Source organism: Aquirufa sp. A-Brett2-15D, from assembly GCF_054558735.1.
Map to the genome: position 1 here is coordinate 173,015 of NZ_JBSKFT010000003.1, position 115,343 is coordinate 288,357.

The 115,343-nt window shown below is 42.2% G+C and carries 97 protein-coding genes and 1 tRNA gene (2 of these 98 running past the window's edge); 61 read left to right on the forward strand and 37 right to left on the reverse strand.

What is annotated here, in order from left to right; translation table 11 throughout:
- The 5 genes from ACST14_RS08845 to ACST14_RS08865 form a co-directional block, all read left to right on the forward strand.
- A protein-coding gene (locus ACST14_RS08845) for an AraC family transcriptional regulator (protein WP_459462700.1) crosses the window boundary here: on the forward strand, positions 1–813 show its 3' portion. It extends 342 nt beyond the left edge of the window; 813 of the gene's 1,155 nt are visible here — the last part of the coding sequence; the start codon falls outside the window, past its left edge; the stop codon is at positions 811–813.
- Positions 814–837: 24 nt separating this feature from the next.
- Positions 838–2,241 carry a hypothetical protein gene (locus ACST14_RS08850; protein WP_459462702.1) on the forward strand — a complete coding sequence of 468 codons (1,404 nt, stop codon included), beginning with the start codon at positions 838–840 and terminating at the stop codon, positions 2,239–2,241.
- A 61-nt stretch (positions 2,242–2,302) separates the two neighbouring features.
- Complete coding sequence (locus tag ACST14_RS08855) at positions 2,303–3,637, forward strand: YHYH protein (protein WP_459462704.1); 1,335 nt, start codon at positions 2,303–2,305, stop codon at positions 3,635–3,637.
- On the forward strand, positions 3,600–4,124 hold the full coding sequence (locus ACST14_RS08860) for an asparaginase domain-containing protein (protein WP_459462706.1): 525 nt from the start codon (positions 3,600–3,602) through the stop codon (positions 4,122–4,124). Before ACST14_RS08855 ends, ACST14_RS08860 begins: the two co-directional genes overlap by 38 nt.
- A 31-nt stretch (positions 4,125–4,155) precedes the next feature.
- Positions 4,156–4,656 (forward strand): heme-binding domain-containing protein, encoded by a 501-nt coding sequence (locus ACST14_RS08865; protein WP_459462708.1) that lies wholly within the window; start codon positions 4,156–4,158, stop codon positions 4,654–4,656.
- A gap of 345 nt (positions 4,657–5,001) precedes the next feature.
- On the opposite strand, the gene ACST14_RS08870 is transcribed toward ACST14_RS08865, so the two are convergent.
- Positions 5,002–6,045: an NAD(P)-dependent alcohol dehydrogenase gene (locus tag ACST14_RS08870; protein WP_459462710.1), complete on the reverse strand. Its 1,044-nt coding sequence runs from the start codon at positions 6,043–6,045 to the stop codon at positions 5,002–5,004.
- 93 nt (positions 6,046–6,138) lie between these two features.
- Between ACST14_RS08870 and ACST14_RS08875 the strand changes: the two genes are divergently transcribed.
- The 4 genes from ACST14_RS08875 (at position 6,139) to ACST14_RS08890 (ending at position 7,511) form a co-directional block, all read left to right on the forward strand.
- A complete protein-coding gene (locus ACST14_RS08875; protein ID WP_459462712.1) occupies positions 6,139–6,387 on the forward strand; it encodes a DUF6364 family protein in 249 nt (82 codons plus the stop codon).
- A complete protein-coding gene (locus ACST14_RS08880) occupies positions 6,384–6,812 on the forward strand; it encodes a type II toxin-antitoxin system VapC family toxin (RefSeq protein ID WP_459462714.1) in 429 nt (142 codons plus the stop codon). Before ACST14_RS08875 ends, ACST14_RS08880 begins: the two co-directional genes overlap by 4 nt.
- A 160-nt stretch (positions 6,813–6,972) precedes the next feature.
- Positions 6,973–7,221 (forward strand): DUF4160 domain-containing protein, encoded by a 249-nt coding sequence (locus ACST14_RS08885; protein ID WP_377980897.1) that lies wholly within the window; start codon positions 6,973–6,975, stop codon positions 7,219–7,221.
- On the forward strand, positions 7,221–7,511 hold the full coding sequence (locus ACST14_RS08890) for a hypothetical protein (protein WP_459462717.1): 291 nt from the start codon (positions 7,221–7,223) through the stop codon (positions 7,509–7,511). The genes ACST14_RS08885 and ACST14_RS08890 overlap by 1 nt, the downstream gene beginning before the upstream one ends.
- 362 nt (positions 7,512–7,873) lie before the next feature.
- On the opposite strand, the gene ACST14_RS08895 is transcribed toward ACST14_RS08890, so the two are convergent.
- From ACST14_RS08895 to ACST14_RS08905, 3 genes are read right to left on the reverse strand one after another with little or no spacing between them, the layout of a single operon-like run.
- A complete protein-coding gene (locus ACST14_RS08895; RefSeq protein ID WP_459462719.1) occupies positions 7,874–9,364 on the reverse strand; it encodes a GH3 auxin-responsive promoter family protein in 1,491 nt (496 codons plus the stop codon).
- Positions 9,365–9,371: 7 nt separating this feature from the next.
- Positions 9,372–10,091 carry a tetratricopeptide repeat protein gene (locus tag ACST14_RS08900; protein WP_459462721.1) on the reverse strand — a complete coding sequence of 240 codons (720 nt, stop codon included), beginning with the start codon at positions 10,089–10,091 and terminating at the stop codon, positions 9,372–9,374.
- Positions 10,092–10,101: 10 nt separating this feature from the next.
- Complete coding sequence (locus tag ACST14_RS08905; RefSeq protein WP_459462723.1) at positions 10,102–11,526, reverse strand: DEAD/DEAH box helicase; 1,425 nt, start codon at positions 11,524–11,526, stop codon at positions 10,102–10,104.
- A gap of 64 nt (positions 11,527–11,590) precedes the next feature.
- Between ACST14_RS08905 and ACST14_RS08910 the strand changes: the two genes are divergently transcribed.
- The 3 genes from ACST14_RS08910 to ACST14_RS08920 are packed head-to-tail and all read left to right on the forward strand — an operon-like array spanning position 11,591 to position 14,499.
- Positions 11,591–12,682: a chloride channel protein gene (locus ACST14_RS08910; protein WP_459462725.1), complete on the forward strand. Its 1,092-nt coding sequence runs from the start codon at positions 11,591–11,593 to the stop codon at positions 12,680–12,682.
- Positions 12,682–13,863, forward strand: a complete 1,182-nt coding sequence (locus ACST14_RS08915; protein WP_459462727.1) for a M14 family zinc carboxypeptidase — start codon at positions 12,682–12,684, stop codon at positions 13,861–13,863. Before ACST14_RS08910 ends, ACST14_RS08915 begins: the two co-directional genes overlap by 1 nt.
- Positions 13,864–14,499: a PglD-related sugar-binding protein gene (locus tag ACST14_RS08920; protein WP_459462729.1), complete on the forward strand. Its 636-nt coding sequence runs from the start codon at positions 13,864–13,866 to the stop codon at positions 14,497–14,499. It begins immediately after the preceding gene.
- 6 nt (positions 14,500–14,505) lie between these two features.
- On the opposite strand, the gene ACST14_RS08925 is transcribed toward ACST14_RS08920, so the two are convergent.
- Together ACST14_RS08925 and lipB are read right to left on the reverse strand one after the other, a co-directional pair.
- The gene (locus ACST14_RS08925) at positions 14,506–15,270 is read right to left on the reverse strand and encodes a 3'-5' exonuclease (RefSeq protein ID WP_459462731.1); all 765 of its coding nucleotides are present in this window, start codon (positions 15,268–15,270) and stop codon (positions 14,506–14,508) included.
- Between the two features lie 3 nt (positions 15,271–15,273).
- Positions 15,274–16,008: a lipoyl(octanoyl) transferase LipB gene (lipB, locus tag ACST14_RS08930; RefSeq protein WP_459462733.1), complete on the reverse strand. Its 735-nt coding sequence runs from the start codon at positions 16,006–16,008 to the stop codon at positions 15,274–15,276.
- Positions 16,009–16,078: 70 nt separating this feature from the next.
- Here lipB and ACST14_RS08935 point away from each other — a divergent pair, with 70 nt between their 5' ends.
- From ACST14_RS08935 to ACST14_RS08975, 9 genes are all read left to right on the forward strand, one after another.
- On the forward strand, positions 16,079–16,432 hold the full coding sequence (locus ACST14_RS08935) for a YraN family protein (protein WP_459462735.1): 354 nt from the start codon (positions 16,079–16,081) through the stop codon (positions 16,430–16,432).
- Positions 16,433–16,455: 23 nt separating this feature from the next.
- Positions 16,456–16,866 carry an rRNA maturation RNase YbeY gene (ybeY, locus tag ACST14_RS08940; protein ID WP_459462737.1) on the forward strand — a complete coding sequence of 137 codons (411 nt, stop codon included), beginning with the start codon at positions 16,456–16,458 and terminating at the stop codon, positions 16,864–16,866.
- 26 nt (positions 16,867–16,892) lie between these two features.
- On the forward strand, positions 16,893–18,752 hold the full coding sequence (gene mnmG, locus ACST14_RS08945; protein ID WP_459462739.1) for a tRNA uridine-5-carboxymethylaminomethyl(34) synthesis enzyme MnmG: 1,860 nt from the start codon (positions 16,893–16,895) through the stop codon (positions 18,750–18,752).
- Positions 18,752–19,636: a methyltransferase domain-containing protein gene (locus ACST14_RS08950; RefSeq protein WP_459462741.1), complete on the forward strand. Its 885-nt coding sequence runs from the start codon at positions 18,752–18,754 to the stop codon at positions 19,634–19,636. The genes mnmG and ACST14_RS08950 overlap by 1 nt, the downstream gene beginning before the upstream one ends.
- Positions 19,629–21,260 (forward strand): Ig-like domain-containing domain, encoded by a 1,632-nt coding sequence (locus ACST14_RS08955; protein ID WP_459462743.1) that lies wholly within the window; start codon positions 19,629–19,631, stop codon positions 21,258–21,260. Before ACST14_RS08950 ends, ACST14_RS08955 begins: the two co-directional genes overlap by 8 nt.
- 475 nt (positions 21,261–21,735) lie before the next feature.
- Positions 21,736–23,508 carry an AMP-dependent synthetase/ligase gene (locus ACST14_RS08960; protein ID WP_459462745.1) on the forward strand — a complete coding sequence of 591 codons (1,773 nt, stop codon included), beginning with the start codon at positions 21,736–21,738 and terminating at the stop codon, positions 23,506–23,508.
- Between the two features lie 49 nt (positions 23,509–23,557).
- Complete coding sequence (gene gmd / locus ACST14_RS08965) at positions 23,558–24,637, forward strand: GDP-mannose 4,6-dehydratase (protein ID WP_459462747.1); 1,080 nt, start codon at positions 23,558–23,560, stop codon at positions 24,635–24,637.
- Position 24,638: 1 nt separating this feature from the next.
- Positions 24,639–25,892, forward strand: coding sequence for a nucleotide sugar dehydrogenase (locus ACST14_RS08970; RefSeq protein ID WP_459462749.1), 1,254 nt, complete (start codon positions 24,639–24,641; stop codon positions 25,890–25,892).
- A gap of 2 nt (positions 25,893–25,894) precedes the next feature.
- Positions 25,895–26,371 (forward strand): UpxY family transcription antiterminator, encoded by a 477-nt coding sequence (locus ACST14_RS08975; RefSeq protein WP_459462751.1) that lies wholly within the window; start codon positions 25,895–25,897, stop codon positions 26,369–26,371.
- An 85-nt stretch (positions 26,372–26,456) separates the two neighbouring features.
- Here ACST14_RS08975 and ACST14_RS08980 read toward each other — a convergent pair whose 3' ends face one another.
- Complete coding sequence (locus tag ACST14_RS08980) at positions 26,457–27,692, reverse strand: nucleoside recognition domain-containing protein (RefSeq protein ID WP_459463129.1); 1,236 nt, start codon at positions 27,690–27,692, stop codon at positions 26,457–26,459.
- 52 nt (positions 27,693–27,744) lie between these two features.
- Between ACST14_RS08980 and ACST14_RS08985 the strand changes: the two genes are divergently transcribed.
- The 4 genes from ACST14_RS08985 to ACST14_RS09000 all read left to right on the forward strand — a co-directional run bounded on the left by ACST14_RS08985 (position 27,745) and on the right by ACST14_RS09000 (position 31,554).
- Positions 27,745–28,425, forward strand: coding sequence for a M15 family metallopeptidase (locus tag ACST14_RS08985; RefSeq protein WP_459462753.1), 681 nt, complete (start codon positions 27,745–27,747; stop codon positions 28,423–28,425).
- A 95-nt stretch (positions 28,426–28,520) separates the two neighbouring features.
- On the forward strand, positions 28,521–29,873 hold the full coding sequence (locus tag ACST14_RS08990; RefSeq protein WP_459462755.1) for a TolC family protein: 1,353 nt from the start codon (positions 28,521–28,523) through the stop codon (positions 29,871–29,873).
- A 137-nt stretch (positions 29,874–30,010) separates the two neighbouring features.
- On the forward strand, positions 30,011–31,405 hold the full coding sequence (locus ACST14_RS08995) for an efflux RND transporter periplasmic adaptor subunit (RefSeq protein ID WP_459462757.1): 1,395 nt from the start codon (positions 30,011–30,013) through the stop codon (positions 31,403–31,405).
- Positions 31,406–31,480: 75 nt separating this feature from the next.
- Positions 31,481–31,554: transfer RNA gene (locus tag ACST14_RS09000), tRNA-Asn, on the forward strand.
- A 99-nt stretch (positions 31,555–31,653) separates the two neighbouring features.
- Here the strand turns inward: ACST14_RS09000 and ACST14_RS09005 are convergent.
- The gene (locus ACST14_RS09005) at positions 31,654–32,523 is read right to left on the reverse strand and encodes an alpha/beta hydrolase family protein (protein ID WP_459462759.1); all 870 of its coding nucleotides are present in this window, start codon (positions 32,521–32,523) and stop codon (positions 31,654–31,656) included.
- Between the two features lie 1,011 nt (positions 32,524–33,534).
- On the opposite strand from ACST14_RS09005, the gene ACST14_RS09010 reads away from it, so the two are divergent.
- The 3 genes from ACST14_RS09010 to ACST14_RS09020 are packed head-to-tail and all read left to right on the forward strand — an operon-like array spanning position 33,535 to position 37,303.
- Complete coding sequence (locus ACST14_RS09010; protein ID WP_459462761.1) at positions 33,535–34,401, forward strand: DUF3347 domain-containing protein; 867 nt, start codon at positions 33,535–33,537, stop codon at positions 34,399–34,401.
- Positions 34,401–36,698 (forward strand): multicopper oxidase family protein, encoded by a 2,298-nt coding sequence (locus ACST14_RS09015; RefSeq protein WP_459462763.1) that lies wholly within the window; start codon positions 34,401–34,403, stop codon positions 36,696–36,698. The genes ACST14_RS09010 and ACST14_RS09015 overlap by 1 nt, the downstream gene beginning before the upstream one ends.
- A gap of 44 nt (positions 36,699–36,742) precedes the next feature.
- Complete coding sequence (locus ACST14_RS09020; protein ID WP_459462765.1) at positions 36,743–37,303, forward strand: DUF2911 domain-containing protein; 561 nt, start codon at positions 36,743–36,745, stop codon at positions 37,301–37,303.
- Between the two features lie 419 nt (positions 37,304–37,722).
- On the opposite strand, the gene ACST14_RS09025 is transcribed toward ACST14_RS09020, so the two are convergent.
- Positions 37,723–38,634, reverse strand: a complete 912-nt coding sequence (locus ACST14_RS09025) for a helix-turn-helix domain-containing protein (RefSeq protein ID WP_459462767.1) — start codon at positions 38,632–38,634, stop codon at positions 37,723–37,725.
- A gap of 152 nt (positions 38,635–38,786) precedes the next feature.
- Between ACST14_RS09025 and ACST14_RS09030 the strand changes: the two genes are divergently transcribed.
- The 4 genes from ACST14_RS09030 (at position 38,787) to ACST14_RS09045 (ending at position 42,467) form a co-directional block, all read left to right on the forward strand.
- Positions 38,787–39,233: a nuclear transport factor 2 family protein gene (locus ACST14_RS09030; RefSeq protein WP_459462769.1), complete on the forward strand. Its 447-nt coding sequence runs from the start codon at positions 38,787–38,789 to the stop codon at positions 39,231–39,233.
- Positions 39,234–39,241: 8 nt separating this feature from the next.
- Positions 39,242–39,691 (forward strand): nuclear transport factor 2 family protein, encoded by a 450-nt coding sequence (locus ACST14_RS09035; RefSeq protein ID WP_459462771.1) that lies wholly within the window; start codon positions 39,242–39,244, stop codon positions 39,689–39,691.
- Positions 39,692–39,766: 75 nt separating this feature from the next.
- A complete protein-coding gene (locus tag ACST14_RS09040; RefSeq protein WP_459462773.1) occupies positions 39,767–40,228 on the forward strand; it encodes a (2Fe-2S)-binding protein in 462 nt (153 codons plus the stop codon).
- Between the two features lies 1 nt (position 40,229).
- Positions 40,230–42,467 carry a xanthine dehydrogenase family protein molybdopterin-binding subunit gene (locus ACST14_RS09045; RefSeq protein ID WP_459462775.1) on the forward strand — a complete coding sequence of 746 codons (2,238 nt, stop codon included), beginning with the start codon at positions 40,230–40,232 and terminating at the stop codon, positions 42,465–42,467.
- Positions 42,468–42,606: 139 nt separating this feature from the next.
- Here ACST14_RS09045 and ACST14_RS09050 read toward each other — a convergent pair whose 3' ends face one another.
- Positions 42,607–42,786 carry a hypothetical protein gene (locus ACST14_RS09050; protein ID WP_306550673.1) on the reverse strand — a complete coding sequence of 60 codons (180 nt, stop codon included), beginning with the start codon at positions 42,784–42,786 and terminating at the stop codon, positions 42,607–42,609.
- 764 nt (positions 42,787–43,550) lie between these two features.
- On the opposite strand from ACST14_RS09050, the gene ACST14_RS09055 reads away from it, so the two are divergent.
- The 5 genes from ACST14_RS09055 (at position 43,551) to ACST14_RS09075 (ending at position 52,167) form a co-directional block, all read left to right on the forward strand.
- Positions 43,551–45,998, forward strand: a complete 2,448-nt coding sequence (locus ACST14_RS09055) for a TonB-dependent receptor (RefSeq protein ID WP_459462777.1) — start codon at positions 43,551–43,553, stop codon at positions 45,996–45,998.
- 278 nt (positions 45,999–46,276) lie between these two features.
- Positions 46,277–46,471: a hypothetical protein gene (locus ACST14_RS09060; RefSeq protein WP_459462778.1), complete on the forward strand. Its 195-nt coding sequence runs from the start codon at positions 46,277–46,279 to the stop codon at positions 46,469–46,471.
- A 2-nt stretch (positions 46,472–46,473) separates the two neighbouring features.
- Positions 46,474–46,932 carry a hypothetical protein gene (locus tag ACST14_RS09065; RefSeq protein ID WP_459462780.1) on the forward strand — a complete coding sequence of 153 codons (459 nt, stop codon included), beginning with the start codon at positions 46,474–46,476 and terminating at the stop codon, positions 46,930–46,932.
- Between the two features lie 496 nt (positions 46,933–47,428).
- Positions 47,429–50,386 (forward strand): SusC/RagA family TonB-linked outer membrane protein, encoded by a 2,958-nt coding sequence (locus tag ACST14_RS09070; protein ID WP_459462782.1) that lies wholly within the window; start codon positions 47,429–47,431, stop codon positions 50,384–50,386.
- 32 nt (positions 50,387–50,418) lie between these two features.
- Complete coding sequence (locus ACST14_RS09075) at positions 50,419–52,167, forward strand: RagB/SusD family nutrient uptake outer membrane protein (protein ID WP_459462784.1); 1,749 nt, start codon at positions 50,419–50,421, stop codon at positions 52,165–52,167.
- A gap of 104 nt (positions 52,168–52,271) precedes the next feature.
- Here ACST14_RS09075 and ACST14_RS09080 read toward each other — a convergent pair whose 3' ends face one another.
- The 7 genes from ACST14_RS09080 to ACST14_RS09110 all read right to left on the reverse strand — a co-directional run bounded on the left by ACST14_RS09080 (position 52,272) and on the right by ACST14_RS09110 (position 61,925).
- A complete protein-coding gene (locus tag ACST14_RS09080; RefSeq protein WP_459462786.1) occupies positions 52,272–53,342 on the reverse strand; it encodes a phosphatidylinositol-specific phospholipase C1-like protein in 1,071 nt (356 codons plus the stop codon).
- A gap of 627 nt (positions 53,343–53,969) precedes the next feature.
- Positions 53,970–55,118 (reverse strand): Gfo/Idh/MocA family protein, encoded by a 1,149-nt coding sequence (locus ACST14_RS09085; RefSeq protein WP_459462788.1) that lies wholly within the window; start codon positions 55,116–55,118, stop codon positions 53,970–53,972.
- Positions 55,119–55,132: 14 nt separating this feature from the next.
- Positions 55,133–56,155 (reverse strand): sugar phosphate isomerase/epimerase family protein, encoded by a 1,023-nt coding sequence (locus ACST14_RS09090; protein WP_459462790.1) that lies wholly within the window; start codon positions 56,153–56,155, stop codon positions 55,133–55,135.
- Positions 56,156–56,167: 12 nt separating this feature from the next.
- Positions 56,168–57,376: a class I mannose-6-phosphate isomerase gene (locus tag ACST14_RS09095; RefSeq protein ID WP_459462792.1), complete on the reverse strand. Its 1,209-nt coding sequence runs from the start codon at positions 57,374–57,376 to the stop codon at positions 56,168–56,170.
- A gap of 3 nt (positions 57,377–57,379) precedes the next feature.
- Positions 57,380–58,435 carry an aldose 1-epimerase family protein gene (locus tag ACST14_RS09100; protein WP_459462794.1) on the reverse strand — a complete coding sequence of 352 codons (1,056 nt, stop codon included), beginning with the start codon at positions 58,433–58,435 and terminating at the stop codon, positions 57,380–57,382.
- Between the two features lie 11 nt (positions 58,436–58,446).
- Positions 58,447–61,149: a c-type cytochrome gene (locus tag ACST14_RS09105; protein ID WP_459462796.1), complete on the reverse strand. Its 2,703-nt coding sequence runs from the start codon at positions 61,147–61,149 to the stop codon at positions 58,447–58,449.
- Between the two features lie 2 nt (positions 61,150–61,151).
- Positions 61,152–61,925, reverse strand: a complete 774-nt coding sequence (locus ACST14_RS09110) for a 3-keto-disaccharide hydrolase (protein ID WP_459462798.1) — start codon at positions 61,923–61,925, stop codon at positions 61,152–61,154.
- Between the two features lie 88 nt (positions 61,926–62,013).
- On the opposite strand from ACST14_RS09110, the gene ACST14_RS09115 reads away from it, so the two are divergent.
- The 5 genes from ACST14_RS09115 to ACST14_RS09135 all read left to right on the forward strand — a co-directional run bounded on the left by ACST14_RS09115 (position 62,014) and on the right by ACST14_RS09135 (position 70,297).
- Complete coding sequence (locus tag ACST14_RS09115) at positions 62,014–63,243, forward strand: neutral/alkaline non-lysosomal ceramidase N-terminal domain-containing protein (protein WP_459462800.1); 1,230 nt, start codon at positions 62,014–62,016, stop codon at positions 63,241–63,243.
- Between the two features lie 247 nt (positions 63,244–63,490).
- Positions 63,491–66,727 (forward strand): SusC/RagA family TonB-linked outer membrane protein, encoded by a 3,237-nt coding sequence (locus ACST14_RS09120; protein ID WP_459462802.1) that lies wholly within the window; start codon positions 63,491–63,493, stop codon positions 66,725–66,727.
- 18 nt (positions 66,728–66,745) lie between these two features.
- Positions 66,746–68,401, forward strand: a complete 1,656-nt coding sequence (locus tag ACST14_RS09125; RefSeq protein WP_459462804.1) for a SusD/RagB family nutrient-binding outer membrane lipoprotein — start codon at positions 66,746–66,748, stop codon at positions 68,399–68,401.
- Positions 68,402–68,419: 18 nt separating this feature from the next.
- Positions 68,420–69,355 carry a hypothetical protein gene (locus ACST14_RS09130; RefSeq protein WP_459462806.1) on the forward strand — a complete coding sequence of 312 codons (936 nt, stop codon included), beginning with the start codon at positions 68,420–68,422 and terminating at the stop codon, positions 69,353–69,355.
- 195 nt (positions 69,356–69,550) lie between these two features.
- Positions 69,551–70,297 (forward strand): hypothetical protein, encoded by a 747-nt coding sequence (locus ACST14_RS09135; RefSeq protein ID WP_459462808.1) that lies wholly within the window; start codon positions 69,551–69,553, stop codon positions 70,295–70,297.
- 56 nt (positions 70,298–70,353) lie between these two features.
- On the opposite strand, the gene ACST14_RS09140 is transcribed toward ACST14_RS09135, so the two are convergent.
- From ACST14_RS09140 to ACST14_RS09160, 5 genes are all read right to left on the reverse strand, one after another.
- Entirely contained in the window at positions 70,354–71,094 is a 741-nt protein-coding gene (locus tag ACST14_RS09140) for a hypothetical protein (RefSeq protein ID WP_459462810.1), read from the reverse strand.
- 161 nt (positions 71,095–71,255) lie between these two features.
- A complete protein-coding gene (locus ACST14_RS09145) occupies positions 71,256–72,863 on the reverse strand; it encodes a sulfatase-like hydrolase/transferase (RefSeq protein WP_459462812.1) in 1,608 nt (535 codons plus the stop codon).
- 17 nt (positions 72,864–72,880) lie between these two features.
- Positions 72,881–74,470 (reverse strand): beta-N-acetylhexosaminidase, encoded by a 1,590-nt coding sequence (locus ACST14_RS09150; protein WP_459462814.1) that lies wholly within the window; start codon positions 74,468–74,470, stop codon positions 72,881–72,883.
- 74 nt (positions 74,471–74,544) lie between these two features.
- Positions 74,545–75,330 (reverse strand): DUF2490 domain-containing protein, encoded by a 786-nt coding sequence (locus ACST14_RS09155; RefSeq protein WP_459462816.1) that lies wholly within the window; start codon positions 75,328–75,330, stop codon positions 74,545–74,547.
- A gap of 22 nt (positions 75,331–75,352) precedes the next feature.
- Complete coding sequence (locus ACST14_RS09160; protein WP_459462818.1) at positions 75,353–75,856, reverse strand: cupin; 504 nt, start codon at positions 75,854–75,856, stop codon at positions 75,353–75,355.
- Between the two features lie 75 nt (positions 75,857–75,931).
- Between ACST14_RS09160 and ACST14_RS09165 the strand changes: the two genes are divergently transcribed.
- A complete protein-coding gene (locus ACST14_RS09165; protein WP_459462820.1) occupies positions 75,932–76,558 on the forward strand; it encodes a class I SAM-dependent methyltransferase in 627 nt (208 codons plus the stop codon).
- Positions 76,559–76,575: 17 nt separating this feature from the next.
- Here ACST14_RS09165 and ACST14_RS09170 read toward each other — a convergent pair whose 3' ends face one another.
- Positions 76,576–79,566 (reverse strand): PVC-type heme-binding CxxCH protein, encoded by a 2,991-nt coding sequence (locus ACST14_RS09170; protein WP_459462822.1) that lies wholly within the window; start codon positions 79,564–79,566, stop codon positions 76,576–76,578.
- A 144-nt stretch (positions 79,567–79,710) separates the two neighbouring features.
- Here ACST14_RS09170 and ACST14_RS09175 point away from each other — a divergent pair, with 144 nt between their 5' ends.
- On the forward strand, positions 79,711–81,015 hold the full coding sequence (locus ACST14_RS09175; protein WP_459462824.1) for a Gfo/Idh/MocA family protein: 1,305 nt from the start codon (positions 79,711–79,713) through the stop codon (positions 81,013–81,015).
- A 10-nt stretch (positions 81,016–81,025) separates the two neighbouring features.
- Here the strand turns inward: ACST14_RS09175 and ACST14_RS09180 are convergent, their stop codons facing one another.
- Positions 81,026–82,156 (reverse strand): alginate lyase family protein, encoded by a 1,131-nt coding sequence (locus ACST14_RS09180; protein WP_459462826.1) that lies wholly within the window; start codon positions 82,154–82,156, stop codon positions 81,026–81,028.
- A gap of 51 nt (positions 82,157–82,207) precedes the next feature.
- Here ACST14_RS09180 and ACST14_RS09185 point away from each other — a divergent pair, with 51 nt between their 5' ends.
- From ACST14_RS09185 to ACST14_RS09215, 7 genes are all read left to right on the forward strand, one after another.
- Complete coding sequence (locus ACST14_RS09185) at positions 82,208–82,498, forward strand: hypothetical protein (RefSeq protein ID WP_459462828.1); 291 nt, start codon at positions 82,208–82,210, stop codon at positions 82,496–82,498.
- A gap of 118 nt (positions 82,499–82,616) precedes the next feature.
- Positions 82,617–83,384 (forward strand): YHYH protein, encoded by a 768-nt coding sequence (locus ACST14_RS09190; RefSeq protein ID WP_459462830.1) that lies wholly within the window; start codon positions 82,617–82,619, stop codon positions 83,382–83,384.
- Positions 83,384–83,791 carry a toxin-antitoxin system YwqK family antitoxin gene (locus ACST14_RS09195; RefSeq protein ID WP_459462832.1) on the forward strand — a complete coding sequence of 136 codons (408 nt, stop codon included), beginning with the start codon at positions 83,384–83,386 and terminating at the stop codon, positions 83,789–83,791. Before ACST14_RS09190 ends, ACST14_RS09195 begins: the two co-directional genes overlap by 1 nt.
- The gene (locus ACST14_RS09200; protein ID WP_459462834.1) at positions 83,769–84,395 is read left to right on the forward strand and encodes an SCO family protein; all 627 of its coding nucleotides are present in this window, start codon (positions 83,769–83,771) and stop codon (positions 84,393–84,395) included. The genes ACST14_RS09195 and ACST14_RS09200 overlap by 23 nt, the downstream gene beginning before the upstream one ends.
- Positions 84,396–84,459: 64 nt before the next feature.
- Positions 84,460–85,332 carry a sugar phosphate isomerase/epimerase family protein gene (locus ACST14_RS09205; RefSeq protein WP_459462836.1) on the forward strand — a complete coding sequence of 291 codons (873 nt, stop codon included), beginning with the start codon at positions 84,460–84,462 and terminating at the stop codon, positions 85,330–85,332.
- A 23-nt stretch (positions 85,333–85,355) separates the two neighbouring features.
- Complete coding sequence (locus ACST14_RS09210; protein ID WP_459462838.1) at positions 85,356–85,802, forward strand: winged helix-turn-helix transcriptional regulator; 447 nt, start codon at positions 85,356–85,358, stop codon at positions 85,800–85,802.
- 152 nt (positions 85,803–85,954) lie between these two features.
- Positions 85,955–86,506: a hypothetical protein gene (locus tag ACST14_RS09215; RefSeq protein ID WP_459462840.1), complete on the forward strand. Its 552-nt coding sequence runs from the start codon at positions 85,955–85,957 to the stop codon at positions 86,504–86,506.
- Between the two features lie 56 nt (positions 86,507–86,562).
- Here the strand turns inward: ACST14_RS09215 and ACST14_RS09220 are convergent, their stop codons facing one another.
- The 8 genes from ACST14_RS09220 to ACST14_RS09255 all read right to left on the reverse strand — a co-directional run bounded on the left by ACST14_RS09220 (position 86,563) and on the right by ACST14_RS09255 (position 100,743).
- Positions 86,563–87,900, reverse strand: coding sequence for a PhoPQ-activated pathogenicity-related family protein (locus ACST14_RS09220; protein WP_459462842.1), 1,338 nt, complete (start codon positions 87,898–87,900; stop codon positions 86,563–86,565).
- A gap of 183 nt (positions 87,901–88,083) precedes the next feature.
- Positions 88,084–90,183: a c-type cytochrome domain-containing protein gene (locus ACST14_RS09225; protein WP_459462844.1), complete on the reverse strand. Its 2,100-nt coding sequence runs from the start codon at positions 90,181–90,183 to the stop codon at positions 88,084–88,086.
- The gene (locus tag ACST14_RS09230) at positions 90,183–91,634 is read right to left on the reverse strand and encodes a DUF1501 domain-containing protein (protein WP_459462846.1); all 1,452 of its coding nucleotides are present in this window, start codon (positions 91,632–91,634) and stop codon (positions 90,183–90,185) included. The genes ACST14_RS09225 and ACST14_RS09230 overlap by 1 nt, the downstream gene beginning before the upstream one ends.
- A gap of 1 nt (position 91,635) precedes the next feature.
- Positions 91,636–93,954 (reverse strand): PSD1 and planctomycete cytochrome C domain-containing protein, encoded by a 2,319-nt coding sequence (locus ACST14_RS09235; protein WP_459462848.1) that lies wholly within the window; start codon positions 93,952–93,954, stop codon positions 91,636–91,638.
- A 53-nt stretch (positions 93,955–94,007) separates the two neighbouring features.
- Positions 94,008–95,429 (reverse strand): c-type cytochrome domain-containing protein, encoded by a 1,422-nt coding sequence (locus ACST14_RS09240; protein ID WP_459462850.1) that lies wholly within the window; start codon positions 95,427–95,429, stop codon positions 94,008–94,010.
- Entirely contained in the window at positions 95,430–96,500 is a 1,071-nt protein-coding gene (locus ACST14_RS09245; RefSeq protein WP_459462852.1) for an NHL repeat-containing protein, read from the reverse strand.
- A 4-nt stretch (positions 96,501–96,504) separates the two neighbouring features.
- Positions 96,505–99,279, reverse strand: coding sequence for a PSD1 and planctomycete cytochrome C domain-containing protein (locus ACST14_RS09250; protein WP_459462854.1), 2,775 nt, complete (start codon positions 99,277–99,279; stop codon positions 96,505–96,507).
- Positions 99,280–99,282: 3 nt separating this feature from the next.
- Positions 99,283–100,743, reverse strand: a complete 1,461-nt coding sequence (locus tag ACST14_RS09255; protein WP_459463131.1) for a DUF1501 domain-containing protein — start codon at positions 100,741–100,743, stop codon at positions 99,283–99,285.
- A gap of 103 nt (positions 100,744–100,846) precedes the next feature.
- On the opposite strand from ACST14_RS09255, the gene ACST14_RS09260 reads away from it, so the two are divergent.
- Positions 100,847–101,932 carry a Gfo/Idh/MocA family protein gene (locus ACST14_RS09260; protein ID WP_459462856.1) on the forward strand — a complete coding sequence of 362 codons (1,086 nt, stop codon included), beginning with the start codon at positions 100,847–100,849 and terminating at the stop codon, positions 101,930–101,932.
- On the opposite strand, the gene ACST14_RS09265 is transcribed toward ACST14_RS09260, so the two are convergent.
- A complete protein-coding gene (locus ACST14_RS09265; protein WP_459462858.1) occupies positions 101,921–103,207 on the reverse strand; it encodes a GntP family permease in 1,287 nt (428 codons plus the stop codon). The two genes, ACST14_RS09260 and ACST14_RS09265, sit on opposite strands and share 12 nt — an antisense overlap.
- A gap of 144 nt (positions 103,208–103,351) precedes the next feature.
- Between ACST14_RS09265 and ACST14_RS09270 the strand changes: the two genes are divergently transcribed.
- Complete coding sequence (locus ACST14_RS09270) at positions 103,352–105,826, forward strand: zinc-dependent metalloprotease (protein ID WP_459462860.1); 2,475 nt, start codon at positions 103,352–103,354, stop codon at positions 105,824–105,826.
- A gap of 91 nt (positions 105,827–105,917) precedes the next feature.
- A complete protein-coding gene (fabV, locus tag ACST14_RS09275; protein WP_459462862.1) occupies positions 105,918–107,120 on the forward strand; it encodes an enoyl-ACP reductase FabV in 1,203 nt (400 codons plus the stop codon).
- 223 nt (positions 107,121–107,343) lie between these two features.
- Here fabV and ACST14_RS09280 read toward each other — a convergent pair whose 3' ends face one another.
- Complete coding sequence (locus ACST14_RS09280) at positions 107,344–108,255, reverse strand: LysR substrate-binding domain-containing protein (protein WP_459462864.1); 912 nt, start codon at positions 108,253–108,255, stop codon at positions 107,344–107,346.
- A 147-nt stretch (positions 108,256–108,402) separates the two neighbouring features.
- On the opposite strand from ACST14_RS09280, the gene ACST14_RS09285 reads away from it, so the two are divergent.
- A complete protein-coding gene (locus tag ACST14_RS09285) occupies positions 108,403–109,041 on the forward strand; it encodes a DUF4386 domain-containing protein (protein ID WP_459462866.1) in 639 nt (212 codons plus the stop codon).
- Here the strand turns inward: ACST14_RS09285 and ACST14_RS09290 are convergent.
- Complete coding sequence (locus ACST14_RS09290) at positions 109,015–109,788, reverse strand: glycerophosphodiester phosphodiesterase family protein (protein WP_459462868.1); 774 nt, start codon at positions 109,786–109,788, stop codon at positions 109,015–109,017. The genes ACST14_RS09285 and ACST14_RS09290 overlap by 27 nt on opposite strands.
- A 197-nt stretch (positions 109,789–109,985) precedes the next feature.
- On the opposite strand from ACST14_RS09290, the gene ACST14_RS09295 reads away from it, so the two are divergent.
- The 6 genes from ACST14_RS09295 to ACST14_RS09320 all read left to right on the forward strand — a co-directional run bounded on the left by ACST14_RS09295 (position 109,986) and on the right by ACST14_RS09320 (position 113,524).
- The gene (locus tag ACST14_RS09295) at positions 109,986–110,231 is read left to right on the forward strand and encodes a hypothetical protein (protein WP_459462870.1); all 246 of its coding nucleotides are present in this window, start codon (positions 109,986–109,988) and stop codon (positions 110,229–110,231) included.
- Positions 110,232–110,299: 68 nt separating this feature from the next.
- Positions 110,300–111,202 (forward strand): CorA family divalent cation transporter, encoded by a 903-nt coding sequence (locus tag ACST14_RS09300; RefSeq protein ID WP_459462872.1) that lies wholly within the window; start codon positions 110,300–110,302, stop codon positions 111,200–111,202.
- A gap of 4 nt (positions 111,203–111,206) precedes the next feature.
- Complete coding sequence (locus tag ACST14_RS09305; RefSeq protein ID WP_459462874.1) at positions 111,207–111,992, forward strand: PhzF family phenazine biosynthesis protein; 786 nt, start codon at positions 111,207–111,209, stop codon at positions 111,990–111,992.
- A gap of 50 nt (positions 111,993–112,042) precedes the next feature.
- Positions 112,043–112,180: a DUF2256 domain-containing protein gene (locus ACST14_RS09310; RefSeq protein ID WP_252624661.1), complete on the forward strand. Its 138-nt coding sequence runs from the start codon at positions 112,043–112,045 to the stop codon at positions 112,178–112,180.
- The gene (locus ACST14_RS09315; protein ID WP_459462876.1) at positions 112,155–112,448 is read left to right on the forward strand and encodes a TIGR03643 family protein; all 294 of its coding nucleotides are present in this window, start codon (positions 112,155–112,157) and stop codon (positions 112,446–112,448) included. The genes ACST14_RS09310 and ACST14_RS09315 overlap by 26 nt, the downstream gene beginning before the upstream one ends.
- Positions 112,448–113,524 carry an FAD-binding domain-containing protein gene (locus ACST14_RS09320; protein ID WP_459462878.1) on the forward strand — a complete coding sequence of 359 codons (1,077 nt, stop codon included), beginning with the start codon at positions 112,448–112,450 and terminating at the stop codon, positions 113,522–113,524. Before ACST14_RS09315 ends, ACST14_RS09320 begins: the two co-directional genes overlap by 1 nt.
- On the opposite strand, the gene ACST14_RS09325 is transcribed toward ACST14_RS09320, so the two are convergent.
- Together ACST14_RS09325 and ACST14_RS09330 are read right to left on the reverse strand one after the other, a co-directional pair.
- Positions 113,504–114,943 (reverse strand): cryptochrome/photolyase family protein, encoded by a 1,440-nt coding sequence (locus tag ACST14_RS09325; protein ID WP_459462880.1) that lies wholly within the window; start codon positions 114,941–114,943, stop codon positions 113,504–113,506. The two genes, ACST14_RS09320 and ACST14_RS09325, sit on opposite strands and share 21 nt — an antisense overlap.
- On the reverse strand, positions 114,940–115,343 hold the final stretch of the coding sequence (locus tag ACST14_RS09330) for a cryptochrome/deoxyribodipyrimidine photo-lyase family protein (protein WP_459462882.1). The gene runs 1,060 nt beyond the window's last position; only the last 404 of its 1,464 coding nucleotides appear in the window; its start codon lies off the right edge, out of view — the gene reads right to left on this strand; the stop codon is at positions 114,940–114,942. Before ACST14_RS09330 ends, ACST14_RS09325 begins: the two co-directional genes overlap by 4 nt.

Consider the following 115,343-nt stretch of genomic DNA (forward strand, 5'->3'; position numbering starts at 1 on the left):
TTCGACTATAAATTAGAAATTGCCCGACTGATCAATGCTGATATTAACAATGTCCGCACATTAGGGGCTGGATTTATAATTTCACCTGGAATATCGTTTGTAACACGGCCGTCTCTCATCATTATTTACGCCTGTGCGAGCATTTTCTTACTACTTAAATACCGCCGAACAGAGCGCAAAAATTTAGACTCAAACAAGCAAAATAAACTCGTTTATAATTGGCTGCTTACCCTTATTTTAGTCACCTTATTCGTTGCTGCAAACTTTTTAGCCATGACGATTAATTTATACTTGGCCCCCGTTAGTAAAGTTGTTTTAGAATCTGTCCTTGCCTACAATATCTCTGGTATTGCTTTTGCACTTTTACCCTTTGCCTTAATCGTGTTTTTCCCACAGATTCTGTACGGAATGCCTATTGCCACCGTTGCTGTCAAAACAAAAAAGGCGATTGTAGTGGCGGATGTAGATGATCCTTTGACAGAAACTGCACAGTTAATCGAGGAATACTTGCGAAAAGAGAAACCTTACCTCTACCCAAATTTTGATGTAGAAGATGTGGAAGAGGCCTTAGGAATTCCTAAACACCACATTATCTATTGCTTTGCCTTTATCCTGAATAAAAAGTTCACGTCTTACCGCTCTTGGATTCGCGTGGAACATGCAAAAGAATTACTTAAATCAGGTATGGCAGACACCCTTTCCATCGACGGAATAGGTTCACAGTCTGGTTTCCCATCTCGTTCTAGCTTCTATGCCACGTTCAAAGCAGAAACAGGAATGACGCCTAGCCAATATTTGGAAAATTTATCTTAATTTTAGCTCTGTCTCAAGAGCTCAATGAAAAAACTAGTACTTAGCCTTTTACTATTGTCGCCTTTTCTACTCAGGTCAGAAAATGTTAATTTAAGCTATGGTGGAGAGGCTAATCTGACTTATTGCAAGCCCTATATTTATGTGATAGAAAAGAATCATTATAAAACCATTAAGATCCCTGAGCAGACTGTTTCTGAGCCTGTCTATTTTAAGTTTAGCGATTCCACTTTTTATAAAAAATTTGCTTCCCCGAGTTCATATGAACTCAGCGTTATTAATAATAAAATTTATTTAAGCCTAAATTTAGGAGGCCTAGTCTACGAGATAAAGGGCAACGAAATAATTCGAATTGACCATTCATTTGAACATAAAATGCAAATAAGCAGTCAACAATTTGTTTATGATAATCGTATTTTTCGTTTCGGTGGCTATGGCTTTTGGTCTGCCAGAAACTTCTTCACTTATTTCGATTTAAATTCCAAAGAATGGGAAAGTTATTCCCCCGTTCAGGGCGACAAACTCCCTCCAGGAATGTTCGATGTAAATCAATTCAAAAACGGCGACGATATCACCTATTTTAATGGCATAGTAATTGATGCCTTTGACAACTTAAAATTTGATAGAAGTCAGGAAATTTGGCATTTTAATTTAAGGTCTAAAATTTGGGATTTTAAAGGGAAGACGGCGCTGTTTTTTGGGAATAATTCACAAAATTTTCAATACGATAATTACTATGTTGCCTTCATCGAGGACCGAAGAATCATCCGGGTAAATTTCTCTAATGATACCTATGAAATATTTGAAAATAAGGCTGTTTCATCCAAAATTTCTCCTCAATTCAAGCCATTTGTAGAAAATGGAATGATCTATTATTTTGCGAATAACCACGCTAATGGCGAAATCGAATTAATTTCTCTGCCTATCGATCAATTTTTAGGCAAATCAATCAAAAAGGCAGACTTCATTGAAAAAAATCTTTGGAAGGAATATTCACAATACCTAATCGGCTTCTTAGCCCTTTTACTAAGTAGTGTTTTACTCTATTTTATCAATAAATTCCGCCCGTCTAGAGCCACCCATATCAAGGATAAAAATGGTATTCTGTATTTAGGAAAGGCGGCCATCAATTTTGAAGAATCAGAATTAAAAGTGCTTCGCCGCCTTCTACAAAAAGACGACGTTCCGAACTATGAATTACTGGGATTAGTGGAACAAAAGGGGGTGCACTTCTCCCACAATATCCGCGTTAAAAATGACGTTTTAAATCAACTAAATTTAAAGCTGAAAGCCATCCTTCAAGTAGATACAAATTTCATCATTTTCAAAAAGTCCGACACCGATTCGCGCCTAAAAGTATATCGTTTGAACAAGCAGTATTTTAAGGTGAGTGAGGCGTTTTTATCCGAACTCCGTTCGGATAAAAACTAGTCAAAGAGTCGCCTCTGGCTTAGTCGCTGCATCGCAGCTGAGTCAAAACTTTTACTTTTTTATGAAAAAGACTTTATATTTTCTCTTCATTTCCGTGTCCCTCTTCGCACACGAAGGCGGGCATTATGGTCAGCAAGATGTATTACGGATTTGGCATTTAGCGGATGGTTCGACTATACGTGGGAACTATTCATCCGGGACATCCGACGTCTTAATTTTAGAGCAATATGAAGGCAAAAAAGTCCGTGTTTCTATGGCTGAATTAAGTCCGAGAGATCAAAAATTTGCCGCGGTAAAAAAGGAACGCGGCTCGCAAATAAATGGCTTTATCGACGTAGAAAAACCGATCTCTTATTTGCCCTATTTTTATCTTTTAGCCCTCGCCTTTTTCGCGCTAGTATTGATCGAAAAATTACGGCTAAGATTAGTCTTTAGACGAGTTACCTATTCCTCGTTTTTACTCGCTTTAGTTGCCTTAGCTTGTAAAACAACCACGGAAATTGCGCCTGTTGCTCCTGTTGTGCCCGTCACGACGATTCCCAAAACACCTGTTAGCTTTTTAGATTCCGCCTTCGCCCCTTATAAACCAGCCTTAAGTACCGCATCGGATGCTACGTATTTTTATGTGAATTCGACCGGAATTCCGGCTCACAATATGATGGTCGGGATTACCTCTTGGCAACAACAAGTGCCCATTCCGCAGCCCTATTCCGGCACGAATCATTGGTCTATTCCCCTGCAACCGGTGTATGCAAGCACCCCTTTAAGTACGACGAATAATTTTATGAAGGGTGCCGTGGCGCTTGCAGTAAATGGCGTTCCCATTTTTAATGCACTGAATAATCGGGGCGAGGACTCTTACGTAATCGGCGAATTAGATCAATGGGGCGGTCACTGTGGCCGCGGCGATGATTACCATTACCATGCGGCGCCCTTGCATTTATCGACTGTTTCGGGGTTAAAGGCGATTGCTTTTGCTTTGGATGGTTTTGCGGTTTATGGGGCCAAAGAACCGGACGGAACCGCCATGCTAACTCTGGACACCAATCACGGACACGAGTGGAAAGGTAATTACCATTACCACGGAACCTCGAATTATCCTTATGTCATCGGTGCCATGAAAGGAAAAGTAAGCTTAGATCCAGCCACTCCAGCGCCAGAAAACCAAATTTTACCTCAAGCCTTTTCTTCCTCCGTCAGACCCGCTTTAACGCCATTAACAGGTGCCACTATTACTGATTTTAGCGCTCCTACAAGCTCTAGCTATAATTTGACCTATAAAATAGGGACAAAAACAGGGTCAGTAAATTATTCCTGGAACACATCTGGCTTATTTACGTTTAACTTTACAGACGTAAATGGCACAAAAACAACCAGCACTTATCAACGAAAATAATATGATTCAAATCTTTGTGACGGGAGGGACTTTTGACAAAGAGTATAATGAACTAAATGGTTCACTCTTTTTTAAAGATACACATCTCCCGGAGATGCTTGAAAAAGGGCGAAGTAGGTTGTTGTTGTCCATCGACACGCTTTTGATGAAGGACAGTTTAGAATTTGATGACACGGATCGCGAATTGATCTCTTTTGCTTGTTCTGCTGCCGCCGCTGATCGTATTTTAATTACACACGGGACGGATACGATGGTCCAAACAGCGCAGTATTTAGCCTCCCAAAAAATCTCCAAAACCATCGTCCTCACCGGCGCCATGATTCCTTATAAATTTGGCAGCTCGGATGGGATGTTTAATCTGGGAAGTTCTTTGGCCTTCCTCCAAATTATAGAGCCCGGAGTCTATATTTCGATGAATGGCAAGATATTTGCGACGAATAACGTCCGTAAGAATCTAGAAAAGGGCGAATTCGAGACAATTAATTGATACATTGCGTTTACACTAATGTTGTTAACCCATGAAAAACAAAATCATTGCCGGATTAATCGTCGTATTAATCGCCATCCAGTTCGTTCCTACAGAAAAAAATCTTTCGGACGATAATACCTACGCCATTGAAACGAAATACGAGGTTCCCGCGGACGTAAAAGTCCTTTTAGAGAACGCGTGTAACGATTGCCACTCCAATAAATCAACTTATCCTTGGTATAGCCGCATTCAGCCGGTTGGTTTTTGGTTAGATCACCATGTGAATGATGGGAAAAAGCATTTGAACTTTGCCACATTCACGAAGATGCCGATCGCGGTTCAGAACCACAAATTAGAGGAAGTGATCGAACAGGTAGAAGAGGGCGAAATGCCGATGCCGTCTTATACGTATATGGGCCTTCATAGTAATGCCAAAATTTCAGAGGCCGACCGCTTGAAAATCATCAACTGGGCAAAGTCCTCTATGGCGATGTTGAAAGCGACGTATCCGGCGGATAGTTTGAAGATGAAGCCAAGACCGCGGGGCTAGCCACTTCGTGGCTGCGCCGCGGAGTCACGACTGCGTCGTTTAGTCGCCTGCGGCTTAGTCACGCCTTCGGCGTTTAGTCCGGAGGAAATGAGTCCGGAGGTGGCGCAATGGCCACTTTGTTACGTGAGCCCTAAAGTACTAAAGTTGATTTTCAGGTGTTGACAGATGTTGTCAATACGCGAAAATCGACTTTATAGTTTTAACAAATTATACGACCTCAGGACTAAGTCACAAAGTGACGACTAAGCAGCTGCGACTAAGCCGCAGGCGACTAAATCGCGAAGCGATGACTAAGCGGCTTCGCCGCGACTAAGCGACGCAGTCGCGACTGTCGACAAAGTCGACTTACAGTGACTTCATATCAATCACAAACCGATACTTTACATCCGACTTGATCACCCGCTCGTACGCCTCATTGACATCTTTCATATCAATCACTTCGACATCTGAAAGAATATTGTGGGCAGCGCAGTAGTCGAGCATTTCTTGTGTTTCGGCGATGCCACCGATCATGGATCCGATGATGGAACGTCTTTTGGAAATCAACGTCGCAGCACCTATTTGCGCATCTTCTGGAGGAATCCCCACTAAAAGCATCTTGCCTTCCACGCTTAACAAGCCCAAAAACTTATTCATATCATGTGGCGCCGCCACCGTATTCAAGATAAAATCAAACGACCCTTTCAAGGATTCCATCGTTGCTGGATCCGTAGACAACGCGAAGTGATGAGCCCCTAGCGCGCGAGCATCCTGCTCCTTAGAGGGAGACGTACTTAACATGGTCACTTCCGCGCCAAAAGACGCCGCGAATTTCACCGCCATGTGGCCTAAACCACCCAATCCTAAAATAGCCACCTTGTGGCCTTTTCCTACTCCTGCATAGCGCAAAGGAGAATAAGTTGTGATGCCGGCGCAAAGAAGGGGAGCGACACGCTCCAGCTCTTTGGTAAAAGGAATATGTAACGTATAGGCTTCGTCGATGACATAAGTCGAAGAATATCCGCCAAAAGTCTGCGTTACCCCATCGCGGTAAAAACCATTATAGGTGGGCGTCATGCCCTCGTCGCAATATTGCTCCTGGCCCTTATTACAAGACGGACACTCGCGGCAAGAGTCCACAAAAACGCCCACTCCCGCAAGATCGCCCACCTTAAATTTCGTCACTTCGGCTCCCGCCTCCGTGATGGTTCCCACGACCTCGTGGCCTGGAACAATCGGATAAACCGAGGGACCCCACTCGGAGCGCACCATGTGAATATCAGAATGGCAAACGCCACAGTAAAGAATGTCGATTTTAACGTCTTTTGGCCCTACCTCACGTCGCTCAAAATCAATCGGAGCAATAGGCGCCTGCGGATTCACCGCCCCATATCCATGTACTTTTATCATTTTCTTGTTATTATTTATAAGGCAAAAATAAAGGATTATTATTTAAAATAAGTATATTGCACGTGTGATTCCCATCAAAAAAACACGTGTATCATGACAACTAAGCTCACGCTTACCATTGATGAGTCGATTATTGATTCTGCTAAAGCCTATGCAAGAGACCAAGGTCGAAGTCTTTCAGATGTAGTAGAGAATTATTTAAAAGTTTTATCCACTAAGAGTTCCTTAGAAGACGCTCTTTCTCCCAAAGTAGTAAAGCTGAGAGGATCTTTAAAATTACCAGCAGATTTCGATTACAAATCAGAATTAGGAAATGCCATCGCTGAAAAATACGCCAAATGATCCCACAATTTTACATTGACACGAACGTATTAATCGACTTTTTGGCGGATCGAAAACCATTCTCAGAATCGGCAACATCCCTTTTCGACCTAGCGGTAAAGAAGAAAATCAAGCTCTACATTTCCGCTATATCCTACAACAACATTTATTATATATTACAGCGGGAAAACAAATCTCATAAAAAGACGATTGCTTTATTAGAATTGCTTTCAGAAGATTGCCAAATTTTGGATGCAACAAAGACCATTTTACTAAGTGCGATGCGATCTGATTTCAAAGATTTTGAAGATGCCATCCAGTATTATTCTGCCAAAGGACAAGTAGGAATTAATGCCATTATCACACGAAATCCAAAAGATTTTGCTGTTAAAGATCTTGCTATTCTTAGTCCCGATGAAGCCCTTTCATATTCAGCAATTCAATAAAACTAGGCTATCTTGCCCCCTTTTGTTAAAAACCTTCAAGGTACTCGGACAACTTTTCGCCTGTTGACACTTTCTGTCAATACCTTCCTTGCGATTATCAATAACCTGATAGGTTTCGGCTGAAAATTGTTAGAGGTTTGTAAAAATAACCACTAATAATATGCCCGAAATTTGCCGATTCTACGGCCTAACTATTTACATGTTCTTCAACGATCATCTACCCCCTCACTTCAAAGTGAAATTTGCTGAATTCGAAGCCAATATTAAAATTCTAGACGGCTCAATACTTACAGGAAATTTACCAAAGAATAAACTCAAGCTAGTACAAGCTTGGGCAGAAATTCATACATTTGAATTAATCACTATGTGGGATAGCAAAAGTTTTCACAGTATTAAACCACTTCAATAATGATACGCATAGATAAAATAATCGAAGTTGCTCCCTATTATGTTGACTGCCTATTCAATACGGGAGAATTAAAGCGAATTGAAGTACTGCCCCTGCTTTTAAATCACCAGGATTTAGATGGAATTGATCAATTAAAAGACCATTCAATCTTTGAAAAAGCGCTCATTGGTGAAATGGGCGAACTAAAATGGGAGAAAGTCATTTTATCCCCCAAAGATGATTCCGGACAGCGTTGGGATTATGATATCTCTCCTGAATTTGCCTACGAAATAGGAAATATTTTGGTTTAAATCGGGCAGTTATTTAACCGTAAAATAAATGATCCCCAAGCATCATTAATCCGTTTTTCCTCCTACTTTTATCAAGGTTTTAAACAAACACAAAATGAAAAAAGATGTAATTGTAGGCTAAGCGCCTAATTAATATTCGAATTGAAAAAGCCTGAGAATTCGGGCTTTTTTTATGCCCAAAAAACGAAAAGCAAATTGACAGAAAGTGTCAATACCTGAAAAGCCCTCTCAGTACCTCGACGTTTATTTCACACAATAGTGCCCTCAGGAACCTTAATCGACAAATTAGACTAAATCGCGGAGCGATGACTAAGCCGCAGGCGACTAAACGACGCAGTCGTGACTAAGCGGCTCCGCCGCGACTAAGTCCGCAGGACGCCCTCCGCCAGCACCCGATCGTTAGAGAGGCGGGGAACTTTGTTTTGGCCCCCTAATTTACCCTGAGACTTCATGTACGATATAAATGCCCCAGCGGGCAATGGGGTAAGGACTAAAGGGCGCAAGATCGAGCCCGAAATCAAGTCGCGGTAATAGATATTTTGCGCGCACATCGAGGCGTCTAAAGCTTCCTGAAAAACGGCTAAAGACAACGGTGGCGATGAAAACTCAAATAGCCATTCGTGATAAGGCAAGCCAGACGCGGGAGAAACTTGCGGTGCCACGGTGAACTCCGCCACCCGAACTTCGGGACAAGCGGCAAGGCCGGCGGCGAAAGCTTTCTCTACTTCTTCGGCGATTACGTGTTCGCCAAAAGCGGAAATAAAGTGCTTGATTCGACCCGTTACCACAATACGGTAAGGATTCAAGGATACAAACTTCACGGTATCGCCGATGGAATAAGACCAAAGGCCGGCATTCGTCGTCAATAAAATGGCGTAATTCACGCCTAGCGCAACTTCCGTCAGGCTTAAACGCACAGGATTTGCGCCGAAATAGGTATCCGTAGGAACAAACTCAAAGAAAATACCGCCGTCTACGTTCAATAATAGCCCTGGTTCGCCCGAAGAGTCATCGAATGCAATGAATCCCTCCGAAGCCGGATATGTCTCCACCACGTCGACTTCTCGGCCTATTGAGGCCATCAGTTTCTCGCGGTAAGGTTCGAAGTTCACGCCGCCGGTGACGAAGACTTGAAAATCGGGGAAGAGATCGCCTATTTTTTGGCCAGATAATTCTTCTAAGCGGTCAAAATACATCTGCACCCAAGGCGGAATTCCTGAAATCAAGCCCATGCGCTTCGAAATCGTCTCCTGCACAATCGCCTCGAGCTTTTGCTCCCAGTCTTCGATGCAATTCGTCTTGTAAGTGGGCATTTGATTTCCGCGCAAATAGCCCGGAACGTGGTGATTCACAATGCCAGATAGGCGACCCGTAGGCACGCCGTTGGTCTCGGTCATCTCCGGCGAGCCGCTCAAAAAGATCAATTTGCGGTCTAAAAACGACCCATTCCCGCTGTAATGCACGTAATGCAAGAGGGCGTCACGGGCGGCGGTGATGTGAAAAGGCATGGATTCCGTTGAAATCGGAATGTATTTGACGCCGGAGGTGGTGCCGGAGGTTTTCGCGAAATAGGCTGGTTTTCCAGGCCAAAGAATATCTTCTTTCCCCGCCACTACTTCGTCAATATAAGGCTTGATGTCTTCGTATTCGAAGATGGGTACGTTCGAACGGTAGTCGAGGTAGTTCTTGATTTTAGCGAAGGAGTGGCCGCGGCCGAAAAGAGTTTTCTCCGCCTTTGCTACCAGTTGCTTTAACCAAAAGTCTTGGCGCTCAAAGGCCTGCTCTTGGCTTAAGCGGTACTTTTTAACGACACGAGCCGCAAGTGGTTTGGCAAAAAAGGAACGAATACCCATCGCTACACTATTTAAATATCCCTTTAGGGTCTGGCATTTTGGCTTCTAAAAGCGCCCCAAAATTCAGGTCCAATTGCAAAATATCAGCCACGCGAGCTTCGTGGAAATAAGTCCACGCTAACTCATAGTTTTCCTTGTAATAAGCGACCTGACAGCGTTTCATCCAGGCACTCGCGTTCTTCGGATCTTGCTGCAATGCATGCACTAATTCCGCTTCTACTTCGTCCAAAGTCCCGCAATCAATCCCCTTCTGATAACAATCCAACTTCACAATTGCATAGTCCACACGCATCATCGTCACCGTCGAATCTATTTCTAGTCCCTTGTTTAACAGGCGAATAGCCAGATCGTTGTCCCCTCTTTGGTAGGAAATAACTCCCAAACCCCAAAAGGCATCAACACTATTCGCGTCCAAAGCACTAATCAAATTAAAGCGATAGGTCGCCGTGTCTAAACGAGCAGAGGCCACATATTCCCAAGCACGCTCTGCGAAGAAAGTAACTGCTTCGGCCCTAGAGCCAAAAGACGCGTCACAGCTCGCCACGAACTCATTTAATTCTTTTTGATCGGCTTTCGAAAGTGGTTTAGAACCATACAATACCTCATATTTCGCTGCGCGAACAGGTTTTACAGGTGCGACCGCCTTGGTACCTGCCGGGGGCTTTGTTTGCGAAAATGCAGTAATGCTGGCAAACGAAATCAAACACAATAACAGAACTCTTTTCATAGACACAAAACTAACGTTTCTTTTTAGTTGAAGCTGCGCCTGGACGGAATTTTGCATTCTTTCCTGGGCGATTATTGCGGACGATGGGCTTGGGGCCTTGAACGGCGCCGCCTTTAGGTCCAGCTTTTGTTACGGCCTTTTTCTGAGGGACTTTTTTGCCCGACGCTTTGGCCTTAATAATCCATTTTTTATCGTGGAACGCACCTTTAAAGTCGGGGTCCTCACGTTTTCGCTGATCATCGACCGCGCGTAACATATCTTGTTGCTCTAAAAAGGGCGTTTCTTCGATCTTAATTCCCTCTGGAAGCTGTTCGATTTCGATCTTCTGCTGAATGATCTCCTCGATTTTAGTCCAGTGGTAGCTTTCCGCCAAAGTAATAAACGTAATCGACTCGCCTATCTCCTCCGCACGACCGGTACGACCGATTCGGTGGACATAATCCTCGTAAATCAAGGGTACATCGAAGTTGATTACGTGAGAAACTTTCGGGATATCGATTCCCCGGGCTGCCACATCCGTGGTCACCAGGACGCGCACATTTCCTTCGCGGAATTGCGCCATCGCATTGATACGGGTGTTTTGACCTTTGTTCGAGTGGATCACGCGAACCTGGTCCTTAGGCAAGGTTTTTAATAGCCATTTCTCCACATCATTCGCCGCATCTTTCGAGCGACAAAATACCATAACCCGATGAAAATCAGGGTTTTGCATAAAGTAAGCCAGGGCATGAAGCTTCGTTAATAAATTCGGTGCCTCGTAAACCGATTGTGTCACCTGACTCGCCGGCGTAGCCTGCGGGGTGATTTCGATCTTCATCGGAAACTCTAAAAATTCGTGGGACAGGTTCTCCACCTTCTCTGGGAAGGTCGCGGAGAACAAGCCGTTCATTCGTTTTTTATAGGGTATTTTTTCCAAAATCTGACGAATCTGCGGCATAAAGCCCATATCCATCATCTTATCTGCCTCGTCTAAAATCAAGAATTTCAATTCCTTCACCACGATCACGTCCTTGCGGTACAATTCGAGGAATCGGCCCGGCGTAGAAACGAGGATGTCAATACCTTCTTCGAGTGCTTGAATCTGAGGCTTTGGCCCTAATCCACCATATAAGGCTAGAATTCGCAAGTCTGTAAACTGCGCTAAACCGATCATCACCGTGTGAATCTGCATCACGAGCTCGCGGGTGGGTGCTAAAATCAAGGCGCGAGGATTCTTTCCCTGCGCATATTTACAGCGCATCAAAATAGGCAAAGCATAGGCGGCGGTTTTCCCGGTACCCGTCTGCGCAATTCCCAATAAATCGTGGCCTTGCAATAAAAGCGGAATCGCCTTCTCCTGAATGGGCGTCGGTTTCGTGTAACCCACCTCCGTGCAAGCGCGTTGTAGCTGTGGATTTAATCCCAAACTTAAAAATTCATCCATTGGATTCGGCATTGTAGTAGATTTGCAAAGGTAGGGAAAATATAATTCTTACCTTTGAAACAAAAATACGATAGTTTTGGCTCGAATTAAGGCATTTCTGGCGAATCTAGGCCTATTGGTCGCCCTCTCCTTTGCCACAGGGAGCCTATCCTCCCTATTTTTAGCCGGCCTCGACTGGATTCAACAGAACGGATCCTATTTATATGCCTTACCACTTGTAGGATTAGTTTTCGCAAGCTTCCCCTTCCCGGCCTACTTAATCATTCCCGGCTCCTGGCTCAGTCATCTAGCCGGAGCGTCTGTCGGAAGAGAAGGAGTCGCGGTCAATATGGGTAAAGTGTTAGGTGAGAAAATATCAGCTTTAGACGTTTTTCCCAAAGCAGGCATGGCCGCTGGTTTCGCCTCCGTTTTTGGGACACCACTCGCCGGCGCCTTTTTTGCACTCGAAGTAGGAGAGGTGGGCAAAATTAATTTCCGCCACATACCGGCCTGTCTTTTTGCGGCATTTTCGGCTAATTATGTTAGTCTCCACGTGTACGGCACAAAACATCTTTCTTACCCATTGATTTTTTTGCCCTCGTTTTCTGTCGCGTTTTACGCGAAAATAGCGCTCCTGGGCCTATTTTTAGCCCTAATTGCCTTTCTCTATAAGCGCTCAGAATCGATTATAATTTCTGTGTTCGACAAATCACCCGTACAAGGTCCGCTAAAGGGGATTCTCGCGGGCTTACTTTTGTTTGGAGTCCTAAGCATCCCGGTGTTTCACGAAACGATCGGACTAGGTTCGGAATTTTTATTGAGACCCTTCACGACGGCGGCTCCAGATTTTGCCCTGTGGAAAATACTAGCGACTAACCTAAGTTTAGGCCTCGGATTTAAAGGGGGAGAAGCGACGCCCTTATTTTTGATCGGCTCACATGCGGCCTCCGGTTTGGGCTCGTGGCTAGCCTTGCCTTTGGGTTTATCGGCGGCCATCGGATTTGTCAGTTTGTATGGAGGTCTTGCCAAAACTCCGCTAGCCGCCACCCTCCTCGGAGTAGAACTTTTTGGACCCTCGGCCTGGTTCTGTTATTTCATCATTACACTAATAGTCTTGTTCGGCTCAGGAAAAAAAGGAATCTTTACATCTCAAACCTGGGCAGATTACTTGCCTAAACCACTTTACTAATGTTTGCAAAAGCCTTCGAACAATACGACTCCTTCCGCGACAACCGCCTGACTAAACGCCGTTTCTCGGCAGAGCTATGGCAAGAATTAATAGCCGAATGGTCTACTAATTTTGCAGTACGCACCATAGGAAAAACACAGGAGGATAGACCTATCCAGGAGATTAGCTGGGGCGAAGGCCGCATAGAAATAATTGCTTGGTCTCAAATGCACGGAGACGAGGCTACAGCCACCCTCGCTTTGGCCGATATTTTTCGTTTATTATCCTCTTCTGGGGAGTTTGCCCAGGATATTAAGCAAAAATTGCATCAGAAAATTACCTTACGCATCATTCCTCGCTTAAATGCGGATGGTGCTGAAAGGTGGCAACGCGAAACTGCTCTAGGCATCGACATGAACCGCGATGCGACAAAACAAAACTCGGTAGAAGCGCGCATTTTATCTGCTTGGGCCGACGAAATCAAGCCCATATTTGCCTTTAATTTACATGACCAAAACCGACTATATTCTGTAGGCAACGGCCCGGAACAAACGCATATCGCCTTCTTGGCAACTACAGGAGACGAAGATGGAACCTGGACTCCCTCTCGCTTACGTGCAGGCCAAATCTGCCAACGAATGCTCTCTCAAATTCAACCCATCATCCCAGGGAAAATTGCGAAATGGACAGACGAATATGAATCCCGCGCCTTCGGAGATACCTTCTCCTCTCGTGGATACGGTTTGGTATTATTAGAATCCGGTGGAGCAGGATGGGATCTAGAAAAGCGGTCATTGCGTAAACTAAATGCCTGTCTTTTACTGGATGCTTTCTGTGCGATCGCGGATGGAAGCTATGTGTCAGAATCCATTGAGGAATATGAAGCCTTGCCTACGAACGAAAGAGCCATTGTAGATATCAAAATCAAAGACGCTCCATTAAGTTCAAGCGTAAGAGCCGATGTACTATTTAACCTCGTAGAAACTCCGATGACCGACGGAAGAATCCACTATTCCTGGATCGTAGAAAACATCGGTGACATGTCTCCCTTCTATGGATTAACAGAAATCGACGGGAAAGACTTACATTTGTCCCCTGAATCAAGCATCGCTTTAGGTGAGAATTACACCGAATTAATCCTGTTAAAGGATGGAAAACCCGGCTTTACCTTATCAGATTACACGCATAAAATACAATCCTAAATGACATCCTTACCCGTAATAATTATTGGAGCTAATCCATTTGGCCTAGAAGTAGCACATGTTTTCCAAAAAAACGACATCGTTGTCTATGGATTTTTAGATGATGATGTGAAAAAGAAGGACACTAGCATCGGCGAAATTCCTGTATTAGGGCCAGCAGATGATGAGTCCTATTTCAAATTAATTGGCAAAAACTGCGGCGTATTCGTTGCCCTAGAAAACCCCATTGAGCGCAAGAAAATGATCGAATTGATCTTAGAAGAGCGTGAAGTAAAACCCGTTAACGCCATTCATCCCACGGCAAATATAGCAGATGTTAAAAGTCTAGCATATGGGGTATTCGTAGGAAGCGGAGCACAAATATTACCAGAAACAAAACTAGGCGATCACGTCATCATTGGTTCCGGAGCCATCATCGAAACGGGGGCACAAATTGCAGATTACGCTTCCATCGGAGCCGGTTCTGTGATAGGAAAAGAAGCGATCATCGAGAACAATGCATATGTCGGAATTCACTCCACTATCGTGGGAAGTGTAAAGATAGGGAAGAGCGCTACGGTAGGAGCAGGGAGTGTGGTGATTGAGAATGTGGCTGCGAGTAAACGCGTGTTCGGCAACCCGGCTAAAACCCTATGATGACCTCTATAGTTTAACAATATTCTCCGGCGCAACTAGATCTAAAAAGTGAAAACGAAGGTAGAGTTGCGCCACTACAATCACATCTTCTAGGCAATACTCATTGATCCTAGCTAATCCATTTTCTTTATAAAAAACGCGGTTTACTTGGTCGCCAGACAGGTCGGTTTTGACCCCAGAAATACCCATCAATTCGGCTAATAATTCCAATGAAGTATAGGATCTTCTATCACCAAATTTCCACATCTCCATCGTGTCCTGGTGTATGATTTCCCAAGGCTTCTTGCCCTGCAATTGCAGAGATTTTGGAATCTCGAGTCCATTAATTAGCATCCGTCTACACAAATAAGGGAAGTCAAATTCCTTGCCATTATGCGCCACTAAGGTTAATTCTCTCGACTTATAGGTCTTATTTACAAACGCGATGAACTCCGTGAGAAGCGTTTTCTCGTCCGCATGTGCAATCGTCTTCACTTTTAGGGCCATCTCGCCCTCTTTATTTACGAACAAAAAGCCCATCCCGACGACGATAATCTTCCCAAATTCCGCATATAAAGGTGCCTTTTCAAAATACATTTCCTCTAAGCTGATATTAGCTGGATTCACCATATTCTTCGCCTTTTTTACCCACAATTCTTTCATTTTATCTGAAAGAAGGGAAAAATCGGATACTCCTGACGAAGTTTCGATGTCTACGAAGAGGGTGTTCTTGAAGTTCTTTAAAGTATCCATTTCTTGAGTTCGGCGCATGTTCCACGTGGAACGCGCCATTCTTTATGCATTCAATGTTTCACGTGAAACATTCGCTAATTCCATTTTAAACAGGTCGCTCAAATAGGCTTTTACAATGTCAGACACTAATTGTAAGTCCATTTCTCGGCCCAATTCCTGCTGCAAGGAAGTTACTCCACGAGTGGCTATTCCGCAAGGAACGATATGTGAGAAGTAGGTTAAATCCGTATTTACATTCAATGCAAAGCCGTGCATACTTATCCAGCGCGATGCTTTAACGCCTAGGGCACAGATCTTACGCGCCTTATCAGAAGCGGGGTCAATCCACACACCCGTCAGCCCCTCTATTCGCCCAGCTATTAATCCAAAACCTTCACAGGTTTTAATGATCGCCTCTTCCAGCATTCGAAGGTATAAGTGAATGTCCGTGTAGAAATTCTCTAAATCCAAAATAGGGTATCCCACTAATTGTCCGGGTCCGTGGTAGGTAATGTCGCCCCCTCGATTCGTCTTAAAATAGGTTGCACCTATGGTCGCCAAAAAGGATTCCTGCAACAACAAATGCGACTCATCTCCGCTCTTACCTAAGGTGTAAACATGTGGGTGCTGACAAAATAATAGGTAGTTATTCGTTCTCCCTTTCGACGTATCATCTAACCCGCGGTTCGCTAATTTAACCGTTGCTATGCGATTTAATAAAGTCTCCTGAAGATCCCAAGCTTGCTTGTATTCTATCAGTTTTAAATCAACAAATTGGACTTCTTTATTCTGCATCATTCATTATCAAAACCCTGATAGCATACGGAAACCCGACCTGCTACCTTTCGTAAAAAACAAAGATACAAGAATGGCAAAACATATGACACAAGGAAAGCTAGGCGAACGCTTAAGCGTCGATTATTTACTCAAAAACAACTACACCATCGAAGCCAGAAACTACCGATACAAGAGGGCAGAAGTAGACATCGTGGCTAAAAAAGGCGACGTATTAATTTTCATAGAAGTTAAATCCCTTCGAAGAAATACCCACGGACATCCCGAACAAAAGATTACACAAAACAAAATTCGACTGCTAAACCGGGCTGCCTGTGCTTACCAATACCAACATAAATGGAGGCAAGAGATCCGTTTTGACAGCATTTCGGTGAATTTTTATCCACAAGCCTTTAAAATTGAGCATTTCGAGGATGCTTTTTCGTAAATTCGCGGTTTAATAGCGCGCACATGATTCATTTTTGCACAGAAGACATAACATTCTCCTTAAAAGAGAAGTTAAAACATAAAGCTTGGCTAAACGAAGTAGCTAAACAAGAGGGAAAACGTATCCTCGAGTTGACGTATGTATTCTGTTCTGATGACTATTTACTACAGATCAATCAGGAATATTTGAACCACGATACGCTAACCGACATTGTTACTTTTGATAATTCTGAAGACCCGAATAAGATCGAAGGAGATATCTTTATTTCGATCGATCGGGTAAAAGAAAATGGAGATGCGCTAGGGACGAAAGAAACAGAATTAGAGCGCGTTATGGTGCACGGATTATTACACTTGCTCGGCTATAAAGACAAGAAGAAAGAGGACAAAGCATTGATGACCGAGAAGGAAGATTTTTATATTAAACAATACTAAATGTTTCACGTGAAACATTACAAGATATGCTAAATTCATACGACGTAATTGTGGTGGGTGCAGGACACGCCGGATGCGAAGCAGCTTATGCAGCGGCGCAGATGGGGTCACGCGTTTTGTTGGTCACGATGAATATGCAGACGATCGCGCAGATGTCTTGCAATCCAGCAATGGGTGGCGTGGCAAAAGGCCAAATCGTTCGAGAAATCGATGCCCTAGGCGGAATGTCTGGAATCGTCTCGGACAAGACCATGATTCAATTTAGAATGCTAAACCGCTCTAAAGGTCCGGCCATGTGGTCTCCCCGTTGTCAATCCGATCGCATGCGATTTGCAGAGGAATGGAGAAACGCGTTGGAGGGGAATTTGAACGTTGATTTTTGGCAAGATTCGGTACAACAATTAATCGTAGAAAAAGGCGAAATAAAAGGGGTCATCACCCGCATGGGAATGACCTTCACCGCCAGAACAGTCGTGTTAACTAACGGGACATTCTTAAACGGATTAATCCACATAGGGGAGAAGAATTTTGGAGGAGGAAGAATGGCCGAACCGATGGCCATCGGGTTAACCGAACAGCTCATTAGTCTCGGTTTCGAATCGGGACGAATGAAGACGGGAACTCCGCCGCGTGTCGACGGAAGAAGCCTAGACTTCTCGGCGATGGAAGAACAAAAAGGCGATGAAAATCCGAGCTCATTTTCTTACTTAACCGAGACTCCATTAACGGAACAACGCTCTTGCTGGATCACCCATACGAACACGAAAGTACACGAAGTCTTACGAAAAGGTTTTGATCGTTCGCCCATGTTCGCGGGAAGAATCAAAGGACTCGGCCCACGCTATTGCCCGTCCGTAGAAGACAAGATCAACCGCTTTGCTGATAAGGATTCACACCAAATTTTTGTAGAACCAGAAGGCTGGAGTACCGTAGAAATTTACGTAAATGGATTCTCGACTTCCTTGCCAGAAGACATACAGTTCGAAGCGATTCGTTTAATCCCGGGATTTGAAAAAGCCAAGATGTTCCGTCCGGGTTATGCGATCGAATACGATTATTTCCCGCCTACCCAATTGACTTCGACTTTAGAGACGAAGCGCGTGAGTGGCTTATTTTTTGCGGGCCAAATCAACGGTACTACTGGTTACGAAGAGGCGGCTTGTCAGGGATTAATGGCGGGCATTAATGCCCACTTAAAAACTCATGAATTAGATCCGTTCACCTTGTCTCGTTCAGATGCTTACATCGGTGTATTGATCGACGATTTAATTAATAAAGGAACCGATGAGCCCTACCGCATGTTCACCTCCAGAGCAGAATTTAGAACGCTGCTCAGACAAGACAATGCGGATGAAAGATTAACGGCGAAAGGTTTTCAATTGGGCTTGGCCACGCAACTGCGCTGGGATAAATTCCAAGAGAAAAAAGCGCAAGTCGCGGCTTTGACAGAAGAAATTAAAAACACTAAAATACGGCCGGCCGAAGTAAACGACTGGCTGGAGCAGGAGGGAAGCGCGACGCTGAAAGAGGGGGCTCCTATAATTAACTTGTTACGCAGATCAGATTTATCTTTTGACCGAATCGCAACACACCCTAGTGTCGAACCCCTTGTTAGAAACTATTCACAAGAAGTGCGCGAACAAGTGGAGATCTTAGTGAAGTACGAAAGCTATATCGAGAAAGAGCGCCTAATGGTAGACAAAATGAAATCAATGGAAGACTTGTCGATCCCAGCTAATTTTGACTACGATCGGATCAAAACTTTGTCGACTGAATCCCGCATTAAACTGAAAGCCATTTTACCGCAGACTATCGGACAGGCAAGTCGCATCTCGGGTGTGTCGGCATCGGATGTTTCCATCTTACTTTTATTCATGGGTCGCTAATGGAAAATATACAAAACTGCCCCGTTTGCGGATCCCCTGATTCAACCTTAAAATTCAAGGCAAAAGATTATACCGTGTCGAATGAAATGTTCCACATCGTCACTTGTGATGATTGTCAACTGGTTTATACTAACCCGCGTCCAGCAGCGAACGAGGCGAGTCCTTACTACAAAGCGAGCGCTTATATTTCACACAGTGATACCAACGAAGGTATTGTCAATAAACTCTACCACGCTATTCGCCGCATTACGCTAAAATCGAAAACAAATTGGATTGAGCCAGAGAAAAAAGGAACTAAAGAATTGCTAGACGTAGGTTGTGGTAACGGACATTTTCTCGCAGCGGCAAAGGAAAAAGGATGGAACATTACGGGCCTTGAATTAGACCCAGAAACAGCCGCTAGGGCGGCGAAACTAACGGGGATAACTATTGCGCCATCTTTGAAAGAAATCGCTCCAGAAAAACAATTTCAGGTGGTTACTTTATGGCATGTTTTAGAACACGTATATGAGCTGGACGAATATTTCCACTTTTTTAAAAATCGAATTGCCTCTGACGGAAAACTCTTATTAGCCTTGCCTAACCCAGCGAGTTTTGATGCAAATTATTTCAAAGAATATTGGGCGGCCTACGATGTTCCACGACACATCTACCATTTTACACCTGCGACCATTTCGGCTTTAGCGGCAAAATATGGATTTAAATTAAAGACGAGCCGCGGGCTTATTTTTGACAGCTTTTATATTTCTTTGCTAAGCAACGAATACAAGACAGGAAATAAACGACTCGTTCACTCATTCATAATCGGTTTAATTTCTAACCTAAGAGCGATGCTAGGCAAACCAAATTATTCGAGTAATCTTTATCTATTTGAACATGCGTAATTACTTGAAATTCAGCCTTTTATCGATTTTCCTAGGCCTAGGAATCGGCTTGGTATTTCTACAGAGCTGCGCCCAAATGGCCTCGCCTCCTGGTGGTAAAAAGGATACGCTAGCGCCCGTGGTAACTACATCCATTCCGCTAAACAAAAGCAAGAATTACAAAGGGAAAAAGATCGAGTTAAATTTCAATGAATACGTTACGGTTAAAGGCTTGAATCAAGAATTATTGATCACGCCGTCCATCGGTAATTACGAAACGCGCATTCGTCCCATGGGCCTAACTTTGGTTTTAGACAGTGCCTTAAAGGATAACACCACCTATACCTTTAATTTTAGAAATGCGGTTGAAGATGTCGCCGAACGAAATAAGGGCAAGAACATTAAACTCGTTTTCAGCACTTCGAATATGATTGACTCGCTGAAAATTCAGGGAAGCGTGAAGCATTTACTGACTAATAAAAAAGCCGATAACATCACTGTGGGGCTTTATCCTTATAACGATACCCTAAGCATAGATAAAGCAAAGCCCTATTATTTCGTAAGAACCGATACCTCCGGTGTATACGCCTTAGAGAATTTAGCGGCCGGCAAATATTACATGGCTGCCTTCGAGGATGCAAATAATAGCTTGATTTATAATTCAGCAAAAGAATCCGTAGACTTCATCACAGAGCCCTTTATCGATCTGAACAAGAACGAAACCAGAGACTTTAAAATCGCTCTTCAAAATCAAGACCCGCTGAAATTGTCCAAAACAACGTCTACAACAAAAACTATTTTATACGAGTTTTCGCGAGGAATTAAAGCGGCCGACCTGACATTTTCTTCCACGGAAAAGCCTCTTTACCAAATCGAAAACGATCGCAATCTGCGCATCTATGTAGGCGGTTATAATAAGGCCGATACACTGAGAATAGAGGCGTCATTAGCTGACTCGTTAGGGCGCAAAACGAGCTTTAAACTAAAAGCAAAGTTCCGCGAATTAGCCAAAAAAGAAAAGGCAACTAACGTGCCGCTGGGCTTCGATGTTTTTCCTAAAGTGGGTGTTAAAATCGTTGTCACGGACTCTATTTTGATTCTTTTCCCCAAGCCTGTCTTGCAATGGGTGTCTAAGAAAGTACATATTTTGACCGAAAATGAAGATGATTTAACTTTTCCAGATGAAGCATTTAGGTGGAATAAACTTCAAACCGTCTTAACTATTAAAAGCGCCTTCTTGCCACCTAGGGAAATTTTTTCTTTGGCCTTAGACAAAGCCGCTTTCATCGGCCCAGAGGCCGACTCTTCCAATGAATACAAACAAGCCATTCAACGATTAGATCCAGAAGAAACCGGAACCATTGAAGGGGGCATTCGCAAGCCCGGGCATTATATCTACCAGCTTTTACGAGGCGATAAGCTAGAAAAGGCGTACGAACAAAAATCAAGCGGCCCCTGTTCTTTCCAAAACGTGGAACCTGGCATTTACACACTACGGGTTATTGAGGACACAAATGAAAATGGGCAGTGGGATATTGGGAATTACAAGACGAAAACAAAGTCTGAACTTATTTATTACTTTGATACAAAGATTAAATTAAAGGCTAATTTCCAATTAACCGAATTGTGGATAAACACCCCGTAGGTGTGTGGATAAGTGCCGTTTTTATCCACATTCTATCCACAAATTTCACCTCGTACTGTGGATAAGTTTTTGACTACCTAGTCCTATGTGGATAAGTCCTTAGTTATCCACAAGTTGTTAGACACTTATCCACACAGGCATAATGCCTTTTGATTATTCAAATTGTAAGCATATCAAGTACTTACAAACACGATTTTGACTTATCCACTTATCCACAGAGAACAACAAGAAGAAACAAAAAAGAGATTTAAAAATATTTTTCTTTTTTTAATTTATGTATGTGGATAAGTTTTAAAGCTAAAAAAAGAGTTTTAATGCTTTTTTGATATTTTGATCTAAAATGTAGACTTTGTAAGACAAAAAAAGATCAAAACAGTGTACCTAATGTGGATAACTTGTGGATAAGTAATTTAGGTGCAAAAAGAACTATATTTAATACAATTCACTAAATTGCTAGCTCTAAACCCTTCACTATATGGTTCATCAACAATTCACCCGCGTATTTGATTTATTAGACGCTTACAAGACCTTTAAAAAAGAAGATCTGTTTTGCCTGAAACGAAAAGACGAATGGAAGAAGTATTCGGTCGACGAAACTTTGGAAACGATTCAAACCCTTGCTTTAGGTTTACTTGAATTAAAAATTAAGCCCGGTGAAAAAGTGGCGATCATTTCTGGTAATCGTCCAGCATGGAATTTTGTTGATTTTGCCGTACAAATCATAGGCGGAGTTACCGTTCCGATGTATCCCACGATCACGATTGAAGATTACGACTACATTTTTAAGGATGCAGAAGTGAAGTTTGTGTTCTGTGAAAACGAAGAATTGTATCTGAAAGTGAAGGAGGCCTCGAAAGGGAATAAGCAAATAAAGGGCATTTATACGTTTGATCCTGTGGCTGATGTGGAGCGCTGGACAACCGTGAAGGATTTAGGAGAAGGAAAAGATGTGGCAAAATTGAAGCCTTTAATGGATGCGGTGCAGCCAAGTGATTTATTGACGCTGATTTATACGTCTGGTACAACAGGGCGCCCTAAAGGCGTGATGTTAACGCACCACAATATTGTGAGCAATGTGAAATCTTTAGTGAGGGGCAATTTCTTTGATTTATTGCCAGAAGATCGGGCCTTAAGCTTCTTGCCTTTATGCCACATTTATGAGCGTACTGACATTTATATGTATATGTATTACGGTGTTTCGGTCTATTATGCGGAGAGCATGGAGACGATCGCGGATAACATTAGAGAGGTGAAACCAGCGATGTTTGCTTCGGTTCCACGTTTGCTTGAGAAAGTGTATGATAAGATTTTGGCCAAAGGAAACGAGCTTACCGGCATCAAGCGGACGTTGTTCTTCGGCGCATTGGAGTTTGGTCTGAAATACGACCCGATGGAAAAATTAGGCTTACTAGATTCTTTAAAATTAGCCTTCTACCGAAAAGTGATTTTCAGCAAATGGAGAGAAGCTTTAGGTGGCAATGTTCGTTTAATCGCGTCAGGTTCTGCGGCTTTGCAACCACGTTTGTCGCGCGTTTTTTGGGCGGCAGGCATTCCGGTTTCAGAAGGATATGGATTAACGGAGACTTCTCCGGTAGTTTCTGTGTCTCGAGTGAAACCGGTGGACTTTAAAGTAGGCTGCGTGGGATCGCTAATCGACTGTATCGAATTAAAGATTGCGGAAGATGGGGAGATTTGTGTAAGAGGAGATTCTGTGATGGTGGGTTATTATAAAAATCCGGAAGCGACGGCAGAAGCTATCGATAAAGAAGGGTGGTTCCACACGGGCGACATCGGAACGATGGTAGATGGCAAGTATTTGAAGATTACCGATCGCAAGAAAGAGATATTCAAAACTTCTGGAGGTAAATACGTGGCGCCACAATTAGTGGAGAATAAGCTGAAAGAATCTGCTTTCATTGAGCAATGTATGGTGGTAGGCGAAAGTCAAAAATTCCCTTCTGCACTGATTATACCAGAATTTAACGCCTTGCAAGTGTGGGCGGATCAGCAAGGTATTCAGGCCAAAGGCCCAGAGGCGCTAATCAAAAATAAGGAGGTTCTCCAAAAAATGGATCAAGAGGTACTAGATACTATGGCTTCGGTGGCGAAATACGAACAGGTGAAAAAATTCGTTCTGTTGCCGCGTTTATTCACGGTAAGCGATGGAGAAATCACCCCTACCCTGAAATTAAAGCGCAAGGCAATCTACGCGAAACATGAGGCGGCGATTTTGGCCCTATACGAATAAATTGCGTTAGGCCCGTTTTTTGCGTAATTTTGATTTCTTAATGAATCGTATGTCGACAGGAAAAAAGGTAGCTCTCATTACGGGCGTAACAGGACAAGATGGCGCTTATTTAGCGGAATTTCTTTTAAATAAGGGCTATATCGTGCACGGAATCAAGCGCAGAAGCTCCTTGATTAACACGGATCGCATCGATCATCTGTACCAAGATCCGCACGTGGATTCGGCTTCGTTTATCCTGCATTACGGAGATTTAAGTGATTCAACGAATATCATTCGCATCATTCAAGAAGTTCAGCCTGACGAAATTTACAATTTAGGGGCGATGTCCCATGTGAAAGTTTCCTTTGACGAACCCGAGTATACAGCGCAAGTAGACGGCATCGGAACATTACGCATTTTAGAGGCCATACGTTTGCTTGGTTTGGTTAAAAAGACCAAAGTGTACCAAGCGTCCACTTCGGAACTTTACGGCCTGGTACAGGAAGTTCCCCAATCCGAAACAACTCCTTTTTACCCGCGCTCACCTTATGCGGTCGCTAAATTATATGGCTACTGGATCACGGTGAATTACCGCGAAGCCTATGGCATGTTTGCGGTAAACGGGATTTTATTTAATCACGAATCCCCGCTTCGCGGTGAGACTTTTGTAACGCGTAAAATCACCCGCGGAGTCGCCCAAATCGCTTTAGGACAAGAGAAAAAGATATATCTAGGGAATCTGGACGCGAAACGCGACTGGGGCCACGCGAAAGATTATATCGAGGCGATGTGGTTAATTTTGCAACAAGACACCCCAGAAGACTATGTGATTGCGACGGGCGTTACTACGACCGTGCGCGAGTTTATTCGCCTTTCTTTCGCGGAATTAGGTATCGAAGTAGCTTTCTCCGGCGAGGGCGTGAACGAAAAAGGAACGGTGGTTTCTTGCTCAAATCCCGCTTATCAGGTGCCAGTAGGGCAAGAGGTGATCGCGATCGATCCGCGCTATTTCCGTCCGACGGAGGTAGAATTATTGATCGGGGATCCGACGAAGGCCAAAGAAAAACTAGGCTGGACCCTGAAATACGACTTAGCCGCGCTCGTAAAAGACATGATTCTGTCGGATGTAAAATTATTCTCGAATAAATAAGATGAGTACACGGATCGCCATTATAGGCTTAGGATATGTGGGTTTTCCGCTGGCAGTGGAGTTTGGCAAAAAAAATCCCACACTCGGTTTCGACATCGACACCAGCCGCATCGCGGAATTGAATACAGGTTTCGATCGCACACAAGAAGTAACAGCAGAGCAATTAAAAACGTCGATTTCTTTGACATTTTCGTCTAACGCCGCAGACCTAAACTCTTGCAATACCTTTATCGTCACCGTTCCCACCCCCATTGATCATTTCAAAAAACCGGATTTAAGTCCGCTTTTGAAGGCATCCGAGATGATCGGAAAAGCCTTGAAAAAAGGCGATTTAGTGATTTATGAATCGACCGTTTACCCCGGTTGCACCGAGGAAGACTGCGTTCCTGTTTTGGAAAAATTCTCAGGATTAAAGTTTAATGTAGATTTCTTCTGTGGCTATTCGCCAGAGCGCATAAACCCAGGCGATAAGGTGAATACGTTGACCAAAATCAAAAAAGTCACCTCGGGCTCCACTCCCGAAATCGCCGAAAAAGTCGACAAATTATACCGCTCCATCATCACCGCCGGAACGCACAAAGCGCCATCGATGAAGGTTGCCGAAGCAAGTAAAGCCATCGAAAACGCGCAACGCGACGTAAATATCTCGTTTGTGAACGAATTGGCTTTGATTTTTGATCGCATGGGCATCGACACCACCGAGGTATTAGAAGCCGCCGGAACGAAATGGAATTTCTTGAATTTCAAACCCGGATTAGTAGGCGGCCACTGCATCGGCGTAGACCCCTATTACCTATTGCACAAATCCGAAAGCCTTGGGTATTATCCACAGGTAATCCTTTCCGGTCGACGCGTGAACGACAACATGGGTATTTTCGTAGCGAATAAATTAGTCAAACTGTTGATTAATAAAGGCCAAAAAATCGGCGGCGCCAAAACCCTCATGCTCGGCATCACCTTCAAAGAAAACTGCCCCGACATCCGCAACTCCCGCGTAGTTGATATTTACAAAGAACTCCTGGACTTTGGCATGGACGTAGACGTCTACGACCCCTGGGCAAACGCCGCCGAAGTAAAACACGAACACGGCATCGACCTCGTCACCAAACTAGCCTCTAGCTACCAGGCGATCGTCTTGACCGTAGCGCACACCGAATTTTTAGACCTCCCTTTTGCGTCTCTGCGCGCCGAAAACGGAGTCATTTTTGACATCAAATCTATACTCTCAAAAGACTTGGCTGACGCCCGTTTATAAGCATGGCCTGGTACGCTATTTACACGAAATCCCGAATGGAGAAGAAAGTCTCCTTGCGTCTAGAAGACCTAGGCATCGAAGCCTATTGTCCCACCACGAAGCGCAAAAAACAATGGTCCGACCGCAAAAAGTGGGTAGAAGAAGTCCTTTTCCGCTCCTATGTCTTCGTAAACATCGACCTCGAAAAACAAAGCGGCCTCGTCCGCAGAACCCTAGGGGTCGTGAACTTCGTCTATTGGTTACATAAACCTGCTGTCATTCAAGATTCAGATATTGTTGCCATTAAACAATTTCTTTCCGATCACCTTGAAGTAGAAACTGTTGGAAAAACCGCTAAAGTAGGCGACTACATCACGATCGAATCTGGGCCATTAACAGGCCAGGTGGCGAAGATTGTCGGGCTGAAGAATAAGCACGAGGTCCGCCTCAAAATAGAAAGCCTCGGATTTGAATTAGTAGCAGCATTAGCAGATAAATAAAATGGTGAATGGTAAGTGGTAAATTATGAATGAATTTTAGATGCCATCATTTACCATTCACCACTTACCATTTACCATCTATTGCCTATCCAAAAAAAAGATAACTCACAAAAATCGCCGTAAGAATCCCCACTAAATCCGCCGCTAATCCCGCCCAAAGCGTATAGCGAATGTTGCGCACTTGAACGGATCCGTAGTAAAGGGCGATGACGAAAAGTACTGTTTCGGCGGAGCCTTGGAAGACGCAAGCCAGGCGGCCAGCGAAGGAATCGGGGCCGAAGGTTTTCATGGTGTCGATCATCATGGCGCGCGAGCCGCTGCCGGAAACCGGATGTAAAAGTGCGGTAGGCATGGCGTCGGTGAAACGGTTATCGACTCCGATGCTGTCTACGACAAATTTCATTCCGTCAACGATAAAACCTAAAACACCTGAATTGCGAAGGCAGGAGATGGCTACGAGCATTCCTACGAGGTAGGGAATGATGCGGACGGAGGTTTCGAAGCCGCCTTTGGCGCCCTCGACGAAGGAGCCGAATATGTCTACTTTCTTATAAAAGGCCGCGGCGATGAAGGAGAATATCAAGGTGAAGAGGATGCCGTTGCTGAAGAGTTTGGACTGGATGTCGATTTGCTCTTTAGAAAGGCTGCTGAAGTACCAAAGGATACCGGCTAGGATGGCGGTGATACTGAAAAGCCAGCCGAAAAGGACGGGGTCGAAAAGGCGAATCTTCTGTTTGATTGAGACGAAAATTAAACCGGTGATGGTGGCAGCGTAGGTGGCCATTAGGCAGGGAATAAATACGTCTGAGGCATCTTGAGCACCATAAATGGCGCGTTGGGCCATGATGGAAAGGGGGATTAAAACGGGGCCAGCGCTGTGTAGCACGAGGAACATGATTTGGGCGTTAGAGGCGGTTTCTTTGACCGGATTCAAATCCTGTAAACCTTGCATCGCTTTCAGGCCAAAGGGGGTTGCTGCGTTATCGAGGCCCAATAAGTTAGCGGAGAAGTTCATGATCATTTGGCCATGAACTGGGTGGTCCTTAGGCACTTCAGGAAAAAGACGAGAGAAAAAAGGTTGAATTTTGCGGGCTAGAAAATGGATCGCACCGGCCTTCTCCCCTACCTGTAAAATGCCCATGAAAAAGGCCATCACGCCGGTTAAGGGAAGGGCGACTTTCATTACGGCGACTTCTGCAGAGTCAAACATGCCGTCGACAAGTACTTTAAATATGTCGGAATTTCCGAAAAAGATAAATTGAATGAGGGCGACTACGAATGCGACGCCGAAAAATAAAAACCAAATCCAATTTAAAGCCATAGGTTCTAAGAGGTAAAAAACGATTAAATTTAGGGAAAATTCCGTCATAATTATGAGACTATTCTGGAAAGCAGGAATTATACTGCTATCAAGCCTATCGTTGAGGGCACAAAAAACTACTTGTGCCGCTGAGATTTCTATGCAGAAACAAGGACTTCAAGAGGTCACTTCGCAGGTGCCGGGTGTTTTAGTCGAACTAAAATATGCGACCTCTGATAATTTTATGAAGAAGGACGTGTATGGTTGTTTGACGCATGCGTATTTGCAGAAAGAGACGATGGCAAAGCTAAAAAAGGCACAGGAAAGCTTAGAAAAAGCACATCCGGGCTATCATTTGCTGATTTATGATGCGGCGAGACCGTTGTCGAAGCAGTGGGAGCTTTGGAATACATTAACGGAATACCCTCCAGCGAAAAGACGTACTTATGTGGCAGATCCGAAAGAGCATTCGATTCATAATTATGGAAGCGCGATCGATTTAACGGTGGCAGACGAGAAAGGAAAGCCGTTAGAGATGGGGACGAAATATGATTTTTTTGGCGAAATGGCTTATCCTAAAGAGGAGGCGAGGCTTTTAAAAGCCGGGAAATTAAGCCAAAAAGCGATCGATAATCGGTTGATTTTGCGGAATGTGATGACTCAAGCAGGATTTACAGCGATCGAATATGAATGGTGGCATTTTAATGCCTTCTCTCGTAAAGTTGCGAAACAAATGTTTCAAGTCGTGCCTTAAAATGAAGTTTTATCCTGAACCCTTGCCGTTTATCCTAAAATAAGGAGCGACGAACGGCGGATTGCGTACCTTTGCATACATTTTATCGTTGACCTATGTATTTAAAAATAATTAGCCTTTCAGCACTTCTATTTGTGAGTGGATTAGAAGCACAGGCACAGAGCGCGTCAGCCATTCAGGCGAACGGAAATGCAGTTCAATTATCACTTTCTAAGGCGGTGGAAATTGCGTTACAACATAACCTAAATGTGAAGTCTTCGGAGGTTAGTTTGCGTAATGCACAATTGCAATTGCAGCAGTCGAAAAACAACGCTTTGCCTAATTTAAATGCGAATATTAACCAGTCGGCGAGTTTTGGCCGTAGTATTAACCCGTTTACGAACGGATTCGATTCGCGTAATATTAATTACAATAACCTGGGATTAAATGCGGGGATGCTTCTTTTTAATGGGGGCCAAATCCGTAACACAGTTCTCCAGAATGATTACAACTTGAAGGCATCACAAGAAGATTTGGCTTCTATTAAAGAAAATATCTCGCTTCAAGTGGTGCTTGCTTATTTAGCCATTTTGAATTCGGAAGACCAATTGACTATTGCTAAATCGCAGACGGAAATCACGAAATTACAAATCACGCGCACAGAGAAATTAGTGAATGCGGGCTCGCTTGCACCTTCTAATCTGTTAGATTTAAAAGCGCAATTAGCGAATGAAGAGTCGAACGTAGTGAATTTTTACAGCAGCTTAGACCTCAATAAATTAACCTTATTACAACTGTTAAATGATTCCAGCATCTCATCGATCGAGTTGCAGCGCATCCAGGTTCCTGTTCCTAACACGAAGGGATATGAAACAGGATTAGACGAATTATATACCAAAGCCTTAACTATTCAGCCTTTAGTAAAAGCAGCGGATCTACGGGTTCAGAGTGCATTAAAAGGAATTTCTGTAGCAAAATCAGCTACCCTACCTACTTTATCATTCAACGCAAGCGTTTCGGCGAATCAATCGAATGCTTTAACCTTGGGGTATTTTGATCAAATCAATAATACCCAAAACAAAGTGCTTTCCGTAGGATTAAATATCCCCATCTTCACTCGATTTGCTTCCAGAACTAGAATTGCACAGGCCGGCTTGCAACGAGAAAATGCTTCCATTGAGGCAGAAAGAGCTCGCTTGACATTACGTCAAAATATTGAGCAAGCATATCTGAATCTAAACAATGCAGCTATGAAATACGAGGCAGGGATTTCACAAGTTTCAGCTTTAGAAGAGTCTTTTCGTGCAGCGGAAAGCCGTTTTGGCGCAGGAACAATCGACTTTGTGAGTTATAACTTACAAAAAACGAATTTAGATCGTGCGCGTTTGAGCTTGGTTCAATCGAAATATGACTTCGTGTTTAGAACGAAGATTTTGGATTTTTATCAGGGGAAGGCGCTGGTTTTTTAATTGCAAAGCAATTAAAAAACAGTCCGAAGGGAATGAGTCCGGAGGTAATTGGTTTTAAATAAATTATAATTAAATAAGTGCGACTTCGGACTTTTGCGCAGCAATACGACTCCGGACTTTCGCAAAGCGAAACAATTATGGCAACAAACAACAACAGTAAGCGGACTTGGATGATCATCGGAGGCGCGGTGGTATTAATTTTTGGAGGATTATTTCTAGCCAAAAAAATGGAATGGATCGGGAAGGTCGAGCCTACAGAAGTAGAGTTCGCGAAGGTTTCTCGTTCGACGATCATTGAAAAGGTAAGTGCGTCTGGAAAGATTCAGCCGGAGGTAGAGGTGAAATTGTCGCCAGACGTTTCGGGAGAGATTGTTTCTTTGAATGTGGCGGAAGGCGATTCAGTAGTAGCTGGCCAGGAATTATTGAAGATTCGCCCAGATAACTATGTGTCTCTTTTAGCACGTGCAGAAGCACAAATGAATGCGACGAAAGCTAATATGGAACAAAGTAAGGCGGTGTTAGCCCAAAGCGAAGCACGTCTTTCTAAAGCCAAAATCGACTACGATCGTAACGCGAAGTTGCATAAGGACAAGGTTATTTCTGACGCAGACTTTGACCAATTCGTATCTGCTTATACAGTGGCGAAACAAGATTTAGAGGCAGCAAAAGCAAACGTGAATGCGGCAAACTACAATGTGAAATCTTCAGAGGCGACTTTGAAAGAAGCAAAAACGAACTTAACGAAGACAACGATTTATGCTCCTCAAAGCGGTATTATCTCCAAGTTGAACGTTGAATTAGGGGAGCGCGTGGTAGGAACATCACAAATGGCGGGAACGGAAATGTTGCGCATCGCGAACTTGAATAAAATGGAAGTGCGTGTGAATGTAAACGAAAATGACATTACCCGCGTAAGTATCGGAGATACGGTATTAATCGACGTGGATGCGTTCTCTTCTAGCGAACGCAAGTTCAAGGGGGTGGTTTATGAGATCGCGAGTTCTGCGAATTCGAGCGGCGCCTCTGCCGTTTCAAATGATGCAGTAACGGAATTCGAAGTGAAGATTCGTGTATTGCGTTCTTCTTATGCGGACTTGATCAAAGGGAAATTATCTTATCCATTAAAGCCGGGAATGACGGCCTCTGTGGAGATTTTGACCAACAGAAAGGAAAACACTTTAACCGTTCCTTTATCATCTGTGACAACGCGCGAAATAGGCGCTGTAGCAGAAGGTGAAAAGAAAGAAGAAGATGGAACGAACTCAATGAACTCAAACGATGCCTTAGAAGCTAAGAAGCGCAAGGAAAACACGAAAGAAGTGGTGTTCGTGATGGAAAAAGGTAAAGCGAAAATGATCCAAGTGAAAACGGGGATCTCTGATTTTGAAAATATCGAAATCGTGTCTGGCTTGAAAGACGGACAAGAGATCATTGCAGGGCCATACGCGACGGTAGCTAAGAAGTTGAAAGAAGGAGACTTAGTGAAAAAGAAGGATCCGAAAGCAGCAGAAAAGGCCGCTGACAAGAAATAAATTGAAAAAAACGGGGGGCTATCTTGCTTTTACTGATTTAGCCCCCTATTTTTGCAATCCCAATAGGAACTATATTCCTTCTTAGCTCAGTTGGTTAGAGCACATGACTGTTAATCATGGGGTCCCTGGTTCGAGCCCAGGAGAGGGAGCAAGAGTGGACAAGCCATCAGAAATGATGGCTTTTTCTTTGTCTATCAGGTAGTTAGACTAGTTGCATCTTTTAAGCAGACATTTAAACTAAAAATCTATTAAGGTTTGAAATTTTTAGTTTTCTCTTTTATCCAGTTAATAGCAATTTCTACAGGTGATTTATCATCAGTAAATGGAGTATTGTGTCCTAAATTTGAGAATAAAGTATATTCGAAAGGTTTGCCTTCTGATTTAAGGGTATTGATTTGCTCAATACATAATTTTACAGGAATCTGAATGTCTTTTTCCCCAAATAGCCAAAGTGATGGTGCCGAAATATTTCTTAAAGCAACCTTTGGGTCAGTACTGATAAATTGATAACGGTCTGAATCGTTTTTGATATGGTTTCGAGCGTCTTCTTCAGTATGGTTTACCCAAAAATTAGTATTCCCGTTGGTATAAAACTGAAACCTAAGTTGTTCAAGGGAAGTGATTGTAGGGCAACTAAATAAAACCATAAAATTCACAAGTGGATTATAATTTGCAGCAATAGGAATAATCCATCCAGCTTGACTGAAACCTAGAAGTCCTATTGGCGTACCATTACTATAATTTTTTATTTTATTCAATGCAGCACGTGCGTCTTTGGCTAATAAATTGATATTAAGGGAGTCAACATTATTTGTTCCAACCTCTGGTCCAGCATAAACTCCCCCAGATTTACCAACCCCTCGTTTATCATAGGTTAGTACTGAAATTCCATTATTTGCTAGTAACTCAGCGAATTCAGTCATTCTAGATTCTTGGCCTGAACCGTGTACAATTACAACGGAGGCGTACGCGTTTTTAGGTCTATATATTGTTCCTGCAAGATTAGCTCCTTCACTATTGATTATAATATCTTGTTTTATAACAGGTGTAAATTTTTGGGCAAAACCTTGATAAACAATGACTGTCTGTATGAGTAATAAAAAGATAACTTTCATCATACCTCAAAGGTAACTAATTTCATTTTGGTACGACACAGCATTCATTTTCTGCAACTTTATACGAAGTTCAACCCTTCAATTTCTTAATGGTCACATATTCTATCATCGGATTATAGTTGCATCTTTCGTCGAAAAGGGGAGCAAACAGGAAAGTCATCAGAAATGGTGACTTTTTTCGTTTAAAATTCATCTCTATTTCCTTTATTCATCGATTTTCGTGGTTCGAGCACAGAAGAGGGTTTGGTGGTTTTAAGACCTTTTTCTAAGAGGATTATATCTGATATTTTCGTTTTGCGCCAAGAATGTGCCAAGAGCAGGTTTGGTTATTGGAAATCCTATAAGTACTTTTCTTTTAACTTCGTGTAAATTGGAGGCAGTATTTGACATTCATCACTTTTTCAATCATTATAAGAAATTGCACGTTTTATCATTAATTGTGAAATTAGTATAACAGCACTTTATTTGAAGGAAGTATTAAAATTTAGAGCTAATTCATTAAAAATTGAAACAATTTCGTACTTTTAGCGTTATAATTACCATGCTGCAAGGATTCCACATACTACTCATAATTACATTTCTTGGCTGCCTAACCATGCCCGCGAAATCCTATGCGTGTGGAACAAAATCTAAGAAAGCGGAGAAATCCTGCTGTTTAAAATACACGTCTGAGAAATCTAATAAAAAGGATTGTTGCAATAATCATAAAAACACCCAACAGAAGGAAGACAATAGTTGTGGAGGTAATTGTGATAATTCTAAATGTAGTTGTCCTTCAAATTTAACTTCGCTGGTTTTGTCTAATTTTTTAGTAAGAGTTGATTTAAATACTTTTTTGATGCGCAATAAAGTAAATTCTTTATACAAAGAAACCTACCATTCATCAGGTTTTAACTACATTTGGACACCTCCCAATATAGGCTAATTTATTGCCATGACAGCCACAGGACTGTCTTATCTGAAGCAAAATAGTGCTTTAAAAATTCATTGTTTCTTATAGTAAAATTTAAAAAAATGAAATCAATAAACTTATTGATGGCAATGGCATTATTGCTATCCATCTCGACATGTTTCGCAGAAATTAAAAATGCCAAAGTGGAAACGGTACATATCTATGGAAATTGTTCTATCTGTAAGAAGACCATCGAATCTGCGGCCAATGTAAAAGATATTGTTCAGGTAGAATGGAATAAGGACACAAAAATGGCAGTCCTTACCTATGATGAAAAACAAACAAATCAAGATGAAATTTTAAAGCGCATCGGTTTGGCGGGGTATGACAGCGACAAATTTCTCGCTCCTGACAATGTGTATGCTAAACTTGAAACTTGTTGCCAATATGAACGGGCAGAAAAAATCATAGCAAAAATTGAAGCCACAAAAGCGGTAAATCTTGTTGTAGAAGAAAAAGTTGTCGCACCAATATTGGAGACAAAAACAGATGTGGAACAATTACAACTAAAAGAAGTCTTCAATTCTTATTTTGCAGTGAAAGATGCTTTAGTTAAAACAGACGGTACCTTGGCAGCAACCAAAGCCGCTTTGCTGTTAAATTCTATAAACGCTGTTAAAATGGAAAATTTAACGAAAGAGGAACATGCTGAATGGATGAAAGTAATGAAAGATTTAGTTTTTGATGCGGAACATATTTCAGAAACTAAAGATGCCGGTCATCAAAGAGACCACTTCACTTCTCTTTCAAAGAATATGTATTCATTGATAAAAGTTTCAAAACAAGAAACGCCTACTTATTATCAATTTTGTCCAATGGCTAACAAAGGCAAGGGGGCAAATTGGTTGAGCAAGGAGAACATCGTTAAAAACCCCTATTATGGTTCTAAAATGCTTGGATGTGGTAAAACTGTTGAAACGATAAATTAATGAGCTACTTTATTAAAAATATTGTTCTTAGTCCAAGTAATATGAGAATGAAGTCTTTAATCGTTTTTATTAAAACGAATGCTATAATTACCGTTTTTGTACTGTTTTCATCGACTGTTTTCGCCCAAAAAGTCGTTCGTTATGATCTGTACGTAAAGGATACCTTAGTGCATTTTGCTGGCAAAGAAAAACGAGCGATTGCGGTTAATGGTCAAATACCTATGCCTACTTTGACTTTTACCGAAGGAGATACGGCTGAAATACATGTTCATAACCAGCTTAAGGAGGAAACCTCGTTGCATTGGCACGGGCTATTTTTACCCAATAAAGAAGATGGGGTTCCCAACCTGACACAAATGCCTATTCGGCCAAATACAACTCATACCTATCGTTTTCCCATCATTCAAAATGGTACCCACTGGTATCATTCACACTCAGGGTTACAAGAACAAATAGGCATGTATGGGAATTTTGTCATGTTAAAAAGACCCAATGACCCCACCTTTAGAAAGGGAATAGATGACTTACCTACGCTACCTATTGTTTTGAGTGAGTGGACCAATCTAAACCCCGAGAACATTCACCGGATGCTCCATAATGCTAATGATTATCCGGCATTGAAAAAGAACTCCGTTCAAAGTTATGGTGAGGCAATTTCTGCAGGTCATTTTAAAACTAAAATGAAAAATGAATGGAAGCGAATGATGGCGATGGATGTGAGTGATGTCTATTATGAAAAAATATTCATGAATGGTCTGCCAAGTTCTGAATTTAAAAGTATCTATGGAAATGAGTTGAAAGGGGGTGACAAGGTTAGATTAAGAATTTCAAATGGGGGTGCATCATCCTATTTTTGGCTTACCTATGCAGGTGGAAAAATTACAGTGGTCGCAAATGATGGTAACGATGTCGAGCCGGTTGAAGTTGATAGATTAATTATTGCAGTTTCGGAAACCTATGATGTCATTGTAACTATTCCCGCTGAAAAAACAGCTTATGAATTCTTGGCAACGACAGAGGACCGGACAAATTCCGCATCCATTTATATTGGAAATGGAATTAAACAGTTGAAATCACCTTTACCCCGATTAAAGTATTTTGAAGGGATGAAGATGATGAATGACATGATGAAGATGAATGGTGAACTGGATGATATGGGTATGGCCATGAGTTTAAATCAAATGGACATGAATGTGGTGATGTATCCTGAAATAACGGGCGATGCTAAACCAAAACAAGATGACAATGACCCTAATCGTTATAATGCCAATGCACTGGGAGATATTATAACTCTGAATTATGCCATGTTGAAGTCCCCTACTATAACAGCATTGCCCAAGGAAGCTCCCGTCAAAGAATTATACTTTAAACTGTCGGGTAATATGAACCGGTACGTTTGGAGTTTAGACAATAAAGTCGTTTCAGAGTCGGATAAAATACTCATCAAAAAAGGGGAGAATGTTCGAATTGTAATATACAATGGTTCCATGATGCGCCACCCAATGCACCTACATGGACATGATTTTAGATTACTGAATGGTCAAGGACAAAATGCTCCTTTAAAAAACATAGTTGATATAATGCCGATGGAAACAGACACATTAGAATTTAATGCGAATGTTGAGGGGGATTGGTTTTTTCATTGTCATATTTTATACCACATGATGAGTGGTATGGGGAGGGTATTTAGTTATGAAAATCAAATGCCCAATCCATTGATTCCTAATCCCAAACTTGCGCAACGGAAACTGTTTGCAGACGACCGTAATTTTCATTTTATGGCTGAGAATGATTTTGCAACTAATGGTAATGATGGGATGGCCATGTTACAAAATACAAGGTGGAGCATTGGCTCTGAATGGCGATTGGGGTATCATGATTTCCATGGCTATGAAGTGGAAACGCACATTGGTAGGTACATTGGTAAAATGCAGTGGTTAATGCCATTTATAGGCTTTGATTGGCGTTATAGAAAGTTTGGAATAGATGAACAAGAAACAAATCTATTTGGACAATCCAATAGCAAGGACTTAAGAAGTCTTATTACTGTCGGTGTAAATTACACGCTGCCATTACTCATTGTAGGACAAGCTGAAATCTATCAAGATGGAAATATTCGTTTTCAATTTATGAGAGAAGATATGCCCATTACCAAACGACTTAGAATGAGTTTTATGCTTAATACCGATAAGGAATACATGGCCGGTTTTCGTTACATCGTAAACAAAAACATGGGAATTACATCACATTATGATAGCGATATGGGATTTGGTGCTGGAATTACTTTTTCGTACTAAAAACATTTAAATTGTATATTAATAGAATTTAAAATAACAAAATCATGAAAAAAATTATTGTTTTAAACCTCTTATTGGTTCTTTCTGTTGGTGTTTATGCCCAACACCAAAACCATCAACCCCCAGCCGATACCAGTAAAACAGCGGTCAAACCCAAAAGTCCAAAAATGACGGCAATGGCAATGGTAGGCACAAATCACGTACATGTAGATTACGGTTCGCCGAGTGTGAGAGGTCGGAATATTTGGAATGGTTTAGTTGCCTATAATCAAGTATGGTCATCGGGAGCTCACAAGGCTACCTGGATAGATTTTGGTCAGGATATACTAGTTGAAGGTAAAGTTATTCCCAAAGGTAAATATGGATTTTTTACTATTCCAGGAAAAGAAACTTGGACTTTGATTTTGAGTAAAACGTGGGATATGCACTTAGCAGATGATTATAATGAAGAAAATGACATCATACGAATCAAGGTAAAACCCACAAAAAATGATAAGTTAATTGAAGCACTTACATATGAAGTATTACAAACAAATGCCATTGAAGGTAAATTGAAAATGAGCTGGGAATATTTAAGTGTTGAGTTTCCATTTAAAAATAAGTAAAAGATATTTTCGTTTTGTGCCAAGAATTACGCCAAGAATGTCGAACAGGGACGGACAAAGTCGGACAATCCAAACTAATTAGTATAAGAATTAGACCAAATTAGGGTTTATACGATGTACAAGGGGATTACATTATGACCCTTAAAAATCTGTTAATCATGGGGTCCCTGGTTCGAGCCCAGGAGAGTGAGCAAACAGGAAAGTCACTAGAAATAGTGACTTTTTTCGTTTAAAAACATCCCCTATTACATCCATTCATTGATTTTTGTGGTGTATTCAGAATGGAACTATTGGGTTTGAAAATCAAGAAGATGGGAAGTGTGAAATTGTTTTTAAAGCAGAAATTAAATCATAAAAATAGATCCCTAAATTTGTCTCGATTAGACTTTAAAAACCAAGTTCCGAAGTGGTTAATTGAATCAATTCGACGAACGGTACTTATTTGGAGTTTGTCCAACTTGCTGCTTGAATAAGCGCGTAAAATGTTGTGGATATTTAAATCCCATTTCGAATGCAATTTCATTTATAGTTTTATCAGATTTGAATACTCGATTTTTGGCAACACTTATGGTCTTGTTTTGTATGAAATCTTTTGCAGTTAACCCCGTTTCTTTTTTGATTAAATCACCAAAATAGTTGGCTGATAAATGTAGCTCATTTGCGAAATGACTGACGGATGGAATACCATATACCTGTGCTTGATCAGATTCAAAATAGCCGTTCAATAGGATTTCAAATTGTTCTAAAATACCCTTATTTACATGATCCCGTGTTATGAATTGGCGATCGTAAAAGCGCTGGCAATAACCTAAAAACAATTCAATATTTGATACAATCAATTTTTTAGAATGCTGATCAATGGGCTGATTCAATTCAAAGTCAATTTTTGCAAAGCAATCTAAGATCATTTGCCGCTCATCGTCTGATAAATGAAGTGCTTCGTGTGATTCGTAGTTGAAAAATTTATGTTGGGCAATCGTTCGGCCTAAATTAGTGCCCAGCAATAAATCAGGATGAAAGACTAAGCCATGACCCATTGGCTGATAGGGAACTTTAGGATTTTCGATTTCGACAATTTGGCCTGGAGCAAAAAAGACTAACGTTCCCGCTTGATAATCATAGGAATGTCGACCGTATTTCATGTCGCCACATTTGACGTCCTTCAGGATGATTGAGAACAATCCATATTGAAAACGAATCTTATCTGCATCGCCCCATTCCCGGATATTAGCTTTGGAGAAATCAATAATTGACACCAAAGGGTGCAAGGTCCTGTGATTATTATCTTTATTGTATTGCGCTATGCTATTGATTGGGTAATTCAATTCCATGGGTCACGAATATTTGAAACGAATTTACCAATTATCGAATATAAGCAAATCAATAAAAAACCATATCTGTAAAAATGGTAGATAATACTTGAATTTATGTACTCAATGCAAACGATTATTGTTTCAAATTTGCGGTATAAATAAATTATAAAATGAAAGCAATCACATTATTCTTGGCCTTTTCACTTCTGGCAGTTACTAGTTCTTTCGCTCAATCGAACACGGAGGATTTTATAAGGCAACTCTCTAAAGACAAGTGGCAATGGATGTCAGACAAAGACGTAGTTAAATTAGAGATTTTATTTGATACCAAATGTGAATTTGTTCATATGGGAGGGACTTGGGGAAAGGCACGAGAATTGGATATAATAAAAAGTGGTTTCATTTGGTACAAACAAGCAGAGGTGTATTCCACTAGTGTAAAAATCTATGGAAATACTGCAATTCTTTTAAGTGATATTGATTTAGTCGCGCAAGTAGGTAGTAATTCTGTAACTAATCCCTTTATGGTTACTGAAGCATATATATATGAGAATAATACTTGGAAAATGGCACAATTGACCTTTTCACATTTATCAAGACAAGTAAAACTTAAATAATAAATTAAATGAAAAAGCTAGTTTACATATTGAGCTTCATGCTCATTTCTATTTCAACTGTCTTTGCTCAAATTAATAGAGAAAAGGAGTTAATTCAATTGTCGAATGATAAATGGCAATGGATGTCAGAAAAGAATGTAGAAAAATTAGAGAAATTATTCGATGATAAGGCCAAATTCGTTCATATGAGTGGAACATGGAAAAAAGACGAAGAATTGGATATTATAAAAACAGGACGTATTTGGTATAAAAAAGCCACTATCAAAGATAGTGCCGTCGAGATTTTAGGTAAAACAGCCATTGTTTGGAATCGTATCACATTAGACGCTATCGTGCGTGAGCAAGTAGCGGTTACGGAGTTTACTGTAACTGAGGTTTACCAAAAACAAGGTAGAGAATGGAAGATGCTTGCACTTACATTTAGTAGTGTGCGTGATACCCACGAAATCAAACATTAACCTAATTTGAATAGAATAAGTAATAACCGACGCATTTGAATATATTTGCTCTGATTCTTTAAAATCACATAGACTATGATCAAGAAATTCACAGTTCGCATTAATAAGAAATCCCACATTGTTACGGTGGACGAGAACATGCCACTTTTGTGGGTGCTTCGGGATATTCTAGACATGAAAGGTACTAAATACGGTTGTGGCGTGGGTTCCTGTGGTGCCTGTACCGTTCATTTAAATGGTTCGGCTGTTAGGTCTTGTCAGTTGCCTATTTCAGCTTTGGCAAATCAAGAAATAACCACGATCGAAGGTTTAGCAGAAAAGGGAGAACACCCAGTCCAAAAAGCTTGGTTAGACGTTGATGTAGCACAATGCGGGTATTGCCAGTCAGGCCAAATCATGAGTGCCGCAGCCCTTTTAAAAAGCACGCCGAAACCCACGGAAGAGGACATTGAGAATTTCATGACGGGTAATATTTGCCGTTGTGGAACGTATACACGAATTAAAAAAGCTATCCTACAAGCAGCAGCCTCGAAATAAGATGAAAAAGACCAACGAAAATTATAGCAGACGCTCGTTTCTAAAAGTATCTTCCTTGACAGGTGGTGGACTGATGCTAGGTATATCTTGGTTCGCTTCTGCGAAGTCGGAGGAAACCTTGAAGGCATTAGGTGCGGAGCCTACCTGGGAACAATTAACGAGTTACATCAAGATCACACCAGATAATGTAGTGAAGATATTTTCGCCTAATCCAGAATTTGGCCAAAACGTTATGACCTCACTTCCCATGCTCATCGCAGAGGAATTAGACGTTGACTTTAAATCTGTTCAGGTGGAGCAGGCAAATTATAGTCTTGCTTTATACAATCGTCAATTTACGGGAGGTAGTCAATCTATTCGCCAAGCGTGGAAATTATTACGTACTGCTGGAGCCTCAGCTCGTCAAATGATTCTAACGGCGGCCAGCCAAGAATGGAATGTTCCTATCGCGGAATTAACGACCGCAAATGGAATGGTGATGAATTCTTTCAGTGGGAAGTCAGCGACCTACGGATCTTTTGCGACAGCAGCTTCGAAATTACCTGTTCCGAAAGACATCGTTTTAAAAGGAAATAAAAACTTCAAGTTATTAGGTACCCCACAGAAGAATGTGGAGGGACCCAAAATCGTGAAAGGCCAATCTTTGTTTGGTATGGATTACCAAGTTCCAGGCATGCTTATTGCGATGACAGAACGACCACCAGCATTCGGTATGCGCTTAAAGTCCTTTGATGCGACGGCGGCGAAAAAGATGCCAGGAATTGTTGATATTTTCCAAATACAAGTTTATGAGCCTACTCAAAAACTAGCCATGTTCGATACACGAACTTTTAACGAGGTAATCGCGGTGGTTGGAAAGACAACATGGGATGTGATGAATGCTCGGAAGGCTTTAAAAGTAGTATGGGAAAATGCACCAGAGACTAAGGAACTTGGTATGGGTGGACGAGATACTATCGTACCTGCGGGTCTAGAAAGCACGAAAAAACATTATGTTCAGATGCTTGAAATGGATAAAAAACCAGGACGAATAGAACGAAAAGATGGAGATCCCGAAAAGGCATTTGCGGAAGCGAAACATATAATAGAGCGGACTTATACTGCGCCGTTTTTAGCCCATAATATTATGGAACCTACGAATACTTTCGCACACGTTCAGGGGGATAAGGTTCGTATTTTAGGGCCGATTCAGGGGCCGGATATGGTTGCGAATACAGTTGCTGCTCGGTTAGGTATTCCAAAAGAAAATATTGAGATAGAGTTAGCACGGATGGGTGGAGGTTTTGGTCGAAGAGCTTATGGCCATTATATGGTTGAGGCTGTATTGATTTCGAAGCAGGCAAACGCACCTGTTAAATTAATTTATAAAAGGGAAGATGATGTTAGTGCGGGGATTTATCGACCGATGTATCAAATGACCTACCGTGCTGCTTTCGATGAGAACAAGCGTCTAACTGCAATGCATATTAAAGGTGGTGGTGTTCCGGAATCTCCTCTACACGCGAATCGATTTCCAGCAGGAGCCTTAGATAATTACCTAGCAGAGAGCTGGGCAATTCCTTCTAACATCACGATAGGAGCTTTCCGTGCCCCTCGTTCTAATTTCAACGCGGCGGCAGAGCAATCGTTCCTAGATGAGATTTCAGAGTACATGGGTAAAGACCCGATTGCTTTCCGTTTAGAATTATTACAAAGAGCAAAAGAAAATCCTGTAGGCAAAAGCAACGATTACGATGCGGCGCGATACATGGGAGTATTGGAATTAGTTCGGGATAAATCGGGTTGGGGGAAAGCAGAAAATGCAGGTAAAAAACGTGGAGTTTCAGCGTATTTCTGTCACAATTCGTATGCTGCACAGGTAATAGATTTGCATGTGAAGGACGGCCAAGTTATCGTGGATCAGGTTACCTCTGCTTTAGATTGCGGAGTGGTTGTGAATCCAGAAGGTGCAAAAAATATGGCGGAAGGTGCGGCGATTGATGGCATTGGTAATGCTTTGTTTGGTCAATTGACTTTAACGGATGGCCGTACAGATCAAAAGAACTTTGATACGTATCGAATGATTCGACATAACGAAGCTCCTAAGAAAATTGATGTCCATTTTGTTCAAAATGAAGTAGATCCTACGGGTCTTGGCGAACCGCCATTCCCTCCTATTTTTGGTGCGATGGCGAATGCATTATACAAAGCGACAGGGAAGCGGTTTTACCAGCAACCTTTTGCTAGTCAAATAGGATGATTTAGTGTTTAAGGATAGAGAAATCGTTTAAATTTGGCTGCAACATTCCACCTATTAAGGGAGCGATATAAGACAAGCCATCAGAAATGATGGCTTTTTCTTTGTCCGTCAATGAGTTAGGGTAGTTGCATCTTTTAATTTATTCTCTATTCTTCACAAAGTCGAAAATTGCTCCAATAAACACTCCAATTGCTAAGCCAAATCCTGCACCTGTGGCAATGTTTCCAGAAATAATTCCATAGGCTGCTCCAAATACTACTCCAAAGCAAGAGCCAAGTGCAATACCGTTTCCTGAATTTTTATTCTTTTTGTCTGCCATAGTTATTTGTTGAAATTATTCTTTTTGAAGGTACACAATTTCCTAATAGTCACATACTCTATCATCGCATTATAGTTGCATCTTTCGTCTGTAAGGGGAGCAATAATGATAAAAAGGTTATACTTTTATAGTGTAACCTTTTTTATGTTTTATGGATAAACTTGTTCAATTCCTTAAAAAGTACCGAAATGAAGTTATCGTGGGCGTACTTGTGTTTCTATTCTTGATTTTCAGGGATGTAATTAAGACCTTCTTTTAAAATAGCAGGAACTTCAACCCTTTAATTTCTTAATAGTAACAAACTCTATCATCGCATTATAGTTGCATCTTTCGTCTGTAAGGGGAGCACAAATCAAAAAGAGGTCATTTTCGACCTCTTTTTTTGTTTAAAAACCATCATATCTTTCTGTAAAGAGACATTTTTGTGGTTGCATCTTTTTGATTTTCAATACCTCGTTTTTCGTAAAAGCTGCAACCCTAAATCACTGTGATGAGGAGAAATGTGGTCTATCGAATTTATATGGAGGTTTTAATATTGGATTTTGAGGTTAGAGCTCAGTAGAGGGGGTGATGATTTTTCTCCAATTTTAATAAGTATGTTTTTTGGAGACGCTTACATAATAAGCGAGGGGAAAACATTTTAGATAAATTCATTAAGGCTTTTGAATTCGTATCTGGATAAGAAAATACAAAAAAAAAAATTCTAGATTTGGATTCCGTAACTTTAAAAGTTAATTAATCCACACTAGTTTAACTTTTCATTAATGTATAAATACCTATTAATTTTAGTTTGCTTTAGTGGATTTTCCCAAAGGAGTTATCAACTAAAAGGCAGACTAGTAGATTCTCTGAACTCCGAAATTTTATCTTTCGCAACAATCCGATTAGAATCCAACAATCAGGCATATCTCACGAAAGGGGCCATTGCAGACCAGAAAGGCAATTTTGAGTTCAGTGGTTTAATTGAAGGTGATTATGAGGTCAAAATTCAATATGTTGGGTACCAAACTAAACTCCTTAAATTATTTGTAGGCAGATCAAATAGCCCCTTAAACTTGGGTGACATTTTCTTGTCTCCTTTAAATCAAACCTTGGAATCTGTAACCATTTCTAGTGAAAAACCCAAGGTAATAGCCACGTTGGAAAAGCAAGTTTTTAAAGCAGATCAATTCGAAGTGGCTAAAGGAGGAACAGCCATTGATGTCCTTAAAAACATTCCATCCATAATGGTAAATGCGGAGGGCGAATTGTCAATGCGAGGATCAAAAGGGTTTTTAATTCTTATCAATGGGAAACCCACGCAAGTGGATGCAGCTACGATTCTGTCTCAAATTTCAGCAAATACGATCGAAAACATAGAATTAATCACGGCACCGTCCGCGAAATACGATGCAGATGGGAAAGCTGGAATTATTAATATCACCACTAAAAAAGGGACCAATGAAGGGTGGTCACTTACCACAAATGTCCAATATGGACTTCCTCGAATAAAAGAATATGAAAACGAATCTGAACCAATTAGGCAGGGCTTAGACATTAGCTCGACTTACCAAAAAAACAAATGGGACATTTCTGCCTCTTTAAATTACTTAAAGAATGATATTGCAGGAAGACGTGAAGGCGATGTAAACACGACAATTAATAACATTTTTACTAGTTTCCCCAGTGAGGGGGAGAGAAGTTTAAGGCGAGAAAACTTGGGCTTACGAAGTTCTGTTCTATTTACACCCACAAAAAATGATGAAATCCTTGCTGGAATTTACATTGGGAAACGAGAGCAGTACAGACAAGCCGACATCTTATACAATAATGTTAAATATGATATAAGTACAAATAAAATCCTTGGAAGAAGTAATTACTTTAATACGAATCTAGTTTTAAAGTCGGGGACATTCAATGTATATAATGTAGATTATACGCATCGATTTCTGGATAAATCAACTGTCATAATTTCCGGACTTTACGAATATGCTATGATCGATGGGTATACTAAAAATCGAAATTTGCGCGCAGATAATTATGCAGATACCCTTCAATATACCCTTAACACAGGCGAAAATCCATTGGATGCCTACCGAATCAAAATTGACTATGAAAAAACGATAGGGTTAGGCAAAATGACGGTAGGGTATCAATTTAGAAATCAACATCAAAAAGGGATTTTTAATTACTTTGAAAAAGTTGGGAACGGTTCCGCACTTATTTTCAACCCGGATTTTTCAGCAGAAATAAAGGTTATTAATAAAATACACGGTGCTTTTATTCAATACGGTGGAACCTATAAAAAAATGGAATTTTCAACGGGTTTACGGTATGAAAATGCATTTCGTGAGTTTATTGCGAGTAAAGGGATAAACAACTCAATCCTAGAATTGAGCAATTTTTTCCCTTCTGCTAACCTACTTTATAATGTAAAAGATGATTTACGCATTAAATTTGCTTATAGCAAACGTGTTCAGCGTTCCACAAACAATGAACTCAACCCTTATCCAGAACGAGAACATAGCGAAACGTTAGAACAAGGGGACCCAACCATCCGGCCAGAATTCATCTCTATTGTAGAATCAGGAATTACCAAAGATTTTAGAAAAGGGTCTTTCTATGCAAACTTATATACCCAAAACATCGACAACATAGTAAACCGGGTAAATAGCGTCTATAACGACACCATTTTGAACAGAATCTATACGAACGCAGGAAAAGCAATTTTAGTCGGCTCAGAAGTAGGTATAACCTATAATCCATTTAAAAAACTGAAGCTATTTTTAGGCGGGAATGTCTATCAACTCAACATTAACGGAGCCCTTTTTAACAACATGGTTACTGTAAATTCATCCGGACTTGTGTATTCTATCAACTCAAATTTGAGCTATCAATTTAATTCCACTACCTCCGCACAATTTAACCTTTCTTATCTATCCGCTAAAAATACGGCTCAAGGTATCAATTCTAGATTCTATCAACCGAATGTCTCCATTAAAAAAAGCTTGTTAGCGAATAAACTCTCTTTAACTATCCAATGGCAAAACCTGGCTTTAGGGAATATGAAAGTGAACGAACAGAGCATTTCAACACGCGGATCAAATTTTTATACGAGCACGAATTATATTCAAGAACAAAATATTATTCTGGTAAATCTATCTTATAATTTCCGTTCCTCTACTAAAAAAGCAAAGCTACCTACCAGTGAATTTGCAGAAAAAGAGTTTTAGAGATTGACTTTAGTAGTTAGCATTCCATTTAAATAAAGTCGTTTTGATTCAATTGTAATAATTGAATTGACAGGCAGATTCTCTTTTTTTCATCATTGGAATGAGTAATAAACGCCCTCAAAATTTCATAAAGTGTTGTTTGGTTGATTTAAATAGAGAAAATGGCTGCAACATTCCACCTATTAAGGGAGCAAATAGGAAAGCCGATCAGAAATGATCGGCTTTTTCGTTGTATTTCTATTTGATTGAAGGTTTAAAAATTCATAGTATATTTGATCATGCTAAAATTAGATAGGACATATAGCACTTCTGGAAACCTTTTTGAAATGAAGGAAGAGGTTATACCTTATTTAGGAATGAGAAAGGAAGAAATTGCTAAGGTTTTTGCCTATTTAAATAGTGTTTCTTTTAATTATACTTTAGGGCATCCTCCTAAAATGGACAAATCAATTTTTTCAATGCGCAAAAATTAGCCATGGGGAATATCTTTAATCTAGATTTTCAAGAATTTTTATTGGCTCTGAATAAAAATGAAGTCAATTATGTCTTAGTTGGAGGATATTCTGTAATCTATCATGGATTCCCTAGAACGACAGGGGATTTAGATATATTTGTAGAAGTTTCAACAATTAATTACGCAAAATTGGTCCAGGCATTTGAACAATTTCAAATGCCACTTTTTGACATGTCCGAAGACTCCTTTCTACATCAATCCCAAATTAATGTGTACACATTTGGAAGACCTCCAGTGTGTATTGAAATTTTGAAAGAAATCTCTGGTTTTACTTTTCAAGAAATTTATAACAATGCGCTGAATACCGTTTTTGAAGAAATTCCAATGAAAGTTATTCATATAAATGATCTCAGAAGGAATAAAAAAATTAGCGGTAGAGCAAAAGACTTAAATGATTTGGAAAATCTTTCCAAAATATAAGGACTGTTTTGAAGGAATTGGCTGCAACATTCCACCTATTAAGGGAGCCACACTGGACAAGTCATCAGAAATGGTGACTTTTTTCATTTAAAAACCTACCTATATTTATTTGTGAAAATTAAAACGCATAAAAGCCATCAAACTATAGGACAGGTAGAAAAAAGAAAAGGGGAAGCGCTGCCGCTTACCTTACTTTGAAAGGTGGATGAATTGTCGAATATACAAATAGTATTATCCCAATATTATCTGGGGAGAGCCAATTTTAGTAGAAATGGCCTCTTAAAGCTAATTTTTCAAGGGCCTTCTTAATTAATTTTTAATTTGGATTTAATATTCAGGCAAGAGACTTGAGATAGCTTTGTGGATAATTTAAATCTAAATAATTCCAGTCCAAAACTACTACTCAATTATGATTGCTCAAAAAAGCTTTTGGAGGGGTTTAATGACGGCATGTTTGCTGCTTACCCTCAATTTTACTTTTGCCCAACAAACTCAAGTGTCGGGCAAAGTTAGTGATAACAAAAATATACCACTTGGTCCGGTAAACGGAACGGTACTTGATGAAAATGGTGCGCCACTTCCGGGAGCAAATATCCGTGTGAAAGGCACTTCTAAAGGTATTGCTACCGATTCGGACGGTAAATTTTCTTTGGATGCTCCAAAAAACGCCATCTTAGTAATTTCCTATTTGAGCTACAACTCAAAGGAAGTTTCAGTAAATGGATTAACTACCTTATCGATTCAATTGGAGTCAGACAATTCTGAGCTAAATGAAATTGTGGTTGTAGGATACGGTATCCAAAAGCGTGCTGATATAACTGGATCAATCTCCTCTATAAAAAGCGAAAATTTTAATAAGGGTGTAGTTAACAACCCAGGGGAGCTTTTGCAAGGTAAATTGGCAGGTGTGGCCATTACCTCTGTAAGTGGTGAGCCAGGAGCTAACCAAAATGTGATCATCCGAGGTGTAGGTAGTTTGCGCTCTGGAACCCAGCCGCTTTATGTAGTGGATGGCTTCTTGTTAGACAACTCCTCTACTGGTGTGGCTACAAACGCGCTCAACTTCATTAACCCAGCCGATATTGCGAGCATTGACGTGTTGAAAGATGCGAGTGCAACAGCGGTTTACGGTTCGAGAGCATCCAACGGTGTAGTGGTAATCACTACCAAAAAAGGATCAGGTAAGGGTCAAGTAAACCTTAATTTGTCAACTGGATTCGCTTCCCTTCCAAACCAGCTTCCTGTATTTGATGCTGCTACTTTCCGTGCTCAGGTAAAGGCTGTAGGTGGAACCTTGGTTGATCTGAAAGGAAACACTAATTGGCAAGACGAATTGACTCAAGCGGGTATTACTAAAAATGCAAACCTCTCTTTAAGTGGTGCAGCTAGTGAAAAGTTCTCCTATTTTGCGTCAATTGGCTACCAGGATCAGGATGGTATTTTGAAAAATAGCAACTTGAAGCGTTACTCTGGTAAATTGAACATCAACCAGAAGGCGTTAAACGGCAAGTTGAATGTGGACTACAACCTAACTGCTTCTCGTACTGAGAACTTGCGTCCAGCGATTACTTCTGTGATCAGCGACATGATCACCTTGAACCCAACGATTCCTGCGTACACTAACGGACAGCCAACAGATTTGCCGACTAATTCGCTTAATCCATTGAGAAGAAACCAGATCTATACAGACATGGCAATCAATAATAGAATATTGGCTTCTATTTCTCCTTCTCTTCAGCTTGCGAAGGGCTTGGTATACAAGTTGAACTTTGGTGTGGATTATTCTGCTACGAACCGTGATATTCAGTACAAGCCATTTCCTTCGGTAGTAAACGAAGGTAACATTTCAAATGGGGCCCTAGATGTGATCTTTGATCCCAATACCAATCAGCTTGTAGAAAATACCTTAAGCTACAATTGGTCCTTAAAGTCTCACAATTTGACCTTCTTGGCAGGACACTCTTACCAAGATTTACGTGATGAAAGTAAGACCATTTCTTTCCAGGGTTTTGTAAACAACAACATCGAGCCAAGATACCAAGATCAGACTAGCACGGTAACGTTACCAACTGCTGTGAGCACTGGGGCTGTACGAAATGAATTGCAATCCTATTTTGGTCGAGTGAATTACGCATTTGCTAACAAGTACCTTATAACCGCAACATTAAGAGCTGATGGTTCTTCTAAGTTTGGTGCTAACAACAAGTATGGCTACTTCCCTTCCGTTGCTTTAGGATGGAACGTGACTAACGAAGATTTCATGGCCAACTCTTTCTTCAATAACTTGAAGGTTCGTGCCAGCTACGGTGTAACAGGTAATCAGGAAATTCCTTCAAAAATTACCCTTGCAAGTTTCTCTGAAAACAGATTAGCGACAGGTGCAGGAAGTTTTAACACCTATCCTCTCGATCCAGCAGCAACTACGATTGATAAATATCCTTACGGAATTACGTATACGCGATTGGCCAACCCAGATTTGCAGTGGGAAGTTTCTTCTCAGCTAGATTTTGGTGTTGACTTCTCATTGTTCAACTTTAGATTGACTGGAACCTTGGATTATTTCAGCAAGGTGTCTTCTAACATTCTCTTGGAGGTTGTTCCAGCTGACCCTATTCAGCCAACTGCTACATTCTGGAATAATATCCCAGACATGAAGATTGTGAACAACGGAATAGAATTGGCCTTGGATTACAAATCTGACCCAAAGGGTTCATTTACTTACAATGTGGGAGGTAACGCTACCTATATCCAAAACAAAGTAGTTGATTCTCCTTATGCTGTTTTGGTGACGGGTTCTGCTCAGGGTTCTGGACAGACCGGTGCAACCATCAACGGATACATCAACAATGAGCCGATTGGAGCCTTTTACATGTACGAGTTTGAAGGAGTGAAGGATGGTATCAGTGTGTACAAGGATACAAATAAGGATGGCAAGGTGTTAGACAATGACCGAGCTGTAGTCGGTAGTGCGATACCAAAATTAATCTATGGTTTCTATTCCAACTTCAACTACAAAAATTTCCAGTTGGGCTTAAACTTTAATGGAATGTCTGGAAGCAAGGTGTTTAACCATACAAACATGACCTTATTTCCTAAGGCGTTATTAGCTCAGTCTAACAATACTACAAACTTTGCAGTGCAGTACCCTAACGAGACCCTGGCTAACGCCAACATTGTATCTACGCGTTACCTAGAGGATGGATCTTTCCTACGATTGAATAACGCCACTCTTGCGTACAACGTACAGCCAAGTAAGGTTGGCTTAGGTAAAGCATTCCAGAACATTCAATTCTCTGTGACTGGTCAAAATCTATTTGTTTTGACAGATTATTCAGGCTTTGATCCAGAAGTAAATACGGGCTCCACTTCCGGCGGTATTCAAACATTCGGTATCGACCGATTTACTTACCCTAAGGCTAGAACTTTCTTGATTGGTCTAAACCTAACATTCTAATTACAATTCAAGAGTTATAAAATCGAAAAAAAATGAAAAAATTACTAGTATTTAAATTGTTGCCGTTAACTGTATTCATCTTCGCATTTTTCGGGTGTACAACGCTAGAAGAAGATATCATTGACGAATCCCTAACGGGTTCAGGTCAGGCGGAAGTAGTAAGTGGTTCAATTGGTCCGGTATACGGCTTTTTGAGAGGTGCGATTTGGTTACACACAGCAAATTTCGGTCTTCAGGAAATTGCTTCTGACGAGGCAATCCTTCCTTACCGAGGTGGAAGAGACTGGTTTGATGGGGGGAAATTTATCTCTGTACACCAGCACTTAACTACTCCAGGTAATAGCTTGGTAGGTGATACCTGGACTTACATGACACTAGGTTTGTCTCGTGCTTTGACTGCAGAAGAGCGAATGAAATTGGAAGTTAAAAAAGGTAATACTGCTGCTCAGGACGCGCTTTATGAGATGGTTGCCATGAAGGCATACATCAATATGATGATTCTTGACAACTGGGGCTTAGTATTTAAGAAAGATGCTACTAACGATAAGTCTGAGATTTTAAGAGGTCAAGAGGCCGTTAATTATCTCGAAAAAGAATTGCTATCTGTTCGTGACGTAATTAAGAGCGACAAGGGTGCTGGCCGATTGAACCAGTTTTCAGTGAAAGCTTTGTTAGCACGTTTGTACTTAAATGCTGCAGTGTATCGTGCTCCTTACGGAGCTCCTAGCTTCAAGAAAGAAGATATGGATAATGTGATCAAGTATACTAACGAAATCATTGCTGGTCCTTATGCACTTTCTGCTGAGTACTTCGATATTTTCGGAGATAATAATAGCACTAACCGTGAGCTTATCTTCGCTATGGATCAGCGCGGTGTATTGCAGACTGAGCACCAAAGATGGCAGTACTGGTCCATCTCGGGCGACTTGGTTCCACGACCTGAATTTCCAAATACCCGTGGTACTGATGCCGCAGCGATGACGACAGATTTTTACCAAACTTGGGTAGATGCTTATGGTTCAGTAGATCCAGCGGTGGCAGATGCTCGTTTCAGCATGAAGCAAACAATGGTGCCAGCAAACTTACAGAACTTGACAGGTATTACTCCTGCAAATGACGAGAACCAATACTATTGCGTGGATGCCAAGTCTTTCCAAATTGATCGTGGTATCATTCGTGGTGTGATTTGGGGTCCAAGAAAAGACGCAGGTGGAAAAATCATCTTGTGTCCTGATGGCAAAGTAAGAATCTATCCAGTAATCAATGCGAGAACCAGCGGTGCTAACAGAACTTATGTGAACCACAATTTGCAGGTTGATTTCACAGAGCAAGGAAGTTTGCACAATACAGGTTACAGATTCTCAAAGTACCAATTCAGCAGCACAGGTCCAGATTGCTGTTCTTACAGTAGTGTTGACTTGGTGTTGATCCGTTTGGGGGAAATTTACCTAATGCGTGCTGAAGCTAAATTGAGAAATGGAGACAATGCAGGTGCCTTGGCTGATGTTAATACCTTGAGAACTTCAAGATCTGCCAGAGCAAGTCAGCGTCCAGCTGCTTTGACTACACTAACGACAGATATCTTGTTTAGAGAATCAGGTTTTGAATTGTATTGGGAAGCGTTCAGAAGAAACTACCAGATCCGTTTTGGTAAGTTTGAAAAGACTTGGACGGGTAAGGAAAGCACTAATCCTCAAAAGCGTTTGTTCCCTATTCCTCAGAGAGCTATCGATGGTTCTTCTAACGAAAAAGGATATCTAGTTCAAAACGCAGGATATTAATAACCGCCTATTTTACTTATAGAAAACCTTAAATTTTATCAAAAAAACCGATCGGCTGTGTCGATCGGTTTTTTTACGCCCTTCTTTTAATCTCAAAAATTAGTTTATTTTTTACTTGGGTTCAGAACGGGATTTGCTCGTTCATACTTGTTTCCTTCAAAAAACACCTTGTACGAGGATTTGAATAGCTTGGACGGGAGGTAATAATCGGTGGAGATAACCTGGGCTCCGGAGGATTTTGCTTTTTCAAACTGGGTGTAATCTTCGGTGCGAGCCTCTTCCGTGCCTGAGTCGGATCGGGTACGTATCATATAGCCCTTTCGAACCAATTCTTGAATGTAGGCTTCGTTTTTCACAGGATCGTTAATTATGCGGAATCCAGCTTCTGGGTTACCCTCCTTGAGGTTGACGAAAAATACGGCATTGGCTAAGCCTGGTTTTTTAGTTAAATAGGTTCTAATTTTTTCTTCACTTTCGTCCAATACAAACAAGAATTTACCCCTTGCTTGGTCTAGGGATGGCCAGTTACCGTTAAGGGCACCTTGCTCCAAGGAGGCAAAGCTTCCCTTTACTTGGTCTGGGATGAGTAGCTTTTCCAAGCCGAGGTGCGTTCTGATTTCCAAGTCAATGCTGTCCAAGGCCGTCGCAGTGAAGGGAAGTGGACGAACCGTATTGGGGATGGGAGCATCCTTCGCATTGACCAGAATAAAGATGAGGTGGTGGTCCAGGTGCGCATTGCTCCACTTTTTGAGTGCCTGAAGGGCCTCTGCAAAAACGAGGTAATGCGACTGAAAATCAATGTCTTGCACATGGAACATTTTGAGACCAGGTAGAGTCAACTTATTTTCTAGGTCAAAGTTGAAGTTAGGATTTCCTCCTTTTTTGATTATTTCTATCCCTTTAGGTCGCGTATATCGGCCGCCTTGTGGGTCGTGAAAAACATCAAGTTCTAAGTTTCTTAAACCCATGTCCAATTGTTTTTCAAGTGGCGCATGCTCGTACTCAAGTCCTTGGGCAGTTTTAGCATTCATGCCACGGAGGTAAGTAAGAATCTCGGGTGCAATGGCACTTTTGTAGCTATTATGGCTACCGATGATTTGCGTTTGGTTGAGCTTTTGCGCAAGCAGGGGAAAGCACAACAGGAAGGAAAGGGGGAGTAAAAGTATGTTTTTCATGATCAAGAGTTTTAGCATTTAAGTTCTCATTAATTCGTATGAACTGGATCAAAATTACATCATCAAATTGTTATGATACCGAGTTTAGCCGATAACATTATTCTTTTTTAACTCTTGATTTAAGTAGCTTAAGCTTACTAATTGCCAGTAGATTTGGGATGAAACTTCTCAAAAAACTCTTGTTCTTCGTTGGTGTTCTTGCCTCTTTTTTTGTTTAAAAACCAGCATTAAAGATCAATCGATTCTATCGAATACAGTCTTCCAAGAACGCTCTTCATCCCAAATGTTCGATTTTGCTTTGGCCAAAACAGCAATAGACTTTCCATCTTTGCTCAAGTTCTAAACCTCGGTCACGCGGGTATAGGCTTGTTGTTTTACATTGACTTTGTAAGGGGTGCTCGTTATAAAATATACAATGGAATTTATGGTCATGGTTTGTCCATCATTGGATAAATTGACAGAAAACGTTTTTCTATTTTCTGGACTAAGACTAATTTGTCTTGTTTTCCCATCGAAGATCAGCTTCTCCACACTTTTAGCAGATGCTTTGTTAGAATCCGGATTTTCTATGGTTAAAAAATCTGCCTGCTCTGCGATTTTCAGTCTTTTACAAAGTCAAACGCGTACTCAGGGCCATTCCACCTGCGTGTCTTTCCAAGACTTCGTATTGGCTGATTCAATGACGGCTTCGCAAACACGTTGTGTTTGTAACGCGTCTCTAAAGGTAGGCGCACAAGGTGTATTTTCTCCTATTGCTTTGAAAAAATCAGCCGCTTGATGAACAAAACTATGCTCATACCCAATAATTAAACCAGGCACCCACCATTTGTCCATGTAAGGCTGGTTTCCATCTGTAACTAATATGGATTTCCACCCCCGCGTTAACGCGTCATCCGCATGATCAAACATTTCTAAGCGATTCAAATCATGTAAATCCCAACGCAACGAAGCATGTTCCCCATTTATTTCAAACGTATACAGGGCCTTGTGGCCACGCGCATAGCGCGTAGATTCAAAAAGGCCTAAAGAGCCATTATCAAAGTGGCAATGGAAAATACACGCATCATCAATGCCTACTTTTTTCACTGCACCCGTACTAACGTGCACGCGTTCTTTAATAAAGGTTTCCGTCATCGCGGACACATCTGCAATACCCCCATTTAACCACATGGCCGTGTCAATACAGTGGGCTAATAAATCCCCCGTAACTCCAGAGCCAGCCGCGTCCACATCCAATCGCCAAGTTCCGGCACCTCCTTGTGGTAAATCAGGCGAAATAGTCCAATCTTGAAGGAAGTTAGCCCGGTAGTGAAATATACGTCCCAGTTTTCCTGAATCTATGATTTGCTTAGCCAAGCTAACCGCAGGTAAACGTCGGTAATTATACCAAACCGTATTCGCCACGCCAGCTTTCTCAATCGCAGCAACCATTTGCTCTCCTTCAGCCAAGGTGCGAGACAAGGGTTTCTCACATAAAATCATTTTTCCGGCGGCAGCTGCGGCAATGGCAATTTCTGCATGCGTATCATTAGGCGTACAAATATCGACCGCATCAATATCATCCCGGGCGATTAATTTCCGCCAATCGGTTTCATATGAGGCGTACCCCCATTGTTCTGCAAAAGCTTTCACACTTGCCTCATTACGCGAGCAAACAGCTTGCAAAACGGGCTTACAGGTTAACTCAGGGAAAAAGTTTGGGATTCGGTTATATCCATTGGAATGGGTTCTGCCCATAAATCCAGTGCCAATTAATCCAATTCGTATTTGTTTCATAGTTTATAGGTTTATTATGACCAACCATGTGCCTTACGCACGTCGATCATGGCCGCTAAAATATCATTCCAGGTCTGTTGTTGCTCCATAACGGAATTGCTGAACATGCAGCCGTCCCAACATATGTGCTTGAACGCTTTGGTTAATTGGCCACCTGCATCTCTTAACCAGAATCCAGCATCTTCGGAAATGACCAATTTACCATTGGGATCCGTCGCTTGACAGTGCCGCCCTGTTTTATCATGACTTCCTGTGCCATGCACGGTTCCGTCATTTTGAGCCACGTGAAAATCAATCGTCCATGGGCGCAAAGCAGCCGTCAATTCTTTTAACGAAGCTTTCAAAATCTCGCGATTTTCCCAGTTATAATCTACGGGTAAAATGCGGTCTTCGGGGCAATTATATCCCATCGTATAAAGTAAGGTATGGGACATGTCCGCTTGGAATCCAATGTTTGGACGATCTACGGCCTCTAAGGTCTGAATCATATTTCGCCAGGAGTGCATGCCTCCCCAACATATTTCTCCTTCAGCAGCTAATCGCTCACCGAAATCTGCGGCGACGTCACAAGCTCTTTGGAAGGTATCCACAATTAACTTAGAATTTCCTTTCGGATCTTTGGCCCAATCTGCTACTCCCGCAGCAGAATCTATCCGGACAATGCCATTAGGACGAATGCCTAAATGGCGCAGTTCCGCACCTATTTCACAGGTTTTGCGCACCATATCCACAAAGGTATCGCGGGCATCTTTATCCCCCATCGCGTTCCCTGCCCAAATAGGAGCGACCAAACTCCCAATTTCTAAGCCATGAGCGGCCACTTTATCTGCTAGGGCTTTAGCGCCATCTTTCCCGCTTTCAATATCAAAGTGAGGAGGCAGCAAACCAATATCCACGCCATCAAACTTAACGCCATTAACTTCGGCGGCGGCTGTCATGGCGAGCATTTTATCAAGTGAAATTACTGGCTCTGAATCGGGGCCTTTGCCTACAATTCCAGGCCAAGTTGCATTGTGTAATTTAGGATACGTATTCATGTTTAAAATAGGTTATAATTTTAAATCTGGGTTAGCTGGGCCAAAATGTTTCAACATAACAATTGGGTCCGTAGAGGAATAATTCGTGATTTCAACACCGGCTTTTGCGGTAGACTCTGTGACAAAAAATTCATCGTTAGTTAATTGTCCGTACCGAATCATGGCCGGTGTCTCGATATTCCAGACCCCCATTTTACCATGCCCCTGCATCATAATTAAACCATAAGCGGCGGCATCCGTGATGGTAATTGTTTGGCCAGGAAATACGGTTAATTCTTTTGCGCTAAACGCATCTGATCGGTAGCATACCCATTTTTCAGAGTATCCTTGTGCCGCCATTTCTGCCTCATCCCGCACCGGAATCGGTTGCATAAAGCGCGTTTCTAATAAATTCGGATTCGTATTTAATTCCCAATCGATGACCTCCATCAATTGATCATAATTCCCAATATCCTCTTTGGGAGTACCATTCCACAATAACTCCTCTGGAATGACGGCTTCATTAACCAGCGACTGATACATCGCAAAAACATCGGATGCTTTTTGTGGCTCATAGGTACACATACTGCCCGGTGCGTGCAACATTCCCGGAGGAACATCCCAGCCCGTCCCAGGAATTAAAGGAAACGCCTGGGAATACATCGTAATTTTATTATCCCCTTTCGTGAAGTTCATCAAACACTCTTTGATTTGTTCCTTCGTCGTACCAGGAGCAATGCCAAAGAACGTATATGGGAAATCCCCACCATGGTTATTTAATTGCGGTGGGAAATAATAGGCCTCCGGCTTCCCTAACTGGCCTATTTTAGCGGCATGCTCATCATTGTGGTGAATGTGGTGAGGCAAAGGCCCCATGTTATCAAAAAACTTCGAATACATGGGCCACGATTTGTATTCATTCCACAAACGGTCACCGATCACCTCTCCTTTCAATTCTCCGATGACATCAATCAACAGAAGCTGTTCTTCTTTTCCACCTTCGGAATAAACAACGGCACTTAAGCCTTCGTTTTCACCAGTTAATGGACCGTTTTTAGCCGGAGTCGTAGAGGATAACCAGCGCTCATCAATTCCACCTCGAACACCACCGAGCACATAATAATCATCTGGATGTAATTTTATTCTTCTACCAGGCACGCAAAAAGACCTGGGAACCCAAGTGGGCGCCAAACGTAAAATACCTTTTCCTTGCGCAAGCGCTTTAGCTGCATTATTGCTCATTTGTCATGGTGTTAAATGTAAAAAATCTATATCCTCTTTTGACTTAGGTAAATTAGGCGCTAAAATACTTAGCATTAACGTTATTTCTTTTTTCTCCCCGGGGGCCAGCCTAGTTAAAGTGTTTGATTCTCGCGCGGCTTTTTGGCCAATGGGCGGGTTCGTGCCAGGTTCAATTCCTGTGACATACTCGTGTTCTGCAAAATGGTGCCAATTCGTCAAACAAGGTAATTCACGCTTATCAAATGTGATGCGCAGGCCTAGGTCTCTTTCTTTGTTCCAAAGTCCGCAATGAACTTTATGCTCGGCATCAGCCTCGGGATCAATGTAAATAACAGACTCCCCACTTCCTTGATGAAGCTCGAGTGGAGGTGGGCACTTCTTGATGTCCTTTACGCCTAGTAGTTGAGGATCTGATGCGACGCGGTGCGTCCCTTTCCAGATAATATCCGTGCCTTCGTCTACCAACGGCCAACCGAAATTAAAATGATACAAAAGCATCAGCGGCGCAGCGGTATTTCCTTCGTTAATTACCTCGTCATGGATTTGTAAAGCCGCTTCGCCTAACCTACCTGAAATGGTACGTTTTAGCGTGAGACAGGGCCCAAAAATTTTATGTTGGCGTATAATACCCGTAATCGACATATCCAGCGAGCCACTCCGCAAATCGGGTTGAACGATTGATATGATTTCAGCCGGTAAATTTCCTATAAAACCATGGACTCCTCGGTCCCCTGATTCGTCAGCCTCTGGACCACCCACATGATCAAGCCCACACGTAGCGAGCAGGCCACCACCAAAAGTACGTAGCCAATCAATCCCATGATTCGACATAGGCTGAGGAGCCGTAATTCCCACCGGGCTAATCCAAGCCAGGCTATGTTGGTTATAGAATGCATCCGCAATGTCCATGGCACGGTCAATGACCACTTTATAACGGAAACCCGTTCCGGTATCCATCCAAGCAATTCGAACACCCCGACCCGCCCCATTATCTAAAATGGACGTTTCGATGCCTCCTAATTGCCTGTGATTCGCTATTTTACCGGTCCAATGTGACATGTATGACGAACTTATTTCTTTTTAAATTGAGCATTACTCTCGCTTCCACCCGCGATTAAATAGGCCATTAGGTCTTTTAATTCGTCTGCATTTAGACTATTTATTAGTCCGGGTAACATACTTGAAACAGGAGAGTATTTCAATGAAATGACATTTTTCTTCAAAATCTTCTCCACCTGATCTGGTGCATAAGGGTTTTGAGAAACGTAATAGGCCATTTTATCCTGATTGGTTAATCGGCCTATTACCGAAGTCCCATTGCGCAGCATAAATTGCGTCGCGGCATATTGATCCGAAACGGTTTTGTTTGGATTTATGATGGCCTCTAACATATCTTTTTTCGAGAATCTCGTACCTAAATTAGTTAGATCTGGCCCTACGTTTCCCCCGCCTTCGCTTCCTAAAGCATGGCAACGAATACAGGTGGTCGCGGCATACATCGATTTTCCGTTTTGGAAATCACGGTCTATTAATGGTGCATCTAATAATGCTACCGCATCATCTAACTTCCATTGCTTTCCGGGACCTTTCGGGCTATCGACATTCATCACATCATTCCCACTCGCAGACAAGAGATCTGCACCGCCTAATTTGTCGAAGTAAGCCCGCTTACTTTCAACCACATTTTTTAAGGCTAATTTTCGTGCTCGATCAATGAAGCCCACATAACTGCGTCCGCCTGAAAATTGGAATGAATTTTTAAACCACTTGAAATAACGTTCGTGTAATTCGGGAGTCCAATTATTTTTAGCCGCGGATAACATGGTTGCCATGTAGGTTTGTTGTGCCGGCGGGATTTTCTCTAACATCTTAGCAATATCCGTTCCGTATTGTGGGTTACGCATAATTAAATCCGCAGATGAAGTGGCAGATTCCACCCGGTATGCCGTTGCGCTAGCCGTATCCTTTGTTTCCATTATTTTTAAGGTCCGCGCGATTACGTTAGGGGCCTCTAATGGAATGAGTAGGCGACTCAACGCTCGGTCCATATTCATGCGGTTTGATGGATATTTGGCATCAAATTTTGCAATGATTTTAGAGGACATCTGCGCATCAGGCATTCCTAGTCGCAACATCGCTAATTCGTAGGCACGCAATACATCTAGTGTTTGAGATTCAGAGAGCGCTTTGTTATCAATCGCTAATAAAGCGGCGTAAATCCCTGATTTAAACTCGGGCTTGCTTTGACGAATCAGACCGATAAGCGCCTGCGTTGCGGCAATCGGATCTTTTTCTGATAGGGCTTTATCTTTCCACTCGGCAACAGGCTGGTGCTCTAATGCCATACGAGCCGCATACCGAATAAAACGGTCTGGGTGTTTTAAATGTGGCCAGGCCATGGCTAAAGCGGCAGGATTAGGACCTTGATGGAATTGCTCGATTTTGCGGCGTAATTCATTTAACGGATTAGGCGCACCCACGATTGTTTTAGCGGAAGTTTCCTCCGGCCCCACGTAGGTTATGCGATATAAATCAGATTCAAGGCGACGACCGCCCGTCATGAAATATAAGTTGCCGTCTGGGCCAATAACTCCGTCAGTTAAAGGCAAAGGAATACCTGAAAATAACTCTTCCCGATCAGCTAGAAAGGTAGATCCCGAAGGCTTTAATTTAATGATGTGTCCGATGCCAAAAGTCCAGTCGAAAGCCAATAGGGATTTCTTGTATTTAGCTGGGAATTTAGCATCCCGTAAAGACAATAAACTCGTAGGTGACCCCTGTCCAATATTTAACACAGGAGGCAAGTTATCGGGGTAGGTGGTGGACCATTTACTATTACCCGTTCTCCAGCCATACTCACTACCACTCGTTACATGGCAAATACGCGTAGGTCGATACCAAGGTAAACCAAAATCCCACTCCATATCTGCATCATACACGAATAAATCCCCTGTTTCGTTAAAGGCAATATCAAATGCGTTCCGATATCCCGCACTGATTAATTCCCACTTCTTTCCTTCTGGATCAATGTTTGCAATCCAACCCCCTGGTGCATAACGATCATTTGCATGCCCCCGCGGATCTTTAATCAAAGGAAAAATATTGTCTTCTTGCCAATTTTTAGGCAAGCGATAGGCGTCCATTGGAGGGACATCGGTATGATTTCCTGAAATTAAATAAATCGATTTTTTATCAGGCGATAGAATAATGCTGTGCGGACCGTGCTCGCCTTCGCCTACAAATTCTTTCATCAACGTGATTTTGTCAAATTGATCATCCCCATCTAAATCTTGCACGCGATACAAACCGCTACCTCTAGGAGTAAAGTTAGAAGCAGTTCCACGAACCGCCCCCGGTTTAGTTGCACGTGCATTAACCATCACATATAAACTGTTGAATGCGTAAAGCATACCATGCGCGTTTCCGATACCTAAAGTATCAGCACCTTTACCAAATTTTAATTTCTCAATTTGTGGTTTCACGCTTTCAGCTCCTACGGCAGGAATCGTTAAGCGATACAAACCGCCATATTGATCTGAGCAAATCATTCTGCCCTTATCATCAAATGTCATGGATACCCAAGATCCGATGTTTTCATCTGATGGGCTAAGTAAATGTTCGATTTTAAACCCCGGCTGCAAACGGATTTTATCCAATTTTGAATCAGCCCCCTCTACGTGAGCAGGCTCAATTTTGAATAATTGGTTGAAGCCCAAACTTCCTAGACTAAGCAACACGACACTGGCGATTAAATACTTACGGATTGATTTCATTGCTATTTTAAATTTTTGATACGAATATTTTTAAACTCTACTTTCATGGGTGGCCCCACGTGTACTTGCACACCCAGCCAGCCAGAGGCTTTACCATTTATTTGATCTAAATCCGTCACGTCGCTCATCAAAATGCCGTTTACAAAATGTTGTAGACGCTTGCCTTTGATAACTAAGTGTACTTCATTCCAATCTTCTGATTTAATACTAGTTTTCAACGAATCTTTATTGCCTAAAGAGCCGGTTACCGTGCGGGGCAACCAAGCGTTATTTTGCGAAAATGCCCGTAAATTTGTTTTAATCGCCGCATCTGTTTGTTCATTCACAGATACAATTTCGCCTCGATAAGCCAAAGTCGTTCGACCCCTTTCCTCATAGTTTTGGCCCGTATACCTGATTTCACCATCGATATCAGCTTGATATCCTTTTAATGCAAAAGGCAAATCGGGCAGCAATTCCTCCGATCGATAATTAATTCCTGTATTGCCTCCTTTTGAAATTTTAAACTCAGCTTTTAGCTCAAAGTCAGTCGGTTGAGAATCCCGGTAAATTAAAAATGTATTCCGTTTTAATAAGGTTTGAGGCGTGATTTCGCCAATAATACTCCCATTTTCCACCCGCCAGTAGGCAGGATCTCCTTCCCATCCCTGCAAGGATGTTCCGTTAAAAATGGATTTAAACCCCTTCTCTAGCTGTTTGATCTGGCCAAAGCAGGGCGCTTGAATAGCCAGCAAAGACACAAACAGCCATATGAATTTATGACGATTAGTTTTCATTTTGAATAGGTTTAGAATTTCAAATTAGTTTAAAAAGTTTGAAAAATGGTTTATCGGCTTGAATTTTTTTGCTATAATTATACCACATATGAAAAACAGAACAGCACTTTTAGTACTATTTTTGCTAGCACAATTATCGCTTACTGCACAAGATTTTTTTGCTGGGGCCGCAACACGAACCATAAATCCTGATAAAGACTCTTTATACCTGGCAGGAGGGAAACCCAATCGACCTTTTATGGACGTGCATGATAACCTGTATGTCAAAGCTTTGGTGGTAAGCAATACTACCAATAATATTACCATTCTCACCTTTGATTGCATCGGATTATTGTATCCTCAATTACAAGAAATCCGATCTAGAATTAAATCCGAACTTCCTCTAATTGATCCTGAACATATTGTCATGTCATCGACACATACCCATTCCGGGCCAGATGTAGTGGGTATTTGGGGCAAAGATTTAGCGCATTCAGGTGTTAATGATAAACACATGCAGCTTATTGTGGACAGGGCGGTAGAAGCCATAAAGGAAGCTGCCCAAGCTAGAAAACCGGTAAGTATATCTTATGGAAATGGTTCTTTTGGAGAGGATTGGGTAAAGAATATTTCAGAGCCAGGGGAGCTGGACCGGTCGGTGAGTGTCATTAAATTCAGTGATCAAAATGGAAAGAATATAGCTACACTGACTAATTTTGCCTGCCATCCCACGATCATGGATGACACCAGCACGGCCGCAAGTTCGGATTATGTTTGGGGATATTATACCTATTTAGATGCAGCACAAGGCGGAGTAAATATGTTCCTGCAAGGCGCAATAGGGGGGTGGGTTCAACCAGAAGGCGTTCCTCATACCTACGATCAAGCAAAGTATTATGGAACTACGTTAGGGAAATATGTTTTCGAATTACCTAAAGGCAAGAACACGAGTAAAAATTTAGGTTTTGCTTCTGCTAAAGTTGACTTTCCTTTAGCGAATCCGGGTTTTCAAATGTTGTCCAAATCCGGGATCATTAAAAGAAACTTCGGAAAAACGGTCAGCTCTGAGATTGCTGTTTTTAGTATAGGAGAGGCTTATTTTGCAACCCATCCAGGAGAAACCAGTCCAGCATTAGGCCTTGCGACGAAGAAATTAATGAATAATAAGGGCCCCAAATTTGTATTAGGCTTATCACAGGATGCCTTAGGCTATATCGTCAAGCCAAGCTTTTTTGATTCAAGTAATAACATTCCCCACAGTAAATATCTGACGGGAATGAGTATTGGGCCAGAGACGATGGGAATCATTTTTTCTACCTTGAAAACGCTTATAAAATAAACTAAAGCCGAGGGAATTAAAACCTACGTTAATTCGAGGCTTTCTGAATCTTTCAAGCAAAAGGGGACCCACACTAGACAAGCCGATCGGAAACGATCGGCTTGTCTGTTTAGATGAATTGGCACTTTACAATCATTTAATGTTGATTTAACATTTTTTTAAAAAAGCCTCCAATTTTTTTGAAATTATCGATTTGTGTATTATAATTGTTGATTAAATAAAATAAACTCCTTAAACTAAACACCTTATGAGAAAAATTTTACTCTACGTTGTTGCGGTTTTTACAATGGCCCTCAGCTTTGAGGTTTCAGCGCAGCAGCGGGTGATTACCGGTACGGTAATTTCCGAGGAAGACGGTCTAGGTTTGCCAGGTGCAACAGTTCTCGTGAAAGGGACGTCAGTGGGTGCTACTACCGATAAAGGTGGTAAGTATTCCATTAACGTACCAGCGGGATCTAATGTATTGATTTTCTCTTTCGTAGGCCTTAAGGCTCAGGAAGGGACGATCGGTAACCAGTCCGTAGTCAATGTAACCCTTACATCTGATGCAGCGCAACTATCCGAAGTGGTAGTAACGTCTATCGGTATTGAAAGGGAGAAAAAAGCACTGGGTTACGCCGTAACTAAAGTAAGCAGTGCCCTATTGGAAAATCGTCCGGAAGCTGACGTTGCCCGCGTATTGCAGGGTAAAGTAGCTGGGGTAAACATTACCTCCACTAACGGTATGACAGGATCCGGTACGAACATGATTATCCGTGGTTATAAATCAGCAACGGGTAATAACCAGCCATTATTCGTGGTGGATGGGGTTCCTTTTAACACCTCTACGAATGCTCAAAATGGATTTACCGCAGGTGGTGCTACGACGTCATCTCGTTTCTTGGATATTGATCCAAACAACATCGAGAACATGTCTGTATTAAAAGGTCTTTCTGCAACTGTTCTTTATGGTGATCAAGGTAGAAATGGTGTAATTTTGATTACTACTAAATCTGGTGCATCTAAGAGAAAAGCGGCGAACGTAACCATCAATCAATCCGTATTTACGAACGAAGCGGCTTCTTTGCCTACTTACGGTACAGAATATGGTAACGGTTTCCAGCAGGCTCCAGGTTTCTTCTTCTCTAACTTCGGTCCGAGTATGAATACTGGCTTGCAGATTAATCACCCGTATGCTACTTCTTCTGTTGCCTCTGTACGTGAAGCATTCCCTCAGTTCTGGGTGGACGGCAAAGTAGGTGGCACGCCAGTGAAGTATGATTACAAGGCTTACAAGGACCCATCTCAAATCTTCTTTAGAAAAGGTTTGATCTCTAATACCTCTGTTCAAGTAGCAGGTGGTTCAGAGAAGACTGGTTTCAATGCAAGCTTTGGCTATACAGATGAAGAAGGTTTTACGCCAGGTAACGAATTGAAGAAGTATAACTTCGGATTAGGATTGAATTCTGCCATCAGCGACAAGCTTTCGGTAAAATCTTCCTTTACTTTCGCGATTACAGATCTAGATTCACCTCCTGCTAACGCATCATATGGTTCAGGTTCTGATATTCCGTCTGTTTTTGGACACGTATTGTTTACCCCACGTTCTGTGGATTTGGAAAACCTTCCGTACGAAAATCCGGTGGATAAAAGCTCTGTATACTTTAGAGGCGGTAACGATATCACTAACCCGAACTGGTTAGTTAGGTATTACAAGAACACTTCAGATGTGAAGCGTTTCTTTAACTCTACTTCTTTGAACTATGATTTCAATAACAACTTCTCTGTAACGTATCGTTTGGGACTAGACACCTACTCTGAATTACAAGAGATTTTGTATAACAAAGGAGGAGCTACGGCTAACTTAGCAACTAAAAACGGATATTATAGAACGATTAATATCAACAACACCATCTGGAATCAAGATTTGATCGTGAACTGGAAGAAGGAGTTTTCTGACAAATTCAGCATGAGTGTCCTACTTGGTGGAAACACTCGATTTGACTCTTACATACAATCAGGTGTTGCTTCTCAAGGCCAATTAGCTTTTGGGTTGTTTAGACACTCTAACTTTTCTACATCGTCCAGCAACGACGCTTATTCTGGCGGTACCATGAATTACGGAGTAGACGAGAGAAGATATGGTGTGTATTCTAATATTACGTTAGACTATTCTGATTACTTATTCTTGAACTTGTCTGCTCGTAATGACTGGACCTCGACTATAGAAAAAGAGAACAGAAGTGTCTTGTATCCAGGTGCATCTATTTCGTTCATCCCGACGACGGCATTTGATTGGAAATCTTCTAATTTGAATGACTTGAAGTTGAGATTTGGTTATGGTACATCGGCAGGTTATCCTAGCCCGTACACGACACGTAATGTACTATCGCAGGCTGCTAGAGCATTCGATGTAAATGGAGCAGTAACTACTACGCACTCTGTATCTAACACCTTGGGTAATCCTAACTTGAAGCCAGAGCTTCATGGCGAGGCAGAATTCGGTGTGGAAGCTGCTATGTTCAATAACAAGTTGCGTTTTGACGTTTCTATTTACGAGAAAAACACGACAAATTTGATCACGAATGCACCAATTGATCCATCTACAGGATTTACCTCAACTGCGATCAACATTGGTCGTATCAGAACTCGTGGTGCTGAATTCCAGGCAACTGCGACTCCAGTTTCTACTAAATCTGGTTTTGAGTGGAACTCTACCCTTAACTGGGCTACTTATAGAACCATGGTAATGGAATTAGGTAGTGGATTGGAAGAAGTAGTAGTTGCTGGTTTTACCGATTTAGGTAACTTCGCGGTTCCTGGTCAGCCTTTCAACATCATCAAGGGTATTGGTTTTGATAGAGATCCTGCTACAGGAAAGCCTATCATCCTTTCTTCTGGTGTACACAAGCCTACTAACGAGCCTGTGGTATTGGGTGATCCTAATCCAGCTTGGACCGGTTCATTCATTAACAGCTTCTCTTACAAAGGATTTACCTTAAGTGCAATGATGGAATACCGCCATAAAGGTGTGATCATGTCAAATACGGTAACGGCTACTTTAGCCCGTGGTGTAACGAAGGATCCAGTAGCTGATCGTGAAATGACCTTCATCATGCCAGGTGTAAGACAAGATGGTAATAATGCAGACGGAACGCCTCGCTACATTCCTAACGATCGTCAAATTACCGCAGCTGATTATTTCTTCTCTGGTTACCAGGGAGCTACTGATGAGCCGAACGTATTTGATGGATCTATGGTTCGTTTGAGAGAGGTTTCTTTAGCTTATAACTTGCCAAAATCGTTAATGGCTAAAACTCCATTCAAGAAAGCATCTTTCACATTGAGTGGTACTAACTTGTGGTTCCAAGCGCTTAACTTCCCACCAAACATGAACTTCGATACTGACGTATTGGGTACTGGTGTGGGTAACGGACTTGGATTTGATTTCGTAACTGGACCTAGCTCTCGTAGATTGGGTGGAACGTTAACTCTTACATTCTAACCCCAAACTGAAACAACAATGAAAAGATTTATATATGGACTGACGCTGGCTGCCGGAATGGTTTTTGCTACGTCATGTACGGAGAAACTGGACGAACTATTGGAAAACCCGAATGCAGTTAACGCAACTACTGCATCCCCTGATTTTCTTTTGAACAGTATCCAGCTTAACTACCAAAGTTTATGGTATGGTGTGTCAGATCGTGGGGCGCGTTTAACGCGTCAAATCAACCAAGGATCTGCCTTGTATGAAGCAGCTTATTCAGCTGGTTCTACGAATGGTACATGGTCTAATGCCTATGCGAATGTTCTGGCAGATGTTGAATTTTTGTTGCCTTTGGCTCAAAAGTCAAATCTTCAGCGTCACATGGGTATAGCTAAGACAATCAAGGCGATGGTCTTGATGGATTTAGTAGATACGTATGGTAGCGTTCCTTTCACTGAGGCATTGAACGCATCCAATTTCAGTCCTAAGACGGATGATGGACCTTCCATCTATGCCGCTGCATTGAAATTGTTAGATGAGGCTTCTGTTCACTTTACGGCAACTACTTCTAGCGGTACTCCTAACGATTACTTCTACGCTAGAAATTATACCCGTTGGAATAAGTTAGTCAATACACTTAAGTTAAAGCATCACTTGAATACCAAATTAGTGAATGCAGATGCTTCTAAGAATGCAATCAACGCACTGATTGCAGCAAATGCACTTATCGGAACTGGCGACGATTTCGTCTTCCGTTTTGGTACTACTGCAGCGGATCCAGATTCTAGACATCCTAAGTTTGCTGGTCAGTATACTGCCGGTGGTGGTGACTACCAGTCTACGGATTTCATGCACCATTTAACGGTGGAAAAAGGTTTTGATGATCCTCGCGTGCGTTACTACTTGTACCGTCAAACTTTGACGAATACGACTAACGTAGACGAGCAAGAGTGTATCTCTCAGATCGCACCTCCTCACTACTTAGTAGGAAACTATCCTTATTGTAATCCTGCGGGTAACAAAGGATACTGGGGTCGTGATCACTTAGATCCAGACGGTATTCCACCAGATGGTTTGAAGCGTACTGCTTATGGAGTATTCCCATCGGGTGGTCGTTTTGACAACAGTTCTGGTGCTCCTGTAGCAAATCCTGCTTTGGGCAATAAAGGTGCTGGTATTCACCCTATCATGTTAGCTGCTTATGTTGACTTTATGTTAGCTGAAGCTGCTGTCACTTTGGGAACTACGGGTACTCCTAAGACTTTGTTACTTTCTGGTATCCAGAAACACATGGACTATGTTCGTGCGTTTGCAGTAGCAGGTGCTGAAGGAGCTACCATTTCAGCTTTTGAACCATCAGCTACGTTCACTTCTCGTGTGACCAACTACAAAAAATATGTTGAAACACAGTTTGATGCTGCGTCTACTAACGATACTAAAATGAACGTCGTAGGTAGAGAGTACTGGTTGTCGCTTTATGGTAATGGTATGGAAGCTTATAACTTGTACAGAAGAACGGGTAAGCCAAATCGTATGCAGCCAGGATTGGAATCGATAACAGGATCTTTTGTAAGATCATTCTTGTATCCTAACAACTACATGGTTACAAATACCAAAGCAGTTCAGAAAAAGGATTTAGCGACTCAAGTGTTTTGGGATAAGAATCCTGCATCACCGTGGATTTATTAACCTTAAAAATTAGAAAATATGAAAATGTTAAGATATAGTTTCTGCTTATTCGCAACTGCGCTCATCTTTCTAAGTTCTTGTAGAGATTCTGTGGAGCCTAACGTTCCTTACAAAGATTTCGACACAGGAGCTTACTTGAGAACTATTACAAGAACAAGCACCACCTTTAACTTCTTCGATCTGGCGAGCTCAAAGTTTGCGCTAACCATCGAGGCGGTAGATAAAGAAGACGGAAAAACAGTTCAAACTGTGGAAGTACGTGTACGTCACAGACGTTTGATTCCTGGTGTAGGATTAAAATATACACCAGCAAATGACGTGATAGTGAAGACCCTTAAGGCGTCTGATTTTAAAACAACGGACAAATCTCGCTTTTTGAGAGCAGACATCCAAGTGACGGCTGCTGAGGCTATTGCTGCGGTAGGTTTGACGAATGCGGGTATTAGTGGAAGCGATGTATTCGAATTCCGTTTAGTGTTGATCGACAAGTTTGGAAGAAGCTTCTCTTCTAATAACGTGACAACTAACGTAGCGGGTGCGCCTTTCTACGATTCTCCGTTCCAGTATCCAACGGCTGTAGTTTGTCCTTCGGATTTAGCAGGGACGTATGATTTCGATGCATTGGAGACTTTCTGTGGAGCTACATACTCAGGAAAAATCACCTTGACAGCGGTAGCTGCATCTCCTGGTTCTTATACAGTGTCTGATGGTACATTCGGTGCTTGGGACAAGTGTTATCCAGATGCATGGGGATCAGGTAACGTACGTATCAGTGATGCTTGTGGTAAGTTGACTATGAGTGGTGCAGATAAGTACGGTGATTCTTACTCTATGACTGTTAAGAGTGTTACTCCGGCGCTTCTTACCTTCGAGTGGGTAAATACCTATGGCGAGTCCGGTATTGTTGCTTTGAAGTCTAACGCAGGCAAACCTTGGCCAGCTACTTTGAAGTAAAAGGTTAAATCCTAAGATTATTAAAGGCAACGTCTTCTGGCGTTGCCTTTTTTGCTTTTAATCGGGTTAGGAGGTAGGATTAATTTTTTTACAGAAAATTGTGTATTTTTAGGGGCATTTCTGTCTAAATAGCGGTATAAAAAACGGAGAGAATCGAAGTTGATTCTTTTCAAATGAAATGAAAATATCCTTTTTTTGAAAATTAAAGCCAATCCATTTTTCGTCATTTTCATCCTAATCGCTTTTGCTTCAAAAGCTCAAACAGGCATTGGCACGACTACGCCAGATCAATCTGCGAAATTAGAGGTTAGTTCAACAAACAAAGGGTTCTTACCTCCTCGTGTTACCTTAACAAGCACGACGGATATTACCACAATTCCAAATCCGGTAACTGCATTATTGGTATATAATACGGGGAATAATGTTAATCTTTCGGCAGGGTACTATTATTGGAATGGCACTGCCTGGACAAAAATTGGTAATAACGGGTCCATTTTAGCCTCTAACGCTATAAGCATTTCGGCAACAACAACCGCGCCTACTTCAGGTACAAGATCAATCGATCGGACTTATGCTGTTGACAATGGTGCAACTAAAACAATTTATTTGCAATTAGGCTATGAGGGGTTGGCAGCCGGTAGCGGGGATTACCTTATTTCTTTACCTATAGGGATTACGTTTAACACGAATGCCGGTTACAATCCCACATATACAGGGGCGATATGGTCGCCCAATGTTACATCCATGTCTCCTTATCTTATTCCTATGCAAGGCGGAATCGTATATTCAGGAACGTGGAGTCACTCAGCATTTGTAGTTCCATATTCTAGTACACAATACCGCATAGCATTTGCTTATAGTGGCTCATTTTCGTTTTGGAGTAGTAGTTTTTTTGCTTTTGTTGTTAATACGGCGGTCAGCGGAACTTTTGATATTAGGTAAAATAAAAAAGGGGTCGAATTCGACCCCTTTCCCATTTTTAAATACCTGTTTACTATTTACTTACTAGTTAATCTTTTATTTAAGGTCATCATAAAACGATCGGTTCTAGTCCATCCATTAGCGAAAATTATACCGTCTTTTTCCCAAGCACCTTTACCATATACTTCATCCCAAGCAACAGCAAAATCTGAATCTTTTGTATCATCTAAATCTTTCCATCCATTAGGGAAATATCTAACTAGATAATATCTAGTTTCCCCTGTAAATGTCACCCACATCCCTATTTTTCGTCCTAATTTATTCCAAACTTTTGGCATTTTTAGTAAAACATCAGTAAACGCTTTGGAACTATTGGTAACTGTCCATTCCGTGTTTACAAATTTTTCTGACTTGTCGTCTACCCCGAGGTTGGACATTTCAGGTTTATAGACTAAAAGATCAGCGGTAATACCTTCAAGATGGGGCGCAATGTTTAAGTTCCAATTATCGCTCCATCTTATATTTTCCATGGTAGGAGGAGTTACCACATCTCTATCAGCAAAGCTTTTCCCTATATTATTTATAAATAAATACTCTCCGTTGTGTTTCCCCCCGGTAATATTATATCCGGTTACCTGAGGTTTACCGTCTTTTACTGGAAAAAATTTAGTTATGAATGTTTCTGACGCATCTACAAAAGAGTTAGAATGGCCCATTTTAACTTTCCAAAAAGCAGTATTCATGGTGCTCGTTTTTTGTTGAGCGAATGGCGCAAAGCTTACTAAAGTCAATGCAACCATTAATAGTTGTTTTTTCATTTTTTGAATGTTTATGGTGAAAATATATTCCTCAAATATAAGTATCATTTTGAAACTAGAAACAAAAGCATATTATTTTTTCAATAAATTATATAATAAAAAAGCCTCCGGTAATTTTACCAGAGGCGCTGCATTTTGAAATTCCGAAGCGATTTAAACTACTATTCAGCAAATGAGGCTTTATACCCAATTCGTTGGGCTGTTACAAAAATTTTCTTCCCGGCAGGTGCTATAAAAGGACCTGTATATACGCTCCAGGATTGTTTCGTGTCTGTTCGATAGCCGATCGAGGCTCCGTCTGTTTGGCAAGAAAGGTGGACTTTTCCTGCGACTAAACGGATTTTAGGTGTAGCTGTTTGTGGCGGCTCGGATTTTCCTCCCCACCAATTTTTGATTAATTCCAATTCATTGATCGCCCCTAAATCACCATAGCGATTTATCCAATCCTCCTGCTTTTTGCGCAGTTCAGCAAGTTTCGAAGCATAAGCAGGATTAGAGGCGAGGTTTACAAATTCATCGGGATCCTGCTGGGTGTCAAATAACTCTTCTTTCACTTTGTTTGGCCTAAACCAATACATCTGGTCCTCGTTTAATTTACCTTCCTTTTTGAGTGCTAATATATGCGTCATCAATGGGTTCATCAAACGGTATTTAATGTCTTGATAATACGGTTTTTCAGGCATGTAATTGCGCAAATATTTAAATCGACCATCGCTTACCGCACGCACGCGCTCGTATTCTGAATCCATCCGGTCTCTCGCTGCATAAATATATTTCCGTTTGTTCTTTGCTTTTTTGGCCCCTAAAAAAGCCTGCCCTTGCATGGTTTTAGGAATGGTAATTCCTGCCAAAGAAAGGATAGTCGGACCAAAATCTACGAAACTAACCAATTGATCATCTGTCGATCCCTTGGTCAAAAATGGCGCCTTAATTAATAAAGGTACTTTCAGGCCCCGCTGGTATAATTCTCTTTTTACAAAAGGCATCCCATCCCCATGGTCGCTGTAAAAAAACAATATAGTGTTATCGTAAAGTCCATCATCTTTCAGTTGCTGAATGATTTGCCCCACCTGCTTGTCCATCACCATGACATTAGATAAAAACCGGGCAATGACATGTCTGCTTATACTATCATCCGGGTAATAGCGAGGCACCTCTACAGTCCTCGGGTCGACTAACAACGGCTCTTTATCTCGAGCCCAAACTTGAGACTCATGCGTCGTCTCGATATTAAAAACAGAGAAAAAGGGTTGATTTTTATCTTGCCTATTCCGCCAATGTCCCTTTTTGCTACTTTCATCCCAGGCTGTTACCGGCGCATCAAATTGATAATCTTGTTTGGCATTATTTGTACAATAATATCCCTCCATCCGTAAATATTCAGGGAAACATTTTACTCCAGCGGGGATGACCGCGGAATAAGGTTTTAGGCCTACGGGATAATCATTTGTGGCGGAGGCAGAAAGTCCTAAAGTTCGCATGTTATGACCGCCAATGGATGTTTGATAATGACCGGTAATCAACGCAGAGCGGCTGGGGGCACAAACTCCAGCGGTGGAATAGGCTTGCGTGTAGCGTACGGATTCTTTTGCTAACTGATCTAAAACAGGAGTTTTGGCCACTTTTTCTCCATAAGATCCTAAGTGAGGGGACATGTCTTCGCAAACAATCCATACGATATTCGGTCGGCCCGCTACCGATTTAACCTGTGCAAAAAGGCTAGCAGAGGTTAAAATGGAACAAAAAAGAATCAGTATGTATCGTTTCATTTTTTATAACGAAGCCATTAAGGCTGGCTTAAATAAGCTTTCGAATAGTTAATTTTTAAAGCGTCCATCGAAGGCAAGTGACCCGTCAAGCGTTTCTTGAAATCCGGATAATTCTTTGATTCTTTCGTCGACCAAGAAATTTCAGAAAGCGCTAAAGCCCGCGGATACGTCATGTATTCCGCATAGGCAATGTTGTTAATGTATTCCGTCCAAACATTAGCCTGAATACCTACCACATGTTTTGCTTCCTCAGCGGTCAATTCTGGCAGATTCGGTTCAAAGGAATAGCACATGCTCAAAGGCAAATTACCTCCGATTGCAATCGGCTCCGTTTTCGGATCAGCTTGGTAATAATCTAAATAGAAATACGAATTAGGAGACATCACTACATCGTGATTTTGCTTAGCCGCTTCGACGCCTCCCGCCGTTCCACGCCAAGACATGACCATTGCGTTAGGAGAAAGACCACCTTCTAGAATCTCGTCCCAGCCCAACAATTTTTTACCTTTTGAGGTGACGAATTTATCGATCCGACGAATAAAATAACTCTGTAATTCATGCTCATCTTTAAGGCCTAATTTTTTAATTAAATCTTGACAGAACTTGCTTTCCTTCCATTGGGTTTTCGGACATTCATCTCCCCCGATGTGTATATATTGACCTGGAAATAGAGCCATTACTTCTGTTAGTACATCTTCCAAAAACGTAAATGTTTCCTCTCGCGGAAACAAAACATCTTCCGATACGCCCCATTTCGTTTTCACTTGGTAAAGCTTGTCGGCATTAGCCCCAAACTGCGGATAAGCCGCCAATACCGCCTGGGAATGCCCCGGCATTTCAATCTCAGGAATCACCTCTATGTATTTTTTAGCGGCATAGGCAACGATATCTTTTACTTCTTCCTGGGTATAAAATCCGCCATGTGGCTTGCCGTCATATTTTTGGTCCTTGTAATGGCCTAACATACTTTCCTTGCGAACGGATGAAATGGATGTCAACAAGGGATATTTTTTGATTTCAATTCGCCAGCCCTGGTCCTCTGTTAAATGCCAATGAAATTTATTCATTTTGTAAATGGCCATTAAATCAATGAAACGCTTAACTGAAGCCACTGGAAAATAATAGCGGCCCACATCGAGCATTAAACCACGGTAAGAAAACCGAGGCTCATCCTTTATCAGGACGTTGGGAATCGCGATGGTTGTGGCAAGTTTTGTTCCCGCATAGATTTGCGACGGCATTAATTGCAACAAGGTTTGCAAGGCATAGAAAGCGCCTTTTCCTGTTTTTGCTTGAATGATGATTTTAGAAGAATTTATTTGAAGCGTATAAGCTTCTTCGCCTAAAGAGTTGTTTTGCGAAAATTGAATCACCGCTGATTTAGCTGACTTTGCACTGATTGGATATCCACTGGCTCCTTGTAGATACTCCTGCAGTAAATTAGCCACGGGAGCGAAATCGGCATGTGAATAACCAATGGTCGCAGACTTTTTAACTACAAATAGGCCTGTAACAGGTGTGACTTCTTTAGGTAAAGGAATGAGGTTGTAGCTGTTTTGTGCGAATCCGGAGAACGTGACAAAAACGAGTAGCGCTAAAATTTTCATAAGTTGTTATTAGGTTAATGTTAAATCAAATTCTAACCAACTTAAAAATCTTCGTAAAACCAAGTGTGATGGGTTTAATCTTTTGGCTTCGATAGATCAATATTGAAGTTAGCGTTGATGATAAATCCATTATTATATTGATACACATTTTGGCCATTAATTAGCCTCCCTAATTGTAGTGTTTGGTTTAAATATCCTCCTTCAATGCGGAGAGTTTTATTGAAGCGATAACCGAACAAAATACCTATTCTATTTTGGTCAAAAATATTAGCATTTACATTTTCCCCAAAGCCGACAAGCACCTCATCATACACCGCAAAGTAGGCCGTCTTGTCCTTTATCTCTCGACCACGAAATGGCACTTGAAGGCGAACCATATACCGGGCCCTGTTTGATCGTGGATACTCGTCTTCGGTCGTTTCATTGGCAGAACTATAGCGTCCAATAAATCTTTGCTCTAACATAAATCGGTGCGAAATATCTACAATACCCTCTTTATGGGATAGTTGAACCATTTCGAATATGCGGTGTTCTGTAAATTCTCGACCAAATTTATTGAGGGCATATTCCCCATAAGGAAAAGTTTCAGCCCAGGCATAACCCACTCTAAATAGGGCTCTTGGAGTCACATTATAGTTTAACCCAACTCGTAACAGCCCTTGTTGCCAATTTGAAATTAGGTCATTTCTTCGCCATTGATATTCCGTGTGAATTCCGGTCTTTTCTGATAATTTGAACGTGCCAAAATAATTGTACCAACCAATGGTATTCGAGGTTGTTAAGCGATTATTTTGCGCCAATGAAAATTGACAAGAAATAAATAAAATAGCTAAAAGTAGATTAATCTTCCTATACATCATTCACAAAAATACGTTTAATTTATTATTTCCAAAACTTTAAAAGCGGCCCATCGATGCCCCAAATGGGGTCTTTTTCTGGAATAGGGATATGGGATATTTCTTCCAAAATGGAATTACTGTCTTCCTTTTTCAAACTAAACTTTAGGTTCCAATCCGCTCCATTCGGGTAGCCTCCCACAAATTGATAATCCACGGAATTGTCCATCGAATAATGCCCAACGCCAGCTGGAAGGATAATCACATCTCCCGTTTCAACGTGGATAATTTCACCATTCTTCCCGCCTAGCTTTAAGTGCGCTTGCCCACTTTTTAGCCCCAAAACTTCATGCGTATTGCTATGAAAATGATCAGTTGGTAAAATAATATCGTGCCAATTATTTGTCCAGCCATTTTGGCTAAAACAATATTCAAAATCTTGCGGGGCGATGTATTTTAGCGCATTTTTGTAAATTAAGACAGGGAGTTTGTTGTTAGGAATATCTCCATCATTCTCGAAGTAATACGTTTGGATATCAATTTTGTTCATAGCTTTGGTTTTAGCCCTCCTTCTACAGTGACATTTGTCACAAATAAAAACAGAGTAACTAGATAAATTTGTTTCATGAATACTAATATAAAAGAACATTGGGATACAATATATCAAACGAAGCAACCTAATGAGGTGAGTTGGACTCAAGAAGTGCCAGCGGTTTCATTAGAGTTTATTCATAAGTTTTCTATTCCTAAAACCGCTAAAATTATTGATATAGGCGGCGGCGACAGCAAGCTAGTTGATTTTTTGTTAGCAGAAGGCTATTCGAATGTTTCGGTTTTGGACATATCAGAATCCGCCATTCTTCGTGCGCAAGAAAGATTAGGGAAGGATGCAAACAAAGTAAAGTGGATTGTCTGTGATATTTTAGATTTTAGTCCAAAAGAAAAGTATGACGTATGGCACGACAGGGCAGCGTTTCATTTTCAAACCGATACAACTCAAATCGAAAAGTACCTCCAAATTGTCAAAAAATCAGTCGACGGGCTTGTCATAGTAGGGACTTTTTCAGTAGACGGCCCCTTCAAATGCAGCGGATTAGAGATAAAGCAATACGATGAAATGGGGATGAAAGAAAAATTCGAAACAAGCGGGTTTCAAAATTTAGCGTGCAAAAGAGAAGATCATATTACCCCATCAGGAGCCGTTCAAAACTTTGTTTTTTGCAGCTTTATGAGGGCAGAAAACGAAGCATAATCAAGGGATCTTAGGGGTTATTTTTTAATATACGCCAACAAATCAGCCATGGATTTTACATTAATGTTCGCCTCTAAGCCATTGGGCATGGCAGATAGGCGCAGATCTTTTCTTGATTTGATACTCGATTTCGATATGTTTTGAACACTTCCTCCCATCAACTTTAACGCGATCGTTTGATCGTTTTCAGAAGTAATAATACCTGTGAGTCGCGTGCCATTCTTTAACCCCAATTCCCATTGGCCATATTTGTCGGCAATCGAATTATTCGGATTTATAATTTCAGTTATAATCGATAGCGCATTTCTACTTTTCAAGGTGTTTAAATTTGGCCCAAAATCTACTCCCTTCAGATTTTTAATCGCATGGCACGAAGTACAATTTGACTCAAAGATTTTTTCGCCTGCCTGTACATTCCCTGCCATATCTGCAGCGGGTAGGTAATTTTGTAAGATGGCCTTTCGATCCTCTGCAATCGCTAATACCGAACGCGCTAAACCTCTAATCCCCGTATCGTAATAATTCATGAGCCCTACAATTTGTGGCCACTCTAAATCGGAGCGTTTGATATTGTTTTTCTTTACCTCTTGGAGTAAGGTGGTCACTTGATTTTCATGCTCCAGTAAATACGCAATCCAAGCTTTTTTTACCTGTTTTGATAACGACGGATAATAGGTATTTATCTTTTGTAAATCGGTCTTAGCTAGGGTATTTGGTAAGGATTCGATGGCGCCTAATTGCAAGTGAACGGGGCTTTTCGAAGAGAGGTATTGGATTAATGTGGCTTGCGTTTTTGCGTCTCCTCGCAAGGCTAACAGCGACAAGGCATCTCGCTGAAATGGGGCATCTTTAGATTGGCTAAATCGCTGCTCCACGAGCGCGAATTGGGTCGTGTTTTTAGGAAGCCCGAGAGATTTGAATAGCGAAAGAATAGAGGGGCGAAGCTCAGGCTGGTTTGTCTGCATGAACGATGCTAACAGCGCCTCTTTTTGTTTTTCTTCTAGCGGGAACGGCACTCCTGCTTCTTTGATGAGTGTCGCAACGCCATACCAAATAGCGGCTTGCCACCAGTCATTCGAAGGATTTTCATCAATGGCTAAAGTTAAGAAGGCAGTATCTCCTTTCTTAACTAGGGTCGCTGCGAGGTAACTGAAAAAGGTGGATTTGCCTTTAGAAGGGTTTCCACCTAACGTGCGAATGGAGGATTTTAGCAATTCCAATTCGCTATCCTGGGAGGAGGCAATCGCTGCAATTCCCGCCCAAGGGTCTTCTATATCTTTGGCTAAAATTTTAGCGCGCAAAGCGGCGGAATTAGGTAAATGTAAAAAGCTCGACGAACATAACCATTGGAATCGAACGCGGGCAGATGGGTCGTCTGATAAACCGACGAGTTGCTTTTGCAAGGTAGGATTGTTAGCAAATCCAGGTTTGTCGATCATCCGGTCGGCCACTTGTAGAGCATTTTCGCGAATGCCCTCTGTGGAAGAACCTAAGGCATTGGCAAGGTCTTTGGCATCTAAATTACCTGAATCATGCAATAACCAAAGCGCCTGAACACCGCCCAAAGCTTTATCATCTGCTATTAATTCTTTTAACAAAGGCGTCGCGGATTTGTCTTTCCGGTCAAACAATAAACGCTGCGCAGTCCGACGGTACCAGCCGTTTTCATGCGTTAATAATTTCACAAGCTCTGCGGAAGATGCAGCAGATAACTTCACCGATTTCATCCAATCCATCGGGCCCGCACCTTTTTTCGTGATGCGGTAAATACGGCCTTTTGTCGAGCCATTATACAAGGCGCCACTTTTATTTACCTCCTCCGACATCCACTCCGGATGCTCCACTAATTGGCGGTAATAATCCACGACATACATAGCTCCGTCTGGTCCTACGTAAAAATTAACGGGTCTAAACCAGGGGTCTTTTGAGGCCAAAAATTCCTTTTTCTCTACCAAGCGTTTCCCTTTAAACGTAGCCCCATGGGATTCGATGATATCTGCATGAACCAAATTATGCACTGGCTCTCCCACGAAAGCAACTTGATTATAGTCTTTGCCAAAAGCCCCACCATCATACCACGTGATTCCACAACTGGAGGTAACCACGCCTACATCCGTTAACAATTGATGATTCGGATTTTCTGAAATCGGATAGATTTCACAGGCATTTCCGTGATCCGGTATTTTTTCCATCGCATCCGCTATGACCAGGTTCTTGTTTGCATTTACATAGCGCGCATCAATAACTTCATGGAATAAATGATTTGCATTATCGGTGTAAAAGCGGCGGCCCCACGGATCTGTTGTGTGCCCATATTGTGTTTCCCCAGAAAGCGACTCGACTTGATAGGAATCGGGCTTAAACCGAACGTTTCTTCCGTTTCCATTTTTAGGTAAAAATGCAGCATTGGGCTTATTCGGGAACGTGATTTCTTTCCCTTTATCCCCGAAAATATCTTCATACGTAAAGGAGTTGATAGCACCCGAATGCCCCAAGTAAATCCAGTTATCTATCCCGAATTTCGGGGTATTCATGTTGTGTTGTGGATTTGATAAAGAAAACCCGGTCAGTACGACCTCTCTTTTATCTGCCTTTTGATCCCCATCTGTATCCTCGAAATAGAGGATATTAGGGGAGTCGGCTACAAGGATTCCTTTTTTCCAGCGCATGACGCCCATGGGAAGCGTAAGCCCGTCCGCAAAGACGATGCTTTTATCCGGATAGCCATCGTCATTTGTATCTACTAGTTTTCGTATTTGTCCCTTTTTGCTGAGGTCTAAGGGATATCCTGGCATTTCTGCTACGTACCAATTGCCATCTTCGTCGATTTCCATGGCCACGGGATCTTCCACCAGAGGCTCTGCTGCGACAAGCTCCACTTCAAATCCGTCCAGCATCTGAATGGATTGCAATGCTTTTTGTAATTCAGGCGTGTTGGCGAGATTAGGTCGCGGTTTTTCTTGGCAACCTAAAAAGAGCAAACTAATACCCAGAATTAATTTTTTCATTTTGGAAATTTTAGCATTTGAAAATTACTAAAAATCTATTGAAACTTCAATTCGACACCTTGCTACCTCATTAAAATTTATTAGCTTAGCCTCAGCGTGTTACAGCGAATTGATTTTAAATTCCTCTACCTAAAAATGTAAATTATGAAAAGTTCAAACTCGATTAAGAGACGTGATTTTTTGACTAAATCAAGTCTTGCCATTGGCTCTTTTTTCATTGTTCCTCGGCATGTTTTGGGAGGGATTCGGCCTGATGGATCTCCTTACATAGCACCTAGTGATCTCATAAATTTAGGTTTTATTGGTACAGGAAAGCAGGGAAGGGGATTATCTAATTCGTTTTTGAGCACAGGCGAGGTTCGCATAGCCGCTGCATCAGAGGTGTACCAAGCAAAGGCTAACCTGTTTTCATATCGGGTAAAAGAAATTTATTCGAAATCATCTTCGCTGGGGACTTATACCGAAATACCCCAATATCAAGACTTTAGAGAGTTGTTAGCATTGAAGAACATTGACGCGGTTGTGATTGCTAGCCCAGATCACTGGCATGCATCTATGGCAGTTCTAGCTGCTGCTGTCGGCAAAGATATTTATTGTGAAAAACCGCTTTCGTTGACCGTTAAAGAGGGTCGTGCGATGGTAGATGCGACACGAAAATATAAGCGTGTTTTTCAAACTGGATCCATGCAGCGCTCTTGGCCCGAGTTTAGACAAACAGCGGAATTAATACGCAATGGCTATATAGGCGAAGTGAAATCGATTAAAGTGAATGTAGGTCCCCCACCCATAGCCTATGATTTAAGCGCTGAAGAATTGCCATCTGGATTGGATTTTACGAAGTGGCTAGGACCTAACGATGCGGTTTCCTTTAATTCCGAATTAGCTCCCCCCATTTCAAAAGACGTGTTTCCTAATTGGAGAAAATACAAAGAATTTGGCGGTGGTGGTATGACGGATTGGGGCGCTCACATGTTTGATATTGTTCAATGGTCACTTGATATGGACGGAAGCGGACCTGTTCGTGTGGACGCACCTAATACCAATGGAAATGAATTTTTGACCTATACCTACGCGAACGGAATTACGATGACACACCAGCCTTGGGAGTGGAATAATGCCATCGAGTTTGTAGGAACCGAGGGTACATTACGTGTGCAACGCAAGAAGTTAGAAACATCTAATGCGGCCTTGAAAGATCGTATCATAGGCCCTAATGAAAAGCACGTTTACGAAAGCACAAATCATTACATGGACTTTTTAACAGCGATGCGCAATCGCACACGACCTGTGTGTGATGTGGAGATCGGTCACAGAACAGCCTCTGTTTGTAACATCGGAAACATTGCCTATGAGACGAAAAAATCATTGGCTTGGAACCCAAAAACGGAAAAGTTCAATGATGCTGACGCGAATGCGTTGCTTGGTAGAAAATTGAATAAATCGTGGTAATCTACGGAAACTAATCCACTAACCAAATCAACGGATTCCTTATAGGCAGGTTTCGAATCACCTCTTCATTTTCTGGGAAATGAGGAAGTTTTTCCCAGGTTTCATACCAACTAGTTTCAGCGTAATCTTGATACCCAAACAATAAAAAGGGCGCCGCAACAGGCCACTCCTCCCAGTACATCACATCTTGCGGGAAGGGCCAGTTTTTTTTGTCCTTTACATAAGGATATAAAAAGTCAATTCCTTTTTTTAGGGCGGGGTTTTTGACCTTGTACACATGTGCGATTGTCATAACAGCATCCAGGTTAAATAGGGAATAACCATAGGGCTTTGTTCGTTTTAGTTCCAGCGGAAAAGCTCCACGCTCATCCATTTGATTAGGTAAAATGATGGTTAAAAAACGTTCTTTACAGTAATCTAAGAGTTGAGTGTCGTTCACTAATTGAGCAAAAGCGCTCACCTGCATGATCCAGCAAGTACCATGATTATTCTTAGCCTCCCGCTCCTCTATTCCGTATGGATGCGTGTTTACCCAACGTAAGTAATTTGTAAACCAGGCATGAATTTGCAGTCGATCAGCTTCGTTAATCTGTTGGCGTTTTTCCAAAATCTCAATACTTTTAGCCACCTCTATCAGTTGTATCATATCAATAATTCCAATCCCTCGTCCCGTCACTTTTCCCTTAATTGCCTGCGCATATAGTAAATGCGGATTCATCATCGTCGTCGTATCTACGAACCAAGCTTTAATGTGTTTAATAGCTTGCTTAGCGTGTTTAGGACGTCCTGTGATTAGATAGGCGGAAGTTTGATTCGCGACGATCTGACTAAAGCGAATCATAGCTTTTCGATGTGCAGTAAAATTATTTGGATTAGTTAGGCCATCTTTTTGAATGTAGGGGCCAAAGGGATTTGCAGGGTCAGGCCACCAATAATCTCCTTCAGAGAAAAAATCATGTTTTCCGCCGGCAGATCTTTTACTCTTAAAACGGGTTACCGTAATGGGCTTTTCTGTTAAGTTTTTATTCGCCTCAGCGATGATTTGAGTCTTTAATAAGCGTTCTACTTTTTCAAATAAAGTGGTTTGTGCACTTAATTGAATAGATATGCAGAGAAAAAGTAGGGTAATCGCGCTTTTCATTTTATGGGTTTCTATACCGTGAAATAACTATTTTCTATTCATATTTACGTTATGAAAAGTAGTAAATCATTCAGAGAATCTTTTGCCTTGGATGCCCCCGATCCGGCGTTCTCTCCTATACTAAAAAGTCTTTGGTATGACGCTAAAGGCGACTGGAAACAAGCACACGATCTTGTGGACGGATTATCTGGTGCAGATGCTGCTTGGGTGCATGCTTATTTGCACCGCAAGGAAGGGGATAGTTGGAATGCAGATTATTGGTATGCTAAAGCGAAGAAAGTGCGTCCGTCACATACATTAGAGGAAGAATGGGAGAGTTTAGTGGCGCATTTCTTTAACTAGTTATATCCTTATTATCAACCTTATACGTCAGCTAAATCCTATTGTTTCGTCTACTTCCTGTAAATTTTTGTATAGGATTTTTTAAAATTGTGTCATCAAATTTTAAAGACGTTTTTATATGCTAAATCGAATAATAATTGCGGTAGTGTGTGCCCTAATCGTTTCGTGTTCTAAGACTGATTCGGTGACGCCCATCACACCCACGCCCACACCTGCTACGGTAGAAGTCCCTGCCGTTTATAAGAAAATTTACGGAGCTACCAGTGTCACAAATGACGGCACCTATATCACCATCAAAACGAAGGGTTTGCCGGATCATAAAAGTGCCTATTATGCTACCACGAACGCATTGTATCAAGCATTTTCAGGTACGACTTATGGTGGTTTGAATTTTGCCAAAAACCCTAATTCCATTGTCGAGCAATCTGGCACCTTTAAAATACCCGTTAATCCTAAGGTAGACCCTAATCACCGTGCCACCCCTTTAGGCGCCATAGGAGTCGCCTTGAATGGTATTCCTTTTTTTAATCAATATGCGGGGCCTAATAACCAAGAATTAAAGGGAGAAATGGGTGGTTTTGATCAGTTTTATGGGCATCCACAACAAACCGGCGTATATCACTACCATGTGGAGCCTTTACACCTGACGACAGTGAAATCAACTAAGTCCGGACTGATGGGATTCTTATTAGATGGCTTCCCTATCTACGGCCCATTAGAAGAAACTGGCGCCGCGGTAACGAATGCTGATTTAGATATCTATCATGGTCATACGCATGTTACCGTTGATTATCCAAATGGAATTTACCATTACCATTTCACGACTGAGGCGCCTTATTTAAATGGGAACGGCTATTATGGTACACCTGGATCGGTATCACAATAATGAAATACGCTTTAATCTTTTTGTTTTTATGGAGTTGCTCGCCGCGCGAATCAGCGGACGAAGTAGTCGAAAGGAAGTATTTCCCCTCCGGAAAAATTATGGAAATCCGATATGTCCAAAACGGGGTGAGGCAAGGCTTGCAAACGGCTTTTTGGGAAAATGGAAAGAAGCGTTTTGAATATACCGCCGCAAATGATACCTACGAAGGCGAACTAAAAGAATGGGCGGAGAATGGACAATTATTTCACCTAGCTCATTACAAAAATGGACAGGAAGAGGGCGTCCAAAAAATGTGGCACGCAAACGGAAAAATTCGTTCTAACTTTGTCATCATTCAAGGCCGCCGTTACGGCTTATTAGGCACTAAAAACTGCAAAAATAGTAATGAGAAATTACTGGCTTATTAATCTTTTCTTGATTGCCTGTACAGAAGCCCCCGTTTCTAAAATCCCCTACTATAATACCCCCGATTTTACCCCCTATTTTATAAGCGAGGCGGAGGCGGCTTCGAAAATTACGCACCGAATTAAGCCTTTTACTTTCTATAATCAGGACAGCACTTTATTCGATAGTAAATCCCTTATAGGAAAAATTTATGTCGCGAATTTCATCTTTACCCGCTGCAGTAATATTTGTCCAGATATGACCTCCCAAATGAATCGCATCGAAAAAGCGTTCCATACGAATTCAAAAGTAGCGCTTGTTTCGTTTACCGTTACGCCTTGGCTGGATGACGTTAAAACCTTGCATAAATTTGCAGATAAATTCCAAATCGCCTCTTCGAATTGGTCTTTATTAACAGGTCCTAAAGCATCCATTTACACTCTCGCCCGTCAGTCCTTTTTTGCGGAAGAGTCTATAGGCTACAATAAGGACACAAATGAGTTTTTACACACGGAGCATATCGTGCTTGTGGATCAAAAAGGCCGCATTCGCGGTATCTATAACGGGACAATTCCCCTGGATGCAGACCAATGCATCGAAGATATGAAATTGCTTTTACAGGAATAGAGGCTTATTTTATCGAAAAAATACATTAAATTCGACTTTCAACAAAAATTATAATACTGTTACCATGAAAATTAACTCTATTTTAGCGATAGGCGTCGTTATGGCGTTGTCGTTAGTTTCCTTTAAACCTTCAGATAAAGATGTTCGGGCGGAAAAGCCTTTTGGCGGTTTAGCCTTATATACAGTGCGTGATGCGATGAAAGATGCGCGCGCGACGCTAGAAAAAGTAGCTCAAGCAGGTTATGTAAACGTGGAGTCAGCGGGTTACGAAAACGGCAAGTTCTATAATTTATCTCCAGCGGATTTCAAATCCTTGTTAAATGAGATGAAATTAACGCCTATTTCGTCTCACCAGGGAACGGTTACGTTTGAAAATATCGATCAGCAAATTGCCGATTTGAAGGCTGCCGGCTTCCAATATTTTGTGATTCCAGTACCTCCTATGGGCTTATTTGGACACGATGGGGCAAAAATGACCATGAAAGGAGGGGCTAAAAACTTAGCTCAAATCCTTGATAAATTAGGCGAAAAATGTGCTGCTGCTGGTTTACAATTATTGTATCACAACCATGATTTCGAATTCGTGAAAGACGCAGACGGGACCGTTGTGATTGATTATTTATTAGAGAATTGCAATCCTAAGTATGTTAATTTCCAAATGGATTTATATTGGGTAACTAAAGCTGGCGCAGATCCAGTGGCTTATTTCAAACGCTATCCAGGCCGGTTTAAGATTTGGCATGTAAAAGATATGGATGATCAAGGTCGTTTCGCACCTGTAGGTAATGGCAAAATTGATTTCAAGCGCGTTTTAGATAACAAAAAGCTGTCAGGAATGCAGTACTATTTTGTGGAGCAAGATGCATGTTTTAACGAGACAGCATTAGAGGCGATTGTGATTAGCCATAAGGGTTTGGCAAAAATCGGATTTAACTAACAATTCTAATTTTTCGCACCAATATGAAAAAGAACAACAAGGATATGTTTCGATCATTATGCCCTATAGCAACCGGACTTGATGTATTAGGCGATAAATGGTCGCTATTGATATTGAGAGACATGATATTCTTCCATAAGAACACCTTTAATGAATTCAAAGTTGCTCCTGAGTTAATGCCTAGCAAAATGCTTTCCAATCGACTTAAAAAATTAGAGTCAACCGGGTTTGTCAGCAGAACGAAGGGGGTATTAAACAAGAAGAATATTCATTATTTACTTGAAGAAAAAGGAATGGAAACTTTTCCCATCATGGTAGAAATGGCCATTTTTACGACTGATTTCTTTTATGATCATTTAGGGGACACCTATACGGGGATTGTAAAAACAAGAATGAAAAATGATAAAGAGAATTATATACAGGAGATGATCGGGAGATATAAAAGCTTTAAAGAAAATCTAGTTCTTTAATTTTTTAGAAACCATAAAATGCAGAGCCCTCGGTAATTCTACCGGGGGCTTTTTTGTTACATTAATTTTAGTAAAATAATATAGAATTTGTTTTTAGTGTCAAAATGATACTTATATTTGGCAAACTAACTATTCTAAATTTACTATTTATTATGAAAAAATTACTACTACCCCTGATGGTCATGGCAACGATGTTTGCTTGTACATCACCAGAAACAAAAAAGGCTGATGCCGCATCATCTTCTGATCCAGATACGGGAACATTTTCTTCACAAAATGAAAAATCTCAAAAAGTAAGGGAGGCCTTGGAAGCCTACATGAAAAATGATTCAACAAAGATTTATGAAATCTATGTGGATACGGTTAAGATTTATGATCAAATGGCTGCTAACCAGGAAAATGGAAAGACGAAGCCAAATCCTGGTGGACGTGCAGGTTTTGCAGCTAATGAGCGCATGAACCATGATTTTTTCACGGATATTAAGGTAACGACGGATAACATTAAGACTTTCGTTTTTGCTGATGGAAGAGTTCATACCGGAGTTTGGTGTATGTGGACGGGCAAAGGAAAGTTTACAAATGCCTCTATTTCGGCACCATTGCACCTTGCCTTTATTTGGGAAGGGGATAAAATCGTTACTGAATATCGCTATTTTGACCCAACAGTTTTATACGCTGAAGTTGCAGCTTCACAAAAGAAATAAATTTTATTTTGTTTAGGGTATGATTTAAAAAGGGGGGCTTTCATTGCCCCCCTTTTTTATAATACATTCGTTGTATCCGTCGTAAATATGCGGGTACTTACGGTATAAGTTCCGCCGCTTGGATCTTTGTATTTCAAATCCATGTAGAAGGCCTGGTAGCCTTTTTTCACATAGGGGATGGTATATTTTGCCGTGGATCCTTCTAATTTCACGCGACGCGTTAGCCATAAATTATTGCGGAAATCTCGGTCTGCAGAGGTAGTCGCCCAAATCGCGGCTTCCACTAATTCCTCCGGTTTTGCCTGCACGGTTAATTCAAAACCTTCTTTCCCTTTTACTACATTCCAGGTGCTTACAGGATACTCTTTGTTTTGTAAAGTTAGGCCAAAGAAGGCACTCAATCCTTCCAGCGCCTGCTTGCCTCCCCCTAAATCGTGGCCTGCATTAGGTACGTAATGGATTAAGTTTTTTCCGGGGATTTGGTCAAAATAATGTTTAATGGCATCCGCCGTCCAATACGGATCGTTTGTCGCCACAAAAATCATCTTAGGCACGTTAAGCTTTGTGCGATACGAATAAGGATCGATCATCGCCGTGATGGCTTTACCGTCCGGGGAATCCGTGCTTTGCGGGATGCCAATTTTAACGTAATCCTCGATCTGATCACTGTATTCGCCATAGGTCTCAAACTGATAGCTTAGTGATTTAGGCATGTTCAGCATATCGATCACCATGGGTCCAATTGCCTTCACGCGCTTGTCATCAATTGCACTTGAAAGCCAAGTCGTCCAACCGCGTTTGGAGGCTCCCGAAATCACAAAATTGTTGATTTTATGCTGAGTCTTTTGGGCCACAATTTCCTGAATGGCATCCATTCCTTTGACTGCCGATTTCACCATGGGGAACAATAAAGGCCAGGAATAATCTTTGTCTTTACGGAATTCATTTAGGGTATAGGTGATTAATTCATCTTCGGTTTTCCCGTCAAAAAAGGGTTGATTGGGGACTTGTCTTATGATAGTGACTACCGCTTTGTTTTTGATGGCGATGGTACCTAAGACAGGCCAAAGACGACTGTCTTTGCTCCAGTTTGGCAGCTCATCTTTGTTGCTTCCTCCGTCGATGAAAAGCAGGGCTCCGTCATATTGTATAGTACTAGGGACGATAATGGTGAGCTGGTGAGTCCATTTTATACCTCGCCATTTTTGGGAGCTTAGTAATACCTGGTAGGCTTTTGTGCTTCCCATGCTAGCTGAGTCTTTTATTTCCCAGGAGTAGGTCGCGTCGCCATTCGTTAAATAGCTTTGTAAAGCGTTTTCTGGTTTGACTTTCGCTTGTGAAAATCCTAAAAATGGAATCAAAAAGAAGACGATTCCGGCTACTTGATTTTTCATATTTTCGTTAAATAGTTTAGGTAAATATAAAAAAATATTGATTGCTTGCGGTGTGTGGGGTCTAAATTTCGCCTTGCGTGTAGGAGCGATTTTCAGGTATTGACTAGATGTGTCAATTCGTGAAAATGCCAAAAATATAAATTCGACGAATTTTCGTAACGCATTCAGCTTTAGAAGCTGCAATTAATAAAACAATAATTCATCTACCCGTAACCAAGCGCCCTTGCCTTTGTTGTCCACAAAAGCGGGAAGCCTTTTCAAACGCTCGGCTTTGATTCGATAATATTTTGCTGGACTAGCAGTCACCGGGATGTTGATGCCGCGTGGGGAATAACCCTTTTTTTCTTTGGGTTGAACGGGTTTTACAGTAGTCAATAACTTTAAATTATCAGGCGATTCCCCCGCCCAAATCTCTACACGTACAGGCGGGAACACATCTGAATCTGTCCTTTCTAAATAAGATAGCGTAACACCGTGGATGGGTGTGGGCTTTGCAAAAGTGGCGACAGCATCGAATTCAGTTTCTTTAAATCCAAGCCAAGAATAATTGGATACGCCTTTTACCTCGCGAGCGCCTAAAACAAAATCGAGTAAGCTCGCGCCACCCGCAGCGGGATAGGACGGGTCTGGCTTTGTGAGTAAATCGATGCGTGCAGGAATAAAATTTGATTTATAAACGCGCATGTCGATGGGCTTGCTGGCAAGCCAGCCGGGTTTAGTGGCTAGAATGCGGACTTTAGTAAATTGATTTATTGCCACCGGACCTGACGTAAATAGTAAAGAAAGGCTGTCTGGAATCGAGTCATTCACCGTGTAGCGGAAAATAACGTCCCGTAACGTATGCTTGAAGTTGAGCTTTTCGCCAGGTTTTAATATGAGATTTTCATTGACCAAAATAGGAGGATTGATCTGCAGTAATTCATCTTTTGGAATGTATCCAGCATCGAATTTGATCTTAGGAAACTGCTTCTGTAAACTGGCTAAATCAGTTGCCGAAAGTCCGGTATTCCACACGTGAATTTCACGTAGTGAGCTAAGCTTCGGTAGTAGTTTTGTGATACCAGAACGCCCTAATTTTGTTCCCGAAATGGACAATTCTTTTAATTGATTTAAGCTCGCTAATTGACTGAGTCCCGCATCATCGATGGAGGTGAAGTTAAGGTTCAATTTTTCTAAATTTTGGAAGGTAGAAACCACCGACAAGTCTTCGTTTTTAATGGGCATCTTAGACAATTGCAATCCCACTAGTTGCTCGCTAACCTGCGATAAATCGGATAGTGTTTTTGGGTCAAATTTTGCCGCCACATAAAAATCTGCTTGCAAAGCCGGGGATTCATAAGCGATGGGATAAACGGTACAATAGGGAGTATTTACTGCGGCGATTTCTGATTCGGAAGCGGCAGAGAAATCGTATTCTTTCGAACTCGTTGTCAACGCTGCTGGTTGAACTAGCTTTTGAAAATCAAGACTATACTGACCTAATTTCTGTTCGAACGAAGCCCCTTCTTTTACCCATAAAGTCAATAGTGTAATTTCATCAGGGCTTAATTGTGCCTTCCCCAGTGGAGGCATGTGCTCTTTCGCGTTCATCGGGAGTTTAATTCGCTGGATCAGATGGCTATTTAGCACATCGCCCGCCTTCCAAATAGCGCCATGTTTTCCACCCTTCATCAGGTTCGCAATGCTATTCATTTTGAGTGCGCCTTTTGTCTTTTGGTCATTGTGACATGACTCACATTTAGCCTTTAAAATGGGCTGGACTATGTCTTCGAAAACGACACTTTCGGGAGTGATTTCTGTCGACTTTGTTCCAAAACGCAAGTAATCTTCCCCATGCGTTATGCTCGCCCCGGTATGTCCCGCGAAGATCAATGCAATGAAGCCCAGCGAGGCTCCCACGAGGAAATTTCTGCGGGCTAAAACCCAAGTAAAATACACAAATGACACTGCCACTCCTGACCATTGATGCCAATCCAAGGCAGATGTTTCATAGCCTCCTTCTTTGGCCAAAAACAAACCAAAAATGGCCGTCATCGTAGAGAAAATCGCAGTCAATAAAAGTAAAAATTCTGCTACTATTTCGAAGGAAGGAAGGTGTTTTTTAATACTAAATAAGGCAAGAAGAAGCACCCCGAATCCGATAGGTAAATGTAAAATTAGAGGGTGTAAATGACCGATTCCGGTAAGGGGTAAGGCAAAACTCGATTGGAAAATCAAGAGGAAAATCAAGAAGCCTTGTAAGCCCCATAAGATCAAATTACCTATTTTTTCCACCTTTCCCATTAGGCCATTAATCCTGGTAAAACGTTCCCCGCAATATCCGTTAATCGGTAGCGTCGTCCTAAGTGCTTATAGGTTAATTGTTCGTGGTTAATACCCATCAAATGCTGTACCGTCGCATGGAAATCATGGATATGAACCGGGTCTTTCACGACGTTATATCCCAGCTCATCCGTCTCCCCATAAACGGTTCCTGCTTTCACGCCGCCGCCGGCCATGAAAATACTGTAAGCACGTGGGTGGTGATCGCGACCGTAATTGTCGACTGTATATTTACCTTGGCAATAATTCGTACGACCAAATTCTCCTCCCCAAATCACCAGCGTTTCGTCTAATAATCCGCGCTGTTTCAAATCGGTAATCAGCGCTGCTGAAGATCGGTCTACATCTTGCGCTTGCATTGCCATTTCTTGTGGCAGATTGCCATGAGAGTCCCAACCTTGGTGGTAAATCTGTACGAAGCGAACGCCCGATTCAGATAGTTTACGCGCTAGCAACACATTCGCAGCATAGGTTCCTGGAACTAGACATTCTGGCCCATACATTTTAATAATGTGATCAGGCTCTTTAGATAAATCGGTTAATTCCGGAACGGCCGTTTGCATGCGGTAAGCCATCTCATATTGCTGCACTTTGGCCTCCACTTCCGGGTCTTTGTTTTCTGCAAATCCCTCGTGATTTAATTCAGCCAATTGATCTAGCATACGTCTTCTACCCGCTTTATCGATGCCATCCGAATCATTTAGATACAAGATGGGATCTTCAGAACTGCTGAATACAACTCCCTGGTGCGTAGAATCTAAGAATCCATTTGTCCAAAGCTTTGAATAAACCCCTTGTCCATTTCCCCTACCCCGCGAAAGCAATACACAGAAAGCAGGCAAGTTTTTGTTCTCACTTCCTAAACCATAGGACATCCACGCACCCATACTGGGGCGGTTACCTACCTGGGCGCCTGTTTGTAAAAAGGTCATGGCGGGATCGTGGTTAATCGCATCCGTACTCATGGTTCGAATCACACAAATATCATCTGCAATCGAACCTATATGTGGGAATATTTCACTGATGTACGTCCCCGATTTTCCGTGTTGTTTGAAATTATAATACGAACCTACTAGCGGGAATTTATCCTGAGATGCTGTCATCCCGGTGAGCCTTTGGGTCCCGCGAATTGAATCTGGTAAATCCTGCCCTGCCATTTTATTAAGCATAGGCTTGTAATCGAAACTCTCATATTGCGACGGGGCACCGTTTTGGCATAAATAAATTACCCGCTTCGCTTTAGGGGCAAAATGCGCAACACCTAAAGGCAGGGACTGGCTCGCAGCATCCCCTTTGAAAAGTTCAGGAACGAGCAAGGAGCCCAGGGCTAATCCGCCTATGCCTGCCGCCGCCTGACCGAAGAAATGCCGGCGCGTAATGTTCAGTCGATTTTTAAAGAATTCGTTTTCCATATTACACGCGCATGATGGCCTCCTCCAGGTTAAAGATTAATTGAATTGTCAGCATCATTGCTGCCGTGGACCCCGTAACAGCCGCTTTGTCCTGTTTGTATTCCCCTATTTGCATCAATTTCTGGACTTTTTTCGGGTTTTTCACACAAGATTCCTGCTCTGCCTTATAATAGTTTATTAGCATTTTCAGCTCCTTTTTCTTAGGAGCCCGGCAGACAATTCGTCTAAATGCCTTCGTCAATTTCTCTTCTATGGATCCCTTTTCATGTGAGATTCGACTTGCTAAAACACGCGAACTCTCTAACACATGTGGATCGTTCATCATCACCAAAGCCTGTAATGGCGTATTTGTTCGACCCCTTTGAACTTCGCATTGATCTCGATTACTCGCGTCGAAAATCAACATGGTAGGTGGCGGAACCGTTCGTTTGATAAAGACATACATCCCACGGCGGTATAAATCCTGGTTGTGATCTTGGATATAATTCATCAGCGATCCACGTCCAGAAGTGGCCACTTCCCAAAGCCCTTTCGGCTGGTAGGTCTTCACACTAGGCCCGCCGATTTCTGGATTTAAAATGCCTGCGGAGGCCAAAACTTGATCTCTTATTTGTTCCGCCGGAATACGGATACGGGACATGCGGGATAAATAATTATTTTCAGGATCTACTTTTTGTGATGCCGATGTTACGGTGGAGGCTTGTCTGTAAGTGGCGGACAAGACGATTTGCTTCACTAATCGTTTGATGTTCCAGCCGTGTGTTTGGAAATCAACCGCTAGCCAATCCAATAATTCTGGATGAGTAGGCAGTTCACCTTGCATTCCAAAATCCCCAACAGTTTTCACGATTCCTCTACCAAAAAACTGTGCCCATAACCGATTCACAAAAACGCGGGACGTCAATGGATTCGCAGGATCTAGTAACCAGCGAGATAGGCCTAGTCTATTTTGACTGTACTTGGCAGGACTGAAGGGCAGGATGCTTTTGGGTATTCCAGCTCTTACTTCTGGCCCTGGCATATCATAATTTCCCCTGGAAAGCACATACGTAGGTCTCCAACGTACAGAATCCGCCATCACCATTACGTCCACAGTGGCTGTGTCCTTTTTGTGAATGAACTTCAAAATAGATTGCACATCTTTCGTGGAGATGGACATATTCGGAGGATCCGCGAAGGACGCATCAATTGTCCCAAACAAGCCCTTTTCTGGCACTTGATTAAAGAAGGCGTAGGTGCTGTAATAATCTTTTTGGGAGATTGGATCATACTTGTGATCGTGGCAGCGGGCACATTCGAAGGTGAGCGCTAGGAAAGATTTGGAAAACGTATTCGTCCGATCATTCACATATTCTACCCGGTATTCCTCATCGATAACCCCTCCTTCTTGCGTGATCTTGTGATTGCGGTTAAAGCCGGTGGCCAGCATCATCTCCTTCGAGGGACGCGGCATTAAATCGCCGGCCAGTTGCCAAGAAGCAAATTTCGCATAGGAATAATTCGAATTAAAGGCGTGAATCACCCAATCCCTCCAGGGCCACATGGTCCGCAATCCATCGTCCTGATACCCGTGAGAATCCGCATAACGGGCTAAATCTAGCCAGCTAACGGCCATTTTCTCGCCATAATGTTTGCTCGATATAAGCTCATTAACCATTTTTTCGTATGCTTCTGGACTTTCATCGCGAAGGAATCGATCCTGCATCTCCAGGCTCGGAGGCAAGCCGGTAAGATCCAAAGCAACCCGCTTTAAAAGTTGCTCTTTAGTTGCTTCAGCACTAGGCTCCAGCGACTTTTCGGCCATTTTTGCATAGACAAAATAGTCAATCGGATTGCGTACCCAATCTTCATCTGCCTTTGGCAATGCCGACTTCACAGGTTTTATGAATGCCCAGTGGGGCTTGTAGACGGCACCTTGTTTGATCCATTTTTCGATGAGGTCTATTTCATGTTCAGAAACCGTTAGATGAGAACTCATCGTAGGCATCCGAAGCGAGGTATCTTTCGTGATTAATCGCATGAATGCATCGGAAGCGTCCGGATTTCCTGGAACGATGGCATGCATGGATGGATTATCTTTAAACGCCGCGTATGCTCCTTCTTGGGTGTCTAAACGTAAGTTTGATTTGCGCTTGTTTGCGTCAGGCCCGTGGCATTTAAAGCAACGATCCGAAAGGATAGGGCGGATGTGGTAGTTATAGTCAATGACATCGGGCATGGAGGTGTCTTGGGCTTGGGTATCGGAACATTGCGTATACGCAAAAATGCTCCCGACGGCCAGGATGAATAAGAACCAAAATCGCTTGTTCAATAATGTCATATTTTTCACAACGAATACGGAAATATACGATTAAATTTTTTCTTTGAAAATTGCTATTTGCCGGAAGCTATTACGGCACTATCTACTTCCAAGGGCCATCGACCTTTAAAACCTGATCGAATAACTACATCAGGCCTTGTTTTTTTAAGTTGCTGGAGTCCTTTTTCAGTTACCTGGGTTTGCCATAAATAGATACGCTTCAGGGATTTAATTTTCGCCAAAACACTCAGCCCTTTATCGCCAATGGCAGTTCCTACTAAATTAAGTGATTCTAAGTAGGCAAGGTTTTTAAGGCCTTCTAGGTCTTTGTCGGTGATTTTCGTATGATGTAGGTCGAGTGTTATGAGTAAAGGCATGGCAGCAATTTCTTTCATAAAATCACCTCCGACACGCGTATTGCCTAATTTCAAATGGACAATTTGATCTTGAATCCGGCTTAAATCTGCGAGTTCCTTCGTCGAAATGAGCGGCGCATTGATGGCATTTATTTCTATAAAGGGCTGGTCTTTTGCTATGGGGTTTGCTACTAATCCGTGCTTTCTTAGGATCGCTAGGTCTGCTTCGTCCGCGGCATCTATCGATAATTTAAATACGGGCGACTCCTGCGTAGCTTCCACTTGCGTATAAGTTTTTAGAACGGTCTTTATCTTTTCATCGGCCGGTAGCTGCGCCACTTTTTTAGTAAAATCGGCGCCATTTTGTACCCACCAATGTAGCAAGGTAATTTCATTTTCTGTTAGTGGGGTTTTTCCTTTGGGCGGCATGTGGTGTTCATCATTCGCGTCTAACAATAAGCGCTTAATGAGCTCGCTATCTAAGGGCTTTCCCGCGGAAATGATCTTCCCATCTTCTCCTCCTACCAAGATAAATTCGGGGGTATCTAATCGAAGTTTGCCTTTCTGTTTTTCGGCATTGTGACAGGAAATACATCGCTGTTCTAAAAGTGGTTTAACTAGCTGTCCATAGACCAGCGCTTCTGGTAGGTTAGTTATTTTAGGTAGTTCTTTCTCCTGTTTTTCTATCCCTAAAATTTCGCGTGCCGAAGCAGGCAAGCTCGCCGTTAAATAATCGGATCCATGCGTTAGATTTCCTCCATAATGGCCAGTGATGGTGAGGCAAGTTAGGCCGAGGATAAAGAGCGCGTTATTAAGACGGCATGGCATTCCCGTGCGCATGGCGTAAGCTAAACCCGCAGACAAAACGCAGGTACTCACGCCCAGCCATTGGTGTATTTGTAAAGTATCTGGATCGTATTCCCCGGATTGCGCCAGTGCCCAACCCATCGCTGCAGAGATTACCGCAAAAGCGGAGGTCCAGATTAAAATGCGAATCACGATAGGTTCTGAATCCCGTTCTTTGGCAAAAAAATACAAAATACCTGCAATGAAAAACATCCCGATGGGTAAATGCACCAGCATCGGATGGAAATGTCCCCAAAATAAAAGCCATGGCTGGCCCGCCTCCGCAACTATCATTTATCCGATTCGCTCTAATTTGATAGGATAAGTTTTTCCAGATGCCCACTGCGGCACGTAGATATTTTCATCGGAATCTGCGTACACATCATGTGGGTGGAAGAACACTTTATTTTCGTCGTCTTTTACTTGCTTTTGCAAAACACCATTTTTATAGATGGGTTCCGAACCGCCCGGAGTAGAAACAACCTTCATATTTTTATCCAAAATTTGAATGTATCCAGAACCTGGCCAGGACGCGTCTGTACTCCTGAAGCTGGCTGCTAAAATATAGTCCCCGTGTAAAACGGGTCTACAAACAAAAGAGCCAGGTAAGTGGTAACGAGTAATGAATTTGCCGTCTAAAGTGAATCTCTTAAAGCTATTGTTCACCCGGTCTGTCACTAATAAAGTCCAGTTATTCGGATCACGTGTATCGACTAAAACGCCGTGGCAACAATTGAATTTATCGTCCGCATAACCTGCTGTATATCCTCCAAAATGGCGGATGTAGCGACCCTTCGAATCATACTGAATAATATAATTAGACCCATACCCATCTGCCACATAGATATCGCCATTTTTCGGATTTACCGCCGTTTCAGTGGGAACAAATTGATGGGGATGATCGTACATTCCCGTCTCTTTTGGGTAGTCAATCTTGAAAATTTCGCGACCTTTTAAGTCGGTTTTAATCACTTGATGGCGGGTATTATCACAAATCAATAAAAACTGTTCGCCTCCCTCATTTAAAATAGTTAAGCCGTGTGCCCCGGGATAGCTGTGTCCCCAAGAGTCTAAAAGCTTGCCTGATTTATCGTAAATAAGGACGTTGTTTTTGACTTCGTTTGTTAGTAAAAAAAGTCGTCCTTTCGCATCTTCCACCATCTCGTGGCAGTCGTTTACTGGATTTTTCCCGGCATCTAATATGCCCCAATTAGGAACTACTTTGTAGGTGAATGATCCGTGACCGAGGGTTATTTCCCCCGCTTTGGGTGCGATTTTTTTCATAGAATTGTTCGTTAGCAAAGAGGTGCCGATAAGTGCGGAACTGGTTTTTAAAAAGTCTCTGCGGTGTATAGGTTCTTTCATTTCATTAAGGTTTATTCACGCTTTCATCAATATTGAATAAGGCATTTGCGACTAAGGTTTTCGCCACTAATAGGGCAGGATTAGGGGGAATTTCATTATCTGGACAAAGTCGTAAAAAGGCCAAAGTCTCCGTAGAATGCGTTCGATAATAGTTCCATGTTTGCTCATAAAAGGCATTCAATTTCTCCGCTTTTTTCGGAGAGATCGTTTTCCCAAATAAATCGGCATAGCCTTTTTGAATAAAAGCAATTCCATTTTCAGGATATTTGCGCGCAAAAAACTGAGAGGACTCTAAGAATACGGGATCATTCAAGGTATTCAAAGCTTGCATAGGCGTATTCGTGCGTATCCGCCTAGAAAGACAAATATCCCGCGTTCCGGCATCAAAAGTGACCATCGTCGGGTAGGGGCTGCTTCGCCTCCAATAGGTATAGAGCGAACGCCTCCATTGGTCTTCGCCATCACTTTTATTCCATTGCATGCCACTGTAGGGAGCGTTCCAAATACCTTCCGGCTGCTCTGGCATAACACTTGGACCCCCTAGTTTTGGACTTAATAAACCAGACCAAACCAGCACCTGATCGCGTAGCTGTTCTGGACTTAAGCGAATGCGTGGACCTCGGGTGATGTAGCGATTATTCGGATCTTTTTCCCGCGTTTTTTCGTCAGTAATAGATGATTGCTGGTAGCTGGCTGACATCACGAGGTACTTTAAAAATTCTTTTGGCTGATACCTAAAATCAACCTGAAATTTATAAGCTAAATGATCTAACAAGGCTTGGTTTACAGGAGCAAGACCTTGGCTTCCCAGATCTTCTAACGTTTCCACAATCCCGATTCCAAATAAAGTTTCCCAGAATCGATTCACCGCTACTCGGGCGGTTAATGGATTGCTTTTGGATCCGATCCAATTCGCTAAATCCAATCGATTAGTCACTGCCGCATTTTTAAAGAGCGCTGGAATTCCTGGCTGAACGGAAGATCCCGGATTTAACCAAGAACCGCGCGTGAACACCCGCGTAGTTCGAGCATAATCCGCTGGGTTTTCTAGCATAACCGGCGTAGTCAATTCAGGTTCAGATGCGATGGCCTGTATAGCTAGATTTTCAAATTCGGTAGACTTAAGTTGCGTTGGAACCTCCGGCAGTAAAGCAAAAAATCCAATGGTTGCCGTTGTTTGATCCGGATTCGCTCTAGCATTAATAAACTCCCAAACGAGGTCTTGCTTTCCCGGTAGAGACGGGATGTTAACAAAGGTATAAGCCCACCCTTTTACCCAACGGCCTTTAGGCGCCGCATACTTTTCTTGTAGCGTGGTGTCTAATTTGATGCACGCAATAATCGGCCCTGTTTTTGTGCCTTGGTGAATGTTCAAGATGGTGGGCGCTGGACCCGAATTTCGGCAGGCAATCAACAGCTTTGTTTTCCCCATCATGGGAACAGCCTTAAATCTAGCGGAACCCTTATGCCGAATTGCTAAATATTTATTATCTGCCAAAGCCCCATTCTCAAACTGGTCAGCCCAATGGGGATGAATTTTAGGCTCTACAAATCGGATCATATTTCCCCATGCTTTTTGGGAGGGCATCGGCTGATTTACTAAAAATGCCTTCAACCGCGCAATCGTTTTTTCATCGTCCGGTTTATAGTGTTTGTACGTAGGCGATTCATCAGGAACATCTTCGTCACGGGAGTTATTGAAGAAAGCCATATACCGGTAATATTCATCGTGCCGGATGGGGTCATAGGGATGAGAATGACATTGTACACAGCCAAAACTAGTGCCTTGAAGTACCTCCCAAGTGGTATTTACCCGATCTAAAATAGCTGCCGTGCGAAACTCCTCATCTTCCGTCCCGCCCTCATCGTTGTTCGTGGTATTGCGGTGAAAAGCAGTCGCGATGAAGTCGTTTTCTTGCGGATTCGGAAGCAGGTCCCCTGCTAGTTGCTCTTTGATAAACTGATCATAAGGCTTATTCTGATTGAAGGAGGCGATGACATAATCCCGGTATTTCCAAATACTCCGCGCCTCATCTTTTTCATATCCTTTCGTATCTGCATAACGCGCTAGATCCATCCAAATGGCGGCCCATTTTTCACCAAAATGCTGAGATTTCAACAGCTTATCCACTTGCTTTTCGTAGGCCTGATCTGATGCATCTTTTTCAAATTCTAGGAAGTCAGACGCGGTAGGCGGAAGCCCCGTTAAGTCCAAATAAAGCCGTCTCAATAAATCGTTTTTTTCAGCCGCTGCGGCATGGGAAAGTCCGTGATTTTTTTGCTCCGCTTGTACGAAATAGTCCAGGTCATTTTTTGCCCAACTCGGCGAAATCCCCACCCAGCTCAGCGCTTTTTCCCACCAATTTCCCGACGGGATACTAGGATCTTCTACAGCTTGATAGGCCCAATGCTCTCCCCAATTTGCCCCCTCTTTTACCCAAGTGGTTAATAAATCAATTTCCTCTGCTGAAAGAGCCGGTCTTTGATAAGGCATCTTTTCTTCCGGGTCACGACTATGCAGTCGCTGAATAAAGGAGGATTGTTCTGGGTGACCAGGAACAATGGCAGGTTTTCCGGATTTCGTTTTTCCTAGCGCCTCTTCCTGGAAAAGTAAACTAAAGCCGCCTTGCTTTTTTACCCCTCCGTGGCAGGAAATGCAATTTTTATTCAGGATGGGTTTGATCTGCGTGCTATAATCCACCTGCTGTTGTTTGCTCGAAACGTAGTATGCGGTGATTCCCGCAATGCAAAGGCCCAGAAAAATGTATACTTTTTTCATCCCTTAACCCAAAATCGGTTTAATCACTTTCCCGTATACGTCGGTCAAGCGGAAATTTCGCCCCTGAAAAGGGAATGTAAATTCTTCGTGGTTAATACCTAAGCAATGTAAAATGGTGGCTTGCAGATCATAAATGGAAGTTTTTCCACTCACCGTCGCATAGCCTAAATCATCCGTCTCACCGAAGGACATCCCGGGTTTGATTCCGCCACCAGCCAGCCACATCGTGAATGCCTCCGTGTGGTGATCGCGCCCAAAAAAACTTTGCTTCTTACCTTCTCGGTTTTCTTGCATGGGAGTACGCCCAAACTCCCCGCCCCAAACAACTAAGGTTTCATCCAATAATCCCCTCTGTTCTAAATCTATCAATAGCGCGGAAACGGCTCGATCCGTTTGCAGGCATTTTTGATGTAAACCAAAATCCACCGATTCATTTTTCCCTGTTCCATGCGCGTCCCAACCCCAATCAAAAAGCTGCACAAATCGAACCCCTTTTTCGACCATTTTTCTGGCGAGCAAGCAGTTATTTGCGAATGATTCTTTGCCCGGATTTGTTCCGTATAATTGATGAATATATTCCGGCTCTTTACTTATGTCCATGACGTCTGGTACGGAACTTTGCATTTTATAAGCCATCTCGTATTGCGCAATTCGAGCCACCGTTTCAGGATCGCCAAATTCCGCGAAGGTCTCTTCGTTCACCGCATTGATGGCATCGATACTCGCTTTGCGGATATCGGTATTTACGCCTTCCGGATTCTTTATGAAAAGTATGGGTTCTCCTTCGGATCGACATTGGACACCTTGGTAAACCGACGGCAAGAAACCGCTTCCCCAGGCAGACTTTCCTGCATCTGGGTTTTTACCCCCGGAGGCAAGAACCATAAAGGAGGGGAGGTTTTCGTTTTCGGATCCCAGGCCATACGAAACCCAAGAGCCTAATGACGGCCGCCCTAGTCGCGCGGATCCAGTGTGCATCAGCAATTGTGCGGGAGCATGATTAAACTGATCCGTATACATGCCTTTTAAAAAAGTGACTTTATCGGCTTGAGTGGCTAAATGGGGCATGTGGTCTGATATCCAATGTCCTGCATTCCCGTGTTGCATGAAATTAGCTTTAGGCCCGAGTAAATTAGGCACGCCTCGAATGAAAGCAAATTTCTTCCCATCGAGCAATTCTTTAGGGCATTCTTTGCCGTCAAATTTTGCCAAAATGGGTTTATAGTCGAATAATTCTAGTTGTGATGGCGCGCCAGCCATATGTAAAAATATGACGGATTTCGCTTTCGCAAAATGGGGAGGAATGCGGGTAGAGGCCTGTTGGTTTTTTAAAGGCGAGGAACAATTCCATAGCGCAGAGCCGAAGGCGAGGGAGCCAATACCTGTCCCCAGCGACTGCAAGAAATGTCTCCTTGTAGCCAGCGTGGCTTCTTTTTCGATCGCTTCTTTTACTAATTTGTCCATTCTGCCTTTATCAGGATACGAGCGGATAGGCCGCAATTTCAAATATACGATTTTGCACAATTATATAGGTAAAATTTTATAAATTCCCGAAAAAAGTATAATCATGAAAAAGCTACTTTTATTCCTCCTATTTCCTTTCCTTTTTCAGGCCAAACCGCTACGTGTCGGTATCGCCGGAATGACCCATGGACACGTAGGGCAAGTATATACGGCGATTAAAAAGCCTCAGCAAGATGTAATTATCGTCGGTTTTGCAGAACCAAATAAAGAACTAGCGATGTCGCTTTTGAAGAAGCAAAATCTACCAGACTCCCTTTGGTTCCCTTCCTTAGAAGCATTGATAGCTAAAACGAAGCCAGAAGCGATTGCGGCCTTCAATAGTATTTATGAACACCTAGAAGTAGTCAAAGTCTGTGCACCTAAGGGAATACATGTGATTGTGGAGAAGCCTTTGGCCGTTAATATGGATCACTTGAACCAAATTAAAGCGATGGTGGCAAAAAATCCGATTCATCTGTTGACAAACTTTGAAACGACCTGGTATTCGTCTCATGCCAAAATGTGGCAGATGGTCAAAGAAGAAAAAGCCTTAGGAACGATTCGCAAAGTGGTCATTATGGATGGTCATCGTGGGCCGAAGGAAATCGGATGTGCGCCGGAGTTTTTGAATTGGCTGACAGATCCTGTGCTGAATGGGGGTGGGGCGATCATTGATTTTGGTTGCTATGGCGCGAATATCATGACCTGGTTGATGGATGGCAAAAGACCCATCGCGGTGACGGCGGTGACGCAACAACTGAAGCCGGATGTATATCCCAAAGTAGACGATGAGGCGAGTATCATTCTAACCTATCCGGATTGCCAGGCGATTATTCAAGCCTCATGGAACTGGCCTTTTGACCGAAAGGATACGGAAGTTTATGGGACGAAAGGAATTTTGGTGGCAGATAAAACAAACAAGATGCGCTATGTTTCGGGGGATCGATTTGGGAAGGAAGGCATGCTTTCGCTGGACCCTCTGCCTCACGAGGTTTCCAATGTTTTTCCGTATTTAGCAGCGGTGGTGCAAGGTCGTATTAAGCCCAAAATGGACTTGTCTTCTTATGAAATAAATCAAGTGGTGGTGGAGATTTTATCTGCCGCTAGGGAGTCAGCAAAAACGGGCAAAAAAGTGCTATTACAGAACTAGTTCCAGGCCGAGTACGCCTAGCAATCCCACGACGGCGAGAATGGTCTCCATGACGGTCCAGGAGCGCAAGCTGTTTTTAATGGATACGCCGAAGTACTCTTTATAGAGCCAGAAGCCCGCGTCATTCACATGTGATAATACCATGGATCCCGCGCCGATGCTCAAGGCGAGCAGATTCGGGTTCGTTCCAGAGGAGGCCAATAAGGGCAAAATCAAGCCAGCGGTGGTGATGCCTGAAACCGTAGATGAGCCGGTTACAATCCGCAAAACCGCGGCAATGCCCCAGGCAATAATCAAGGGATTCAGCTCAGCCCCTTGCGTTAGTTTATGCAAGGCATCGCCCACGTGCATTTCCTGTAATATTTCTTTGAAGGCGCCTGCGCCTCCAAATGTTAACATCAATGGCGAAATTTCTTTGATAGAATCCAGTAACCATCCGCTGATTTCGGGCCAAGTAATTCCGCGTTTAATTCCGAGAAAATAGACCGAAACAAACACGGAGATTAATAAGGCAACCATCGGTTCTCCTAGTAAATCGAAGAGCGGTAAATGAACAAATGATTTGATGGCGATTAATGCCACCGGTAATAATAAAATGGATAAACTTGTTGCCACACTCGGGTTTTGGCCGGCTTCATCAGCTTCCACAAAAGACATGGGAGAGGCAGGTATATTTTTTAAGGTCTTCCCAAACAACCAGCCGGAAACCAACATCGCCGGAATGGAAATCAGGATACCATAACCTAGTGTCGCACCCATTTCAGCGCCCGGTAAATGCGTCACTAAATAATAGGGCGCAGGATGCGGAGGCAGGAACCCTTGCGTAATCGAAAGCGAGGCCAGCATGGGTATTCCTAAATAAACCGGCGGTAAATTATATCGTTCTGCGGTCGATAAAACGAGTGGCGCGAGTAATAAAAAGGCGACGGAAAAGAAGAGAGGAAGTCCCACGATAAAGCCGATTAACATGAAGGCTACCGGTAGGTTTTTAGGGCCAAAAAGTTGAACAAAGTATTCCGATAACACGAACGTCGCCTTGCTTTTGGCCACCATCTTTCCCATCATGGCCCCTAAAATAATAATGGGAATTATAGCCCCCAGCGTCCCCCCAATTCCCTTTTGCATCGCGGAAATGGTCTGTTCGGGGCTTAGCGAACCAGCGATTCCCAGGCCTAGCGAAACGAAAAGAAAGGAAATAAATGGCTGTAGTTTCATGACCGAGATGAGGGTCACTAATACTAGGATGGCTATGCCGATAAGGAGCCAAATGGGCATATATTTCGGGAATGCTTGAATTGCCAATTTGGAAAAAGCAGGCCACAATTCCAAATAGATTTATCCTGTAGGGGTCGAGTCTTACTAATTTTAAAACAAGATTTATTACATTTGGTTTACACATCAGAATATGATCTCAAACCTATGAAAAAATTACTTTTTGTCTGCCTGTGCGCAGTCACTTTTTTAAGCCAAGCGCAAAACTCTAGAACACCTGTTGCTCCTGCTGCGAAACCCGCAGATACCTTAGCCGCTAAAAAACCGGTTTCTAAATCCAAATCATACGATCAAGTCATTACCAAGGAAGCTAAATCCAAAAAAGGCCTATTCACTACGCACCAAGTAGGCGATAAATTTTATTTCGAAATCCCGAAGAAACACCTGGGCAAAGACATGTTATTAGTTAGCCAAATCGCCAAACTTCCTAGTGGTATCGGCGGAGGCTATGTCAATGCGGGAACGTCCTCCCGGGAGCAACTGATTGTGTGGGAGAAATTCCAAGAAAAGATTATGATCAAAATCAAGTCCTACACATCGGTGGCGGCAGATTCATTGCCGATTAGCTTATCGGTAAAGGCGAATAATTACGAGCCGACTTTGTATATGTTTGACATTGAAACGTACAGCAAAGATTCGACTTCTTTAGTTATTGACGTTACGAAGTTTTACGGCAGTGACATTCCGGCGATGAGCGCGTTAGATGCCTCCTTGCGCGTAACACACGGGGTAAGAAATTTAGATGCGTCTCGGAGTTTCATTCGCTCCATCAAATCATTCCCTTTGAATATCGAAGTGCTACAAGATTTCACTTATAACGCATCGAAGCCATCTGCGACGGCTTACACAGAGACCATCAGTTTGCAGATGAACCAATCGATGATTTTATTGCCTGAGAAGCCGATGAAGCCCCGTTTATTTGATGAGCGCGTCGGTTATTTCACCCAAAAACAATACGATTATTCGAGTGAAGAACTTAAATCAGATCAAAAAACCTACATACAGCGTTGGCGTTTAGAGCCGAAAGATATGGCAGCTTATAAGCGTGGAGAACTAGTAGAACCCATTAAGCCAATCGTTTATTACCTGGATCCTGCGACACCGATGAAGTTGCGCAAGCACATGAAGAAAGGGGTGGAGAATTGGCAAAAAGCCTTTGAGGTAGCGGGCTTTAAAAACGCTATTATTTGCAAAGATCCACCGACCGCAGCGGAGGATCCGGATTTTTCTCCTGAAGACATTCGTTATTCGGTGATTCGCTATGTAGCGAGTACAACACGAAATGCCACTGGACCAAGCGTCAGCGATCCGCGTTCTGGCGAGATTATTGAAAGTGATATTATTTGGTACCATAACCATTTGCGTTCTTACCGTAACCGTTTCCTATTAGAAACGGGAGCTTCTAATGTGAACGCTCGCACGCTTGATACCCGTGAAGAGGATATTGGGGAGATGATGGAGATGGTGATTTCACATGAGGTGGGTCACGCGTTAGGTTTCCCGCATAATATGGGGGCGAGTAGTTCTTATGAAGTGGAGAATTACCGCAAGGCTGATTTCACCAATAAGGAGGGTATTTCTGCGAGTATCATGGATTATGCTCGCTTTAATTACATCGCGCAGCCGGGAGACCAGGGAGTGCGTTACATCCGTCAAATGGGGCCTTATGATAATTATGCAGTGAATTGGGGTTATCGCGTTTTGCCGGATGCGGTTCGTCCGGAAGACGAAGTGCCTACCTTGAATAAATGGGTGGAGGCGAAGGCAGGGGATCCTAGATTCCGTTTTGGCAATCAAGGAACGACATTTGATCCTAGTTCTCAAACAGAAGATGTGGGAAATGATCCCGTTCGCGCGAGTACGTATGCGGTTAAAAATTTGAAGTATGTGGCTAAAAACTTAGCCGATTGGACCAGCAAAAAGACGAACGATTACGAAGATTTAATCGAATTAAACGACGAATTATTAGGTTCTTGGTCTCGCTATGTGGGTCATGTGACCACGATGGTGGGCGGTGTTTACGAGCAATATGCTAAACCGAATCAAAATATTTCGTCTTATAACGTGGTTCCAAAAGCGAGCCAACAATCCGCTGTGAATTGGATCATTGCCAATGCGTTTTCGAACGTAGATTGGTTGATCAACAAGGAAGTAGTGACGCATCACATGATGGGGTACGTGGATAGAATCAGAAGTCTACAAGTAAGTCCGCTGAACCGGATGTTAAGTTTAGAGACTTTTGCGCGCTTAGATAACAGCTCCTTAACTACGCCTAATAACTACAAGACGATTGATCTTTTCCAAGACTTGCGCGGTGGTATTTGGAGTGAATTAGCTAGCGGAAAGAACATCGATTTGTATCGTCGTAATTTACAGAAAGCCTACATTGAGCGAATGAAATTATTGATGACAGACCAGGCTCCTGCACCCCCTAGTCCTTTCGGGGCTCGTGAAACCTATCCAGTAGCGCAGTCAGATGTGCGTTCGATTGTTCGTGGTGAATTGAAGTCGCTTCAAGCAAGTTTGGCTGTGGCAAAAGGGAAGGTAACGGACAAAGAAGTACGTTATCACTTAGACGATTGTTTGGAGCGTGTTTCTTTGATTTTGAATCCTAGGAAGTAACCCGCGATCAGATCTTAGAGCATGAAAACGGGTACTGTTATGACAAATATACGGGCATTGACTATATTTGCACAAACAAAATTCAAGCACTATGATTATTGAACCTAGAATGAGAGGGTTTATCTGTTTAACATCTCACCCGAAGGGTTGCGAAAAAAACGTCTTAAATCAAATTGACTACGTTAAATCAAAGGGAGCCATCGATGGCCCTAAAAAAGTGCTTGTGATCGGAGCCTCTACGGGTTTTGGTTTAGCGTCTCGCATCACGAGCGCATTCGGATCGGATGCCGCGACGATCGGAGTTTTCTTTGAAAAAGCACCTTCAGAAGGCAAAACAGCCTCTCCAGGATATTATAATAGCCTTGCTTTCGAAGCAGCGGCAGGCAAAGCAGGCCTTTATGCGAAGAGCATTAATGGCGATGCGTTCTCTACCGAAGTGAAAAGACAAGCGATCGATTTAATTAAGGCAGATTTAGGCCAAATCGATTTAGTTATTTACAGTTTAGCTTCTCCAGTTCGTCAACATCCGACAACGGGCGTGTTGCATCGTTCCGTTTTGAAGCCTATCGGCGATACATTTACGGATAAGACGGTTGATTTTCACACCGGAATTGTATCGGAAGTGACGATTACACCTTGCAGCGAGGAGGATATGGAGAATACGGTAACTGTGATGGGAGGCGAAGATTGGCAGATGTGGATGGACGCCTTGTTGAACGCGGGTGTTCTAGCGAATGGCGCGACGACTGTTGCCTATTCTTATATTGGACCTAAAGTGACAGAGCCAGTTTACCGTAAGGGAACGATCGGAATGGCGAAAGATCATTTAGAAGCTACGGCGTTTAAGATTACAGAGGATTTGGCCAAAATAGGAGGCAAAGCCTTCGTTTCAGTCAACAAAGCCCTAGTAACGCAAGCAAGTTCAGCGATTCCAGTAATCCCCTTATATATCTCTTTGCTTTACAAGATTATGAAAGCAAACGCTACGCATGAAGGGTGTATTGAGCAAATTCAACGCCTTTTCAGTGCACGCTTATATACAAATGAGGTCGTTCCAGTAGATGAAAAAGGACGTATCCGCATTGACGATTGGGAAATGAATGCAGATGTTCAAAAAGAAGTGGCTGAATTATGGAAAGGCGCTACTACGGAGAATCTAACGGCAATCGGAGATTTAAATGGCTATAAATCAGATTTCTCAAATCTATTTGGTTTCGGTATTGAAGGCATAGATTACGCGGCAGAATCGAATGAAAATGTGCTGATTCCGGGTCTTGTAACTGTAGAAAAATAAAACAGCGTCTTTTTTGTGAGGAACATTCTCGAACGCCTGCACGGCGGCGCAAGCATTAATTTTTTTTATGAATTTTATAAAATAGTTTAAATATCATTAATCATGTCTTGCGTCTATTTTTGTACGCAAACGATTCTAACTCAATGAATTAATTCAAACGTGTTAGTTTAGTTAATGAAAAAAATATTTTATAAAAGCCAGGCAAATTTTGCTTGGCTTTTTTTTAGTCAAAATATTTCTTTTTGATTTGTTCCTTATTTTCAGATGAATAGCTTAAAAATGCTTTCGCTACAGGAGACAAGTTTTTGTCCTTGTGCCACGTTAATTTCCATCTAGTGGAAATAGGCAAACCTGGTCTTTCAATGATTTTTAACGTTCCCGATTTCAATTCATTTTTTAAGCCAATAATAGGCATAATAGAATAACCTAATCCAGCTATTACTGCTTGCTTAACGCCTTCGTTTGACATTAGTTCGATTTTTTTCAAGCCATCCACTCCTTGTTTTTTGAAATAAGTCTCCATCACTTTTCTAGTGCCAGAACCTAATTCTCTAAAAATCAACGGAAGCTCGTTTTTAAATTCATGGTAATTAAAAGTGGGCTTCAGTAAAGCGGTTTCCCCATTTCCAATTAGGTATAAATCATTAGTTAATATTTCAATATAATCGAAATGTGGATTATCTACCGCATCGGAAACGAGGCTAAAGTCAACTTCATTTTCTAATTGACTCTCTAGTACTTTTTCTCTGTTTGTCACGTCTACACTAACTTCTACACCAGGATTCGTTCGTAGAAATCCAGTTAAATAATACGGTAATACATATTTTGCGGTGGAAACAATGGAAATCTTTAGGCGCCCCACCAGCTGATCTTTAAAGGCCATCGTTTTGTAATTGATGGCATAGACTTGATCTAAAATACCCTTAGCGGAGTGAGCTATTTCTTTGCCAAAATCCGTAATATAAATTTTCTTGCCTATGATCTCAAGAAGTGGAATTTCGAATTGCGCTTGAAAGTTTTTGATCTGAATGGAAACGGCAGGTTGCGTTAGGTTAAGCTCCTCTGCAGCTTTCGTGATGCTGGCAGTTTGCACCACTTTGACAAAAATCTGTAATTGATTTAAGGTATAGTTCATAATAAGACATTATGTATTTTGTCTTAAACCTAAATAAAAATTATTAATTTTTGCTAATTAGAATCTATTATTCTTTCATAATCGTGCCTAATTACCATTTAAATAATAATCAGTGTAAGCCAGGAGTAAAATAGCGTAATTGCATCTATGACAGCATCACGCAAAACTTCCCTCGCTGCGGGTATTCTTTACCTGCTCACCTTCATTTCGATACCGACCCTGTCGTTATACCACGAAATTCATCAGTCTAATTTTATTCTCAGTGCTGCCCCCTCTTCCGATGTGGTCATTGGCGGGATCTTGGAATTGTTGATGGCCTTGTTCTGCATAGGCACGGCGATTGTGCTTTATCCAGTATTGAAGAAGCAAAATGAAACGCTCGCTTTGGGTTTTGTGGCCGCACGCGTATTAGAGGCCGCACTAATTTTTGCTGGAGTTGCTGCGTTATTAACAGTATTGAATTTGCGGAGCCTAGGAGCAGAAGCGCAAGTGATGTCGCGAGGTTTAGTGATGCTATATGATCGCCTTTTTTTGATAAGCCAAAGTTTCATCCCAGCCGTTAACGGGCTTCTATTAGGAACTCTCTTATACCAAACACGTTTAGTTCCCCGCATTCTTCCTATCATCGGAATCATAGGGGCATTTACGTTAGCTGCCGGCGATGTGGCGGTTCTTTTCGGCTTATTTGATCAACGGGCTCCTCTAGCAGGCTTGTCAGCCGTACCGATAGCGTTATGGGAGTTTTCGCTGGGGATATATTTAACGGTGAAGGGTTTTAAGGACTAAGGCGGGCTTGTCGGTCTGAATTAAATCCACCCCCATAAGAGCCGCTTTCGTATAATTAACGTCCTTGTCTAGTGGCCCTAGCAAATCCGTGAATACATGTATTCCTTCCGCATGAATTTCTACCACCATTTCGCTAGTTAAGGAAAGAAAATTGGCATCGAACGCGTAGGGATGTAAAGCCGCTATTTTAGAGGCTATTTCTTCCTTTTTCCGGAGGCTAGGCATCAGTCGGGCTCCAGGGAATTCGGTTTTTAGCGAGAGCAAAAATGTGTCATTCCCATAAAAGCAAGACTCGGACGCGAGACCGTATTTTTTAAGTATTTCTACCAAGGGCTTAGGCGCCACCTCTTTGCAATCCACATAGATAAAGGTTTTTTTCGTATGCCATTTATTCCAGCGAGAAATCAGTTGACAAACTTCCACTAAACTTGGAATTTTTTCTTTTTCAAATCCTACATGGCCTTTTCCCGCCGATAGTTTTTTCAATTCAGAAAAGGGTACATTTTTTACTGGGCCCTCTCCATTTGTCGTCCTATTAAGAGATCCATCGTGCAGAATGATTAATTCTCCATCGAGCGAAGTGCGCACATCGATTTCGATGAAATTCACCCGTAATTTTAGGGCATTTTTATACGTGGCTAACGTGTTTTCTGGCGCCCTTCCTGTATTTCCGCGGTGGGCAGATATTCCAGGATCAGCTTGAGAAATAAATGCGAAACACGTGAGGAAAATAAAGTTTTTAATCATGCCGGCCATTCTAAAAATTATACCATGTAATATCCTCTATTTTCGCTGCAAATACATTACGTATTAGTTAAATTATATGTCATTAAATGGGCACCAAATTCATAACAGAAAGGTGCTAATTACTTAACTATTTGATTATATAGGCACTCCATTATTCTGTTATTTTTGATGAGAAAATCACTTAAACAAAAATGATCATGGAATCAGCTTTAAGACTATCAGAACCGCAAATGGAGCTTGTAAGAGCCGTTTTTGAATCTTACACCTCAAATTCAAAATCAATTTTTGATGTAGATTATTACATCGATCAAATTTTTGAAACGTGTATTTTTCAATCAACCATTTTTGATTTATCTAATGACAATGAAGCGGGGGATTTAGCGGTTACGTATTTTAATTTGATTTACGATTATTTAGATGCGGTTTACGAGGAAGTAGCCTAAAAAAGACTACATAAATTGTCGGTATTTCGATCTTTTTGTCTTACTTAGGACTAATTGAATCGTGATACATGTCCATACAGAAATTAACTAGCCCTAATAAGCAAATGGAGTGGGTCGACTTGACCGCTCCTACCCAGGAAGAATTAGATGAAATAAGCCAGACTTATTCGCTTAATAAGCAGGCTATTTCTGCCTGTATGCAACCCGACCACTTACCTAAGCATGAAGATGTGGACGGCACGCATTTTATTATCACGCGAATGCTGATTCATCCGGCGCGGAAACAAAACATTACGATCCAATCCTTATCGACTAAAGTGGCTTTTTTTTATCGAGCAGGACTCTTAATAACTATTCATCGTCTGCCACACGATTTTATTCAAGAGGTGCAAACACGTTTTTTTACTACAGGAATCTTTGAACAAGTAGAGTCTTTGGTGGCGAAAATTCTTTGGCACATATTACATACCTATGAATTGCCTGCTGTGAATTTGTCTAACGAATTAGATGAGTTCGAGAGGAAGGTATTTGCCCAAAATTTAACCCATCTAATGCTGTCCGAACTCTATCAAATCAAACGAAAATCACTTATCAGCAAAAAATTGCTTTTATTTAGTCAAGAGGCGGTTAGTTCCATAAATGTACTAGAGCAGGATGCAGCTGTGCTACAAGAGGTGCGGGACTTACATTCAAAATTGGTAAAAATTTACGACCTTATCCACGAGGATGTTTCTAACCTGGTGAATTTCTATCTATCTTTTTCAGCGCAAAAAACGAATGAAGTCATTAAAGTTTTAACCATTTTCTCCGTGTTTTTTATGCCACTTACCTTTTTGGCGGGGATTTATGGTATGAACTTTGATTATATGCCGGAGCTGCGTTCAAAGTGGGGATACCCCACGTTAATCTTGGCAATGGTGCTCATCAGTGCATTTATTTTTACTTGGTTCCGCCGCAAAAAATGGCTTTAAATTCATGAAAATTCCCATCTACCAAGTCGACGCCTTTAGCGATCAACTGTTTAAAGGTAATCCTGCCGCCGTTTGTCCCTTAAATGAATGGCTTTCGGACGAGCTGATGCAAAATATTGCTCAGGAGAATAATTTAGCAGAAACGGCCTTTATTGTTCCGTCTGGTGAGGGATATAAAATTCGCTGGTTTACCCCCACCGTGGAAGTCGATTTATGTGGCCACGCGACTTTAGCGAGTGCGCATGTGGTATTTCACGAATTAGGTCACACGAGTGATGATGTACACTTCCTATCCCATCGCAGTGGCCCACTTATGGTTAGTAAAAGAGAGGATGAGTTAGTTTTGAATTTCCCTTGTGATACGATCAATGAAATTGCGGTTGAACCTGTGCATAGCGCGGGACTTTCCCTGACTCCGCTAGCCGTTTATAAAGGGAAAACAGACTTACTTTTCATTTATGAATCTGAGGCCGATATCCTAAGTCTTCAACCTGATTTCGAAGCCTTGAAAATTCATCCGGTGCGCGGCATTATCGTGACAGCTCCGGGAGAAAAGACGGATTTTGTTTCTCGGTTTTTTGGTCCTGCTTGTGGGGTGAATGAGGATCCGGTGACAGGTTCGGCTCATACGACATTGATGCCTTTTTGGCACAGCGTTTTAGGTAAACAAACCATGACGGCGATGCAATTATCCCAGCGTACAGGCTTTCTCACGTGCACGCTGAAAGGCGATCGAGTGGAAATTGCCGGGAAAAGTGTCCTCTATCTGAGGGGAGAGATTTTAGTATAATTAACGCAAAATAGTCAAAACAAATTTGTCGCCCTCCTCGTTTAATCCCTATGCAAGGCGTTAAAAAACAACATTTACCTTCCAAAACCTGTCCCGTTTGCAATCGCCCCTTCGCCTGGCGCAAGAAATGGGAGAAGAATTGGGATCAAATTATCTACTGTGGTGAAAAGTGCAGACGTAGCAAATAAGTTTTCCGATGAGGACATCGACCGCATCATCCAAATGGCGTGGGAAGATCGCACCCCTTTTGAGGCGATCGAGTTCCAGTTTGGCTTAAAAGAAAAAGAGGTCATCGAATTCATGCGTCTTAATAGCAAAGAGTCCAGTTTTCGGATGTGGCGCAAGCGCATGACGGGTCGCGGCACGAAACACCTGCAAAAACGGGTTGCCGTAGATCCGCGCTTCAAATGCACGCTGCAGCGAGGCATTAGTATGAATAAAATCAGCAAGCGCTAGTGGAATTTCCTACCACACTCGAGGCCGTTTATGCCCGTATTGATGCGTTCGATCCGGCTCATTACGCCCGTTCGCGTAATTTTCTAAACGGAGGTGTTTCCTACCTTTCGCCGTATTTATCACGTGGATTTATCACCGTACCTCAAGTCGTTACACGACTAAAAGAGCGAGGAATCGGCATGGATCAGGCTGAAAAATTCATTCAAGAATTAGCCTGGCGGGAGTTTTATACGCGTACTTGGTTCCAGAAAGGCGATGCCATTTTTACAGATATTCGGCATCCGCAAGAAGGAGTTTTGCACCGAGGAATTCCGGCTGCTGTGTTAGCGGCAGAGACGGGAATTCGATCATTGGACACTTTTTTAGCCATGTTTCCGCAGCGCGGATATTTGCACAATCACCTCCGCATGTACCTTGCTTCCATTACTTGTAATGTGGGGAAATACCATTGGTCGGCGCCTGCTGCTTGGTTGTATTATCATTTATTGGATGGGGATTTAGCGAGCAATGCGTTGAGTTGGCAATGGTGCGCAGGTACTTTTAGTAGTAAGTTGTATTATGTGAATCAGGAGAATGTTAATAAGTACACTGGCAGCAAGCAACAAGGCACTTTTTTAGATTATAGTTATGAGGAATTACCTTTGCGCAAAGTACCAGAGGAATTAAGGGAATCCGCGAAAGCCGAGCTTGTTTTCACGGCACCGGTGACGAAAGCACTCAAGATTCAAGCAGATGTACCCACCTTCGTTTACACCCACTATACGTTAGATCCCACGTTCCACGAAGGCGAAGTAGGCAACCGTATTTTGGTTTTAGAACCCAGTCATTTTGCGAAGCATCCGATGGCTCCTAAGACGATTGAGTTTATCCTTTCGCTCGCTGAAAACATACCCGGAATGCAGATTTATTATGGCGAATATTCGGATTTACCCTTGCGTGGAATGTTCCGTGATCATCCCATTAACGCTCATTTTCAAGGGGTCCGCGAGGAGCATCCGACATTGGCTCCAGGATTAGTAGGGGAGTTCAATAGCTTCTTTTCTTTTTGGAATAAACTAAGCAAAAAGCTTAGCTAGAAACGTTTCAGCATTGTTTAAATGCGTTTCCTTTTTTTCCAAAGGCATCTTGTCCCAGGTACTAATCAGCATCGCCCATCTCGGATTTTTGCGGAAAGTCTCCCGCTGTTTATCTAAGAATCGCCAAAACAAGCCATCCCAAATCTCTTGCCATTCGCCTTTCGGGTAATCGCTCATTTTCAGGATATAATTCGAACCACAGATATAAGGTTTCGTGGTCATTAAGCCCCCATCGCTGAATTGCGACATGCCATACACGTTAGGCAACATCACCCAATCGTAGGCGTCGATGTACATTTCCATGAACCAGCGATGAACCGCGTCGGGCTTGATTTCGCACAATAACATAAAATTTCCCAACACCATCAGGCGCTCTATGTGGTGATTATAGCCCGTTTTCAATAGTTTATGAATCGATTGATCGATGGGCAACACACCTGTGGTTCCATCATAAAAAGCAGCTGGCATTTCGTTTGTAAATCCCCAATAATTCGTAGTGCGCTGTTGAACGCCTATCTTTCGATACAGCAATTGGACAAATTCGCGCCAGCCGATGATTTGTCTTATAAAGCCTTCCACACTATTTAAAGGTCCATCAGATGCTGCTACGCGCGCGACTACGTCTGTAGGATTTAACAAACCCACATTGATCAGCGGGCTTAAAATACTGTGAAACAAAGTCTTCTCTTGCGCCTTTATCGCGTCTTCGTAATCACCGAACAAGTGTATTCGTTCCTTTAGAAACAACTCCAAAGCCGCTTGAGCTTCCGCATGTGTCACGGGATAATAAGCTCCTGAAAAGGGCATGTCGCTCACGCCGGGATTATCCAGAAAATGCAATGCCACATAGCTGATTGCCTCGCTAATATATTCGTTCGGGACCGCCTCTGGAAATGGGGCCGGGATGAACGTATTCTTCGGAATTTTCTTGCGATTTTCCGTGTCATAAGTCCATTGACCTCCCACGGGTTTGCCGTCTTCTTCTAACAAGATTCCGCGGTCTTTCCGTTGCTGGGTATAGAAAGCGGTTTGGTAATAGGGTTTGCGATTTCCTAAAAGGGAGGTGTCCGTATTTAAGAAGTTAGGACTAGGTAAAAAACGTAAAGTGCCAGAACGACGCAGGCGCCGCTCGAGCAAATAATCATTTGGGTCGAATAGGGTAATTTCGCCCGTTATTGATGCCGCTAATGCCACTTCTGAAGAACGTGGATCCTGTGCGTCAATGTATTCCACCGTCTTTCCAGCTGCAAGCAGTCGATCAGCAAAGGCCCGCATGCTCGCCCGGTGAAAAATCAATTTCTGCTTGTGAAAGGCGTATTGATGAAAGAATAAATCAGATTCGACCAGGTAGAAAACATCTTCCTCCTGAGCCAAAGTCTCTTCGAAAAGCTGGTGTGGGAAAATCAGGAATGCGCTCATTTGTTTACGTGTTTTTGTAGGATTCGACTACTTTCTTTTCGGGCCTTCTTCGTTTTCCGCATCGCCCACACTTGATCCGATGCCGTCTTACGAGTTGCACTTAAATCTACGACGGGCGCTGGATAATCCACACCTATCTTAACTCCATAAAGGGTTTGTTCCATATCGCTCAGTTTCCAAGGTTCGTGGATCAGTGTGGGAGGAACCTGTGCTAATTCGGGAAGCCATTTTTTAATGAAAATGCCATCTGGATCATGGGCATACGAATTCTTTACCGGATTGTAAATTCGGATGGTATTAATGCCGGTGACGCCGGCTTGCATCTGGATTTGGGGGTAATGAATACCGGGTTCGTAGTCGAGAAATTGCCGCGCTAAAAAATGCGCTAAATCCCGCCAAT

Bases quoted from the DNA above. Each gene is read 5' to 3' on its own strand.
- ACST14_RS08850 (WP_459462702.1), top strand. From the start codon at position 838: ATGAAAAAACTAGTACTTAGCCTTTTACTATTGTCGCCTTTTCTACTC.
- ACST14_RS08855 (WP_459462704.1), top strand. From the start codon at position 2,303: ATGAAAAAGACTTTATATTTTCTCTTCATTTCCGTGTCCCTCTTCGCA.
- ACST14_RS08860 (WP_459462706.1), top strand. From the start codon at position 3,600: ATGGCACAAAAACAACCAGCACTTATCAACGAAAATAATATGATTCAA.
- ACST14_RS08865 (WP_459462708.1), top strand. From the start codon at position 4,156: ATGAAAAACAAAATCATTGCCGGATTAATCGTCGTATTAATCGCCATC.
- ACST14_RS08870 (WP_459462710.1), bottom strand. From the start codon at position 6,045: ATGATAAAAGTACATGGATATGGGGCGGTGAATCCGCAGGCGCCTATT.
- ACST14_RS08875 (WP_459462712.1), top strand. From the start codon at position 6,139: ATGACAACTAAGCTCACGCTTACCATTGATGAGTCGATTATTGATTCT.
- ACST14_RS08880 (WP_459462714.1), top strand. From the start codon at position 6,384: ATGATCCCACAATTTTACATTGACACGAACGTATTAATCGACTTTTTG.
- ACST14_RS08885 (WP_377980897.1), top strand. From the start codon at position 6,973: ATGCCCGAAATTTGCCGATTCTACGGCCTAACTATTTACATGTTCTTC.
- ACST14_RS08890 (WP_459462717.1), top strand. From the start codon at position 7,221: ATGATACGCATAGATAAAATAATCGAAGTTGCTCCCTATTATGTTGAC.
- ACST14_RS08895 (WP_459462719.1), bottom strand. From the start codon at position 9,364: ATGGGTATTCGTTCCTTTTTTGCCAAACCACTTGCGGCTCGTGTCGTT.
- ACST14_RS08900 (WP_459462721.1), bottom strand. From the start codon at position 10,091: ATGAAAAGAGTTCTGTTATTGTGTTTGATTTCGTTTGCCAGCATTACT.
- ACST14_RS08905 (WP_459462723.1), bottom strand. From the start codon at position 11,526: ATGCCGAATCCAATGGATGAATTTTTAAGTTTGGGATTAAATCCACAG.
- ACST14_RS08915 (WP_459462727.1), top strand. From the start codon at position 12,682: ATGTTTGCAAAAGCCTTCGAACAATACGACTCCTTCCGCGACAACCGC.
- ACST14_RS08920 (WP_459462729.1), top strand. From the start codon at position 13,864: ATGACATCCTTACCCGTAATAATTATTGGAGCTAATCCATTTGGCCTA.
- ACST14_RS08925 (WP_459462731.1), bottom strand. From the start codon at position 15,270: ATGGCGCGTTCCACGTGGAACATGCGCCGAACTCAAGAAATGGATACT.
- lipB (WP_459462733.1), bottom strand. From the start codon at position 16,008: ATGATGCAGAATAAAGAAGTCCAATTTGTTGATTTAAAACTGATAGAA.
- ACST14_RS08935 (WP_459462735.1), top strand. From the start codon at position 16,079: ATGGCAAAACATATGACACAAGGAAAGCTAGGCGAACGCTTAAGCGTC.
- ybeY (WP_459462737.1), top strand. From the start codon at position 16,456: ATGATTCATTTTTGCACAGAAGACATAACATTCTCCTTAAAAGAGAAG.
- mnmG (WP_459462739.1), top strand. From the start codon at position 16,893: ATGCTAAATTCATACGACGTAATTGTGGTGGGTGCAGGACACGCCGGA.
- ACST14_RS08950 (WP_459462741.1), top strand. From the start codon at position 18,752: ATGGAAAATATACAAAACTGCCCCGTTTGCGGATCCCCTGATTCAACC.
- ACST14_RS08955 (WP_459462743.1), top strand. From the start codon at position 19,629: ATGCGTAATTACTTGAAATTCAGCCTTTTATCGATTTTCCTAGGCCTA.
- ACST14_RS08960 (WP_459462745.1), top strand. From the start codon at position 21,736: ATGGTTCATCAACAATTCACCCGCGTATTTGATTTATTAGACGCTTAC.
- gmd (WP_459462747.1), top strand. From the start codon at position 23,558: ATGTCGACAGGAAAAAAGGTAGCTCTCATTACGGGCGTAACAGGACAA.
- ACST14_RS08970 (WP_459462749.1), top strand. From the start codon at position 24,639: ATGAGTACACGGATCGCCATTATAGGCTTAGGATATGTGGGTTTTCCG.
- ACST14_RS08975 (WP_459462751.1), top strand. From the start codon at position 25,895: ATGGCCTGGTACGCTATTTACACGAAATCCCGAATGGAGAAGAAAGTC.
- ACST14_RS08980 (WP_459463129.1), bottom strand. From the start codon at position 27,692: ATGGCTTTAAATTGGATTTGGTTTTTATTTTTCGGCGTCGCATTCGTA.
- ACST14_RS08985 (WP_459462753.1), top strand. From the start codon at position 27,745: ATGAGACTATTCTGGAAAGCAGGAATTATACTGCTATCAAGCCTATCG.
- ACST14_RS08990 (WP_459462755.1), top strand. From the start codon at position 28,521: ATGTATTTAAAAATAATTAGCCTTTCAGCACTTCTATTTGTGAGTGGA.
- ACST14_RS08995 (WP_459462757.1), top strand. From the start codon at position 30,011: ATGGCAACAAACAACAACAGTAAGCGGACTTGGATGATCATCGGAGGC.
- ACST14_RS09005 (WP_459462759.1), bottom strand. From the start codon at position 32,523: ATGATGAAAGTTATCTTTTTATTACTCATACAGACAGTCATTGTTTAT.
- ACST14_RS09010 (WP_459462761.1), top strand. From the start codon at position 33,535: ATGAAATCAATAAACTTATTGATGGCAATGGCATTATTGCTATCCATC.
- ACST14_RS09015 (WP_459462763.1), top strand. From the start codon at position 34,401: ATGAGCTACTTTATTAAAAATATTGTTCTTAGTCCAAGTAATATGAGA.
- ACST14_RS09020 (WP_459462765.1), top strand. From the start codon at position 36,743: ATGAAAAAAATTATTGTTTTAAACCTCTTATTGGTTCTTTCTGTTGGT.
- ACST14_RS09025 (WP_459462767.1), bottom strand. From the start codon at position 38,634: ATGGAATTGAATTACCCAATCAATAGCATAGCGCAATACAATAAAGAT.
- ACST14_RS09030 (WP_459462769.1), top strand. From the start codon at position 38,787: ATGAAAGCAATCACATTATTCTTGGCCTTTTCACTTCTGGCAGTTACT.
- ACST14_RS09035 (WP_459462771.1), top strand. From the start codon at position 39,242: ATGAAAAAGCTAGTTTACATATTGAGCTTCATGCTCATTTCTATTTCA.
- ACST14_RS09040 (WP_459462773.1), top strand. From the start codon at position 39,767: ATGATCAAGAAATTCACAGTTCGCATTAATAAGAAATCCCACATTGTT.
- ACST14_RS09045 (WP_459462775.1), top strand. From the start codon at position 40,230: ATGAAAAAGACCAACGAAAATTATAGCAGACGCTCGTTTCTAAAAGTA.
- ACST14_RS09050 (WP_306550673.1), bottom strand. From the start codon at position 42,786: ATGGCAGACAAAAAGAATAAAAATTCAGGAAACGGTATTGCACTTGGC.
- ACST14_RS09055 (WP_459462777.1), top strand. From the start codon at position 43,551: ATGTATAAATACCTATTAATTTTAGTTTGCTTTAGTGGATTTTCCCAA.
- ACST14_RS09060 (WP_459462778.1), top strand. From the start codon at position 46,277: ATGCTAAAATTAGATAGGACATATAGCACTTCTGGAAACCTTTTTGAA.
- ACST14_RS09065 (WP_459462780.1), top strand. From the start codon at position 46,474: ATGGGGAATATCTTTAATCTAGATTTTCAAGAATTTTTATTGGCTCTG.
- ACST14_RS09075 (WP_459462784.1), top strand. From the start codon at position 50,419: ATGAAAAAATTACTAGTATTTAAATTGTTGCCGTTAACTGTATTCATC.
- ACST14_RS09080 (WP_459462786.1), bottom strand. From the start codon at position 53,342: ATGAAAAACATACTTTTACTCCCCCTTTCCTTCCTGTTGTGCTTTCCC.
- ACST14_RS09085 (WP_459462788.1), bottom strand. From the start codon at position 55,118: ATGAAACAAATACGAATTGGATTAATTGGCACTGGATTTATGGGCAGA.
- ACST14_RS09090 (WP_459462790.1), bottom strand. From the start codon at position 56,155: ATGAATACGTATCCTAAATTACACAATGCAACTTGGCCTGGAATTGTA.
- ACST14_RS09095 (WP_459462792.1), bottom strand. From the start codon at position 57,376: ATGAGCAATAATGCAGCTAAAGCGCTTGCGCAAGGAAAAGGTATTTTA.
- ACST14_RS09100 (WP_459462794.1), bottom strand. From the start codon at position 58,435: ATGTCACATTGGACCGGTAAAATAGCGAATCACAGGCAATTAGGAGGC.
- ACST14_RS09105 (WP_459462796.1), bottom strand. From the start codon at position 61,149: ATGAAATCAATCCGTAAGTATTTAATCGCCAGTGTCGTGTTGCTTAGT.
- ACST14_RS09110 (WP_459462798.1), bottom strand. From the start codon at position 61,925: ATGAAAACTAATCGTCATAAATTCATATGGCTGTTTGTGTCTTTGCTG.
- ACST14_RS09115 (WP_459462800.1), top strand. From the start codon at position 62,014: ATGAAAAACAGAACAGCACTTTTAGTACTATTTTTGCTAGCACAATTA.
- ACST14_RS09120 (WP_459462802.1), top strand. From the start codon at position 63,491: ATGAGAAAAATTTTACTCTACGTTGTTGCGGTTTTTACAATGGCCCTC.
- ACST14_RS09125 (WP_459462804.1), top strand. From the start codon at position 66,746: ATGAAAAGATTTATATATGGACTGACGCTGGCTGCCGGAATGGTTTTT.
- ACST14_RS09130 (WP_459462806.1), top strand. From the start codon at position 68,420: ATGAAAATGTTAAGATATAGTTTCTGCTTATTCGCAACTGCGCTCATC.
- ACST14_RS09140 (WP_459462810.1), bottom strand. From the start codon at position 71,094: ATGAAAAAACAACTATTAATGGTTGCATTGACTTTAGTAAGCTTTGCG.
- ACST14_RS09145 (WP_459462812.1), bottom strand. From the start codon at position 72,863: ATGAAACGATACATACTGATTCTTTTTTGTTCCATTTTAACCTCTGCT.
- ACST14_RS09150 (WP_459462814.1), bottom strand. From the start codon at position 74,470: ATGAAAATTTTAGCGCTACTCGTTTTTGTCACGTTCTCCGGATTCGCA.
- ACST14_RS09155 (WP_459462816.1), bottom strand. From the start codon at position 75,330: ATGATGTATAGGAAGATTAATCTACTTTTAGCTATTTTATTTATTTCT.
- ACST14_RS09160 (WP_459462818.1), bottom strand. From the start codon at position 75,856: ATGAACAAAATTGATATCCAAACGTATTACTTCGAGAATGATGGAGAT.
- ACST14_RS09165 (WP_459462820.1), top strand. From the start codon at position 75,932: ATGAATACTAATATAAAAGAACATTGGGATACAATATATCAAACGAAG.
- ACST14_RS09170 (WP_459462822.1), bottom strand. From the start codon at position 79,566: ATGAAAAAATTAATTCTGGGTATTAGTTTGCTCTTTTTAGGTTGCCAA.
- ACST14_RS09175 (WP_459462824.1), top strand. From the start codon at position 79,711: ATGAAAAGTTCAAACTCGATTAAGAGACGTGATTTTTTGACTAAATCA.
- ACST14_RS09180 (WP_459462826.1), bottom strand. From the start codon at position 82,156: ATGAAAAGCGCGATTACCCTACTTTTTCTCTGCATATCTATTCAATTA.
- ACST14_RS09185 (WP_459462828.1), top strand. From the start codon at position 82,208: ATGAAAAGTAGTAAATCATTCAGAGAATCTTTTGCCTTGGATGCCCCC.
- ACST14_RS09190 (WP_459462830.1), top strand. From the start codon at position 82,617: ATGCTAAATCGAATAATAATTGCGGTAGTGTGTGCCCTAATCGTTTCG.
- ACST14_RS09195 (WP_459462832.1), top strand. From the start codon at position 83,384: ATGAAATACGCTTTAATCTTTTTGTTTTTATGGAGTTGCTCGCCGCGC.
- ACST14_RS09200 (WP_459462834.1), top strand. From the start codon at position 83,769: ATGAGAAATTACTGGCTTATTAATCTTTTCTTGATTGCCTGTACAGAA.
- ACST14_RS09205 (WP_459462836.1), top strand. From the start codon at position 84,460: ATGAAAATTAACTCTATTTTAGCGATAGGCGTCGTTATGGCGTTGTCG.
- ACST14_RS09210 (WP_459462838.1), top strand. From the start codon at position 85,356: ATGAAAAAGAACAACAAGGATATGTTTCGATCATTATGCCCTATAGCA.
- ACST14_RS09215 (WP_459462840.1), top strand. From the start codon at position 85,955: ATGAAAAAATTACTACTACCCCTGATGGTCATGGCAACGATGTTTGCT.
- ACST14_RS09220 (WP_459462842.1), bottom strand. From the start codon at position 87,900: ATGAAAAATCAAGTAGCCGGAATCGTCTTCTTTTTGATTCCATTTTTA.
- ACST14_RS09225 (WP_459462844.1), bottom strand. From the start codon at position 90,183: ATGGGAAAGGTGGAAAAAATAGGTAATTTGATCTTATGGGGCTTACAA.
- ACST14_RS09230 (WP_459462846.1), bottom strand. From the start codon at position 91,634: ATGGAAAACGAATTCTTTAAAAATCGACTGAACATTACGCGCCGGCAT.
- ACST14_RS09235 (WP_459462848.1), bottom strand. From the start codon at position 93,954: ATGACATTATTGAACAAGCGATTTTGGTTCTTATTCATCCTGGCCGTC.
- ACST14_RS09240 (WP_459462850.1), bottom strand. From the start codon at position 95,429: ATGATAGTTGCGGAGGCGGGCCAGCCATGGCTTTTATTTTGGGGACAT.
- ACST14_RS09245 (WP_459462852.1), bottom strand. From the start codon at position 96,500: ATGAAAGAACCTATACACCGCAGAGACTTTTTAAAAACCAGTTCCGCA.
- ACST14_RS09250 (WP_459462854.1), bottom strand. From the start codon at position 99,279: ATGAAAAAAGTATACATTTTTCTGGGCCTTTGCATTGCGGGAATCACC.
- ACST14_RS09255 (WP_459463131.1), bottom strand. From the start codon at position 100,743: ATGGACAAATTAGTAAAAGAAGCGATCGAAAAAGAAGCCACGCTGGCT.
- ACST14_RS09260 (WP_459462856.1), top strand. From the start codon at position 100,847: ATGAAAAAGCTACTTTTATTCCTCCTATTTCCTTTCCTTTTTCAGGCC.
- ACST14_RS09265 (WP_459462858.1), bottom strand. From the start codon at position 103,207: ATGCCCATTTGGCTCCTTATCGGCATAGCCATCCTAGTATTAGTGACC.
- ACST14_RS09270 (WP_459462860.1), top strand. From the start codon at position 103,352: ATGAAAAAATTACTTTTTGTCTGCCTGTGCGCAGTCACTTTTTTAAGC.
- fabV (WP_459462862.1), top strand. From the start codon at position 105,918: ATGATTATTGAACCTAGAATGAGAGGGTTTATCTGTTTAACATCTCAC.
- ACST14_RS09280 (WP_459462864.1), bottom strand. From the start codon at position 108,255: ATGAACTATACCTTAAATCAATTACAGATTTTTGTCAAAGTGGTGCAA.
- ACST14_RS09285 (WP_459462866.1), top strand. From the start codon at position 108,403: ATGACAGCATCACGCAAAACTTCCCTCGCTGCGGGTATTCTTTACCTG.
- ACST14_RS09290 (WP_459462868.1), bottom strand. From the start codon at position 109,788: ATGATTAAAAACTTTATTTTCCTCACGTGTTTCGCATTTATTTCTCAA.
- ACST14_RS09295 (WP_459462870.1), top strand. From the start codon at position 109,986: ATGGAATCAGCTTTAAGACTATCAGAACCGCAAATGGAGCTTGTAAGA.
- ACST14_RS09300 (WP_459462872.1), top strand. From the start codon at position 110,300: ATGTCCATACAGAAATTAACTAGCCCTAATAAGCAAATGGAGTGGGTC.
- ACST14_RS09305 (WP_459462874.1), top strand. From the start codon at position 111,207: ATGAAAATTCCCATCTACCAAGTCGACGCCTTTAGCGATCAACTGTTT.
- ACST14_RS09310 (WP_252624661.1), top strand. From the start codon at position 112,043: ATGCAAGGCGTTAAAAAACAACATTTACCTTCCAAAACCTGTCCCGTT.
- ACST14_RS09325 (WP_459462880.1), bottom strand. From the start codon at position 114,943: ATGAGCGCATTCCTGATTTTCCCACACCAGCTTTTCGAAGAGACTTTG.